General features: G+C 70.9%; 93 protein-coding genes, 3 pseudogenes and 1 riboswitch (2 of these 97 cut by a window edge). Of the genes and pseudogenes, 47 read left to right on the top strand and 49 right to left on the bottom strand.

Going from position 1 to position 115,343, the window contains the following annotated elements; genetic code table 11:
* Both ACH5AC_RS00830 and ACH5AC_RS00825 read left to right on the top strand, forming a co-directional pair.
* Positions 1–470: the 3' portion of an esterase/lipase family protein gene (locus ACH5AC_RS00830; RefSeq protein WP_398859355.1), read on the top strand. Its footprint begins 424 nt before the window's first position; only the last 470 of its 894 coding nucleotides appear in the window; its start codon lies beyond the left edge, outside the window; it ends in the stop codon at positions 468–470.
* A gap of 185 nt (positions 471–655) precedes the next feature.
* Entirely contained in the window at positions 656–2,140 is a 1,485-nt protein-coding gene (locus ACH5AC_RS00825) for a M23 family metallopeptidase (RefSeq protein WP_398859354.1), read from the top strand.
* Positions 2,141–2,226: 86 nt separating this feature from the next.
* On the opposite strand, the gene pcrA is transcribed toward ACH5AC_RS00825, so the two are convergent.
* Complete coding sequence (gene pcrA, locus ACH5AC_RS00820; RefSeq protein WP_398859353.1) at positions 2,227–4,701, bottom strand: DNA helicase PcrA; 2,475 nt, start codon at positions 4,699–4,701, stop codon at positions 2,227–2,229.
* A gap of 252 nt (positions 4,702–4,953) precedes the next feature.
* Positions 4,954–5,125, top strand: a riboswitch (cyclic di-AMP (ydaO/yuaA leader).
* 8 nt (positions 5,126–5,133) lie between these two features.
* On the opposite strand from pcrA, the gene ACH5AC_RS00815 reads away from it, so the two are divergent.
* The gene (locus ACH5AC_RS00815; protein WP_398859351.1) at positions 5,134–6,351 is read left to right on the top strand and encodes an NlpC/P60 family protein; all 1,218 of its coding nucleotides are present in this window, start codon (positions 5,134–5,136) and stop codon (positions 6,349–6,351) included.
* Between the two features lie 83 nt (positions 6,352–6,434).
* Here the strand turns inward: ACH5AC_RS00815 and ACH5AC_RS00810 are convergent, their stop codons facing one another.
* On the bottom strand, positions 6,435–6,788 hold the full coding sequence (locus ACH5AC_RS00810; protein ID WP_398859350.1) for a hypothetical protein: 354 nt from the start codon (positions 6,786–6,788) through the stop codon (positions 6,435–6,437).
* Positions 6,789–7,198: 410 nt separating this feature from the next.
* Between ACH5AC_RS00810 and ACH5AC_RS00805 the strand changes: the two genes are divergently transcribed.
* Together ACH5AC_RS00805 and ACH5AC_RS00800 are read left to right on the top strand one after the other, a co-directional pair.
* Entirely contained in the window at positions 7,199–8,272 is a 1,074-nt protein-coding gene (locus ACH5AC_RS00805; protein ID WP_398859349.1) for an NlpC/P60 family protein, read from the top strand.
* Positions 8,273–8,445: 173 nt separating this feature from the next.
* Positions 8,446–9,168, top strand: coding sequence for a hypothetical protein (locus ACH5AC_RS00800; protein ID WP_398859348.1), 723 nt, complete (start codon positions 8,446–8,448; stop codon positions 9,166–9,168).
* On the opposite strand, the gene ACH5AC_RS00795 is transcribed toward ACH5AC_RS00800, so the two are convergent.
* Positions 9,059–9,778: a LuxR C-terminal-related transcriptional regulator gene (locus ACH5AC_RS00795; RefSeq protein ID WP_398859346.1), complete on the bottom strand. Its 720-nt coding sequence runs from the start codon at positions 9,776–9,778 to the stop codon at positions 9,059–9,061. The genes ACH5AC_RS00800 and ACH5AC_RS00795 overlap by 110 nt on opposite strands.
* A complete protein-coding gene (locus ACH5AC_RS00790) occupies positions 9,778–11,067 on the bottom strand; it encodes a PspC domain-containing protein (RefSeq protein WP_398859345.1) in 1,290 nt (429 codons plus the stop codon). The genes ACH5AC_RS00795 and ACH5AC_RS00790 overlap by 1 nt, the downstream gene beginning before the upstream one ends.
* A gap of 180 nt (positions 11,068–11,247) precedes the next feature.
* On the opposite strand from ACH5AC_RS00790, the gene ACH5AC_RS00785 reads away from it, so the two are divergent.
* Both ACH5AC_RS00785 and ACH5AC_RS00780 read left to right on the top strand, forming a co-directional pair.
* The gene (locus ACH5AC_RS00785) at positions 11,248–12,999 is read left to right on the top strand and encodes a PspC domain-containing protein (RefSeq protein ID WP_398859343.1); all 1,752 of its coding nucleotides are present in this window, start codon (positions 11,248–11,250) and stop codon (positions 12,997–12,999) included.
* Positions 12,986–13,204, top strand: a complete 219-nt coding sequence (locus tag ACH5AC_RS00780) for a hypothetical protein (protein ID WP_398859342.1) — start codon at positions 12,986–12,988, stop codon at positions 13,202–13,204. Before ACH5AC_RS00785 ends, ACH5AC_RS00780 begins: the two co-directional genes overlap by 14 nt.
* Before the next feature lie 227 nt (positions 13,205–13,431).
* Here the strand turns inward: ACH5AC_RS00780 and ACH5AC_RS00775 are convergent, their stop codons facing one another.
* Both ACH5AC_RS00775 and ACH5AC_RS00770 read right to left on the bottom strand, forming a co-directional pair.
* On the bottom strand, positions 13,432–13,944 hold the full coding sequence (locus ACH5AC_RS00775) for a DoxX family membrane protein (RefSeq protein WP_398859341.1): 513 nt from the start codon (positions 13,942–13,944) through the stop codon (positions 13,432–13,434).
* 126 nt (positions 13,945–14,070) lie between these two features.
* Complete coding sequence (locus ACH5AC_RS00770; RefSeq protein ID WP_398859340.1) at positions 14,071–15,348, bottom strand: hypothetical protein; 1,278 nt, start codon at positions 15,346–15,348, stop codon at positions 14,071–14,073.
* A gap of 223 nt (positions 15,349–15,571) precedes the next feature.
* Here ACH5AC_RS00770 and ACH5AC_RS00765 point away from each other — a divergent pair, with 223 nt between their 5' ends.
* Positions 15,572–16,468 carry a DUF4429 domain-containing protein gene (locus ACH5AC_RS00765; protein ID WP_398859339.1) on the top strand — a complete coding sequence of 299 codons (897 nt, stop codon included), beginning with the start codon at positions 15,572–15,574 and terminating at the stop codon, positions 16,466–16,468.
* 12 nt (positions 16,469–16,480) lie between these two features.
* Here ACH5AC_RS00765 and ACH5AC_RS00760 read toward each other — a convergent pair whose 3' ends face one another.
* Positions 16,481–17,275 carry a class II aldolase/adducin family protein gene (locus tag ACH5AC_RS00760; protein WP_398859338.1) on the bottom strand — a complete coding sequence of 265 codons (795 nt, stop codon included), beginning with the start codon at positions 17,273–17,275 and terminating at the stop codon, positions 16,481–16,483.
* Positions 17,276–17,435: 160 nt separating this feature from the next.
* Between ACH5AC_RS00760 and ACH5AC_RS00755 the strand changes: the two genes are divergently transcribed.
* Both ACH5AC_RS00755 and ACH5AC_RS00750 read left to right on the top strand, forming a co-directional pair.
* Positions 17,436–18,059: a hypothetical protein gene (locus ACH5AC_RS00755; RefSeq protein ID WP_398859337.1), complete on the top strand. Its 624-nt coding sequence runs from the start codon at positions 17,436–17,438 to the stop codon at positions 18,057–18,059.
* Positions 18,060–18,115: 56 nt separating this feature from the next.
* Complete coding sequence (locus tag ACH5AC_RS00750) at positions 18,116–18,598, top strand: pyridoxamine 5'-phosphate oxidase family protein (RefSeq protein ID WP_398859336.1); 483 nt, start codon at positions 18,116–18,118, stop codon at positions 18,596–18,598.
* 3 nt (positions 18,599–18,601) lie between these two features.
* On the opposite strand, the gene guaA is transcribed toward ACH5AC_RS00750, so the two are convergent.
* The gene (guaA, locus tag ACH5AC_RS00745) at positions 18,602–20,182 is read right to left on the bottom strand and encodes a glutamine-hydrolyzing GMP synthase (protein WP_398859335.1); all 1,581 of its coding nucleotides are present in this window, start codon (positions 20,180–20,182) and stop codon (positions 18,602–18,604) included.
* 411 nt (positions 20,183–20,593) lie between these two features.
* On the opposite strand from guaA, the gene ACH5AC_RS00740 reads away from it, so the two are divergent.
* Together ACH5AC_RS00740 and ACH5AC_RS00735 are read left to right on the top strand one after the other, a co-directional pair.
* Complete coding sequence (locus ACH5AC_RS00740) at positions 20,594–20,881, top strand: chorismate mutase (protein WP_398859333.1); 288 nt, start codon at positions 20,594–20,596, stop codon at positions 20,879–20,881.
* A gap of 665 nt (positions 20,882–21,546) precedes the next feature.
* Entirely contained in the window at positions 21,547–22,698 is a 1,152-nt protein-coding gene (locus tag ACH5AC_RS00735; protein WP_398859332.1) for an LAETG motif-containing sortase-dependent surface protein, read from the top strand.
* Positions 22,699–22,780: 82 nt separating this feature from the next.
* On the opposite strand, the gene ACH5AC_RS00730 is transcribed toward ACH5AC_RS00735, so the two are convergent.
* The 5 genes from ACH5AC_RS00730 to ACH5AC_RS00710 form a co-directional block, all read right to left on the bottom strand.
* Positions 22,781–24,577, bottom strand: coding sequence for a GMC family oxidoreductase N-terminal domain-containing protein (locus ACH5AC_RS00730; protein WP_398859331.1), 1,797 nt, complete (start codon positions 24,575–24,577; stop codon positions 22,781–22,783).
* Positions 24,578–24,591: 14 nt separating this feature from the next.
* A complete protein-coding gene (locus ACH5AC_RS00725) occupies positions 24,592–26,211 on the bottom strand; it encodes a succinic semialdehyde dehydrogenase (RefSeq protein WP_398859330.1) in 1,620 nt (539 codons plus the stop codon).
* Positions 26,212–26,372: 161 nt separating this feature from the next.
* Positions 26,373–28,082: a serine/threonine-protein kinase gene (locus ACH5AC_RS00720; RefSeq protein WP_398859329.1), complete on the bottom strand. Its 1,710-nt coding sequence runs from the start codon at positions 28,080–28,082 to the stop codon at positions 26,373–26,375.
* A 55-nt stretch (positions 28,083–28,137) separates the two neighbouring features.
* Entirely contained in the window at positions 28,138–29,745 is a 1,608-nt protein-coding gene (locus tag ACH5AC_RS00715; protein WP_398859327.1) for a serine/threonine-protein kinase, read from the bottom strand.
* A gap of 73 nt (positions 29,746–29,818) precedes the next feature.
* Complete coding sequence (locus tag ACH5AC_RS00710) at positions 29,819–31,402, bottom strand: protein kinase (protein ID WP_398859326.1); 1,584 nt, start codon at positions 31,400–31,402, stop codon at positions 29,819–29,821.
* Between ACH5AC_RS00710 and ACH5AC_RS00705 the strand changes: the two genes are divergently transcribed.
* Positions 31,401–31,562 carry a hypothetical protein gene (locus ACH5AC_RS00705; RefSeq protein ID WP_398859324.1) on the top strand — a complete coding sequence of 54 codons (162 nt, stop codon included), beginning with the start codon at positions 31,401–31,403 and terminating at the stop codon, positions 31,560–31,562. The two genes, ACH5AC_RS00710 and ACH5AC_RS00705, sit on opposite strands and share 2 nt — an antisense overlap.
* A 38-nt stretch (positions 31,563–31,600) precedes the next feature.
* Here ACH5AC_RS00705 and ACH5AC_RS00700 read toward each other — a convergent pair whose 3' ends face one another.
* Complete coding sequence (locus ACH5AC_RS00700; protein WP_398859323.1) at positions 31,601–32,896, bottom strand: RNA-guided endonuclease InsQ/TnpB family protein; 1,296 nt, start codon at positions 32,894–32,896, stop codon at positions 31,601–31,603.
* Between the two features lie 23 nt (positions 32,897–32,919).
* On the opposite strand from ACH5AC_RS00700, the gene tnpA reads away from it, so the two are divergent.
* Positions 32,920–33,348: an IS200/IS605 family transposase gene (gene tnpA, locus ACH5AC_RS00695; protein ID WP_398860044.1), complete on the top strand. Its 429-nt coding sequence runs from the start codon at positions 32,920–32,922 to the stop codon at positions 33,346–33,348.
* Positions 33,349–33,483: 135 nt separating this feature from the next.
* On the opposite strand, the pseudogene ACH5AC_RS00690 reads toward tnpA, so the two are convergent.
* Positions 33,484–33,671 (bottom strand): annotated as a pseudogene (locus tag ACH5AC_RS00690) (serine/threonine protein kinase); the annotation flags it as partial.
* A gap of 297 nt (positions 33,672–33,968) precedes the next feature.
* Here ACH5AC_RS00690 and ACH5AC_RS00685 point away from each other — a divergent pair.
* The 6 genes and pseudogenes from ACH5AC_RS00685 (at position 33,969) to ACH5AC_RS00660 (ending at position 37,768) form a co-directional block, all read left to right on the top strand.
* A complete protein-coding gene (locus ACH5AC_RS00685) occupies positions 33,969–34,322 on the top strand; it encodes a hypothetical protein (RefSeq protein WP_398859322.1) in 354 nt (117 codons plus the stop codon).
* Positions 34,323–34,609: 287 nt separating this feature from the next.
* Entirely contained in the window at positions 34,610–34,933 is a 324-nt protein-coding gene (locus tag ACH5AC_RS00680) for a hypothetical protein (protein ID WP_398859321.1), read from the top strand.
* A gap of 45 nt (positions 34,934–34,978) precedes the next feature.
* Entirely contained in the window at positions 34,979–35,161 is a 183-nt protein-coding gene (locus ACH5AC_RS00675; RefSeq protein WP_398859320.1) for a hypothetical protein, read from the top strand.
* A gap of 225 nt (positions 35,162–35,386) precedes the next feature.
* A pseudogene (locus tag ACH5AC_RS00670) lies at positions 35,387–35,833 on the top strand (transposase); the annotation flags it as partial.
* Between the two features lie 88 nt (positions 35,834–35,921).
* Positions 35,922–36,278 (top strand): transposase, encoded by a 357-nt coding sequence (locus tag ACH5AC_RS00665; RefSeq protein ID WP_398859319.1) that lies wholly within the window; start codon positions 35,922–35,924, stop codon positions 36,276–36,278.
* Entirely contained in the window at positions 36,275–37,768 is a 1,494-nt protein-coding gene (locus tag ACH5AC_RS00660; protein WP_398859318.1) for an IS701 family transposase, read from the top strand. Before ACH5AC_RS00665 ends, ACH5AC_RS00660 begins: the two co-directional genes overlap by 4 nt.
* A gap of 501 nt (positions 37,769–38,269) precedes the next feature.
* Here ACH5AC_RS00660 and ACH5AC_RS00655 read toward each other — a convergent pair.
* The 4 genes from ACH5AC_RS00655 to ACH5AC_RS00640 all read right to left on the bottom strand — a co-directional run bounded on the left by ACH5AC_RS00655 (position 38,270) and on the right by ACH5AC_RS00640 (position 47,308).
* Positions 38,270–39,985 (bottom strand): protein kinase, encoded by a 1,716-nt coding sequence (locus tag ACH5AC_RS00655; protein ID WP_398860043.1) that lies wholly within the window; start codon positions 39,983–39,985, stop codon positions 38,270–38,272.
* A gap of 145 nt (positions 39,986–40,130) precedes the next feature.
* Positions 40,131–43,130, bottom strand: coding sequence for a protein kinase (locus ACH5AC_RS00650; protein ID WP_398859317.1), 3,000 nt, complete (start codon positions 43,128–43,130; stop codon positions 40,131–40,133).
* Between the two features lie 136 nt (positions 43,131–43,266).
* Positions 43,267–45,408 (bottom strand): serine/threonine-protein kinase, encoded by a 2,142-nt coding sequence (locus ACH5AC_RS00645; RefSeq protein ID WP_398859316.1) that lies wholly within the window; start codon positions 45,406–45,408, stop codon positions 43,267–43,269.
* Positions 45,409–45,601: 193 nt separating this feature from the next.
* Positions 45,602–47,308 carry a glycerol-3-phosphate dehydrogenase/oxidase gene (locus ACH5AC_RS00640; protein ID WP_398859315.1) on the bottom strand — a complete coding sequence of 569 codons (1,707 nt, stop codon included), beginning with the start codon at positions 47,306–47,308 and terminating at the stop codon, positions 45,602–45,604.
* A 274-nt stretch (positions 47,309–47,582) separates the two neighbouring features.
* Here ACH5AC_RS00640 and ACH5AC_RS00635 point away from each other — a divergent pair, with 274 nt between their 5' ends.
* Positions 47,583–48,800, top strand: coding sequence for a nucleotide sugar dehydrogenase (locus ACH5AC_RS00635; RefSeq protein WP_398859314.1), 1,218 nt, complete (start codon positions 47,583–47,585; stop codon positions 48,798–48,800).
* 144 nt (positions 48,801–48,944) lie between these two features.
* The gene (locus ACH5AC_RS00630) at positions 48,945–49,535 is read left to right on the top strand and encodes a hypothetical protein (protein ID WP_398859312.1); all 591 of its coding nucleotides are present in this window, start codon (positions 48,945–48,947) and stop codon (positions 49,533–49,535) included.
* 70 nt (positions 49,536–49,605) lie between these two features.
* Here the strand turns inward: ACH5AC_RS00630 and ACH5AC_RS00625 are convergent, their stop codons facing one another.
* The 4 genes from ACH5AC_RS00625 to ACH5AC_RS00610 all read right to left on the bottom strand — a co-directional run bounded on the left by ACH5AC_RS00625 (position 49,606) and on the right by ACH5AC_RS00610 (position 54,045).
* Complete coding sequence (locus tag ACH5AC_RS00625) at positions 49,606–50,730, bottom strand: GuaB3 family IMP dehydrogenase-related protein (protein WP_398859311.1); 1,125 nt, start codon at positions 50,728–50,730, stop codon at positions 49,606–49,608.
* 106 nt (positions 50,731–50,836) lie between these two features.
* On the bottom strand, positions 50,837–52,342 hold the full coding sequence (gene guaB, locus ACH5AC_RS00620; protein ID WP_398859310.1) for an IMP dehydrogenase: 1,506 nt from the start codon (positions 52,340–52,342) through the stop codon (positions 50,837–50,839).
* 165 nt (positions 52,343–52,507) lie between these two features.
* Complete coding sequence (locus ACH5AC_RS00615; protein ID WP_398859309.1) at positions 52,508–53,098, bottom strand: sigma-70 family RNA polymerase sigma factor; 591 nt, start codon at positions 53,096–53,098, stop codon at positions 52,508–52,510.
* Positions 53,099–53,433: 335 nt separating this feature from the next.
* Positions 53,434–54,045 (bottom strand): response regulator transcription factor, encoded by a 612-nt coding sequence (locus ACH5AC_RS00610; RefSeq protein ID WP_003948568.1) that lies wholly within the window; start codon positions 54,043–54,045, stop codon positions 53,434–53,436.
* A 379-nt stretch (positions 54,046–54,424) separates the two neighbouring features.
* Here ACH5AC_RS00610 and ACH5AC_RS00605 point away from each other — a divergent pair, with 379 nt between their 5' ends.
* Complete coding sequence (locus ACH5AC_RS00605) at positions 54,425–54,757, top strand: WhiB family transcriptional regulator (RefSeq protein WP_398859308.1); 333 nt, start codon at positions 54,425–54,427, stop codon at positions 54,755–54,757.
* A 46-nt stretch (positions 54,758–54,803) separates the two neighbouring features.
* Here ACH5AC_RS00605 and ACH5AC_RS00600 read toward each other — a convergent pair whose 3' ends face one another.
* Complete coding sequence (locus ACH5AC_RS00600; RefSeq protein ID WP_398859307.1) at positions 54,804–55,712, bottom strand: LysR family transcriptional regulator; 909 nt, start codon at positions 55,710–55,712, stop codon at positions 54,804–54,806.
* Between the two features lie 81 nt (positions 55,713–55,793).
* Between ACH5AC_RS00600 and ACH5AC_RS00595 the strand changes: the two genes are divergently transcribed.
* The 3 genes from ACH5AC_RS00595 (at position 55,794) to ACH5AC_RS00585 (ending at position 58,063) form a co-directional block, all read left to right on the top strand.
* On the top strand, positions 55,794–56,462 hold the full coding sequence (locus ACH5AC_RS00595) for an MOSC domain-containing protein (protein WP_398859306.1): 669 nt from the start codon (positions 55,794–55,796) through the stop codon (positions 56,460–56,462).
* A 62-nt stretch (positions 56,463–56,524) separates the two neighbouring features.
* Positions 56,525–57,298 (top strand): SDR family NAD(P)-dependent oxidoreductase, encoded by a 774-nt coding sequence (locus tag ACH5AC_RS00590; RefSeq protein ID WP_398859305.1) that lies wholly within the window; start codon positions 56,525–56,527, stop codon positions 57,296–57,298.
* A 72-nt stretch (positions 57,299–57,370) separates the two neighbouring features.
* Positions 57,371–58,063, top strand: a complete 693-nt coding sequence (locus tag ACH5AC_RS00585) for an ester cyclase (protein WP_398859304.1) — start codon at positions 57,371–57,373, stop codon at positions 58,061–58,063.
* Positions 58,064–58,121: 58 nt separating this feature from the next.
* On the opposite strand, the gene groL is transcribed toward ACH5AC_RS00585, so the two are convergent.
* From groL to ACH5AC_RS00565, 4 genes are all read right to left on the bottom strand, one after another.
* Entirely contained in the window at positions 58,122–59,747 is a 1,626-nt protein-coding gene (gene groL / locus ACH5AC_RS00580; RefSeq protein WP_398859303.1) for a chaperonin GroEL, read from the bottom strand.
* Between the two features lie 103 nt (positions 59,748–59,850).
* On the bottom strand, positions 59,851–60,159 hold the full coding sequence (groES, locus tag ACH5AC_RS00575) for a co-chaperone GroES (RefSeq protein WP_039652762.1): 309 nt from the start codon (positions 60,157–60,159) through the stop codon (positions 59,851–59,853).
* 190 nt (positions 60,160–60,349) lie between these two features.
* Positions 60,350–61,036, bottom strand: a complete 687-nt coding sequence (locus tag ACH5AC_RS00570; protein ID WP_398859302.1) for a polysaccharide deacetylase family protein — start codon at positions 61,034–61,036, stop codon at positions 60,350–60,352.
* Positions 61,033–61,959 carry a polysaccharide deacetylase family protein gene (locus ACH5AC_RS00565; RefSeq protein ID WP_398859301.1) on the bottom strand — a complete coding sequence of 309 codons (927 nt, stop codon included), beginning with the start codon at positions 61,957–61,959 and terminating at the stop codon, positions 61,033–61,035. Before ACH5AC_RS00565 ends, ACH5AC_RS00570 begins: the two co-directional genes overlap by 4 nt.
* A 90-nt stretch (positions 61,960–62,049) precedes the next feature.
* Here ACH5AC_RS00565 and ACH5AC_RS00560 point away from each other — a divergent pair, with 90 nt between their 5' ends.
* Positions 62,050–63,213: a methyltransferase domain-containing protein gene (locus ACH5AC_RS00560; RefSeq protein ID WP_398859300.1), complete on the top strand. Its 1,164-nt coding sequence runs from the start codon at positions 62,050–62,052 to the stop codon at positions 63,211–63,213.
* A 70-nt stretch (positions 63,214–63,283) separates the two neighbouring features.
* Here ACH5AC_RS00560 and ACH5AC_RS00555 read toward each other — a convergent pair whose 3' ends face one another.
* Positions 63,284–63,778: a hypothetical protein gene (locus ACH5AC_RS00555; protein ID WP_398859299.1), complete on the bottom strand. Its 495-nt coding sequence runs from the start codon at positions 63,776–63,778 to the stop codon at positions 63,284–63,286.
* Between the two features lie 167 nt (positions 63,779–63,945).
* On the opposite strand from ACH5AC_RS00555, the gene ACH5AC_RS00550 reads away from it, so the two are divergent.
* The 12 genes from ACH5AC_RS00550 (at position 63,946) to ACH5AC_RS00495 (ending at position 80,120) form a co-directional block, all read left to right on the top strand.
* Complete coding sequence (locus tag ACH5AC_RS00550; protein ID WP_398859298.1) at positions 63,946–68,229, top strand: LamG-like jellyroll fold domain-containing protein; 4,284 nt, start codon at positions 63,946–63,948, stop codon at positions 68,227–68,229.
* A 157-nt stretch (positions 68,230–68,386) separates the two neighbouring features.
* Positions 68,387–74,752 carry an RHS repeat domain-containing protein gene (locus ACH5AC_RS00545; RefSeq protein WP_398860041.1) on the top strand — a complete coding sequence of 2,122 codons (6,366 nt, stop codon included), beginning with the start codon at positions 68,387–68,389 and terminating at the stop codon, positions 74,750–74,752.
* Between the two features lie 13 nt (positions 74,753–74,765).
* Positions 74,766–75,260, top strand: a complete 495-nt coding sequence (locus ACH5AC_RS00540) for a hypothetical protein (protein ID WP_398859297.1) — start codon at positions 74,766–74,768, stop codon at positions 75,258–75,260.
* 101 nt (positions 75,261–75,361) lie between these two features.
* A complete protein-coding gene (locus ACH5AC_RS00535) occupies positions 75,362–75,883 on the top strand; it encodes a hypothetical protein (RefSeq protein WP_398859293.1) in 522 nt (173 codons plus the stop codon).
* Complete coding sequence (locus ACH5AC_RS00530; protein WP_398859296.1) at positions 75,859–76,224, top strand: hypothetical protein; 366 nt, start codon at positions 75,859–75,861, stop codon at positions 76,222–76,224. Before ACH5AC_RS00535 ends, ACH5AC_RS00530 begins: the two co-directional genes overlap by 25 nt.
* 126 nt (positions 76,225–76,350) lie before the next feature.
* Positions 76,351–76,590, top strand: a complete 240-nt coding sequence (locus tag ACH5AC_RS00525; RefSeq protein ID WP_398859295.1) for a hypothetical protein — start codon at positions 76,351–76,353, stop codon at positions 76,588–76,590.
* A 28-nt stretch (positions 76,591–76,618) separates the two neighbouring features.
* The gene (locus ACH5AC_RS00520; protein WP_398859294.1) at positions 76,619–77,107 is read left to right on the top strand and encodes a hypothetical protein; all 489 of its coding nucleotides are present in this window, start codon (positions 76,619–76,621) and stop codon (positions 77,105–77,107) included.
* Positions 77,108–77,215: 108 nt separating this feature from the next.
* Positions 77,216–77,737, top strand: a complete 522-nt coding sequence (locus ACH5AC_RS00515) for a hypothetical protein (RefSeq protein WP_398859293.1) — start codon at positions 77,216–77,218, stop codon at positions 77,735–77,737.
* Entirely contained in the window at positions 77,713–78,237 is a 525-nt protein-coding gene (locus ACH5AC_RS00510; RefSeq protein WP_398859292.1) for a hypothetical protein, read from the top strand. Before ACH5AC_RS00515 ends, ACH5AC_RS00510 begins: the two co-directional genes overlap by 25 nt.
* A 31-nt stretch (positions 78,238–78,268) precedes the next feature.
* Positions 78,269–79,003, top strand: a complete 735-nt coding sequence (locus ACH5AC_RS00505; RefSeq protein WP_398859291.1) for a hypothetical protein — start codon at positions 78,269–78,271, stop codon at positions 79,001–79,003.
* Complete coding sequence (locus ACH5AC_RS00500; protein WP_398859290.1) at positions 79,000–79,272, top strand: YrhB domain-containing protein; 273 nt, start codon at positions 79,000–79,002, stop codon at positions 79,270–79,272. Before ACH5AC_RS00505 ends, ACH5AC_RS00500 begins: the two co-directional genes overlap by 4 nt.
* Before the next feature lie 149 nt (positions 79,273–79,421).
* Positions 79,422–80,120: a hypothetical protein gene (locus ACH5AC_RS00495; RefSeq protein WP_398859289.1), complete on the top strand. Its 699-nt coding sequence runs from the start codon at positions 79,422–79,424 to the stop codon at positions 80,118–80,120.
* 134 nt (positions 80,121–80,254) lie between these two features.
* Here the strand turns inward: ACH5AC_RS00495 and ACH5AC_RS00490 are convergent, their stop codons facing one another.
* The 6 genes from ACH5AC_RS00490 to ACH5AC_RS00465 all read right to left on the bottom strand — a co-directional run bounded on the left by ACH5AC_RS00490 (position 80,255) and on the right by ACH5AC_RS00465 (position 86,627).
* Positions 80,255–80,716 (bottom strand): hypothetical protein, encoded by a 462-nt coding sequence (locus ACH5AC_RS00490; protein ID WP_398859288.1) that lies wholly within the window; start codon positions 80,714–80,716, stop codon positions 80,255–80,257.
* Positions 80,713–80,835, bottom strand: a complete 123-nt coding sequence (locus ACH5AC_RS00485; protein ID WP_398859287.1) for a hypothetical protein — start codon at positions 80,833–80,835, stop codon at positions 80,713–80,715. Before ACH5AC_RS00485 ends, ACH5AC_RS00490 begins: the two co-directional genes overlap by 4 nt.
* 119 nt (positions 80,836–80,954) lie before the next feature.
* Positions 80,955–82,160 carry a helix-turn-helix domain-containing protein gene (locus ACH5AC_RS00480; protein WP_398859286.1) on the bottom strand — a complete coding sequence of 402 codons (1,206 nt, stop codon included), beginning with the start codon at positions 82,158–82,160 and terminating at the stop codon, positions 80,955–80,957.
* Positions 82,161–82,506: 346 nt separating this feature from the next.
* The gene (locus tag ACH5AC_RS00475; protein ID WP_398859285.1) at positions 82,507–83,136 is read right to left on the bottom strand and encodes a maleylpyruvate isomerase family mycothiol-dependent enzyme; all 630 of its coding nucleotides are present in this window, start codon (positions 83,134–83,136) and stop codon (positions 82,507–82,509) included.
* A 95-nt stretch (positions 83,137–83,231) separates the two neighbouring features.
* The gene (locus tag ACH5AC_RS00470) at positions 83,232–83,861 is read right to left on the bottom strand and encodes a peptidoglycan-binding protein (RefSeq protein ID WP_398859284.1); all 630 of its coding nucleotides are present in this window, start codon (positions 83,859–83,861) and stop codon (positions 83,232–83,234) included.
* 465 nt (positions 83,862–84,326) lie between these two features.
* Positions 84,327–86,627 (bottom strand): glycoside hydrolase family 3 N-terminal domain-containing protein, encoded by a 2,301-nt coding sequence (locus tag ACH5AC_RS00465; protein ID WP_398859283.1) that lies wholly within the window; start codon positions 86,625–86,627, stop codon positions 84,327–84,329.
* Between the two features lie 164 nt (positions 86,628–86,791).
* Between ACH5AC_RS00465 and ACH5AC_RS00460 the strand changes: the two genes are divergently transcribed.
* The 3 genes from ACH5AC_RS00460 to ACH5AC_RS00450 all read left to right on the top strand — a co-directional run bounded on the left by ACH5AC_RS00460 (position 86,792) and on the right by ACH5AC_RS00450 (position 90,448).
* A complete protein-coding gene (locus tag ACH5AC_RS00460) occupies positions 86,792–87,841 on the top strand; it encodes a LacI family DNA-binding transcriptional regulator (RefSeq protein ID WP_398859281.1) in 1,050 nt (349 codons plus the stop codon).
* A 91-nt stretch (positions 87,842–87,932) separates the two neighbouring features.
* Positions 87,933–89,342, top strand: coding sequence for an endo-1,4-beta-xylanase (locus ACH5AC_RS00455; protein ID WP_398859280.1), 1,410 nt, complete (start codon positions 87,933–87,935; stop codon positions 89,340–89,342).
* A 35-nt stretch (positions 89,343–89,377) separates the two neighbouring features.
* Complete coding sequence (locus tag ACH5AC_RS00450) at positions 89,378–90,448, top strand: LCP family protein (RefSeq protein WP_398859279.1); 1,071 nt, start codon at positions 89,378–89,380, stop codon at positions 90,446–90,448.
* An 88-nt stretch (positions 90,449–90,536) separates the two neighbouring features.
* Here ACH5AC_RS00450 and ACH5AC_RS00445 read toward each other — a convergent pair whose 3' ends face one another.
* From ACH5AC_RS00445 to tsaB, 4 genes are read right to left on the bottom strand one after another with little or no spacing between them, the layout of a single operon-like run.
* Positions 90,537–90,788, bottom strand: coding sequence for a hypothetical protein (locus ACH5AC_RS00445; RefSeq protein WP_398859278.1), 252 nt, complete (start codon positions 90,786–90,788; stop codon positions 90,537–90,539).
* The gene (gene tsaD, locus ACH5AC_RS00440; protein WP_398859277.1) at positions 90,788–91,876 is read right to left on the bottom strand and encodes a tRNA (adenosine(37)-N6)-threonylcarbamoyltransferase complex transferase subunit TsaD; all 1,089 of its coding nucleotides are present in this window, start codon (positions 91,874–91,876) and stop codon (positions 90,788–90,790) included. The genes ACH5AC_RS00445 and tsaD overlap by 1 nt, the downstream gene beginning before the upstream one ends.
* Positions 91,869–92,378, bottom strand: coding sequence for a ribosomal protein S18-alanine N-acetyltransferase (gene rimI / locus ACH5AC_RS00435; protein ID WP_398860040.1), 510 nt, complete (start codon positions 92,376–92,378; stop codon positions 91,869–91,871). The genes tsaD and rimI overlap by 8 nt, the downstream gene beginning before the upstream one ends.
* 32 nt (positions 92,379–92,410) lie before the next feature.
* A complete protein-coding gene (gene tsaB / locus ACH5AC_RS00430) occupies positions 92,411–93,064 on the bottom strand; it encodes a tRNA (adenosine(37)-N6)-threonylcarbamoyltransferase complex dimerization subunit type 1 TsaB (RefSeq protein WP_398859276.1) in 654 nt (217 codons plus the stop codon).
* Positions 93,065–93,176: 112 nt separating this feature from the next.
* Here tsaB and ACH5AC_RS00425 point away from each other — a divergent pair, with 112 nt between their 5' ends.
* Positions 93,177–93,725 carry a hypothetical protein gene (locus ACH5AC_RS00425; RefSeq protein ID WP_398859275.1) on the top strand — a complete coding sequence of 183 codons (549 nt, stop codon included), beginning with the start codon at positions 93,177–93,179 and terminating at the stop codon, positions 93,723–93,725.
* Between the two features lie 6 nt (positions 93,726–93,731).
* Here ACH5AC_RS00425 and ACH5AC_RS00420 read toward each other — a convergent pair whose 3' ends face one another.
* The 7 genes from ACH5AC_RS00420 to ACH5AC_RS00390 all read right to left on the bottom strand — a co-directional run bounded on the left by ACH5AC_RS00420 (position 93,732) and on the right by ACH5AC_RS00390 (position 100,540).
* Positions 93,732–93,917, bottom strand: coding sequence for a hypothetical protein (locus ACH5AC_RS00420; RefSeq protein WP_398859274.1), 186 nt, complete (start codon positions 93,915–93,917; stop codon positions 93,732–93,734).
* Positions 93,918–94,052: 135 nt separating this feature from the next.
* Entirely contained in the window at positions 94,053–94,556 is a 504-nt protein-coding gene (gene tsaE, locus ACH5AC_RS00415; protein ID WP_398859273.1) for a tRNA (adenosine(37)-N6)-threonylcarbamoyltransferase complex ATPase subunit type 1 TsaE, read from the bottom strand.
* 88 nt (positions 94,557–94,644) lie between these two features.
* A complete protein-coding gene (locus ACH5AC_RS00410; RefSeq protein WP_398859272.1) occupies positions 94,645–95,880 on the bottom strand; it encodes an alpha/beta fold hydrolase in 1,236 nt (411 codons plus the stop codon).
* A gap of 150 nt (positions 95,881–96,030) precedes the next feature.
* Positions 96,031–97,200, bottom strand: a complete 1,170-nt coding sequence (alr, locus tag ACH5AC_RS00405; protein WP_398859271.1) for an alanine racemase — start codon at positions 97,198–97,200, stop codon at positions 96,031–96,033.
* 285 nt (positions 97,201–97,485) lie between these two features.
* A complete protein-coding gene (locus ACH5AC_RS00400) occupies positions 97,486–98,958 on the bottom strand; it encodes an NAD(P)H-hydrate dehydratase (RefSeq protein WP_398859270.1) in 1,473 nt (490 codons plus the stop codon).
* 110 nt (positions 98,959–99,068) lie between these two features.
* Complete coding sequence (locus tag ACH5AC_RS00395; protein ID WP_398859269.1) at positions 99,069–99,440, bottom strand: holo-ACP synthase; 372 nt, start codon at positions 99,438–99,440, stop codon at positions 99,069–99,071.
* Between the two features lie 35 nt (positions 99,441–99,475).
* Positions 99,476–100,540: a Tat pathway signal sequence domain protein gene (locus tag ACH5AC_RS00390; RefSeq protein ID WP_398859268.1), complete on the bottom strand. Its 1,065-nt coding sequence runs from the start codon at positions 100,538–100,540 to the stop codon at positions 99,476–99,478.
* Between the two features lie 344 nt (positions 100,541–100,884).
* Here ACH5AC_RS00390 and ACH5AC_RS00385 point away from each other — a divergent pair, with 344 nt between their 5' ends.
* Together ACH5AC_RS00385 and ACH5AC_RS00380 are read left to right on the top strand one after the other, a co-directional pair.
* Positions 100,885–107,403, top strand: a complete 6,519-nt coding sequence (locus ACH5AC_RS00385) for an RHS repeat-associated core domain-containing protein (RefSeq protein WP_398859267.1) — start codon at positions 100,885–100,887, stop codon at positions 107,401–107,403.
* A gap of 22 nt (positions 107,404–107,425) precedes the next feature.
* Positions 107,426–107,830, top strand: a complete 405-nt coding sequence (locus tag ACH5AC_RS00380) for a hypothetical protein (protein WP_398859265.1) — start codon at positions 107,426–107,428, stop codon at positions 107,828–107,830.
* Between the two features lie 27 nt (positions 107,831–107,857).
* On the opposite strand, the pseudogene ACH5AC_RS00375 reads toward ACH5AC_RS00380, so the two are convergent.
* A pseudogene (locus ACH5AC_RS00375) lies at positions 107,858–108,297 on the bottom strand (SIS domain-containing protein); the annotation flags it as partial.
* Between the two features lie 15 nt (positions 108,298–108,312).
* Complete coding sequence (locus ACH5AC_RS00370) at positions 108,313–110,142, bottom strand: glycoside hydrolase family 15 protein (protein WP_398859264.1); 1,830 nt, start codon at positions 110,140–110,142, stop codon at positions 108,313–108,315.
* A gap of 248 nt (positions 110,143–110,390) precedes the next feature.
* Between ACH5AC_RS00370 and ACH5AC_RS00365 the strand changes: the two genes are divergently transcribed.
* On the top strand, positions 110,391–112,640 hold the full coding sequence (locus ACH5AC_RS00365; protein ID WP_398859263.1) for an MMPL family transporter: 2,250 nt from the start codon (positions 110,391–110,393) through the stop codon (positions 112,638–112,640).
* 7 nt (positions 112,641–112,647) lie between these two features.
* Here the strand turns inward: ACH5AC_RS00365 and glmS are convergent, their stop codons facing one another.
* Positions 112,648–114,495 carry a glutamine--fructose-6-phosphate transaminase (isomerizing) gene (gene glmS / locus ACH5AC_RS00360; RefSeq protein WP_398859262.1) on the bottom strand — a complete coding sequence of 616 codons (1,848 nt, stop codon included), beginning with the start codon at positions 114,493–114,495 and terminating at the stop codon, positions 112,648–112,650.
* A gap of 315 nt (positions 114,496–114,810) precedes the next feature.
* Between glmS and ACH5AC_RS00355 the strand changes: the two genes are divergently transcribed.
* Positions 114,811–115,343, top strand: the 5' portion of a protein-coding gene (locus ACH5AC_RS00355; protein WP_398859261.1) for a hypothetical protein. It continues 259 nt past the right edge of the window; only the first 533 of its 792 coding nucleotides appear in the window; it begins with the start codon at positions 114,811–114,813; its stop codon lies beyond the right edge, outside the window.

Below are 115,343 nucleotides of genomic sequence, written 5' to 3'. Positions count from 1 at the left end.
GGCAGGTCGACATCGTCGGGCACAGCCTCGGCGGGCTGATCGCCCGCTACTACGTGCAGCGGCTGGGCGGCGACGTCCGGGTGCGGACGCTGGTCACGCTGGGCACCCCGCACTCCGGCACCCGGGTGGCGCCGCTGGCCGACGCGCATCCCATCGTGCGCCAGATGCGCCCCGGTTCTGCGGTGATCGAGGAGCTGAAGCGGCCCGCGCCCGGCTGCCGCACGCGGTTCGTCAGCTTCTGGAGCGACCTCGACCACATCATGGACCCGCTGGAGGCGGCGTGTGTGGACCACCCGGACCTGCGGGCACTGAACGTCCGGGTGACCGGAATCGGCCATCTCGCCCTCCCCGTGCACCCCGCGGTCGCGACCGGTATCCGGCAGGCCCTGGATGACACGGAAGCCATGGCGGCCGACCTGGACGGCGCGGCACAGGCGCAGGCGCACACAGGCGGTCTGACGGTCGCCTGACCCACCCAACTTCGAACAGCATTCGAAAATAGAACCAAAGTCGTGCCCGCAGTCCCCCGAAACACGGCCGATTGCCCGTTTCCCCCGGCCACGAAACCCGCCGAAGATTGTCGTGCCCGCGTACCGCCGGGTACAGTCACCGCACTGCTCTGGCAGCCCCTGTTGTCGAGGCGAAAGAGAAGTTGGTGAACGACCGTCACCCGTCGGGGACCATGACCACCCCGGCTCCGGCTTCCGAAGCCGACTCGGCGCCCTACGCGTCGTACGGCACCCAGGAAGCCCAGTACGACGGCTTCACCTCGTACGACACGGGCTACGACACCAGCGCCTACCCCACGGCGGGCGCCGACACCGGCGCCTATCCGACCGGCACCTACGACGCCGGCGGGTACGACACCACCCAGTGGTCGACGGGCAGTCATCACACCCTGAACTACGACCCGTACGCGGCCCAGCACCACGCCGCCTATGACACGGGTGCCTACGACGCAACCGCCTGGTCCGCCGACTACCAGCAGCTGCCGACGATCCCGCAACAGGCGACGGCGCCCGACAGCAGCGGCCAGTGGGACGCGAGCGCATGGCTCCAGCCCGACCAGTCCGGCACCCCGGCCGACCAGACCCAGCAGTGGGAATGGGGCACGCAGTCCTTCGACACCGGCGCCTACGACGCCACACAGTGGAACACCGACGGTGATCCCACGCCGGGCGCCGACGCGTACGAGCAGTCCGGCGAACCGTTCGGCCGGCAGTCGCCCGACACCTTCGAGCAGACCGACGGCGAGTTGGCCGCCACCGGCGAGCTGCCCGTCGTGGAGGAGCTGCCCCCGCTCGACGGGCCGGACGGGCAGCTGCCCACCGTGTCACTCCTCGACGAGCAGGAGGAGGCGACCCCGGCGCCGGCCACGCGCGCGGCCTCCCGCAGTGGAAGCCGCTCCCGGCGCCGTACGCCCGCGAAACGTTCCGCGCTGCTGACCGTGGCCGTGCCCTCGGCGTGTGTGATGGGCGTCGCCGGTATCGCCGCCGCCTCGGTGGGCACCCTCACCGGCGACGACAAGGACACCAACACCACCGCCTCGGACGCGCAGCCGGTGAAACCCACCGCCGCCGCCAACGACAAGCTGGACACTCAGCTGCTGGGTGCGCGGGAAGGCGCCAGCGACTTCCGCGACCGGGTCAGCCGCGAGCAGGAACGCATCGACCTCAAGGCGCAGCAGGAGCTGGAGAAGAAGAAGGCGGCGGCGGAGGCGGCCCGCAAGGAGCGGCTGCGCCCGAAGTACGCCCTCCCGGTCGCCCGTCAGGGCCTCAGCGCCTACTACGGCCAGTCCGGCGTCAACTGGATGTCCATGCACACCGGCATCGACTTCCCGGTCTCCTACGGCAGCACGGTGATGGCCGCGACCGACGGCGTCGTACGGACGCAGTGGAACAGCGCCTACGGCAACATGATGATCGTGACGGCGAAGGACGGCACGGAGACCTGGTACTGCCACCTCTCCAGCTACCGCGTCCCCTCCGGTACGAAGGTGAAGGCCGGCGATCCGATCGCGTACTCGGGGAACTCCGGCAACTCGACCGGCCCGCACCTGCACTTCGAGGTGCGGTTGCCCGGCGGTTCGACGATAGACCCGCTGTCCTGGCTGCGCAGCCACGGTCTGGACCCGACGTAGACACGACGACGTACAACACCGACGACGTGCAAACGCCGCCTGGGATGGGATGAGCCCCCGCTGCCTTCAGCGGGGGCTCACCTGTGTCAGAGCTTCTCCACCGGCGCGTACCGCAGCAGCAGCCGCTTCGGCTTGGCGTCGCCGAAGTCGATCGTCGCCTCCGCGTTCCCGCCCGTGCCCTTCACCGCGACGACCGTGCCCAGGCCGAACTGGTCATGGGTGACGCGGTCGCCGACGGCCAGGGCGACCACCGGCTTCTCGCCGGTGCGGCGCGTGGCGAAGCCGGACGCGCCCGACGCCGAGGAGCGGGAGCGCGACGACGACAGCGAGGCCGCCACGCCCGCGGTCGGCGGCGCCAGGGTGGCACCGGTGCGCTTCCAGTCCACATGCGTGGGCGGGATCTCCTCCAGGAATCGGGAGGGCGGGTTGTACGACGGCTGCCCCCAGGCGCTGCGCACCGCCGAACGGGTGAGGTACAGCCGCTCACGCGCACGCGTGATGCCGACGTAGGCCAGGCGGCGTTCCTCCTCCAGCTCCTTGGTCTGACCGAGGGCGCGCATGTGCGGGAAGACGCCGTCCTCCATGCCGGTGAGGAAGACCACCGGGAACTCCAGGCCCTTGGCGGTGTGCAGAGTCATCAGGGTGATGACACCGGAGCCGTCCTCGTCCTCGTCGGGGATCTGGTCGGAGTCGGCGACCAGGGCGACCTGTTCCAGGAAGTCGGCCAGCGTGCTCTGCTCACCCTCCCCGCGCTCCTGCTCGAACTCCAGGGCCACGGCGGCCAGCTCCTGGAGGTTCTCGATGCGGGTCTCGTCCTGCGGGTCGGTGGACGCCTGCAGCTCGGCGAGGTAGCCGGTGCGCTCCAGCACGGCCTCGAGAACCGTCGCCGGGCCGGCGCCCGACTCGACGACCGTGCGCAGCTCCTCCATGAGCGCGTTGAACCGCTTGACCGCGTTGGTGGACCGCGCGGCCATGCCGTACGCCTCGTCGACGCGCTTGAGTGCCTGCGGGAAGCTGATCTTCTCGCGCTGGCTCAGTGCGTCGATCATCGCTTCGGCGCGCTCGCCGATGCCGCGCTTGGGCACGTTGAGGATGCGGCGCAGCGGGACGGAGTCCTCCGGGTTGGCGAGCACCCGCAGGTAGGCCAGGACGTCCCGGACCTCCTTGCGCTCGTAGAAGCGGACGCCACCGACGACCTTGTAGGGCAGACCGACGCGGATGAAGACCTCTTCGAAGACACGGGACTGGGCGTTGGTGCGGTAGAAGACGGCGACGTCGCCGGCCTTCGTCTCGCCCGCGTCGACCAGGCGGTCTATCTCGTCGGCGACGAACTGCGCCTCGTCGTGCTCGGTGTCGGCGACATAGCCGGTGATGCGCGCGCCCGCGCCCGCGTTGGTCCACAGGTTCTTGGGGCGGCGGGACTCGTTGCGCTCGATGACCGCGTTGGCGGCGGAGAGGATCGTCTGGGTGGAGCGGTAGTTCTGCTCCAGCAGGATCGTCGTCGCGTCCGGGTAGTCCTCCTCGAACTGGAGGATGTTGCGGATGGTCGCGCCGCGGAAGGCGTAGATCGACTGGTCGGCGTCGCCCACGACGCACAGCTCGGCGGGCGGGACGTCGTACTCGCTGGGGGGTACGTCGACGGGGTGCTCGCTGGTGCCGACGAGTTCGCGCACGAGCGCGTACTGGGCGTGGTTGGTGTCCTGGTACTCGTCGACCAGGACGTGCCGGAATCGGCGGCGGTAGTGCTCGGCGACGTCCGGGAAGGCGCGCAGCAGGTTGACCGTCGTCATGATCAGGTCGTCGAAGTCGAGCGCGTTGGCCTCGCGGAGGCGGGACTGGTACAGCGCGTACGCCTGGGCGAGGGTCTTCTCGAAGCCGTCGGACGCCTGGGCGGCGAAGTCCTCCTCGTCGATCAGTTCGTTCTTCAGGTTGCTGATCTTGGCGCTGAAGGACTTGGGCGGGAAGCGCTTGGGGTCGAGGTCCAGGTCGCGGCAGACCAGGGCCATCAGGCGCTTGGAGTCGGTGGCGTCGTAGATCGAGAACGACGAGGTGAAGCCGAGCTTCTTGCTCTCGCGGCGCAGGATGCGCACGCACGCGCTGTGGAACGTCATGACCCACATCGCGTTCGCACGCGGGCCGACGAGCTGCTCGACGCGCTCCTTCATCTCACCCGCGGCCTTGTTGGTGAAGGTGATCGCGAGGATCTGGCCGGGGTGCACATTCCGGTCGGCGAGCAGATGGGCGATGCGGTGGGTGAGCACACGGGTCTTGCCCGAGCCGGCGCCGGCGACGATGAGCAGTGGGGTGCCGGAGTGCACGACGGCGGCGCGCTGGTTCTCGTTGAGCCCCTCGACCAGGGCGGCGGCGTCCAGGGCGGGGCGCGGGGCGCCGTCGCGATAGTAGGCGTCCCGGTCCGGGGGCACGTCGAACTTCCCGCCGAACAGATCGTCCGGAATCGGCTCCGGAGCGTGATCGTCCTCGGGCGGCGGCGGGGGCTCCTCCCCGTGCCCGCGGGGGGCCTGGAGGTCCGCCAGGAAGCTGTCGTCAAAGAGGCTGCTCATCGCTCTCCGAGTCTAGGGCTCCCCACTGACAACCGGCCGCCGTCCCGGGAACATCCCGGGATCCGGGCGAGGATCCGTGGGTGAGGCTCCTCACCTCACCCTGAGGGGCACCGCTGTCACCGTCCGGAGCCGCCCGAAAAAGGTCACGGAAATGTATCGGGCATATCACCCATCAACCTTCACAGGGGCCACACGAGTTGGCTACCGTGCCGGGCAGGCCGTACGACACCCACCGGCGAACGTCGCCGGGCCGCGCGGCCTCCGCCGAGTCCGGCGCGCCCCCTCGCGGCAGCCGGAGCCGGGGACCCACCGACCTTGGGGTGAATCGGCACGACTCCCCTGCGGGGACGAGCCGTAGGGCAACCCTTCCGAACCATCCGCCCGAACCCGACAGCTAACTCGGTAGGCGGAACATGGAAGGAGTCGCCTCCCTTGGCGTCGCAGCACCGCAAGCCGCGCTTCGGCGGCACGCGCGTGGCCGGGATACGCACCCCCGCCCTCGCCACCGCCGCTCTGACCTCCGTGGCCCTGCTCTCCCAGACGGCGAACGCCGCACCCTCCGACGACGACAGGCCCAGCCTGGAGGAGGTCGAGAAGAAGGTCGACGATCTCTACCGCCAGGCGGAGTCGGCGACAGAGAAGTACAACGCCGCCAAGGAGAAGACGGCCAAGCAGCGCAAGCAGGTCGACAGCCTCCTGGACGACGTCGCCCAGCGCACCCAGCGGCTCAACCAGGCGCGGGAGAAGCTGGGGTCCTTCGCCGCCGCCCAGTACCGCACCGGCGCCGTCGTGCCCGACACGGCGACCTTCCTGCTCGCGGAGTCCGCACAGGACTACTTCGACACGGCGCAGCTGATGAGCCGTCTGACCGACCGCCAGAAGAGCGCGGTCGACGACTACTTCACCGAGCAGTCGGAGACGATGAAGAAGCGCCAGGAGGCCACCCAGAGCCTCCAGGCCCTCACCGAGACCCAGAACGAGCTCAAGACCGCCAAAGCCACCGTCCAGAAGAAGCTCAGCGACGCGCGCGTGCTGCTGGCGGAGTTGACGGCGGAGGAGAAGGCCCGGCTGGCCGAGATCGAGCGCCAGAAGCAGGAGGAGGCCGCCCGCAAGGCCGCCGAGCTGGCCAAGCGGCAGGCGGAGGAACAGGCGGCCCGCGAGGCGGCGGCCCAGGAAGCGGCCCAGCAGGAGAGCAGCACATCGACCTCCTCAGGCTCTACCTCTACCTCTACCTCTACCTCTGCCTCGGACTCCACCTCCACCGGCTCCACGTCCACCGACTCCTCGTACGCCACCAAGGCCGAGAAGGCCCTCGCCTTCGCCCGCGCCCAGATCGGCAAGCCGTACGTCTGGGGAGCCACCGGCCCCGACTCCTACGACTGCTCCGGCCTCACCCAGGCCGCCTGGAAGGCCGCCGGCGTCACCCTGCCCCGCACCACCTGGGACCAGGTCAACGCCGGCACCACGGTCTCCCTCTCCAACGCCCAGCCCGGTGACCTCGTCTTCTTCTACGACGACATCAGCCACGTCGGCCTCTACATCGGCAACGGCATGATGATCCACGCCCCCAAGCCGGGCGCGTACGTCCGCGAGGAGTCGATCTACTACGACGGCGAGTCATCGATCCACAGCGTCGTCCGCCCGGCGTAACCGGGCACGCACGTACGCGCGCGTGCGGTGGCTTGTGCGCCGCACGCGCGCGGATCAGCTGCGGCGGTACGGGCGCGGCCCGGTCAGGTCCACAGCACGGCGATGAAGATGTTCGCCGTGGTCAGTAGCCCGACCAGGCCGAACAACCGCTTGTCCACCTTCTCCTCGTCGCGCTGGACGTACACCAGCCCGAGGATCACGATCAGCAGCGCCAGCTTCACGCCGATCTTGACGTTGTTGACGTGTCCGTATTCCGACTGGTTGAGGCCGACCAGGACAACGCCGGTGATCAGCATGGTGGCCGCGCCGTGCAGCATCGCGGGGACGAAGCGGGCGGTGCCCTCGCCCATCGCCTTCATCTGGGTGAGGAAGCCGCCGAGGAGCGCGCCGATGCCGATGATGTGCAGGCCGACGAAGAGATGGATGAGTACGTCCATGAGGCCGGATGCTAATCAGCCGGGTGGGTCTCCTCCGACACCGGCCCACCCTTGTGTGAGCCCGCACATAGGCACCCCCTAGCAGCCCGCCGTTCCCAGCAGCCCCGCATTCCCCGCTTCGGTCAGCGCGTCGCGCCAAGTCGTCACCCTCGACACGCCACCGTGATCACATGCGGCCACGGTGCGGTCCACTCATGTCATTTCCACACATCGCGTTACCAAGCCGACATCACCGGGCCTAGCGTCCTGCCCCAGGTGACCGGCTCCCCACCGCCGCCCGGGCCAGGGGCGGCAGCCGGACGCCACCGCCGAGGGTCCGGCGGCGCCCCACTCCCCCCGTGCGGGGCGTCGCCGGACACATCGACACTCCTCGTACCGAGGCGGTCGTACGAAAGGACGTGCAGTCCCACGTGGCAGCGCACCGCAAGTCCCGACAGCGCTCGCTCAGCGGCAATACGGCCCGTACCGCGGCGACCTTCGCCCTCGCGGGCGCGGCGACCGCGACCGCCTTCGACGGCACCGGGCACGCCGCGCCGGCCCCGACCCCCGCGCAGGTCAAGGCCAAGGTGGACCAGCTGTACCAGGAGGCGGAGGCCGCCACCGAGAAGTACAACGGCGCCAAGGAGAAGGCACAGCAGGCCGAGCAGCGCCTCAAGACACTGCGGGACGAGGCGGCGCGCAAGGAGCATCGGCTCAACTCGGCTCGGGAGGCGCTGGGTTCCATGGCGGCGGCGCAGTACCGCGCCGGCGGGCTCGACCCGGCCATGCAGCTGGCGCTCTCCGACAACCCCGACCGCTACCTCGACGGCGCCGCCTTCGCCGAACGCGCCAACGACCGGCAGTCCGCCGCCGTCGCCCGCGTACGCGAGGAGCTGCGGGAGATCGAGCAGTTGCGCGGCGCCGCCCGTATCGAGCTGGACTCGCTCCGGTCGCGCCAGACGGAGCTGCGGCAGCAGAAGGAGACGATCACCGGCAAGCTGGACACCGCCCGACAGCTGCTGTCCCGGCTGACCGCCGAGGAACAGGCCCGGATCGCGGGCGGCAGCGGCGCCGACGGCCGCGCCTCACGGGACTCGTCGAGCGGGCCGCGCGACAGCCTGCGGGCCCCCGCAGCGGCCACCACGCAGGCCCCCAACTCCCGTACGGCGGCGGCCATCGCATACGCCCAGTCCAAGATCGGCAGCCCCTATGTCTGGGGCGCGACCGGCCCGAACGCCTTCGACTGCTCCGGACTCATCCAGGCCGCCTACCGCTCCGCCGGAATCTCCCTGCCCCGCACCACCTACGCCCAGATCGACGCCGGCCGCCGCGTCTCCCGCTCCGAACTCCTCCCCGGTGACCTGGTGTTCTTCTACTCCGGCATCAGCCATGTGGGCCTCTACATCGGCAACGGCATGATGATCCACGCCCCGAACCCCTCCTCCTCTGTCCGCGTGGCTCCGCTCGACGAGATGCCGTTCGCCGGGGCGACACGGGTGGTGTGAACCGGCAGGCCCCCCTCAAGTGCCGCTGTGGCGGGGTCCGTTCGGGTGGCGGCCGGAGCCCGCGGCGGCCCACCCGAGGCGGCGGCCATGGCACGATCATGGTCCGGTGGCACGGTAGCGTCACGACCGTCCCGCCCCGTCCCACCGCGCCCCCGCCCCGCGAGAGAGTCCCGATGCCGAGCTCCACGCTGCCGCCGCCCCCTCCCCCGCCGCACTTCCGCGTGTGGCCGGACCGGGCCGCGCTGCTCGCCGACCGGGCCTGGGTGCTGGAGGAGCTGCGCCGCCGGAGCCTCGGCGTGCACCGGGTGTTCCTGCTGTGGCTGCTGGCCCTCGCCGCGATCATCGGCTGGGCTCTGCTGGTGCTGCCGCTCCAGCAGTTCGAGGAGAGGGACCCGACGGGCCTCCTCCTCGGCCCGCTCTTCGCGCTGCTCGGCCTCGCCGCGCTCACCCCGTCCGTCGTCGCCGTCACACGCGCCATCCGCCGCGACCACCAGACGCGTCGGCTCCTCGACGCCTGGCTCGCCCTGGACCGCCACCCGCAGACCGACGCCCGCCTCCGCTCCCCCGGCCTCAGCCTCTTCTGGCTGCTGTCCTCCTTCACCCTCGGCGCGATCGGCCTCTGGGCGGCCTTCACCTCCGCCGGCACGGCCCCCGACCGCACGACCTACGCCCGCGCCGCCCTCGGCATGGGCATCGGCACCATCCTGTGGCTGACCGGCCTGATCGGCGCGATCAACGCGGTACGGCACTACCGCTGGGCGCTGCGTGCCCTGGGCGCCGCGCCGGTCAGACCAGGCGCCGGGCCGTCGCCCAGCGGGTCAGCTCATGACGGTTGGACAGCTGGAGCTTGCGCAGCACCGCCGACACATGGGACTCGACCGTCTTCACCGAGATGAACAGCTGCTTGGCGATCTCCTTGTACGCATAGCCGCGGGCGATGAGGCGCAGTACCTCACGCTCCCGCTGGGTGAGCCGGTCGAGGTCCTCGTCGACCGGCGGGGCGTCGGTGGAGGCGAAGGCGTCCAGCACGAACCCGGCCAGCCGCGGCGAGAAGACGGCGTCGCCCTCCTGCACCCGGAAGATGGAGTCGATGAGATCCGAGCCCGTGATCGTCTTCGTCACATAGCCCCGCGCACCGCCCCGGATCACCCCGATCACATCCTCCGCCGCGTCCGACACGGACAGCGCCAGGAACCGCACGGGCCGCTCGGTGTCGGCCATCAAGGTGGCGCACCGGCGCAGCACTTCGACCCCGCCGCCGCCCGGCAGATGGACGTCGAGGAGAACCACCTCGGGCCGGGTCGCGGTGATGACCGTGACCGCCTGGTCGACGTCGGCGGCCTCACCGACGACCTCGACACCGGTCTGCTCGGTCTGGCCGATCTCGGCCTGTACGCCCGTGCGGAACATACGGTGGTCGTCGACGAGGACCACGCGCACATGGCGCGCGCCCGCACCGCCGGTCGTCTCCGCGGGCTCCGCGTTCGTCTCGGTCGGATCGCTCATCAGGTCTTCTCCGCCCTCTCCATCTCCAGCTCGACCTCCGTGCCGCCATCGGGCACCGCCCGCAGCCGCGCCGTACCGCCGTTGCGCTCCATGCGGCCGATGATCGATTCTCTGACACCCATGCGGTCGGCGGGTATCGCATCGAGGTCGAAGCCGGGGCCGCGGTCGCGGACGGACACGAAGACCGTCTTCCCCTCGACTTCGGCGAAGACCTGTACGGCGCCGCCCTCGCCACCGTACTTCGCGGCGTTCACCATCGCTTCGCGCGCGGCCTGCATCTGCGCGCCGATCCTCTCGTCGAGCGGGCAGTCGCCCACCACGACGACCTCGATCGGCACGCCGTGCTTGTCCTCCACCTCAGCGGCGTTGCACCGGACCGCGTCGGCGAGGGTGTCCGGCTCGTCGGACTCGTCCTTGCCGGTGCCCTCCGGCTTGTACAGCCAGGTGCGCAGGTCGCGCTCCTGGGCCCGGGCGAGACGGCGGACCTCACCCGCGTTCTCCGCGTTGCGCTGGATCAGGGTGAGGGTGTGCAGCACCGAGTCATGGACATGGGCCGCGACCTCCGCCCGCTCCTGGGCACGGATACGCATCAGGCGCTCCTCCGACAGGTCCTGGGTCATCCGGACGAGATACGGCCCGGCCAGGAGCGTTATCCCGACGAGGACCGCGAGGGCCGCCTGGAGGACCGAGCCGAGGTGGGCGGCGGAGCCCTGCAGCACGAAGATGCCGACGACACCGGCAGTGACCAGCAGGACCCCGCCCACCGTACGCAGCAGAGTGAGGGTGCGCCGGCGGCGGCCGGCCTCGATCCAGCGGGCGCGGCGGGCGTTGTCCGCCTGCCGCCACACCAGCGCGACGCCCGCGCCGACGAGAACGGCCGGGAGCAGGTATGCCTTGGCTCCGCCGCCCAGATCGACGTTGCCCACGAAGACCATGGCCACGACGACCATGAGGAGCAGGGCGACGATCTGGCCCTTGTCCGGTCTGCGGGCGACGAGTCTGCGGCGGCCGTCGGGTGAGACCTCCGTGCCGACGAGGGACGGCGGCTTCTGTGCCTCCACGCCGCCGACACCGAGCGGGACGAAGAACCAGAACGCCGCATACAGCAGGGCGCCGAGGCCGTCCGCCATGAACAGGCCGACGAAGACCAGCCGCACCCAGATCACGGGCAGCCCGAGATGCCCGGCGAGCCCCCGCGCCACACCACCCAGCCAGCGTCCGTCGCTGCTGCGGTAGAGCTTGCGCGGCGGCCGCGGTTCGACGAGTGGCGCTGCTGCGGCTTCCGGCATGCCAACGATGGTCACACGGCGGGCCGGGCCGGGGCATCAGGGTTGGCCCCCGAGACGCCCCTGATCTCCCCGGGCCCCGCGCCTCGAACGCCTCCCCGGCCGGGCCTCAGGGCCGATATCAGGGTCCGACCAGGGTCGTTCCGACTGCCGCCGCGGCGGCTCACCCGCCACCATGGACGCATGGCAGACCACCAGCACGCCGCGGACGCCGCGCCCGACGGGGGCACCGCGCCCGACGCGGCCACCCCGTCCACCGCGCACGCCGCCGGCGCCGCGGGTGAGAAACCGCGCGCGCACGAGCGGGCGGGCGCACGCACGGAGAAAGGTGCGCCGGAGGGGTCGGGAGCACGGGTGGAGAACGGTGTGTCCGAGGGGCCTGCCGGGTGTGGGGAGAAGAGCGTGTCCGAGGAGTCCGGCGGACACGGAGAGAGGGGTACGTCCGAAGGGGCGGGCCGGGGCGGAGAGGTTGGCGTGACCGAGGAGACAGTGACTGACGGGGTGAACGCGGGGGCGGGGGCCGCCGCGGCGGCCGATTCCGGTACCGGTGCGGCCAGTGCCGTCGACGGGGGCGACCGCGGCGATGGCGGCGGCGATGCGCCGCGCAGGTTCCGGCGGGAGCCGGAGCACAAGATGCTCGCCGGAGTGTGCGCGGGACTGGGCCGGCAGTGCGACATGGATCCGGTGATCTTCCGGATCACCCTGGCCGTGCTCTCGGCGACCGGCGGCATCGGCCTCATCTTCTACGGCTTCGTCTGGCTCTTCGTGCCGTACTCCGGCGACGAGGAGAACGAGGTGCGCAAGCTCCTCACCGGCCGCGTCGACGGTCAGGCCCTGGCGGCGGTGCTGTTCGCGCTGGTCGGCTGCGGGGTGTTCCTGTCGATGATGAGCAACGGCGGGGTGCTGACCTTCGCCGTCGTCCTCTCCCTCCTCCTCGCCGGCGCCGGCTACTGGTCGCAGCGGCGCGGCGCCCCTGAGCCCGACCCCTCCCCCAGCGCCCGGCAGCGTCCCGGCCGGGCGAACCCGATAGCCGCGCAGGCCGCCGCCGACGCCCCGCCGGAGGCCAAGGCGCCGCCGGTGCCCGCGGCCTACCCCTCCTGGTGGCGCGACCCCATCGTCAAGGACGGTACGCATGTGGGCGGCACCGGCTATCTGTGGGGACCGCGCGACTCCCGGGACCGGGACATCGCGGCGGCGGTCGACCTCGGCCTCGACTCGTCGTACGGCCACGGCCCGCCGTACGGCCACGGGCGTCAGGGCGAGGACATGCGGGTCCCGCGCCCCCGGCCCCCGAGACCGCGCGGCCCTCGCTGGATCGGCGGCTGGCTGTTCCTGCTGGCGCTGCTGGCGTGCGCCCTCACCACCCAGCTGACCTGGGACGATCGTCCGCTCGGCGAGAGCCTTCAGACGGGGCTGTCGGTCGCGCTGATCGTGCTCGGGGTAGGGATCGCGGTGAGCTCGTTCCTCGGGCGCACGGGAGCCGGGTCGGTGTTCCTGGCGGTCGTCACAGCCACCCTGCTCGCCGCTTCCACCGCGCTGCCCGAGGACATCGACACCCGCTGGATGGAGCGGACATGGCGTCCGGCGGCGGTGACGGACATCCAGAGGTCGTACGACCTCGGCACCGGCGACGGGACGCTGGATCTGTCCCGCGTGAAGCTCGGGCAGGGGCAGTCGGTGTCCACCGAGGCGGACGTGGGGCTGGGCCGACTGCGGGTGATCGTGCCGGCGGACGTGACGGTGAGGCTGAACATCGAGGTGGGATTGGGCGACATCCAGTTGCCGGGTGACGACGACAAGGACGTGGACGTGAAGCCGGGCAGACAGAAGACGGTGACCCTGCCGCCCGCCTCGGGCGGCAAGGGCACCGGGACCCTGGACCTGGACCTCCAGGTCGGGGCCGGACAGGTGGAGGTGACCCGTGCTGCGTCATGAGTTCCGGCCCGGCAGGCTGGTCGCCGGCGCGTTCTTCGCCCTCGGGGGGATCGTCTACGCGGGGGACGCGGGCGGGCTGTGGGAGACACAGTGGTTCGCGATCATCCCGATCGTCATGGCCGGCCTGTCCCTCGCGGCCGCGACCGCCCTCCTGGCCCGCAGCATACGCAGACGCAGACCGTCCCCGAAGACCGAGCGGGAGTGAGTCCTGTTGCCAGGACTCACGCTCAGCCGAGCGCCCCGAACGGTGTTGGGCGTTCTGGTCCCACCACAGCCGGAAAACCCCCACCGGAAGGAGGTGTGAGGCGGCAGGCGGACGGCCCGGCGCCCGGTGTCAATGGGCCGCCGCTGGCCCGGACCGCTCAGGGCCTGGCACCGGACTGCCCGGCCGCCGGCGCAACCAGCCCGCTGTCCAGCCGCAGCCGGTCTCGCTCAGCCCCGGCGTCTCGTGCGCCACACCGCGTCCAGTGAAAGGACGGGTGCTCCCGCGAGGATGAGAGGGATCCAGGCCATCAGGTAAGGGAGGTCGTTGCCGTAGTAGTAGGGATCGGAGGCCCAGCTGACGGTCAGCCAGAGGCTGAGGGAGATGAGGGCGCCGCCGAGGGCGGCCAGGCGGGTGAGGAGGCCGAGGAGGGTGCCGATGCCGACGGCGAGTTCGCCGCAGGCGATGGCGTAGCCGAAGCCGACGGGGCTCTTCAGGGCGAGGTCGACCAGTGCGGGGATGGCCGCGGAGTCGCGGACGGCACTCATGGTCTCGCCGATGGACCCGGCGCCGGAGTCCTTCATGAAGACGCTGTCGGTGAGCTTGTCGAGGCCGGCGTAGATGAAGGTGATGCCGAGGAAGACGCGGAGCGGGAGGAGGGCGAAGCGGGTGGCGTTGTCGCGCCAGTCGCGAGGGCCGTTGGGAGGGGGAAGCTGGGTGTCCGTACGCATGCTGTGAGTCATCACCCGCGACCGCCTCTCACCCAACCTGTTGAATCCCTCAACTAACCATACGTACGAAGGGAGTGATGTGTTCAAGAGGCGGGACCGACGATCATTCAGATCGCGTCGATCGATCCGTCACGTCGATCAGTCCGTCACGTCGATCGGGTAGCGGTTCGTCTCCACGCCGGCCGCGGTGACGACCTGGACGTCGACCCGTCCGGGTTCCACGTCGGCGGGGACCGGCACGGTGAGGACCGCGTCGGTGGGGTTGCTGAAGCCGCCGGTGACCGGGACCAGCGGGACGTGGACATGGACCGTGCCGATGCGGACGACCATGCGGGAGAGGCGGTCGGCGCTCTGGGCGCCGGGCGGGACGAAGCCCGCGCCGCGGATCTCGATGTCGTCGCCGGTGCGGATGGGTGCGTCGAGGTCGCCCGCCTCCCGGGAGCGGACGACGGAGAGGATGACGGGACGGCCGCCCTCCGCGTACTTGCCGGCGAGGTAGGTCGCCGCCGAGACCAGCACCACCACGGCCAGCCCCCAGGGCAGGTCGGGCAGTTGGTCGGGGCGGCGGGCCAGGCGGACGGCGGCGAAGGCGAGGGCGACGGCGCTGATCACGACGTACTGGATGTCGGCGAAGGTGCCGCGGCCGGAGTCGTCGGTCAGCAGGTCGGCGGCCCGGGGCCGGTCGGCGCGCACCTTCTGCAGGCGCTGGGAGAGGACCCGCAGCCCGACCACCCTGCGCACCAGGACGGCGATCCCGCACACCACCGCGAGGACGGTCACCACGCCCGCCCCGCGGGCGAGGTCGAGACCGGCGATGAGCGCGTCGCGTTCGGCGTGGCCGGAGGCGGCGGCGAGACGGCCGACCAGGACCAGCACGGCGTAGGCGACGAGCAGCACCCACGCGGCGGCGACCGCGCGGGAGGTGGACAGGCGGTTGTCCTCGCCGATGACGGGGGCGAGCGCTCCGCCGCGGGTGCGGTGGAGCCAGGAGGCCGTGGTGAGGGCGCCGGCCGTCAGCAGGGCGGCGAGCAGTCCGGCGGTGCGGGCCGCCGTCCAGCCCGTGCCGATCGCGGTGAGGGCCTGGACGAGGAGAAGGACGACGACGGCCGCCCACACCGTGCAGGCGGTGCGGAGCCAGAGGCGGGCCAGCCATGCCTCGCCCTCGGCGCGGCCGCGTTGGGCGACGAGTTCGGCGGACTGGGTGAGTTCCTCCGAGACCCACTGCCGGGAGGCGGAGGCGGAGTGCGCCACGGCAGCCGGCAGGCCCTGTCCGGCCGCGAACTCGTCGCGTCTGAGCAGGAACGCGGCCACCGCGCGGCGGTGTCCCTCGCGTGCCCCGTGCGGGCAGTCCCCGCAGGTGCAGCCACCCGCGTGCGCGTCCGTGTACGCGCCCTGTCTCGCCTCCTGCACCGCCACGTGCGACGCCTGCCTTCCCAACGAGCCCAACAAGCCCAACGAGCCCAGCGACCCAGAACCGATGGCGGCCTTCCGAGGATCCGGCCACCGCCTGCAACACCGGTGCGACGAGAGCGAATTGTGCCCTACCGGACACCTGTGGCGCCCGTCAGGTCCGACTGTCAGACACCTCGTGGGAGTGAAGCCCGGAGCGCCGTGTTGACCCGGCTGCGAGAATCTCCGTATGGCCGAGATCATCCAGCGTGACGGGACCTGGGCCTTCGACGGTACGACGGTCAGGATCACGCCGGGACTCCACCGCTCCGTGCCGCTGTTCCGGCAGACGTACGGGGAGATCACCGTGCCGCTGGAGGCCATCTCCGGCGTCGTCCACGAGCCCGAACGCAAGCGCGGGCGGGTGCGGGTGCGGATGCGGCTGCGGGAGGGGGCCGACCCCCTGCTGCAGGCGACGGGCGGGCGGTTGCCGGACGCGGCGGATCCGTACCGGCTGCTGGTGGACGCCGACCGGTCGGGGGTCGCGGAGTACGTCGTGGACGAGATCCGGCAGGCGCTGCTGCTCGACGAGGTCCCCAAGGAGCCGACGACGGCCTATCTGCTGCCGGGCCCGCCGGTGCCGGTCTCGGTCCGTTCCTCCGACGGCACGGTCTCCTTCGACGGCACGCGGGTGCGGATCGACTGGGCGGACAGCGCGGACCGGGTGAAACGGGCGACCGGGCCGCGGATCATCGGCGTCGACGACCTGGTGCAGGTCGAGTGGCTGCCCAACTCCGGCCAGGAGGACGGCTTTCTGCGGTTCGTGACGCGGGAGACGGTGTTCTCCAAGCTGCCGCCGGACAAGGACCCGTACGCCCTGGACCTGTGGGGCAGCGTGCGCCGCGATCTGCTCACCGCGCTGGTCGCTGCCGCGGTGACCGCCCGGCTGCCGCATCCCTCGACGAACCCGGGCGGCGGCCGCGCCGACCGGCCCCCACCCGCGGTCGCCGGACCCCAGGCGTGGGCCACCGGCCATCACGACGTACTGCTGCGCCGACTGCGGGAGTTGGGTGAGCTGCACCGGGAAGGGGTGCTGACGGACGAGGAGTTCGCGATGACGAAAGCGATCGTCCTACGGGGCTTTTGACGCTTGACGCGGTCAGCTCAGCAGGTCCGGTTCGCTTCTGCTGATGTCCTGCCACAGGGGCTGGTAGTTGATCCACGCCACCAGGTCGCCGCCGAGCTGCTCGCGGGTGGCCACCGCCTGCCGGTGGTCGATCAGCACCGGTCGTCCGGCTGCCCGCGCGGTCAGCTGCACCTGGCTGGAGCGTTCCATCGACAGGAACCACCAGGCGGCCGCGTCCACCGAGTCGCCGACCGTCAGCAGCCCGTGGTTGCGCAGCACGAGCGCCTTGCGGGAGCCCAGCGCGGCCGCGATGCGCCGGCCCTCCTCGGCGTCGACGGTGACGCCGGAGTAGGCGTCGTAGAGCGCCATGTCCTCGTAGAAGGCGCAGCTCTCCTGGGTGATGGGGTCCAGCAGTTCACCGAGGGCGGCCAGGGCGCGGCCGTGGACGGAGTGGCAGTGGGCGACGGCGACGACGTCGGGCCGGGCGGCGTGCACCTGGGCGTGCACGGTGAAGGCGGCCTGGTTGACGTGGTAGCGGCCCTCGACGACCTGGCCGTCGGCGTTGGCCAGCACCAGGTCGCTCACCGTGACGTGCTTGAAGGGCATCCCGAACGGATTCACCCAGAAGCAGTCGCTGTACTCGGGGTCGCGGGCGGTGATGTGTCCGGAGACGCCGTCCTCGAAGCCGTACCGGCCGAAGATCCGTACGGCGCCCGCGAGCCGTTCCTTGCGGTGCCGGCGCTCGTCCTCGACCGAGTCGTGCATCGGCGGCATCGCGAACTGCAGCCGGTCGGTGGGCAGCGGGGCAGGCGGCGTGGGCCCGGGCATCGGTCCTCCAGCGCTGGGGGGTGTACGGGCGGAAGTTACCGCCGGGCCGTGCATGAGGACAGGCAGTTGCGTGAAGATGACGTGTGCAACCCTCGCCGGGGCTCGCCGGTCTGGTGTGCGGAAGCAGAAGTTCAGCGTCACTTTCCAGCCAGGAGCCCCCGTGAGCCTCGCGGACCGCCGCGTCACCGCCCTCATGCGCCAGATCGCCACCCAGGACGTCATCGAGATCGTCCCCGACGACGGACAGATGCAGACCATCAGCGCCCTCGTGTACATAGCCGAGGCTTACGGCTTCCGGTACGCGGACGTCGCGCGGGTCGGCAAGGACAAGACCCTGCACGTGTATCTGGTCCGCGACACCGACCCCCGGGCGCAGCAGCGCGCGGCGGCCAACGCGGCCGCGTTTCCCCAGGCGGGCGGAGGCGGCCCCGTGCCGGGCATGTACCAGGGTTCGCTGACTCCCGTCCCCGAGGCGCAGCACGACATCGACCTGATCACCACGCTCATCACGTACGACTCTCTCGGCGCGATGAGCCGCAGGGAGCTGCGCGTCATGGCCGGGGGCTGCGCTGGCCTGTTCCTGCTCCTGGCCCTGCTGACCGGCAAGTACGCGGTCATGCTTCCGCTCGCCGTGCTGATCCCGGCGTTCCTGCTGGGCGCCCTCCGCGTCAACACGGCCCGGCGCGCGAAGCTGGCGCAGCGGCTGACGGCCGCCGGATGCGCTCCGGTCCGGGACGAGCAGGGCCGGGAGCGCTACGTACGGCCGGTGATGCACGGGGTCTGATACCGGGACGGGAAATCCGGACAGAGGGTGTCGGGTATGGGGGTCACACTCGTCGTATGACCTCTGGAACCGTCGGCTGGGCCGCCTTCTCGGCCACCGAGCCCGAACTCGCGAAGATCGTCGAGGAGCGTTTCGGTGCCTTCACTCATCATGTCCTCGCCACTCTCCGCAAGGACGGCTCGCCCCGTACGACCGGACTTGAGGTGCGCTTCCTCGGCGGGGAGCTGTGGCTCGGGATGATGCCGGACTCGGTGAAGGTGCTCGATCTGCGGCGGGATCCCCGTTTCGCGCTTCAGGCGAACCCGGGTGAGGGGACCGGGATGGGCGGCGGGGACGTGCGGATCAGCGGCCGGGCGGTCGAGGTGACGGACCCGGCCGAGAAGCGGGCGTACAGCGAAGAGGTGGAACCGCCGGAGCCGTTCCACCTCTTCCGCACCGAGCTGACGGAGGTCGTGCGGACCTACGTCGAGGACGACAAGTACCTCGTCGTGCAGGTGTGGACGCCTGGTGAGCCGGTGCGCCTGATCAAGCGCACCTAGGGATTACTCCCACTCGATCGTGCCCGGGGGCTTGCTGGTCACATCGAGGACGACTCGGTTGACGTCCCGGACCTCGTTCGTGATGCGGGTCGAGATCCTCGCGAGGACGTCGTACGGCAGGCGTGACCAGTCGGCGGTCATGGCGTCCTCGGAGGAGACGGGACGCAGGACGATCGGGTGGCCGTAGGTGCGGCCGTCGCCCTGGACGCCCACGCTGCGGACGTCCGCGAGCAGGACCACCGGGCACTGCCAGATCTCGCGGTCGAGGCCGGCCGCCGTCAGCTCCTCGCGGGCGATGGCGTCGGCCTCGCGGAGCAGGTCGAGGCGGTCCTTGGTGACCTCACCGACGATACGGATGCCGAGGCCGGGGCCGGGGAACGGCTGGCGCTGGACGATCTCCTCCGGCAGGCCCAGCTCCTGGCCGACCATGCGGACCTCGTCCTTGAACAGCTTGCACAGCGGCTCGATGAGCTTGAACTCGAGGTCCTCCGGCAGACCGCCCACGTTGTGGTGGGACTTGATGTTGGCCGTGCCGGTGCCGCCGCCGGACTCGACCACGTCCGGGTAGAGGGTGCCCTGGACCAGGAACTCCACGGCCGGGCCCTCGTCCGCGATGATCTCGGCCTGCGCCTGCTCGAAGACGCGGATGAACTCGCGGCCGATGATCTTCCGCTTCTCCTCGGGGTCCGAGACCCCGGCGAGCGCCTTGAGGAAGCGCTCCTCGGCGTCCACGACCTTCAGCTGGACGCCGGTCGCGGCGACGAAGTCCTTCTCGACCTGCTCGGTCTCGCCCTTGCGCATCAGGCCGTGGTCGACGTAGACGCAGGTCAGCTGGGAGCCGATGGCCTTCTGGACGAGGGCGGCGGCCACGGCGGAGTCCACGCCGCCGGAGAGCCCGCAGATGGCGCGCTTGTCGCCGACCTGCTCGCGGATCGCGGCGACCTGTTCCTCGATGACGTTGCCGGTCGTCCAGGTCGGCTTCAGGCCGGCGCCACGGTAGAGGAAGTGCTCCAGGACCTGCTGGCCGTGCGTGGAGTGCATGACCTCGGGGTGGTACTGGACGCCGTAGAGCCGCTTGTCGTCGTTCTCGAAGGCGGCGACCGGGACGACGTCCGTGGAGGCCGTGACGGAGAAGCCCTCGGGGGCGGCGGAGCAGGCGTCGCCGTGCGACATCCAGACGGCCTGCTCGGCGGGGGTGCCCTCGAAGAGAGTGGAGGACGACTTCGAGACGTGCAGGTCCGTACGGCCGTACTCGCGGGCGCCGGTGTTGTCGACGGTGCCGCCGAGGGTCTGGGCCATCAGCTGGAAGCCGTAGCACATGCCGAAGACGGGGACGCCGGACTCGAAGAGCTCGCGGTCCAGACGGGGGGCGCCCTCCTCGTACACGGACGAGGGGCCGCCGGAGAGGATGATCGCCGCCGGGTTCTTGGCGAGCATCTCCGCGACCGGCATGGTGCTCGGGACGATCTCGCTGTAGACCCGGGCCTCGCGGACTCGACGGGCGATGAGCTGGGCGTACTGCGCGCCGAAGTCGACGACCAGGACGGTGTCGGGGGCGGCGGCAGCGGGAGTCGCTGGTGACACGGGAGCCTTCCGGCGGTGGGGCGGGGTCTCTGTGCTGGCCAATTCTACCGGGGGTGCCGTCGGGCCCGGTCCCCGCCGCTGGGGGCTCTGCCCCCAGCCCCCGGCCTATGCCGACCCTCCACCCGTTTCCAGTGGGCGAGAAAGGTGCCCGGCCGCTTCCAGCGGGTGAACAGGTGCCCCTCGACCACCCCATCGGCCATGGCATACTGGCCCCATGCTCACGCACTCGACCTTCCTCTTTACCTATGGCATCCGGCCCGCCGGCTGCCATGGTCGTGCTGCTTGAGCGAATCGCCAAGCGACTTCCCAGGCGCCCCGGGCCGACAAGGCCCGGGGCGTCTGGCGTTTTCCGGGTCCTGTCGCTCCGGGGGGCCGCCCACCACCTGCCCACTACCTGTACAGGAGCCCCCGATGACGACCACCGCGACGGAGAAGACCGGCGCTCGCACCCCTGAGGCCGCGGATGTGATCAGTGGTGCGCGTGAGCGCATCGACGCGCTCGACGACCGGATCATCGGGCTGATCCAGGAGCGGATGGCCGTGTCCGCCGTGATCCAGGAGGCCCGGATCACCTCCGGCGGCCGGCGCGTGAACCTCTCCCGGGAGATGGAGGTCCTCGACCACTACCGCGAGGCGCTGGGCAAGCCCGGCACCGCCCTCGCGATGACGCTGCTGGAACTGTGCCGCGGTCGCATCTGAGTTCGGGCCGCCTCTCACCCGTACGGCCCGTGACCGCCCCCGGACGGCTTCGTTGGTACCGGTGTCCGTGCCAGCCAGGCGCGGGCCCGGAAGAACCACGCGTGGCTCGCTGGAGCGTGAGACGTACGGATCGTGCCGTGCGTCGTGGGACCTCGCTCCAGGGAAGTGACCGGACGGCAGGGGACAGCAGCCCGGTCACCCAAGAGAACGGTCGGCCTCGGGGACGCTCGGGGCCGGCCGGCGGACATTGCAGAAATGCACGAAAGCTGGGTCAAACGGTTGCGGGCACCGGGTTCATCCAGCACGATGCGTACACATATCGGTCCCACCGCGGTCCATGTCAGCGGCGCAACCCCCCGGCGCCGCTCCCCCCAGGCACCGGCGCTGCCCTGACGCCGGTGCTGACGAGAAGGAAGGGCCCCGCGGATCCGTCCCGCGGGGCCCTTCCTCATGCGCTGCAGAATCATGGGCCGCAAATCCAGGCGCCGCAGACTCATGTGCCGCAGCCTCATGCGTCGCAGAGGCCACCGCGCACGGCGTGACGCAGGTCACACGCGAAAACCCTGAGAAAGCGCGCAACCATCCCCGGGCTTCACGGATCAAACCACGCGTAACACGGGCCACGCCCGTGCTCCCATACGCCACGGATCCCTTTGAGGTCTTCCATGAAGCTTCGCCGCGCCATGGTCACAGCAGCCGCGACGGCCGTCATAGCGCCGCTCGCCCTGCTGTCGGCGCCGAGCGCGTTCGCCACGGACGGCACGCAGTCCTCGGGTACCTCCGCGTCGCAGGATTCCTCCTCGACGTCGTCGCAGACCGAAGACCCGCAGTCGTCCGGCACCGACCAGCAGTCCCCCGACGACGAGAACACCGGCACGCCCGGCTCCGAGGCGGGCTCCCAGACCGAGGACTCCCCGTCCACCGGCTCCGAGAACAACACGGGCACGGGGGACGAGCAGGACCAGAACCCGTCCACTCCGTCCACTCCGTCGACGCCTTCCACCCCGTCGACCCCCTCCACCCCGACCACTCCGACCACCCCGGAGCAGGACACGCCCGGCGACGAGGACGACGACCTCCCGTACTGCGAGGACGTCGACGAGGAGTACGAGGAGGCGGCTCTCGACTCCGAGATCTCCGGCCTGCCCGGCAAGATCGTCGCGGGCAGCGGCTGGCACAACTTCTCCCTGAAGGTCACCAACACCTCGAAGGCCACCCTCAAGGAGGTCGCGGTCTACGCCGAGGTGGAGAACTTCGAGATCGACGACCCCAGCAAGTACCTGTCCCCGTACGTCGAGCTGGAGTTCCTCAACCCCGAGACCAAGAAGTGGGAAGAGATCCGGGACTCCTACGAGGACGAGGACGGCAACACCCAGGAGTGGGCCGGCGGCTACTTCTGGGGCGTCGAGTCGATGAAGCCGCAGGAGTACATCAAGGCCCAGCTGCGCCTGAACGTCCACAAGGACGCCCCGGTCGGTGACGGCTACTCCTTCGGCACCGGTGCCTACATCGACACGGTGAACGGCCAGGAGTGCATCGCCGAGAGCTACGGCACGGACGCCTACTTCACCGTGCTGGCGCCGGGCTCCTCCAACGAGGACCCGGGCGAGGCCGAGCCGGGCGACGGCTCCAAGAAGCCCACCCCGGAGACCAAGCCGCAGGGCGGCGTCTCGCAGCTGCCCGTCACCGGGAGCCTCGCCGAGACCGGCTCCAGCTCCGCGCTCCCGCTGATCGGCACGGTCGGCGGTGTCGCGATCCTCGCCGGTGCCGGTGTGGTGTTCGCGGTGCGTCGCCGCAAGGCCGACGCCAACGCGTGAGCTGATCCACTGACAGCAGAAGGGACCTGCGCTCGGAGGGGGGCGCAGGTCCCTTCTGTCGTTCCCGATCCGACCACTTCTTCTACGTCTTCGACGTCTCCTGCTTCTTCGTCGGCACCGTCGGCATCCCCAGGAACGGCAGCCGCAGCGCGCCGAACGCCTCCGGCGGGACCGCCGGGGACTTCGGCTCGACCGGCTGGAGACGGACGTACGCCGCGCCCTGCGGTGGGCGTGGGTCCTCCTCGCCCTTGTTCGGCCAGTACGACATCGCCCGCTCGGCCTGGGCCGTGATCGTCAGGGACGGGTTCACGCCGAGGTTCGCGGAGACGGCGGCGCCGTCGACGACCGAGATGCCCGGGTGGCCGTAGAGGCGGTGGTACGGGTCGATGACGCCGGTCTCGCGGGAGGCGCCGATCGGGCAGCCGCCCAGGAAGTGGGCGGTGAGCGGGGTGCCCATCAGCTCGCCCACGTTGGAGCCCGCGAAGCCGTTGATGTCGGCGGCGATCGCGGAGGCCGCCTCCGAGGCCGCCCTGATCTGCTTGGGATGGGGCGCGCCGTGGCCCTGGCGGGCGGTGAGCAGGCCCCGGCCGAGCCCGCCCGGCTTCAGGTACGTCGTCAGCGAGTTGTCCAACGACTGCATCACCAGGCCGATGATCGTCCGCTCCGACCAGCGGCGGTTGGACAGCGAGCGCAGCACGAGGAGGGGGTGGCGGGCCGCGTTCGCCAGCCAGCCGGCGACTCGGGAGGAGCCGTCCGCGTACGGGACCTGGAGGATCGACAGGCCGCCCATCGCGTTGGAGCCCTTGCCGTAGCGGACCGGCTCGATGTGGGTGTTCTCGTCCGGGTGGACGGAGGAGGTGATGGCGACGCCCCGGGTGAAGTCGACCCGCGGCTGCCCCGTCGCCCTGCGGTAGCGGCGGTTGTCCGTCTGGGCGCCCACCAGCGCCTCGGAGTTGGTCCGGGTCAGTTCGCCCAGCCGGTCGGAGAGGTAGGGCAGTTGGCGGTTCGCCTTCATGCGGTGCAGGAGGGTCTGGGTGCCGTAGGTGCCCGCCGCCAGGACCACGCGCCGAGCCGTGAACGTACGGCCTTTCGCCTTGCGGCGGTTGTCCGTCGGGAGGGTCGCCACCGCGTAGCCGCCCCGCGAGTCGTCGGTCACCGAGACGACCGTCGTCATGGGGTGGACGGTCGCGCCCGCCTTCTCGGCGAGGTGCAGGTAGTTCTCGTTGAGCGTGTTCTTCGCGCCGTGGCGGCAGCCCGTCATGCACTCGCCGCACTCCGTGCAGGCGTTGCGGGTGGGGCCCGCGCCACCGAAGTAGGGGTCGGGCACGGGTGCGCCCGGCGCGGCCTTCGCCGATCCGTCGGCGTCCTTGCCGTCGCCGAAGAAGACCCCGACCGGCGCCATGTGGAAGGTGTCGCCGACGCCCATCCGCTCCGCGGCCGCCTTCAGGTGGACGTCGGAGGGGGTCGTCGTCGGGTTCAGCCGTACGCCGAGCATGCGCCGGGCCTGGTCGTAGTACGGCTTCAGCTCCTCCTGCCAGTCGGTGATGTCCCGCCACTGGGGGTCGTCGAAGAAGGGCTTCGGCGGGACGTAGAGGGTGTTGGCGTAGTTCAGTGAGCCGCCGCCGACGCCCGCGCCGGCGAGGACCATCACATTGCCGAGGAGGTGGATGCGCTGGATTCCGAACAGGCCGAGTCCGGGGGCCCAGAGGTAGTTCCTCAGGTCCCAGGAGTTCTTGGGGAGGGTGTCACGGGTGAAGCGGCGGCCTGCCTCCAGCACACCCACCCGGTAGCCCTTCTCGGTGAGGCGGAGAGCGGTCACCGAGCCACCGAAACCTGATCCGACGACGATGACGTCGTAATCGTAGGCGTCGTTGCTCACGGGCACTCTCCCCACTACCGGAACCGGAACGCCTTCATGAGCCTCAGGCTGCGGCTCATGAACCGGGCGTACTGCTCGTCGTCCATCCCCAGCGACGGCGCCATCGGCAGCAGGCGCTGAAACGCCACCGTCTGGGCCTCCGTGTACTTGAGGATGCCCTCGGAGCCGTGGCGGCGGCCGAGGCCGGAGTCCTTCATGCCGCCCATGGGGGACTGGACGCTGCCGTAGGCGGGGGCGTAGCCGTCGTTGATGTTGACGGTGCCGGAGCGCAGGCGGGCGGCGATCTCGCGGCCGCGCCCGGCGTTCTTCGTCCAGACGGAGGAGTTCAGGCCGTACGGGGTGGCGTTGGCGTGCTCGACGGCCTCGTCGTCGGTCTTGAAGCGGTAGATCGAGACGACCGGACCAAACGTTTCCTCCGTGCAGACGGACATGGTCGGGTCGACGTCGTCGAGGATCGTGGGCTCGTAGAAGTACGGGCCGATGTCCGGGCGGGCGACTCCGCCGGCCACCACCCGGGCGCCCTGGGCCACGGCCTCCTCGACATGCCGGGTCACCGTCTCCAGTTGGCGTTCGCCGACCAGGGAGCCCATGTCGGCGCCGTACGCCAGGGAGGTGCCGAGCCGCATGGCCTTGGTGCGGGCGGCGAAACGCTCCACGAAGGCGTCGGCGACGGACTCGTGGACGTACAGCCGCTCGATGGAGATGCACAGCTGCCCGGCCGAGGAGAAGCAGGCGCGCACGGCGCCGGCGGCGGCCTTCTCCACGTCCGCGTCGTCCAGGACCAGCATGGCGTTCTTGCCGCCGAGTTCGAGGGAGACACCGACCAGGCGGGCGGCGGCGCCCCGGGCGACCTCGCGGCCGGTGCGGGTGGAGCCGGTGAAGGAGACGTAGTCGGCGTGCTTGACGACCTCGGGGCCGACCACGGGGCCCTCTCCGAGGACGACCTGGAAGACCTCGGCCGGCAGGCCCGCCTCGATGAGGAGGTCGCGTGCCCACAGGGCCGTCAGACAGGTCTCCGTGTCCGGCTTCATCACCACCGCGTTGCCCGCGACGAAGGCGGGCAGGGCGTCGCCGACCGACAGCTCCAGCGGGTAGTTCCAGGGGGCGATCTGACCCACGACACCGCGTGGGTGGCGCAGTTCGGTGGCCTTCGTGAGGGCCGGTACGGCGCCCGCGTGCCGCTTCGGTCTCAGGTACGCGGGGGCCTTGCGGCCGTAGTGGCGGGCGGCGACGGCGACGGCCTGGACCTCCTCGTGGGCGTGCAGGCGGGCCTTGCCGGTCTCCAGCTGTATCAGGTCCAGGACTTCGGCCTGGCGTTCGAGTACCAGGTCGTGGAAGCGCAGGAGGACCGCCGCGCGCTGCCGTACCGGGATCTGCGCCCAGACGGCCTGGGCGGCACGGGCCCGGTCGTAGGCGGCGGCCACGTCCTCGGGCGTGGACTCCGGCAGGTCGGCGAGCTTCTCGCCGGTGAACGGTGTGTGGTTGGCGGTCCGGCCCGAGCCGGCCACGCCCTTGGTGAGCTGGGCGACCAGCTCCGGGGTGACCACGTCGGCGGCGGTGCGGACGCCGGCCGGGGCGGGGGCGACGGGGTTGGTGCCGGTTGCGGCCTTCTCGGGAGCCTGCGCTTCGGTCATGAGGCGCAGGGTATGCGGAGGGACAGGCTTTGTGTACCCGTCGGTAATACGACTTCACCGAGTGCTTACATCCCGCCAGCGGCCACTGGCAACGAATGCGCTGATCAGGGAGGTTGTACGGCGGTTGTACGGCGGTCGTACGGTGGCGAGGCGGCTGGAAATCAGCTGTTCGGGTACTCCAGGATCCGCAGCCGGTCGTGGGCCGCCTCGAAGAGTGCCGCGACCTCTTTCCCCTCTGCCTCGCCATGCGCCGACTCGACCCGCAGTTCGTACTGTCGTTCGTCATCGGTGACGATCAACAGCTCGATGAGCCGGCGCCGGAGGCCCTCGTCCTCGCCATAGGTGGATTCGGACCGTACGGCGTCCCAGCCTCGGAAGGTGGTCGAGGTGTGCCGCGTGGTGGCGTTGTCGTAGATCTGCTTCCAGGTGCGCGCGTGTTCCGCCGCCTGGCCCATGAGGGTGCCCGGCGCCGTCTCCCACTGGGTGAGGCGCACCGTGACCTGGTCGTTCGAGTACTCGACCGTGCGGGGTTGGACCTTCGCGCTGCCTGAGCGGGCGAACTCCTGGTATTCGGCGGGGAGGTACAGGGTCGCGCTCATGTTCGGTTCGGGGTGGGCGAGCCAGCCGGCGGGAGCGGGGCTCGGTGTGGCGGTGGCGCTGGGGCTGGGGCTGGCGCTGGGCTTGGGGGAGGCCGGGTTGCCGGTGACCGCGTCGCTGTCCGCGCCGATGAGGAACGAGGTGCCGAGCGATATGCCGCCGACCAGGAGACCGCCGAGGAGGGCCAGGGGGACGGGGCGGCGGTGGAGCGGACGACGCAGGGACACCACCGGCTCAGAAGCCGCATCAGGACCGGTTCTCTCCGCCCCCAGCCGCACGGTCCGGATGTCGTCCCCGAACTCCCGCAGCTCGGAGGAGTCCTGGGGCTCCGGGTCCCCCGACGGCGCGTCCGCCGACGGCCAGTCACCCGGCTCCGACAACGTTTCCTGCCCCGCACACGCCTCCCCGTTCACCGCCGCCTCCAGAGCCGCCTCGGCCTGCGCCGCGTCCGGGCGCCCGGCGGGGTCCTTCGTCAGCAGCCGGGTGAGGAGGGGGCCCAGCGGCCCCGCCTGTTTCGGCTCGGGCGCGTCGGCGGCCAGGATCGCGGCGAGGGTCGACTCCAGCGTCGTACGGCGGAAGGGGGACCAGCCCTCCACGGCGGCGTACAGCAGGACCCCCAGGGACCACAGGTCGGAGGCCGGGCCGGCGCTGCGGCCGGACATGCGCTCGGGGGCGACGAACTCCAGGGAGCCGACGAACTCACCGCTGGCGGTGAGGGATTCCTCGCCCTGGACATGGGCGATGCCGAAGTCGGTGAGGACGACGCGGCCGTGCGCCCCGAGCAGGACGTTGGCCGGTTTCACGTCCCGGTGGACGATACCGACCGCGTGCGCGGCGCGCAGGGCGCCGAGGACGGCGAGGCCGATACGGGCGGCCTCGGCGGGTTCCAGCGGCCCCCGCTTGAGCACCTCGTGCAGGGACTCGCCGCGGACCAGCTCCATGACGATCCAGGGCAGCCCGTCGAGCCCGTCCAGGGCGTCCGCCGCCTCCTCCTCGACGACGACGTCATGGATGGAGACCGCACAGGGATGGTCGACCCGGGACGCCGCGCGGGCCTCGCGGTAGAGGCGGTGGGCGGCCCGGCGGTGCGACTCGTCGCCGGGTTCACCGGGCAACCGGGGTTGTTTGACGGCGACTTCGCGGTCGACCAGCTCGTCGTGGGCCCGCCAGACGGTGCCCATGCCGCCGGAGCCGATGCGTTCGAGCAGCCGGTAGCGTCCGCCGACTGTCCGGTTCCGGTTCCTGTCGCCTCCGGGGCCCCGGTCGTTGCTCATGCCCCATGAGTACCGTGCGGGGCCCTCGCTTGTCGACGCGGCCCCGGACGGGCACTCAGAGCTCGTCCAGCTCCAGGTGGGCGATCGCCGTGCGGGCCACCTCACGGCCCCGCTCGGTCACATCGCCCTTGCCGGGGTAGGCGACGGTCAGCTTGTACATGTCGCCCGCCACGCTCTTGTAGTAGAGGATCTGCATCTCGCGGGGGCGGGGGTCGGAGCTGTCGTCGGTGGTGTACCTGACGGTGTTCTGGGCGGCGGCGCGGCCGTGGAAGGTCACATCGTCGTCGGTCTCGGTCTCCGGGGCCTTCGGCATGTCGAGCCGGTAGTCGCCGTTCTTCTCGAACGTGCCGTTGTCGGCGTACATCTCGGCGCTCGCGGACGCCTCGATGTCGCCGCCCGTGTCCTCGGCCTTGCGCTCCACCGTCAGGACGACGGAGAGGACGCCGCTGGGGTCGGTGTACGCGACCCAGTGGTCGTCGTCCGTCTCCTTGGGGCGGGTCGGCTGGTAGTCGGTGGGGACGGCGAGCGTCGCCGTGAGGTCCTTCTCGTGGTGGGTGGCCCAGCCGGCGGGCAGCTTGCCGTCGTCGGAGGAGCCGGGGATCACCAGGTACGCCGTGGTCGCCGCCACCGCGACGAGGGCCGCGCCCAGCCCGAGCCACAGCGCGCGGCCCGTTCCCCGCTTCTTCCGCGGGACCTCGACCTCCCGCACGATCTGCGTGGGCTCCGGCGCGGGCGGGTTGGCGGCCGCCTCCAGCAGCGCGCGGACGCGGGCGGCGTCGGGGCGGTGCGCCGGGTCCTTGCGGAGCAGCCCGTTGATGACCTCGGCGAGCGGACCGGAGGCGGCGGCGGGCGGGGCGGGCGTCGCGTTGAGGACGGACTGCAGGGTCGCCGGGGTGTTGCTGCGGCGGAACGGGGAGACGCCCTCGGTCGCCGCGTACAGCACCACGCCCAGCGACCACAGGTCGGAGGCGGGGCCGGGCCGCTGGCCCAGCACCCGCTCGGGGGCGATGTACTCGGGCGAGCCGACGAAGCCGCCGGTGTCGGTCAGGCTGGTCTCGCCCTCGATCTGGGCGATGCCGAAGTCGGTCAGGACGACGCGGTCGTACCGCCCGAGCAGGACGTTGTCCGGCTTCACGTCCCGGTGCAGGATGCCCGCGGCGTGCGCGGCCTCCAGCGCGCCGAGCACCTGGAGGCCGACGCGGGCCGCGTCACGCGCGCCGAGCGTGCCCTCCTGGAGGGCGGCGCCCAGCGAGCGGCCGTGGACCAGCTCCATCACGATCCAGGGCTGTCCGTCGACGATGGCCACATCATGTACGTCGACGACGGCCGGATGGTCCAGGCGGGCGGCCGCGCGGGCCTCCCTGCGCATCCGTTCGAACGCGTTGGCCCGTTCACGTTCGGGAAGATGGTCCGGTACGCGGGGCTCCTTGACGGCGACCTCCCGGTCCACCGTCTCGTCCTGCGCCCGCCACACCGTGCCCATGCCACCGTGCCCCAGCTTGGCCAGCAGCCGGTAGCGGCCCGCGATGAGGCGACCGACACCGGCGGGCGGTGCGGGCACCGATGCCTGGTTCGGCGGTTGGTTCAGTGGTTGGTTCGGTGGTTGCAGTACAAAACTCGTGGTGTCGTCGGCCTGCTGACGGGCTCCCCCGAAGTCGTTCATGTGTCCATGCATATCGCGCCATGCGCACGCGCATCCACCGGGGGTGCGATTTACGAACGTGCCCGTTACGTACTCACGTGCCTACGAACGTGCCGACCGCCACATCGAAGTACTCCCGCGCCTCCCGCACCTTCCCGACCGGCGCCGACACCCACACGTCGTACAGCCGGCCGTCCTCCTCCCAGCACAGGTCGTAGGTGTGCCGGGGGCCCTCCGCCGTGCTGAAGCCGTCCCAGGTGAACTCCCAGAGGGCGGCGGGCCGTCCGCGGTGCGTGGTCCCGGTGACCCGGCCGTCGCGGTAACCGGGGTTGTCGGCGGGGCCCTCGGCGTCCGAGCGCCGCATCACCGCGAGCGGGCCGCCCGGTTCGGGGTCGGTGACCCGGATGCCGAGGCGGAAGGTGCCGCCCGGGGAGAGGTAGAAGACCCGCTCGCCCTGCGGGCTGCGCATGAACTCCTCGGGGACGGCGAGCGTGAACCCGGCGGGGTCGTCGGCGAGCCGGTAACCGGAGGGCGGGACGGTGGACGAGGTGGGGGCGGGGGTGTGGGTGACGGTGACCGTGGGAGCCGGGCCCGTCGACGTCCCCGGAGTCTGCGGCGCCGAACTCGTCGGCGTGCCGCCGCCCGCGCCGCCGTCGCGGTCGAGCAGCAGCGCCGCCGCCGACACCCCGGCGCCCGCCATCGCCGCGACCAGTGCCGCGGCCACCAGCACACTCCGCGTGGAGCGCGGCTCCCGGCCGGCCGCCGGCGGTACGGCACCGGCGTCCGGCCCCGGCAGCTGGGTGCGCTGCGTCGGCGTGTACTCGGTCGGCATCGGCGGCGTACGGCCGGTGTCCTGGAAGGCGCGCAGCAGCCGCTCCGCCTCCACCGCGTCCAGCCGCCGCTCCGGGTCACGCTCCAGCAGCCCCCGTACGACGGGAAGGAGCGGGTCGGCCTGCGGCGGCGTACGGATCTCGGCGAAGACGACCGCGTGCAGGATGCCGCCCAGCGAATCGCGGCGGAACGGCGACTCGCCGCTCAGCGCGGTGCACAGCAGCGCCCCCAGCGACCACAGATCGGACTCCGGCCCGGTGCGGGCGCCGGACATCCGCTCGGGCGCGGTGTACTCGGGCGAGCCGACGAAGGAGCCGGTCTCGGTGAGCGTGGTGGCGCCCGCGACCTGCGCGATCCCGAAGTCGGTGAGGACGACACGGTCGGTGCCGGACTCGATGAGGACGTTCGCGGGTTTGATGTCGCGGTGCAGCACACCGGCCGTGTGCGCCGCGCGCAGGGCGCCGAGCAGGGCGAGCCCGATCCGCGCGGCCTCGTCCGCGCCCACCGGGCCGCGCTCGGCGATCCGGTCGGCCAGCGAACCGCCGTCGACCAGCTCCATCACGATGTACGGGCGTTCGTCCTCCACGACCACGTCGTGCACGACGACGATGTGCGGGTGCCGCAGCTGGGCCACGGCACGCGCCTCGCGCAGGCTGCGGTCGCGGCGGTCACGGGCCTCGGTGTCGGAGCCGCCGGCGTCCTGGACCAGCTCCTTGACGGCGACCCTGCGCCCCAGCAGTTCGTCGGTGGCCCGCCAGACGATGCCCATGCCACCGCGTCCGAGCCGCTCGTGCAGCCGGTACCGCCCCGCGATCACACGGCAGTCGGCATCCCCCTCGGTCCCCATGCGCCCATCATGCCCCACCGGACGGCGCACTTCCGGGGCGGTCACCGGCCAACTCCCGCGGGCCGGTCAGGGCGTGGTGCCCGGCTCCCGCCAGCTGCGCAGCACCGCCTCGTACCACTCGGCCGTGGTGTCCCAGTCGGCGGCGGGCGAGGAGATTTGAAGCTCTCTCCCGGATGAATGAATCCGGGAGATTCCTGCCTACCTTGCGGTGGCGGGTTTGACGCCGTTCGAAGCGCGCCTGACGACTGCCCTCCCGGCAGCCGGGACGAGCGCGTGGCCCGTCCGGTATCGGTGAAGCACGGTGCGGGCGGCGTTGGTGTCGGCGTTGCCTTCCCAGCCGCACGCGGGGTTGTTGCACACGAACTCGGCCTGGTTCCTGCGGCTGCCGGGGGTCACCGTGTGGCACTGGGCGCATTCCTGCGAGGTGCCCGGGGCAGGGACCTCGGCCAGGAGCCCGCCCCGGCGAGCGAGCTTGTAGGCCAAGAGGCGCACGGTCCGTCCCCAGGCTTCGCCGAGGATGGACCGGTTCAGGCCGGCCTTCTGCGCGACCTGCCTGCCCGGCTGCTCGACGGTGCCCTGCGCGGACTTGGTCATGTTCGTGATGTGCAGTGCTTCGACGACCACCGTGCCGTACGTGTCAGCGATGGCGGTGGTGGTTTTGTGCTGCCAGTCCTCGCGTCGGCGCTTGGCTGTCGCGCGGATACGAGCGATCCGGTCGTAGGTCTTGCTCATGCGGCGGCTGGTGCGCTCGCCCTTCTTCCGGTGGCTCTTGCGGCGGGCCGCTCGCTGCTCGTGGTGGAGCAGGCGGGCTTCTTCCTTCTTGCTGAGCCAGGGGCCGTGTTCGGCGGTTTCGCCGTCGGACAGGGCCAGCGGGACGGTGATCCCGGCGTCGATGCCGACCTGAGGGCCGGGATGCGGGCCGGGGGCAGGGGCCAGGGTGGTGACGCGGAAGGCGATGTGCCAGCCCAGGGCATCCTTGACCAGCCGCGCCCCGGTGATCCTGTTGTCCTTGTCCGCGTGCTTGCCGACGGGGAGGTCTTTGGTCCAGCGGAAGCGGACCCGGCCGAGCCTGGGGATGTTGACCATGCCCCACCGGCGGTGCACCCGCACCACGTGCAGGTCGCGGCCCTGCGGGATGTCGATGCTCATCCTCGTGCGGAAGCGGGCCTTGAACTCCGGTGCCCGGGCCCGGCCCTCCCAGCAGTTCTTCCACGCCTGGAAGTACGTTTTCAGCACCGCCTGGGCGGCCTGCGCGGGCAGCACGCCGAGCCAGTCCAGCTCCCTGCGCCCCTCGCGGATGACCGCGTCGGCCGCCGCCAGGGTCCGCTTCGCCTTCGGCAGCATCGTCCACCAGTCGTGCAGCAGGTTCCAGGTGGTGCGCGCCGCATGCCCTTGTGCGTCCAGGACCGCCACCTGGGCAGGGTCGAGCGCCAGACGGGCACGATGCCCGAACTGCCGCTTCACCAGCCCTTGCCAGCTGTCCTGTTGCCCCATGAGCGTCGACGCTAGCTTGGTTTATCTCACCTCGCTGGAAGCCAAACAAAGATGTCAGAACCGGTCGCCACGTGGTCTACAACCTCCATGCCCGCTTGGTGTTTGTGACCACATACCGTCGTGGAGTGCTCACGGAGGCGATGCTGGACCGATGCGAGGAGATCATGCGGGAAGTCTGCGCGGACTTCGAGGCCGAACTGCGCGAGTTCAACGGCGAGCACGACCACGTCCAGCTCCTGGTGCACTGTCCGCCCAAGGCCGCCCTGCCGAGACTGGTGAACTCCCTCAAGAGCGTCTCCTCACGCCGCCTGCGCCAGGAGTTCGAACCCCACGTGCGCCGCTACCTGTGGGGCGGCCGCTTCTGGTCCGGCTCCTACCTCGCCGCCTCCTGCGGCAAAGCACCCCTCACCCTCGTCAAGCAGTACATCCGGCAGCAGCAGCGCCCGACCTGACCACGCTCACTCCGGCTCCGCCGGTATGCCGCCCCGACGCTCCGCGCCGGTTCATGACAGCACCAGACGCCGCGGCGCTACGACCGGATCGGCTTCACCTACGTCGTGAACGCCGGAGCACTACCGGTGAACTTGGTAGATGACGTACTCGGTGCCGTCGCGCGCGATGTACGTCTCCTCCTTCGCGCGGCGCGGCGGGGGGAAGTCGGTGTCCTTCGCCAGCGGGGTCCAGGTGTACTCCCACTCGGAGCCCCTGCGGTCACGGCGATCCGGATGAAGTGCTCGCCGCCGTCGGGCGTGTAGTCGATCTGCTTGAGGTCGCCGTCGTCCGGAGCAGCGATGGGGGATGGTGGGACGAACACGGCACCTTCGTGAATCTTGAAGCGTAGAGAACTCCATGATCCACAGAGGCTCTGTTCGCCTGCTTCCGGGGCTCGCCACCGACATCAACCGACCCAGTTCGGCAGGCGTGATGCATGCTCGGATCTTGGACAGGGGGCGGGTGAAGCTGGACGGACTTCGAGGACGTCTTGCCCCACTCATGTCCGATGGCCGAGTCTCGGATCTGGATCACCGAATTGCGGTGCTTTCGCGTACCGCATGACGAGAGGGACACGCGCATGAGTGACGGTCGGATCTTCCGCGAGGCGTGGATCGCCGGTGTGACCAAGCACTACCCCGGTGAACCGAAGCCCGGCTACATCACGCCTTGGGACGAGACGCCCGAGTGGGAGCGCGAGGCTGCCGCCGCCGTGTACGGACAAGTTCGGGACTTCATCAAGGTCAGCGAAGGGCACGCCACACGGCTCACCCGCGAGCAGAAGGGCCGCTTCGTCGCGATCTGCTGGACCGCGCAGATGTTCAAGCACTTCGAGGAGCCGAAGCCTGGATACGTCGCCGACTGGGCCGACCTCCCGGCCTGGCAGCGGGAGACAGACTCGGACATCTTCGAGCGCATCGAGCAGACCGTCTGAACCCCGAGAACGACGGGGCCCCCGTCCGGACCGCTCCGGGGCGGGGGTGACTCCTTGCGTAGCCATCAAGGTAGCCACGGAAGCGCTGTACCTGCACGTTTGTGCAGGTACAAGCGTTGCAGCGATTCTCCCCGGCGTAATGCTCGCCCAGCTCGAAATGCGCCACAAACCGCACGAGATCCTCCACTTCACCGCCGCTCTGGACCTGATCGCCGACATCACCGGCGCGATCGTCACCGCCAACGCCCTGCACACCGTCGCCGACCGCGCCCGCTACCTGCACTCACGTGGCGCCTTCGGCCTCTTCCTCCGTCAAGGAGAACCGGGCCGCCCTGTTCGCCCGGCTCGACGCGCTCGACTGGGACGAGACCACCAACGCGCACGTCACCGTGCACCGCACCGAGGAGACCAACTCAGGCCGCCACGAGATCAGGATCGTGCGCGTGCAGCCCCTCGGACCGGGCCAGGTGAATTTCCCGCACGCCACCCAGGCCCTGCTCGTGGAGCGGTACGCCACCGGCCGCGGTGCCCGGAAGATCCACGCGGACGCCGAACTCGGCATCACCACCGCCCCGTCCACCGTCGCCGACACCTCCGTCCTCGCCCGCTGAGTACGTGACCAGTGGACCATCGAGGCCCAGCACTTCGTCAGAGACGTGACCTTCGGCGAGGACGCCTGCCGGGCCCGCACCGGCAGCCTGCCCCGCACGCTCGCGACCTTCCGCAGCCTGGCGATCAGCCTCGCCCACCTCGCCGGATGGACCAACAACGCTGCAGCCCACGACCACTACCGCAACCAACCCGCCGTCGCCTTACGCGAACTCGGTCTCAACGGATGAGCACGCATCACGCCTGCCCGGTTCGGACGGGCCGGGCAAACGCCGGAGCCCTGCCGATCATGCACTCACGACCGCTGAAGAATCGAGGCCAATACTCCAGTCGAAGTTCGCTATCGCTGCTGGTCAGAGCCCTGTTTTGGAGTGCACTCGACTGACGCCTCGTCAGCTAGCGGGAGTTCGTGACCTTGGGCACGACGGGCCGTTGTGTTTGTCGTGCAAGACGATGTGCGGCCCGATGACTGGTCGGCGGAACTGGAAGAGTTGCTGGTGCGGATCGGTCACCGGTTCGGGCGGGTGGATCTGCGGCGGCGGATGCGGGCCTATGTGCACGGCCTGCACGGGCCGGTGGGCCGCAAGAACAGCTGGCAGCTGGCCGAGCATGCCGGTCACCGCACTCCCGCCGAGTTGCAGCACCTGCTGAGCCGCGCCTGCTGGGACCTCGACGAGATCCGCGATGACCTGCCGGAATACGTGGCCGAGAAGCTCGGGGACCAGACGGGTGTGCTGATCATTGAGGACACCGGGTTCATCAAGAAGGGCACGGTCTCGGCTGGGGTGCAGCGGCAGTACTCCGGCACCGCCGGCCGCACGGAGAACTGCCAGATCGGCGTGTTCGCCGCCTACTCCAGCGTCAGAGGCCGGGCGCTGGTGGACCGGGAACTCTACGGACCTCCGATCCGGGCCGCTAGGGGCCTCCCCCTGAGTGGTGGACACGCTGATACTGGATCTGCTTGATCCGGAGGAAGCGAGAAGACCGCCGATGGCGATGAAGGACTACTCGGACGAGTTCAAGGCCGATGCCGTGGCCCTGTACGAGTCCACGCCCGGGGCGACGTACAAGAGCATCGCCGCCGACCTGGGCATCAACCGGGCCACCCTGCGTGAGTGGGTGCTGCGGGACCGCGAACGCCGCGGCGCCGCCCCCGCTGCCCCCTCTGCGGGCGGGACGTCGTCGGCCCAGGCCAGGCAGACGACATCGTCCGCCGATCCGGACGAGCGGATCCGACAGCTGGAGGCCCGGGTGGCCGAACTCGAAGCGAGCGAGCGGAAGCTGGCGACCGAGCGGGACATACTCCGCAGGGCGGCCAAGTATTTCGCCGGGGAGACCAACTGGTGAGTCGCTTCCAGTTCGTCGCCGACCACCGGGACGCCTACGGCGTGAAGCGGCTGTGCGAGGTCTTGGGCCTGCACCGGTCCAGCTACTACAAATGGTTCTCCGGCCAGAAGGCGAGGTCGTCCCGGCAGAGCGAGGACCGGCTCCTGGCCGAGCGGATCCGCGAGGTCCACGGCGAGTCCGGCGGCGCCTACGGCTCCCCACGGGTGACCGCCGAACTCCGCGCGAAGGGCCTGCGGATCAACGAGAAGCGGGTCGCCCGCATCATGCGGACGTTCTCCATCACCGGCATCCGCCTGCGCAGACGCGTCCGCACCACCGTCCCGGACCCGGCAGCCTCACAGGTTCCGGACCTGTTCCAGCGGGACTTCACCGCCACCGAGCCGGGGCGGAAATACATGGGCGACATCACCTATCTCCCGCTCGCCGGCGGGGAGTTCCTCTATCTCGCGACCGTGCTGGACTGCTTCAGCCGCAAGGTCGTCGGCTGGTCCATCGCCGACCATATGCGCACCGGCCTGGTCGCCGACGCACGGCTAAGCTCACGCTCGCCGCGTGATCAACGAAGCGTGTCCACCATCACGGGGAAAGGCCCCTACGCCCAGGCGAAGATCCCCGACGCGTGCGCGTTCGCCACCAAGGGCGACCTTGCGAAGGCCATCATCATGCGGGCACTGGCCTCGCCGCTGCCGATCGCCTGGGTGACCGCCGACTCGGCCTACGGCCAGGAGTGGTGGCTGCGCCGCATGCTGGAGGAAACCGGCGTCGGCTACGTCCTGGCTGTGCCGAAGTCCCAACATGTCCACGCCGTCGGCCGCATCGACTTCGCCATCGCCCAGGCCCCCGAGGACGCCTGGGAACGCCACTCCTGCGGGGCTGGCGTGAAGGGGCCGCGCGTCTACGAATGGGCCGCAGCCCGGCTGCCCGCCATCGACGATTTCGACGGTGATGAGCCCACGCATGACCGGTGGGTGCTGGCCCGCCGCAGCCTGGCCCGTCCGGACGAGATCGCCTACTACCTCGCCTACGCGCCGGCCGGTACTCCCGTCGCCGAGCTGGTATGGATCGCCGGGGCGCGCTGGGCGATCGAGGAGGCATTCCAGGCCGCGAAGAACGAGTGCGGCCTGGATCAGTACGAGGTCCGCCGGCATCCCGGCTGGTACCGGCACATCACCCTGGCCATGCTCGCCCACGCCTTCCTCGCCGCGATGGCCGCCGCCGCGGGGACCGAAAGGGGCGGCAGAAACGGTTCCGACGCCCTCGCACCGCTCACCGTGGCGGAAATCCGGCGACTCCTGGCAACTGGCCACCCCACACCGACGCACCTGCGGCACACTGGCCATGCGCTGAACTGGTCCCGCTGGCGCCGCCGTCACGAGGCCACCGCCCGCCGCTGCCACTACCACCGTCGCACCCAAGGTCACGAACTCCCGCCACCTGACGAGGCGTCAGCCGAGTACACTCCAAAACAGGGCTCTGACCAGCAGCGATAGCGAACTGCGACTCAAGCACTAAGCCTGACCTCTGCCAGACCTATCACAGACATTCCAGTCGGGCACGTTGTCATTGGCCCTGCACACCAGAACGTAGACGTTCGTCCCCTCCACCAAGTCGATCGTCTTCGTCACGCAAGTACCCGCAGTACTTCTATTGACAACACTGCCGAACGCGGCACTCGTCTCGTAGTGGTACAGGCCACCCCAGACCGCATACCCGTCTGCGGAGACATCGCAGACCTTCAAAATGTCGCCGCTATGGTAAAATTTCGCGGTCCCCCCTCCGTAGCCCGCCAAGGGGGTATCGGTGCCAGCGTAGGCCGGGCTTGTGCTGACCGCCAACCCAAGCAGCAAGGCCGCAGACACCACCGCGATTCAAGCACTCCGCTTACGCATAGCACCACTCCTGCATTTCCTGACGCCCAGCCAGAGGCGGGCACGGCCGATCATGTCATGTACATGATCGCCACCGATGCGCAACTGTTCGGGCCGCATTCGCTATGGCTCCCGCCAGCCTCGCAATACCGCCTCGAACTGCTCGCGCGTGGTAGGCCAGTCCGAGGCAGGCGAGGCCATGTAGATTGCGTACTCAACGCCGTCCCTGGCCATGTAAATCACATCAACCGCGCGATACAGTTCCGGGAAATCCGTGTCTCTCGCCAGCGCGGTCCACGTGTATTCCCAACGAGAGCTCACAAGATCGCGGTAGTGGTCACGCCAAAGACCCAGCCGCTTGTAGTCGACCAGCCGCTGCCGGAGCTGCTGGTCCAGATCGCGCTGGTGCTCGTAGGGGTCGTCGTAGTCCGGGGAGGTGTCGACGGCGATCCGGACGAGGTGCTCGCCGTCGTCGGGCGTGTAGTCGATCTGTTTAAGGTCACCGTCGTCCTGGTAGACCTTCCGCTTCCAGCCCGTAGACGGCAAGGAAAGGCGGAATCCCAGGGGGTCGGTGTACTCGGCCCAAGAGTCGGGCACGACGCCCTCGGAGGCGGGCGTGCCTGTGACAAACGGCGACGGGCTCGGCGAGGCGGCCGACGGGCTGGCGCCGCCGCTCCTCATACCCCGATCCATCTGCTGTAGCACCACGGCGGTACCGCCGCCGACCAGCGCGGCCACGGCGACCACCAGCGCGAGCGTACGCAGCCAGCGACGCCGGGGCCGCGACGGCGGCTGTGCGGAACCGTCCATCGGAGTGGGGCCGATGGCGGTGACACCGGTCGTGCGCTGCGGCGGCACCGAGGCGTACGGGGTCGGCGTGCCCGGCGGGGTCTGCGCGCCACTCCCGTACGGCGGCGGCGTAGTGTGCGCACCGCTGCCGTAGGGCGTCGGCGCGCCGTGGGTCGTACGGTCCGGGCCCCCGTACTGCGCCGGCACGAACGGCTGAGCCGTCGTCACGTCGGGGCGGCGGCCCCCGGACACGTCGGCGAGCATCCGCTCGGCTTCGGCGGTGGTGGGCCGGGTGGCCGGGTCCTTGCGCAGCAGGGCGGTGATGACGGGGCCGAGCGGGCCGGCGTGGCGCGGCTCGTCGGCCTCCTCCTCGACGACGGCCTGCATGGTCGACAGGGGCGAGGTGCGGCGGAACGGCGAGCGGCCCTCCACCGCCGTGTACAGCGTGGCGCCGAGCGCCCACAGGTCGCAGGAGGGGCCGGGGTCATGGCCGCGGATGCGCTCGGGGGCGAGATAGTCGACGGAGCCGACGACCTCTCCGGTCCGCGTGATCGTCGTGTCGCCCTCGATCTGGGCGATGCCGAAGTCGGTGAGCAGGACCCGGCCGTCGTGGCCGAGGAGTACGTTGCCGGGCTTGACGTCGCGGTGCAGGACACCGGCGGAGTGCGCGGCGCGCAGGGCGCGCAGCACCCACAGCCCGATCCGGGCCGCCTCGGCGGGCTCGACCTTCCCGTCCTCCTTGACGGCGTCGGCGAGCGAACGGCCCTCGACCAGCTCCATCACGATCCAGGGGCGGCCGTCGTGCTCCAGCACGTCGTGCACGGTGACCACGGCGGAGTGGTTGATCCGCGCGGCCGCCCTGGCCTCGGCCCGGGTGCGGGCCAGCAGGATCGCCTGGTCGCTCTCGGAGACGTAGAGCGCGGCGGTCAGCTCCTTGATGGCGACGCCCCGGTGCAGCAGCTCGTCATGAGCACGCCACACTCGCCCCATGCCCCCGCTACCGATGGAATCGGCCAGCCGGTAGCGGCCCGCGAGGAGCTGGCCCTGCATCTGATTCACGTTGCCCCTCAATGGTTTTGACAGGGTCAGCGTAAAGAACCGGTCCGCATCCGGGAAACCGGCGCGGTGCCAGGGAGACCACACTGTGACGGTTGTCGCTTCTGCGGTCGTACGGGAACCGAACCGGCCGTTCCGCTCAGCCGGTGTACTGGTACGTCGACGACGCCTGCTCGTACAGCCGGGTCACCTCGTCCCGTTCGGCCTCCGGGCCGCGCAACTGGATGACGTGGTACCGCCCGTCGAGGAGGATCGCCAGGTTGCGCACGAACAGCTCCCGCCCGTCGCCGCCGGTCCAGGTGAACTGGCCCTCGGCCATGGTCCGTCCGCCCACCGTGGTGGTCCGCAGCCCGGAGGCGGTGGCCCAGCTGGAGTCGCGGTAGGGCTGCAGTTCGCTCTCCCGCTCCCGCTGGTAGGCCATCGGGTCACTGCCGTACTCGGCGGCCGAGTCCCGCCCGGGGACCACGATCAGCTCGAAGCCGGCGTGGGAGTACACGACCTGGCCCCGGCCGCCCCGCGCCGCGCGGTCCCAGCCGTTCGCGACGGCGATGCGGAAGCCTGCCTCGTCCGTCCGCAGGGTGAACCCGTCGGCGACGTCCGCGCCGCCGCCGGACTGGGTCTCGGGTGCGGAACTCCCGCTGTTCTGCGGGGCGGGTGAGGTCTGGTCGTCGGGGCGTGGCTCGCTGCTCGGTGACTGGGGCCCGCCGGCGGTGCCGCCGGTGGCGGACACGCCCCCCGTGCGCTCGGCACCGGCATTGTCACCGGACTTGGGCATGAACAGCATGGCGTACGCGATCGCCGCGGCCAGCGCGAGCAGGATCAGCACCAGCAGCGTGCGGCCGAGGCTGCGTGGCGAACGGGCCGTCTCCCGGCGCTTGTGGCGGGCGTGCGCGGGGAGCCCGGCGCGCCGTCTGCGCACCAGCTCGCCCCTGCGGCGGACGATCGGCAGCCTGGTCGGGTCGGCGGGCGGCGCGGCGATCACATGGGTGCCGGCCTCCGGCTCGGGCGCCGACCGCACGAGGGAGCGCAGCCAGCCGCGCAGCTCCTCGAAGTCGGGGCGCTCCGTGGGGTCCTGACGCAGCAACGACTCCACGACCGGCCTGAGCGGCCCGCACTCCTCGGCGAACGCGGGGGGCTCCGCGCACACCATCTGCACCAGCTCCGCCGTCGACTCCTCCGGGTACGGCGCATGCCCCTGTACGGCCCTGAAGAGCAGGGCGCCGAGCGCCCACAGGTCGGTGGCGGGCCCGATCGGCGCCGCCAGCTGCCAGTTCTCGTGCACCGGCCCGGCCTGCTCGGGCGCCCACCGCTCCGTCACCGGACCCACGACCGCCATCCGCGCCTGCCGCGCCCGCTCAGCGGCCAACGCGGTGGCGGGACCGCGCGCACCGGGCTTCCCGTCGGCGGGGGTTCCCCAACCGGGGGCGGAAGCGGAGCTGCCGGCGGGGCCGACACCTTCCGCACGCGCGGCGGGGACAGCTCCGGCGGAGGAACGGGAGGGGTGGCCTACGCCCTCGACCGGACCCGGGGGCAGGAGACCGGCGGGACGTCGCCCGTGGCCGGGGGCCGGGGGGACGAAGCCGCCTGGACGTCCCCCTTCACCCGAACCCTGAGACACGAACCCGTCAGCGCGCCCCCCTTCACCCGAACTCTGAGACACGAACCCATCGGGGCGTCGCCCTTCACCCGGACCCTGGGACACGAACCCGTCAGCGCGCCCCCCTTCACCCGAACCCTGAGACACGAACCCATCGGGGCGTCGCCCTTCACCCGGACCCTGGGACGCGAAGCCATCAGGGCGTCGCCCGTCGCCCAGGGCAGGGGATGCGAAGCCGTCCGGGGTGCGGGGCTCGAAGCCTGCCGGTACCGGGGGCACCGGACCGGTGGGGCGCGGAACTCCGGCCCCGGCAGCGGGACCCGGCGGTCGGCGGACGCCGTAGGGGTCGGCGATCTGCCCGGGCGGTTCCGCGCCCGCTCCGGCGGCCCCGCCGGACGCGCCGCGCTCACCGGCGGTGCCGCCCCCGGGCGTACCGGCCGTCGCAATGCCTTGGTCCGCGTACGGCGACGACCCGGCAGGGCCACTCCGGGACCCACCGGCCGCGCCAACGCCCGGAGCCCCATACGGCGACACCTCGGCGCCGCCCTCGTCCTCGCCCGGCGTACGCGCCCCGGGCAGTGCGGCTCGGCTGTTCTGCTGGGCCTCCTGGACGCGGGCCGCTGCTCGGGCGCCCGCGCGGTATGCGGCGATGGCGCCGGCTCGGGCCGCCCTGATGTCGCCGTGGGTGTCCGGGGCCCGGGGGGCCGGCGCCCGTGACGCCGCAGCCTCGTTGGACGTGGTCGCGGATGCCGGTGGCAGCCCGCCGGCCGCCCGTGCCTCGATGGCCGCGCGCCGGGCGGCCTCCGCGTCGCCCGCGGTGATCCCCTGCGCGCCGGTTCCGCCGGAGGACACGGCACCGGCAGCCGTCGTACCCGCCCCCGGACCCTGGACGCCCGGAGCCCCCGCACCCGGCAGTGGCCCGTCCTCCGCCGGAACCGGGTCGTAGCCGCACAGCGCCTCCTCCGCCGCGCCGACCGCGAGGCCGGTCAGCATGACGCGGCCGTCGTCGCAGACGAGGACGGTGCGGGCGGTGATGTTGCGGTGCACCCAGCCGTGTGCGTGCAGCACCCGCAGCGCCGTGACCACGTCGGAGGCGACCTCGGCCGCCCGGTACGGCGTCAGCGTCCGCTCGGCGAGCAGCGCCGCCAGCGGCCGCGCGGCCACCAACTCGCTGACGACCCACAGCGAACCGCCGTCGGCGAACACGTCGAAGACCTGGTCGAGCCGGGGATGGTCGGGTATCCGCGCCGCGGCCTGCGCCGCCTCCACGGCCCGCCGCACGGCGGGGTCGGCGGGCCGCCGCGCGCTCGCGGCCCCGCGTACCGGCACCCCGCGCTCCCGTGCCGCCGCGAACCCGTCGGGCAGCCCCTCCGCGTCGAGCACCTCCGCCTCGACGACCTCCGGCAACGGCACCTGCCGGACCAGCACTTCCTGCCCGCTGTAGGTGTCGAAGGCCCGCGTCTCGGTGAGTTCGTACTCCTCGGAGGGCGGCAGCGGCAGGCGGTAGCGGTCGGCGAGCACCCGCCCCGCATAGTCGTCCACGATGCCTCCCCCGGCCGCCCGGTCGGTCAAATCCGTTCGTGTCGCGTTCCGTTCCGCGCGCGCATACGGCTGCGTACGGTCCGCAGGCACTCACGATACGTGCCGGAGGCAACCCGCAAAGAGGGGATGCCGGATATCACTTCTTGGGCTGGAAGGTCTCCGTGAACGTTTCCCAGGCCGTGACCCGCTCCGAGCTGCTCCAGTCGGCGGCCTTCGCCGTGAACATCAGCGCGTACCCCTGGCGGTCGCTGACCACGAAGCCCCGGTCGACGGTCCGGTACCTGGTGCCGTTCTCCAGGTAGCTGAACTCCCAGTCGGCCGTGTTCCAGTCGCGGTACTCCACCGCCTCTATCCGGATCTTCTGGTAGCCGGTGCGCTTCATGTAGCGCGCCTGGTTCTCCCAGTCCGCGACCGGGTCGTCCTTCGGTGTGCTGGTCCAGGCGACCAGCAGCTTCTGCCCGTCGGGGCCGGTGAACCGGTCCCCCGCCGCGCTGTTGCGCTGGAACGACCACCCGGCGGGCAGCCCGATCGAGTAGCCCTGGCCGCCCTTGTACGTCGTCACGGCCGCCGCGCCACCGCCGGCACCGGGCGACACCTGCCGGCCGGTCCCCCCGGTCGCGGTGGCGCCGCTCTCCGGGGCGGTTCCGGTTCCGGCGGACGCGTCTGCCGTCGGGGACTCCTCGGCGGCCCCGTCCGTGTGGGCGCCACCCTTCTCGTCGTCCTTGGTGTCGGCGCTCGCACTGCCGCTCGCCACCGCCCGTGAACCGCCGTCACCGGCGCCGTTGGTGTCGTCGTCGCCGCTCAACGCGAAGGCCAGCACCGTGCCCAGCACGGCCAGCACGGCCACCACCGCGATGATCACCAGCGTCCGCTTCGGCACCACATCGGTCAGCGGCGCCCTGGGCACCGGCCGGGGCGGCGGCAGATCGGCCGGCGGAGTCATCACGGGCCAACCGGAACTCCGGCCGCCGCCGGGACGGTTCGCCTCAGCACCGGCGGCGCCGGAGGAGCTGGGGAAACTCGCCGCGCCCGAGGAGGCACCCGGCACACCCGGGGAGGCCGTCGGCGCCGTGAAGGCGGCAGTGGTGGCAGCCGAGCCGTCCCCCACCGCGGCACCGGACACACCTGACGCACCCACAGCGCCCCGCGTGCCAGACGTAGCCGCAGCACCCGCAGCCGCATTCGCCGCAGCACCTGCCGTACCCGCCGGGGCCCCACTCCCGCCTCCGGACCGCCCCCGGGACGCCGCCGCCGAAGTCGCCGCCCCGGCCGCGACCGCGGCCTTGCGTACCGACCGCAGCGCCCCCCGCAGCTTCTCGGCCGCCTCGCCGCCCCCCGAACTCCCCCTGTCGCCGGGGCCGTCGGGCTGAGCGGGCAGCGGCACGACCTTGGTCGCGTCCGCCGGGTCGGTGTCCCTGGGCCCGGGCGCGTGGATCACCGCGTTGAGCATGGCCCGGGCGCCCGCGTCGTCGAGACGCCGGGCGGGGTCCTTGGTGAGCAGGCCGTAGATGACGTCGCGCAACGGACCGGCGTTCTTCGGCTCCTCCAGCGGCTCGGTCATCACCGCGGTGAGCGTGGCGATCGCCGAGCCCTTGTCGTACGGCGGGGTGCCCTCGACCGCCGCGTACAGCAGACCGCCGAGCGACCACAGGTCGGCCGCGGGGCCGGGCCGGTGTCCGCGGGCGCGCTCCGGGGAGATGTAGGAGGGGGCGCCGACGAGCATGCCGGTGGACGTGATGGACGGGTCGCCCTCGACCTGGGCGATACCGAAGTCGGTGAGCACGACACGGTCGGTGCCGGACTCCAGCAGGACGTTCGACGGCTTCACGTCGCGGTGCAGGATGCCCTCGCGGTGCGCCGAGCGCAGCACGTCGAGGATGGCGAGCCCGACCTCGGCGGCGCGCCGCGGGTCGAGCAGGCCGTCCTCGCGGATGACCTCGGCGAGGGACTTGCCCTCGACCAGTTCCATCACGATCCACGGCCGGTCGTCCTCGTCGACCACGTCGAAGACCGTCACCGCGCTGTTGTTGCGGATCCGGGCGATGGCCTTGGCCTCACGCAGCGTCCGTGTGATGAGCCGGCGCTTCTCCTCCTCGTCGATGTTCGACGGGAACCGCAGCTCCTTGACGGCGACGGTGCGCCCGAGGGTCTCGTCCTCGGCGCGCCACACCGTCCCCATGCCGCCGCGGCCGAGTACGTCTCCCAGCCGGTACCGCCCGGCGAGGAGACGTGCGCTCTTGTCCTGACGGGATGTCCCCGCCCGCTCCGCCTCCGACATGCGTCCCCTCAAGCAAACCGCCCTGACAGAGCCTTCATTGTCCCTCACCCGACAAGTGCTCGATGCCCAGGGGGCCACTGCGGGCACCTACTCGGGGACGTATTCCGGCCAATCCCCACAACACTCTTCGGCCACGCAACAGGGCGCTGGTCACCGGGGACTGAGCGTGACTCACCACAGGCCCGTGCGTGACTCACAAAGGCACGATGTCCGGCGCCCCGAGCCGTGCCGCGTCCGCCGTATGGTCGTCGGGCTGGAGCTGGGACTCCCGCTCGGCCTCGACCCGTTTCTGGTAGTGCTCGACCTCGCGTTCGATCTGGTCCTTGCCCCAGCCCAGCACCGGCGCCATCAGTTCGGCGGCCTCCCGCGCGCAGCGGGTGCCCCGGTCGAAGGTCTCGATGGAGATACGGGTGCGCCGGGTCAGCACGTCGTCGAGGTGCCGGGCGCCCTCGTGGGAGGCGGCGTAGACGATCTCGGCGCGCAGATAGTCGTCGGCGGACTGCAGCGGCTCGGCGAGCGAGGGGTCGGAGGCGATGAGGTCGAGGATCTCCTCGGCCATCGATCCGAAGCGGTTCAGCAGATGCTCGACGCGCACGACGTGCAGTCCGGTGCGGGCGGCGATCCGCGCCCGCGCGTTCCACAGCGCCCGGTAGCCCTCCGCGCCCAGCAGCGGTACGTCCTCGGTGACGCAGTCGGCGACCCGCAGGTCGAGCCCGTGCACGGCCTCGTCGACGGCGTCCTTCGCCATCACCCGGTACGTCGTGTACTTGCCGCCCGCGACGACGACCAGACCCGGCACCGGGTGGGCGACGGTGTGCTCGCGGGAGAGTTTGCTGGTGGCGTCCGACTCGCCGGCCAGCAGCGGTCGCAGGCCCGCGTACACGCCCTCCACGTCGTCCCTGGTCAGCGGCACCGCGAGCACCGAGTTCACCCGGTCAAGGAGATAGTCGATGTCCGCGCTGGAGGCGGCCGGGTGGGCCTTGTCGAGGTCCCAGTCGGTGTCGGTGGTGCCGATGATCCAGTGCCGGCCCCAGGGGATGACGAACAGCACGGACTTCTCCGTGCGCAGGATCAGGCCCGTCGTGGAGTGGATGCGGTCCTTGGGCACGACCAGGTGGATGCCCTTGGACGCGCGCACATGGAACTGACCGCGCGAACCGACCATCGCCTGCGTGTCGTCGGTCCACACACCGGTGGCGTTGACGATCTGCTTGGCCCGGATCTCGTACTCCCCGCCGCCCTCGACGTCCTGCACCCGCGCCCCGACCACCCGCTCGCCCTCGCGCAGGAAGCCGGTCACCCGGGCGCGGTTGGCGGCCTTCGCGCCGTACGCCGCGGCGGTGCGCACCAGGGTGGCGACGAACCGCGCGTCGTCCATCTGCGCGTCGTAGTACTGCAGCGCGCCGATCAGCGCCTCCTTCTTCAGCGCGGGTGCGACACGCAGGGCCTGACGGCGGCTCAGGTGACGGTGGACGGGCAGGCCGCGGCCGTGTCCGCGGGCCATCGACATGGCGTCGTAGAGCGCGACGCCGGATCCGGCGTACAGCCGCTCCCAGCCCTTGTGCTGAAGGGGGTACAGGAAGGGGACGGGCCGGACGAGGTGGGGGGCCAGCCGCTCCAGCAGCAGGCCGCGTTCCTTCAGCGCCTCGCGCACGAGGGCGAAGTCGAGCATCTCCAGATAGCGCAGGCCGCCGTGGATCAGCTTGCTGGACCGGCTCGAAGTGCCCGACGCCCAGTCGCGTGCCTCCACCAGGCCGGTGGACAGACCGCGGGTGACCGCGTCGAGGGCGGTGCCCGCACCGACCACACCGCCTCCCACGACCAGCACGTCCAGTTCGCGCTCGGCCATGGCCGCCAGTGATTCGGCCCGTTGCGCCGGCCCCAGTGCCGCTGTCCTCACCGCTGCCTCCCGCTGTCCGTGTCGTCCTTACCTCATGCCCAGATTCTGACCGGGTTGCCCGACTTCAGCCACCACGCGGCCCCCAACCTGTGGACAACTCCCACGGACCCGGAGCGGGCCGACGGGGCAACACAGCAGATCGCCGAAGAAACACAGCCGGCCAATGCCGCATAACGGTCATATTTACTCCTAGTCTGACATTGCGCTCGCTCATCCTGTCCACCGGGCTTGCGCACCTGTCCCGCTTCGGTTACTGGGAAGGACGGCCCACGCCATGCCCGCAGATCTCGCCGTCATCGGACTCGGCCCGCTCGGCCTGCCGCTGGCCCAGGCCGCCGTCACCGCCGGCATCCCCACCCTCGGCTACGCCACCGGCCCCGAGGTGGGCTCGCTCAGCCCGGCCGAACTACGCCGGATGCTCTCGGGGGGCTTCCGGCCCACCACCGAACCCGCCCAGCTGGGCCGGGTCCGCACCGCCGTGATCTGCGCGCCGGCCCCGCGCGACCCGGGCGGGGGACTCGATCTGAGCCAGGTGGAGAAGGCGGCGCGCACCCTCGCCGGCCATCTGCGCCCGCACACCACCGTCATCCTGGAGTCGCCCGTCTACCCCGGCACCACGGAGGACTTCCTGCGCCCCCTGCTGGAGGAGTCCTCCGGCCTGCGCGCGGGCCGCGACTTCCAGCTCGCCTACTCCCCCAGCCGGGTCGACCCCGGCAACCGCGTCTTCACACCCGTCAACACCCCGAAGGTGATCGGCGGCCTCACGCCCGCGTGCACCGAGTCGGCCGCAGCGTTCTACGGCCGCCTCACCGAGAAGGTGGTACGCGCGCGTGGACCCCGCGAGGCCGAGACCGTGCAGCTGCTGGAGACCAACTTCCGGCACGTCAACATCGCGCTCGTCAACGAGATGGCGGTCCTCTGCCACGACCTCGGCGTCGACCTGTGGGACGTCATCCGCTGCGCGGAGACCAAGCCGTTCGGCTTCCAGGCGTTCCGCCCCGGCCCCGGCGTCGGCGGCCACACCGTCCCGCTGGACCGCACCGACCTCACCGGCCGGCCCGGCGGCCCGCTGCGCATGGTGGAACTGGCCCAGCAGGTCAACAGCCACATGCCCCGCTACGTCGTCCAGCGCGCCGCCACCCTCCTCAACGAGCACGGCAAGTCGGCCCGCGGCGCCCGGATCCTGCTCCTCGGCGTCACCTACAAGCCCGACCTCGCCGACCAACAGGGCACCCCCGCGCGCGAGATCGCGATCCGCCTCATGGAACTCGGCGCCCAGGTCAGCTACCACGACCCGCACATCCCGTCCTGGAACGTCCTGGACCGCCCGGTCACCCGCGTCGACTCCCTCTACGAGGCCGCCGCCGACGCCGACCTGACGATCCTGCTCCAGCAGCACCGCACGTACGACCTCCAGGGTCTCTCCGTGAAGGCGCAGTTGCTCCTGGACACCCGCGGGGCGACCCCGACGGGCGCGGCCCACCGGCTCTGACCACGGCCATGTCCCCGCCCCCGGGAGCGAATTCGCAGATGAAGAGGGCAGCGAACGCCTGCTACTCTGCGGCGACTCTTCGCACAGTCGTGCGCGGAATCCACCGCTCAGTCGTCTCCGGTCCCGTGGGGGGAACCAGCTGTCATGACCCAACCAACTCCGCCGCCGCCGCACCAGCCCACCGAGGGCAACCCGTACGCCCAGCAGCAGCCCCCGGCCGCCGCCCCGTACCCCCAGCAGCCCGCCCCCGGCGCTCCCTACGCCCCGCACCCCACGCCGGGCAACCCGTTCGCCCAGCAGCCGGGCGCCGTACCGCCGCCGCCCGCCCCGGTGCGCAACAACATCGGCCTCGGCCTGGTGGCCGCCCTCGGCACCGCCCTGGTCGTCGCCGGTGTCTACGGCGCCATCATCGGCGCCACCGAGCGCGAGATCGGCTGGGCGGCCATCGGCGTCGGCTTCGCCATCGGCCTGGTGGCCGGAAAGGTCGGCGGCCGCAACCCCGCCCTCGCAGTGATCGGCGCCGTGCTGGCTCTGGGCGCGGTCTACATCGGCCAGATGGTCGGCGTGGCCGTCCTCGTCACCAAGGAGTTCGACCTCGGCTTCACCGAGGTGTTCTTCCAGCACTTCAGCGATGTGCACGAGGTCTGGAAGGAAGACTCCGACGGGATGACCTTCCTGTTCTTCGCGCTCGCCGCCATCGCGTCGTTCTCCGGCGCGAAGAAGGCCGCCGCGTAAGCGCCGCCGCACAGCACGAGGGGCCGGTCACCCACCCCGGGTGACCGGCCCCTTCGCCGTCCTCGGGGCGTCAGTGCCGGTGCTGCGAGTCCGCGACCGTGACCTCGACGCGCTGGAACTCCTTCAGCTCGCTGTAGCCGGTGGTCGCCATGGCCCGCCGCAGCGCGCCGAAGAAGTTCATCGAGCCGTCGGGGGTGTGCGACGGCCCCGTCAGCACCTCCTCGATGGTGCCGACCGTGCCCAGGTCGACCTTCTTGCCGCGCGGCAGCTCCTCGTTGACGGCCTCCATGCCCCAGTGGTGGCCCCGGCCCGGCGCGTCGGTCGCGCGGGCCAGCGGGGAGCCCATCATCACGGCGTCGGCGCCGCAGGCGATCGCCTTGGGCAGGTCGCCGGACCAGCCGACCCCGCCGTCCGCGATGACGTGCACATACCGGCCGCCGGACTCGTCCATGTAGTCCCGCCGTGCCGCCGCCACGTCCGCGACCGCCGTCGCCATCGGCACCTGGATGCCCAGCACACTGCGCGTGGTGTGCGCGGCGCCGCCGCCGAAGCCGACGAGCACGCCCGCGGCACCGGTGCGCATCAGGTGCAGCGCCGCCGTGTAGGTGGCGCAGCCGCCGACGATCACCGGGACGTCGAGTTCGTAGATGAACTGCTTCAGGTTCAGCGGCTCGTGCGAGCCGGAGACGTGTTCCGCCGACACCGTCGTACCGCGGATGACGAAGATGTCCACGCCCGCGTCCACGACGGCCTTGGAGAACTGGGCCGTGCGCTGCGGGGAGAGCGCGGCGGCGGTGACCACGCCCGAGTCGCGCACCTCCTTGATGCGCTGCCCGATCAGCTCCTCCTTGATCGGCGCGGCGTAGATCTCCTGCAGGCGCCGGGTGGCCGTCTCGGCGGGCAGCCCGGCGATCTCGTCCAGCAGCGGCTGCGGGTCCTCGTACCGTGTCCACAGACCTTCGAGGTTGAGCACGCCGAGGCCGCCGAGCTCGCCGATGCGGATCGCGGTGGCCGGGGAGACGACCGAGTCCATGGGGGCGGCCAGGAAGGGCAGCTCGAAGCGGTAGGCGTCGATCTGCCAGGCGATCGAGACCTCCTTCGGGTCCCGCGTACGGCGGCTCGGCACGACGGCGATGTCATCGAACGCGTACGCCCGGCGGCCGCGCTTGCCGCGCCCGATCTCGATCTCAGTCACGATGTGTGGCCTTTCCCTGATGCGTTTCAGCGTCTTCCAGTATCGCCGACGGGCACGACAAGGGCGGCCCCGGAGCATCCGGGACCGCCCTGGTGTGGCCTGGCGACTACTTACGGCTGTAGTTCGGTGCCTCGACCGTCATCTGGATGTCGTGCGGGTGGGACTCCTTCAGACCCGCCGAGGTGATACGGACGAAGCGGCCGTTCGCCTGGAGGTCGGGGACCGTCCTGCCGCCGACGTAGAACATCGACTGGCGCAGGCCGCCGACCAACTGGTGCACGACGGAGGACAGCGGGCCGCGGTAGGGCACCTGGCCCTCGATGCCCTCGGGGATCAGCTGCTCGTCGGAGGCGACGCCCTCCTGGAAGTAGCGGTCCTTGGAGAACGACTTGCGGTCGCCGCGGGTCTGCATGGCGCCCAGCGAGCCCATGCCGCGGTACGACTTGAACTGCTTGCCGTTGATGAACATCAGCTCGCCCGGCGACTCCTCGCAGCCCGCGAGCAGCGAGCCCAGCATCACCGTGTCGGCGCCCGCGACGAGGGCCTTGGCGATGTCGCCGGAGTACTGCAGGCCGCCGTCGCCGATGACCGGGACACCGGCCGCCTTCGCGGCGAGCGCGGCCTCGTAGATGGCGGTGACCTGCGGGACGCCGACGCCGGCTACCACGCGGGTGGTGCAGATGGAGCCGGGGCCGACACCGACCTTGATGCCGTCGGCGCCCGCGTCGACGAGAGCCTGGGCGCCGTCGCGGGTGGCGACGTTGCCGCCGATGACGTCGACGCCGGCCGAGTTGGACTTGATCTTGGCGATCATGTCGCCGACCAGGCGGGAGTGGCCGTGCGCGGTGTCCACGACGATGAAGTCGACGCCGACCTCGATCAGTGCCTGGGCGCGCTCGAAGGCGTCACCGGCGACACCGACCGCGGCGCCGACGATGAGACGGCCCTCGGCGTCCTTCGCGGCGTTCGGGTACTTCTCCGCCTTGACGAAGTCCTTGACGGTGATCAGGCCCTTGAGGACGCCCTCGTCGTCGACCAACGGCAGCTTCTCGATCTTGTGCTTGCGCAGCAGCTCCATGGCCTCGACGCCGGAGATGCCCACCTTGCCGGTGACCAGCGGCATCGGCGTCATGACCTCACGCACCCGGCGTGAGCGGTCCGACTCGAAGGCCATGTCGCGGTTGGTGACGATGCCGAGCAGCTTCTTGTCGCCGTCGGTGACCGGCACACCGCTGATGCGGAACCGGCCGCACAGCGCGTCGGCCTCGGCGAGCGTGGCGTCCGGGTGGATGGTGATCGGGTCGGTCACCATGCCGGACTCGGAGCGCTTGACCAGGTCGACCTGGTTGGCCTGGTCCTCGATGGACAGATTGCGGTGCAGTACGCCGACGCCGCCCTGGCGGGCCATCGCGATCGCCATGCGCGACTCGGTGACCTTGTCCATGGCGGCGGACAGGAGCGGGATGTTGACCCGCACGTTCTTGGAGACGTACGAGGCGGTGTCGATCTCGTCGGGTGCCATGTCCGACGGGCCCGGCAGCAGCAGCACGTCGTCGTAGGTCAGCCCGAGCGTCGCGAATTTGTCGGGCACTCCGTCGACGTTGGCAGTCATGACACCTTCCCCAAATGGCCTTGATCGGTGCGGATGTCCATGCTAACGGGAGATGGGCCCGTCTCATTCCACGGCTGTGGACCGCTCTCGGCTTCGTATGTTCGTACGGAAACAGCTGGTCGCCTGTTCAACCAAGGCGCCGTTCACCGTGCTGTTCCTGCGTTCCTACTGCTCCGCCAGCGCCCGCAGTCTGCTCAGCGCCCGGTGCTGCGCCACCCGGACCGCCCCGGGTGACATTCCCAACATCTGGCCCGTCTCCTCGGCCGTCAGGCCCACCGCGATCCGCAGCAGGAGCAGTTCGCGCTGGTTCTCCGGGAGGTTGGCCAGCAGCTTCTTCGCCCACTCGGCGTCGCTGCTGAGCAGGGCGCGCTCCTCGGGGCCGAGCGAGTCGTCGGGCCGCTCGGGCATCTCGTCCGACGGGACCGCCGTGGAGCCGGGACCGCGCATCGCGGCCCGCTGGAGATCGGCGACCTTGTGCGCGGCGATGGCGAAGACGAACGCCTCGAAGGGGCGGCCGGTGTCCTTGTAGCGCGGCAGGGCGAGGAGGACGGCGACGCAGACCTCCTGGGCGAGGTCCTCGACGAAGTGGCGGGCGTCGCCGGGGAGCCGGGACAGCCGGGTGCGGCAGTAGCGCAGCGCCAGGGGGTGGACATGGGCGAGCAGGTCGTGGGTGGCCTGCTCGTCGCCGTCGACGGCGCGAAGCACGAGGCCGCCGATCGCCCCCTGGGCAGGATTCGCCGCCTCGTCGTCGCGCATCGGTCCATGGTGCCCTGCTGCCGCGCGGCGCGCGGCACCGCGCTCGTCGTTGTGCACCGAAGCGTTATGAGCAGGTGCGCCGGAACTCATACCCTGCGCCCTCCCCTCCCGCTCGACCGACTCGTCCCCGAGGAACTCCACACCTCAAGGATGCGGCATCCGCGCCGAAACGAGCACCGTGCCTCCGAGGGGCGGCTCACACCGCGCCCCGAAAGGGGCGCGGGGCGGTGTCGACGTGCGGCTCCGCCGCGGGGCGTGACCAGCCACCTTCGGCCCGCGGACGCGTGACCACAGGACCACCCGCTTCCGGCAGCGAACAAGGCACCAGGGGAGCGTTACCGCACCAACCCCCACCGGAAGCCCAGCGCCACCGCGTGGGCCCGGTCGGACGCGCCGAGCTTCTTGAACAGACGTCGTGCGTGGGTCTTGACGGTGTCCTCGGAGAGGAACAGTTCGCGGCCGATCTCCGCGTTGGAGCGGCCATGGCTCATGCCTTCCAGGACCTGGATCTCACGCGCGGTGAGCGTCGGTGCCGCGCCCATCTCGGCCGAGCGGAGCCGGCGCGGGGCCAGTCGCCAGGTCGGGTCGGCGAGGGCCTGGGTGACGGTCGCCCGCAACTCGGCGCGGGAGGCGTCCTTGTGGAGGTAGCCGCGGGCACCGGCGGCCACGGCGAGCGCCACGCCGTCGAGGTCCTCCGCGACGGTCAGCATGATGATCCGCGCACCAGGGTCTGCGGACAGCAGCCGCCGTACGGTCTCGACGCCGCCCAGTCCGGGCATGCGCACGTCCATCAGGATGAGGTCGGAGCGGTCGGCGCCCCAGCGGCGGAGGACTTCCTCGCCGTTGGCCGCCGTCGTCACGCGCTCGACGCCGGGCACGGTCGCGACCGCGCGGCGCAGCGCCTCTCGGGCAAGCGGGGAGTCGTCACAGACGAGGACGGAAGTCATGACCGTCCTCCGCAGCTGATGCGCGTCACCTTGTGCCTCCAGGCTGGTACGAATCGTCACCTGTGCGGTCGACCGTCTCGGACACCTGCCCGAGCGTTTGTGTTTTCAACCGCCTCGCACTCTCAACGACGGTCACTCGAAAGAGTTACGGGGTTGCATGCAGTCTTCGGCACTCTACGTGAGGACGCGGACACGGGGCCGACAGGCGCAGCGGACCCTCAAGCTTTCATCACAACCCATGCCCCGTTCAGCCCTATTTCTTCCCCTTTCCTGGTGTCTGAGGCTAGATTCGCAATGAGTCATATTTTCATCTCCTTAGATCGTAGTTGTACGGTCGTGGGCACCGTATCCGCTCAGAACGGCTGCAAGGGGTCACGCAATGGCAGATTTCTCCCGCCTTCCCGGACCGAACGCGGACCTGTGGGACTGGCAGCTGCTGGCTGCCTGCCGCGGGGTGGACAGCTCGCTCTTCTTCCATCCGGAGGGCGAGCGCGGGGCGGCACGGAGCGCTCGCGAGAACTCGGCCAAGGAGGTCTGCATGAGGTGCCCCGTCCGCGCGCAGTGCGCGGCACACGCACTGACGGTCCGCGAGCCGTACGGCGTGTGGGGCGGGTTGACCGAGGACGAGCGCGAGGAACTCATGGGGCGGGCACGCAACCGCCTCGTGACAGCGACGGCGGCCGGTGGCAGAGACGCCGCGTCGAACAACTGAAGGAACGTTTCCCCAACGGAGGGCGCACACCCGGCGCCCTCCGTTTTCACTGCCCCAGAGCGCCGGCCGCCCTCTGCAGCTCGTCCAGCGTCGCCGCCACCGCCGGCACCTGGGCCAGGTCGGGCAGCGTGAGCGCGACGATCTCCCGGCGCACCGCCGGCTCCAGCGTCACCGTCCGCGCGCCTCTGGGCCGTACCGACGCCACCGCGAGCTGGGGCAGCACGGCCACGCCGAGACCCGCGCCCACGAGGCCGACGACCGCCGGATAGTCGTCGGTGGCGAAGTCGATACGGGGCGTGAAGCCGGCGCTCTCGCACACGTCCACCAACTGCCCACGACAGCGCGGGCAGCCCGCGATCCACGGCTCGTCGGCCAGGTCGCCGATGGCCACGGAGTCCGCGCGGGCGAGCCGGTGCCGCTCGGGCACGAGCCCGACCAGACGGTCCGTCAGCAGCGGTCGTACGACGAGGTCCTCCCACTCACCCGGGGCGCCCGCACCGCCCCCGTAGCGGAAGGCGAGCGCGAGGTCACAGTCGCCGGCGCGCAGCTTGTCGACCGACTCGGGCGGCTCGGCCTCCTCCAGCGAGACCCGGGTGCCGGGGTGGGCGGCGCGCAGCGCGGCCAGGGCCGTGGGGACCAGGGTGGAGCTGCCGCTGGGGAAGGACACCAGCCGCACCCGGCCGGCCCGCAGCCCGGCGATCGCGGCGACCTCCTCCTCGGCGGCCGTCAGCCCGGCGAGGATGCCCGTGGCATGCCGGACGAGCGCCTCGCCCGCCTGGGTCAGCCGCATCTCACGGCCGCTGCGCACCAGCAGCGGGGTGCCAACGGACGACTCCAGGGCCTTCATCTGCTGGCTGACGGCGGGCTGGGTGCAGCCCAGCTCCCGCCCCGCCGCCGAGAAGGAGCCGGTGGCGGCGACGGCGCGCAGCACGCGGAGATGTCGGGCCTCGATCACCCTCTGAGCATAAGGGGAGCTTGGGTACGGTGGCGAATAATGCGTCGGCCCTTTGACGTAAGGTCGCTTACGGTGACGTCCATGAAGCTTCTCTCCGTCAACGTGGGCCGGCCGAAGGCCGTGCCGTACACGGACAATCCCGAGGGTCTGACCGGGATCGACAAGCGGCCGGTGCGGGGGCCGGTGCAGGTGGCGGCGCCCGGGCCGAAGGGCGTCGGCGGGAGCGGGCTGGCCGGGGACGCGGTCTGCAAGAGACAGCACCACGGCGGCGACGACCAGGCCGTCTACGCGATGTCCCGCGAGGAGCTCGACGCCTGGGAGCGCGAGCTGGGCCGGACCCTGCCGAACGGCGTGTTCGGCGAGAACCTCACCACCGAGGGCCTGGACGTCTCGGGCGCGCTGATCGGCGAGCGCTGGCGGATCGGGCCCGAGGTGGTGCTGGAGGTGACGTCCGGCCGCGTACCCTGCTCCGTCTTCCAGGGCCATCTGGGTGAGGAGCGGTGGGTGAAGCGGTTCACCGCCAAGGGTGCGCCGGGCGCGTATCTGCGGGTGATCCGGCCCGGTGAGATCCGGGCGGGCGACGCGATCGAGATCGTGCACCGGCCCGACCACGAGGTGACGGTCTCGCTCCAGTTCCGCGCCTCCACCACCGAACGGACCCTGCTGCCACGGCTGTTGGCGGCGGGCGAGGCGCTGCACCCGGAGTCGCTGGCGGCGGCCCGCGCGTACGTCGAGAAACACGCCGGCTGAGCCCCCGTCAGAAGGGAGTGCGTGCTTCCGGCGGGTCTGGCACGAGTCACTACTCTTCAGCCATGACAACGGCTCTCATTACGGGATCGACGGCGGGTATCGGTGCCGCGTTCGCGCGGCGCCTCGCGGCGGACGGGCACGATCTGGTGCTCGTCGCGCGGGACACCGAGCGGCTGCGGCGGCAGGCGACCGAACTGCACGACCGGCACGGCATCGAGGCGGAGGTACGGACCGCCGACCTCGCGACCGACGAGGGCATCGAGGCGGTCGCGGACCGGCTCCGCGACCGCCGCAACCCCGTCGACCTGCTGATCAACAACGCGGGCTTCGGCAACAAGGGCCGCTATCTCGACGTACCGATGACCGATGAGCTGCGGATGCTCAAGGTGCACTGCGAGGCGGTGCTGCGGCTGACGTCGGCCGCGGCCGAGGCGATGCAGGGGCGCGGCCGCGGCGGTGTGATCAATGTGGCGTCGGTGGCAGCGTTCCTGCCGCGCGGGACGTACGGGGCGTCCAAGGCGTGGGTCGTGCAGTTCACGCAGGGCGCGGCGCGGGACCTGGCGGGCAGTGGCGTACGGCTGATGGCGCTGTGCCCCGGTTTCGTGCGCACCGAGTTCCACCAGCGGGCCGGCATGGGAACCGACAACATTCCCGGCTGGATGTGGCTGGACGCGGACAAGCTGGTCGCGGCGGCGCTGGAGGACCTGGCGCGCGGAAAGTCGCTGTCGGTCCCGGACCCGCGCTACAAGGCGCTGATGGGCGCGGCGAAGCTGGTGCCGCGGGGGGTGCTGGGCGGGGTGAGCTCGCGGGCGGGGCGCAAGTACGGCCCGCGGTGAGCGGGTGATGCCACGGCCCGGTGGGAAAATGGGCGTGACGGTACCGGAACCGGGGGGACCGGAGGCGGCACCATGACCTTCGTACAGCTCATCGACTGCAGGACCAACCGGTTCGACGAGATGAACCGGCTGATGGACAGGTGGGTCGAGCAGACCCGGGGCAAGCGGACGGCGACGCACGACATCATCGGCAAGGACCGGTCCGACGCGTCGCACTTCGTCGAGATCGTGGAGTTTCCGTCGTACGAGGAGGCGATGCGGAACTCGCGGCTGCCGGAGACCGACCGGATCTTCCAGGAGATGGTCGCCCTGTGCGACGAGACGCCGACCTTCACGGATCTGGACGTCGTACGGGACGAGCAGCTGAACACGCTGGCCGCGCGGGCGTTCTTCCAGGCCATGGGGCGGATGGAGCCGGAGGCGCTGGCCGACCACTGCACGGACGACTACGTGGACCACGACCCGTCCTACCCGGAGCCGGTGCGGGGTCTCGACGGGCTGCGTGAGCAGTACGCCGGCTGGCGTGAGGCGTTCGACTTCGCGTTCCGCGTCGACGACCAGATGGCTCAGGGGGACCGGGTGTGCACCCGCTGGGCGTGGAGCGCCCGCCACCACGGCGACTTCCTCGGCATCCCTCCGACCGGCCAGGACGTCACCATGACCGGCACGACCTGGCAGCGCTTCCGGGACGGGAAGATCTGCGAGGGCTGGTGGCAGTACGACCGGGCGGGGCTGATGGAGCAGTTGGGGGTGCTCGGCGAGTAGCCCGGGTACGGGCGAGGCCCGGCACCTCGCGGGTGCCGTGCCTCGACGCTGACGTACGTCAGTGGGCGTGGCCGTGGGAGTGACCCGCGGCGGCCGGCTCCTCCTCTTCCTTCTTCTCGACGACCAGGGTCTCGGTCGTCAGCAGGAGGGAGGCGATGGAGGCGGCGTTCTCCAGGGCGGAGCGGGTGACCTTGACCGGGTCGATGACGCCGGCCTTGACCAGGTCGCCGTACTCGCCGGTGGCGGCGTTGTAGCCGTTGCCCTTCTCCAGCTCGGCGACCTTGGAGACGATGACGTAGCCCTCCAGGCCGGCGTTCTCCGCGATCCAGCGCAGCGGCTCGACGGCGGCCTTGCGGACCACGGCGACACCGGTGGCCTCGTCGCCGGTCTTGTCGAGGTTGCCCTCCAGGACCTTCACGGCGTGGACCAGAGCGGAGCCACCACCGGAGACGATGCCCTCCTCGACCGCGGCGCGGGTCGCGGAGATGGCGTCCTCCAGACGGTGCTTCTTCTCCTTCAGCTCCACCTCGGTGGCGGCGCCGACCTTGATCACGCACACGCCGCCGGCCAGCTTCGCGAGGCGCTCCTGGAGCTTCTCGCGGTCCCAGTCGGAGTCGGTGTTCTCGATCTCGGCCTTGATCTGGGCGACGCGGCCGTGGACGTCCTCGGACTTGCCGGCGCCGTCGACGATCGTGGTGTCGTCCTTGGTGACGGTGACGCGGCGGGCGGAGCCGAGCACGTCGATGCCGACCTGGTCGAGCTTGAGGCCGACCTCCTCGGAGATGACCGTGGCGCCGGTGAGGATCGCCATGTCCTGCAGCATCGCCTTGCGGCGGTCACCGAAGCCCGGGGCCTTCACGGCGACCGCGTTGAAGGTGCCGCGGATCTTGTTGACGACGAGGGTCGACAGGGCCTCGCCCTCGACGTCCTCGGCGATGATCAGCAGCGGCTTGGAGGAGTTGGTCTGGATGACCTTCTCCAGCAGGGGCAGCAGGTCGGCGATGGAGGAGATCTTGCCCTGGTTGATGAGGATGTACGGGTCCTCCAGGACGGCCTCCATGCGCTCCTGGTCCGTCACGAAGTACGGCGACAGGTAGCCCTTGTCGAAGGCCATGCCCTCGGTGAAGTCCAGCTCCAGACCGAAGGTGTTGGACTCCTCGACGGTGATGACACCGTCCTTGCCGACCTTGTCCATCGCCTCGGCGATCAGCTCGCCGACCTGCTGGTCCTGGGCGGACAGCGCGGCCACGGCGGCGATGTCGGACTTCTCCTCGATCGGGCGGGCCGAGGCGAGGAGGTCCTCGGAGACGGCGGCGACGGCCGCGTCGATGCCCTTCTTCAGGGCGGCCGGGGAGGCGCCGGCGGCGACGTTCTTCAGACCCTCGCGGACGAGCGCCTGGGCGAGCACCGTGGCGGTGGTCGTACCGTCACCCGCGATGTCGTTGGTCTTGGTCGCCACCTCCTTCACGAGCTGGGCGCCGAGGTTCTCGTACGGGTCCTCGATCTCCACCTCACGGGCGATGGTCACGCCGTCGTTGGTGATGGTCGGGGCGCCGAACTTCTTGTCGATGACGACGTTGCGACCCTTGGGGCCGATCGTCACCTTGACCGTGTCGGCCAGCTTGTTGACGCCGCGCTCGAGGGCGCGACGGGCGTCCTCGTCGAACTTCAGGATCTTCGCCATGGGAGCGGTTCAGCCCTCTCGGAAAACTCGGTTAACGAAATGCGCCCCTCGCCGCCCGGCATCAGCGGGGACCAGGGGCGCAGATCAGGAAAAGCTGGGTGAATTACTTCTCGATGATCGCGAGCACGTCGCGAGCCGAGAGGACGAGGTACTCCTCGCCGTTGTACTTCACCTCGGTGCCGCCGTACTTGCTGTAGAGGACGACGTCGCCGACCTTGACGTCGAGCGGCAGACGCTCGCCGTTCTCGAAGCGGCCCGGGCCCACGGCGAGGACGGCGCCCTCCTGGGGCTTCTCCTTCGCGGTGTCCGGGATGACCAGGCCAGAGGCCGTGGTCTGCTCGGCGTCGAGCGGCTGGACCACGATGCGGTCCTCAAGCGGCTTGATGGCAACCTTGGAGCTGGCGGTCGTCACGATCCGACCTCCCCCTTCGGAGATCTCACGGGGTTAACTGTCTGAGGTGGCGACCAGGTCGATCCGTCGTCGCGGGTGCCGGACCTGCCCGTCGCGTTGTTGGCACTCTCCAGTGGTGAGTGCCAGAGCCGAGACTATGACCGTGATTAGCACTCGGTCAAGCGGACTGCTAATTCGTGGTGGCGCGGCGCTACAGGTAGTCCTCCAGGCGCCCCACCCGCAGCCCTCGCTCCCGCACTTCCCGCAGCAGTCGCGTCGTGCGTTCCCGCAGGCCAGGGCCCAGCTCGTCGGGGTCCACGGCGATGATGTCGCCGGGCAGGAGCCGGTGCGGGCCGTGGGTGAAGCTGAGGTCGGCCGGTCCCATCGAGGCGCGCCAGAGCACCACCGCCGCGATGCCGCAGTCGGCGGCGGCGCGCAGGGTGGTGGTGTCGTAGGCGCCGTAGGGCGGGCGGAAGAGGCGGGGGCGGACGCCGAAGCGGGACCTGAGCTTGTGCTGCTGGCCGCAGATCTCGGCGCGCTGGCCGGCGTACGGCAGTCCGCGCAGGGCGGCGTGGTCGAGGGTGTGGTTCTGCAGGGTCGCGCCCACGGACCGCAGCCGGGCGAAGTGGCCGTACCCGGGGCCGGCCACGCTGTCGGTGAGGAACATGCTGACGGGGAGCCGCAGTTGCCGGACCATGTCGATGAAGCGGGGGTCGCGTTCGGCGCCGTCGTCGTAGGTGAGGAAGACGACCTTGTGGTCGGTGGGGACGCGGTCGACGACCGGCGGAAGGGCCGGGGAGGCCGGGGGGCCGGCCAGGGGGCGGACGTCCGTCGGCCGGGCGCAGCCCGTCAGGGCGGCCGCCGCCAGCACGAGGGCGGCCAACCCGCGGGCCCTCACAGGTAGTCCTCCAGGCGGGCCACGGCGTACCCCTTCGCCGTGACCATGTCCAGGAACCGGCGGACCATCTCGGGCATGGTGCCCTTCCAGTGGTCCCGGCCCCGGAAGTGGCTGAGGACGATGTCGCCGGGGTGGAGGTCGCGGTCCCACTCGCGGTACTCCCAGCGGTCGACGAAGACCTCCTCGTTCCACAGCGGGGCGTACTTCACGCCGCACGTCTTCGCGGCCCGCAGGGTGTCCTGGTTGTAGTTGCCGAAGGGCGGGCGGAAGAGGGCCGGCCGGGTGCCGTAGCGCTTCTCGATCACGTCCTGCATGCCGCAGATCTCACGCTTCTGACGGCTGTACGACAGCGCGGGCAGGTAGGGGTGGTGGAGCGTGTGGTTGTTGAGGACGACGCCGGCCTTCTGCATCTTCGCGAAGTAGCCGTAGTCGTCCTTGACCAGGTAGTCGGAGAGGAAGGCGGTGTACGGCACGTCCAGCTCGGTCATCATCCGCAGGAACGCCGGGTCCTTCTCGGCGCCGTCGTCGATGGTGAGGAAGACGACCTTGTCCTTGGTGGGGACGGTGGTGAAGACCGGCGGCAGGCCGAGTTCCTCGTGGTCGTCGACCTCGAAGCCCTTGCGGGTGGTGATGTGCGGCTTCTTCGGGGGCGGCGCCGGCGGCGTGAGCGGGACCCGCTTCAGTCCCCAGCGCTTGGCCGCGGCGACCCGCTGCGCGTGCGCGGCTTTCAGCCGTTCGGCGTACGCGCTGAGCGCGCGCCCCGGCTGCCCCGGCCCGGCCTGCTGCCCGGCGGCGGGAGGGGCGCCGGAGGCCCCGTCGCCCTCCGCGCAGCCGGACACGACGGCGACCAGGGCGAGCACACCGACCCCGGCCCGCCGCACCGACAACGCCCGCTTTTTATCGTTTTGTCGTACGACTCCCATGGCGCCGGATCCTCCCAGCCCCGCCCCTCTCCCCCGGTCCGACACCGCCACCGGAAGCGCACCATCCACCGACTGGCCCACAATGAGCCGGTGAACGACCTCGCCTCCCTGCTGACCCCCGAGGGCCGTGCCCTCCTCGACGAGGTGCGCGGCACACGCCCCGCCGACGAACTGGCCGTGGCCACGCGGCTGCGCCGCGACCACCCCGCCGACCTGGTGTCCGCGGCGCTCGGCCAGGCCCGGCTGCGGCAGCGGGCGGAGGTGAAGTTCGGCGCCGAGGACGCGCACCGCATGTTCTTCACGCCCAACGGGGTGGAGCAGTCGACGCGGGCGAGCGTGGCGGCGTACCGGGCGGAGCGCTTCCAGGCGCTGGGCGTGCGGTCCGTCGCCGACCTGTGCTGCGGGATCGGCGGGGACGCGATCGCCCTCGCCCGGGCCGGGATCCGCGTCCTCGCCGTGGACCGCGACCCGGCGACGGCGGCGACGGCCCGGGCGAACGCCGAGGAACTCGGGCTCGGGGACCTGATCGAGGTCCGCGAGGCGGATGTGACGGAGGTCGACACGGCCGGCTTCGACGCCGTCTTCGTCGACCCGGCCCGACGCCGGGGCCGGGGCCGTGTCTTCGACCCCGAGGCGTACTCCCCGCCCCTGTCCTGGGCGATCGGCGCGGCCCGCACGGCCCCCAGGGCGGCGCTCAAGATCGCCCCCGGCATCCCGCACGAGGCGATCCCCGACGACGCCGAGGCCGAGTGGATCTCCGACGGCGGGGACGTGAAGGAGGCCGTGCTGTGGTTCGGCACGGAGCCCGGCGCCGTACGCGCCACCCTCCTCCCCGGCCGGCACACCCTCCTCGGCGCCGGCCTGCCCGACCCACCGGTCCGCCTCCTCGGCCGCTACCTCTACGAACCGGACGGCGCCGTCATCCGCGCCCACCTGGTCGCCGACGTCGCCGAGCAGCTGGCCGGCGGGCTCATCGACGCGACCATCGCCTACGTCACCGCCGACGAGCTGCGGCCCACCCCGTACGCCACCCCCTACGAGATCACCGACCACCTCCCCTTCAACGTCAAGAAGCTGAAGGCCCTGCTGCGGGAGCGCGAGGTCGGCGTCCTGACGGTGAAGAAGCGCGGCTCGGCCGTGGAGCCGGAGGAACTGCGCAGGAAGGTCAAGCCGCAGGGGCCGAACTCGGCGACGGTGTTCCTCACTCGGGTGGCGGGCGCGCCGACCATGCTCATCGGCGGGCCCGCGGCATGAAACAGAGCGGGCAGGACCCCGCCTCTCGGCGTGAGTCCTGCCCGTTCCCCGCTTCCCATTGGTCGGCCGACTAGTCCTCGTCGTCCTCGCAGAGGTCCTCAGGCAGCATGTGCCGCGCCACCTCAAGGAGCCGCTCCACCCGCGCCGGAGCCGTCTCGACCTCCTTCACCAGCCAGTAGGCGAGCAGGGCGCTGCCTTTGGACTCGCCGGACAGGATCTCCTGGTACAGCGACCAGGTCCCGGCCCGTACCGCGTCCTTGCACGCCTCGGCGAGGTCGTCGTCGTCGACGATGACGAACGACCAGAGGAGGTCCAGGAACTGGTTCTGAGCCGCCGCCGGGATGGTCCGGTCCGCCAGAGCGGCCATCAGCACCCGGGCGACGGGCACCACGGTCGGTGTCGCCCAGATCTCCTGGAGCACATGGAACTCGATGTCCCTCGGCCTGGCCTCCTCCCGCGTCCGCGCACGGGCCATCCGCAACAGTTCCCCGGGGACGTGATCCGCGGACTTGCACCTGCGGCAGGGGAGCGCGGACCAGTCGTACAGACCGATTTCCAACTCCATGGCATGCACGGCTTCGTACCCTTCCACACCGTGACGTCGTCCTGGACTGGCCCCGCTCGCCTGCTTTCGCACGGCGGATCTTCCTGGACTGAAGTTGTAGGAGTGAGATAAGTTCCCTACGACCACAATAACTTCATAAGCTTTTCATGATGCGGGGGAATGTGAAGATGCAGACGCATGCGCGTATGCGCGGCGTCGGGGGAACCATCGCACTCGCTCTCAGTTCCGCGCTCGCGGTCGGGCTGCTGCCCGCCACCGCGACGGCGGGCGTCGTTTCGGCGGCACCGGACACCCAGAAAGCACTGACCAGCTCTGGGGATTCCACGCTGTCCGAGGACGAGGCACGGGAGCAGGCCGTACGAACCGGCCGCAGCGTGGAGATCACCTCGATGCGCGGGGAAAGCGCCGAGGTGTTCGTGACACCCGACGGGGATCTGGAGAGACGGGAGTACCTACGTCCCGTACGGGCCCGGGTCGACGGTGAGTGGAAGCCGATCGACACGGCCCTGGCGCCGACCGGCAACGGCACGGTCGCGCCGAAGGTGGCCACCGTCGGGCTGGAGTTCTCCGGCGGCGGCACCGACGCACCGCTGGTGCGGATGACCAAGGCGGGCCGCGAGCTGGCGTTGTCCTGGCCCGGCGCGCTGCCCGCGCCCGAACTGGACGGCGCCACGGCGACGTACCGGGACGTCCTGCCGGACGTCGATCTGCGAATGGGCGCGCAGGAGGACGGGTTCACGCAGTTGCTCGTCGTCAACAGTGCGGCGGCCGCTGCCAGTCCGACCCTGGCCGAGCTGCGGCTCAGGCTCGCCGCCGACGGCATGGACATCGAACAGACCGAGGGCGGCAGCCTGGCCGCCGTCGACAAGGGCGCCGGCACTGCGGTGTTCGAGGCGCCAAGGCCGCAGATGTGGGACTCCAGCGACGGCAACGACACGAGCAACAGCAACAGCGCACCTCAGGTCCGTACGGCCGTCTTCTCGGCGAAGGCCACCGGCCCCACCGACGCCGGCCCCACCGAGTCCGCCAAGCTCGCCCCCGTCGGCGTGGAGCTCCCGCCCGGCGGACGCGAGCTGGTACTCAAGCCCGACCCGGACGTGCTCAAGGGCAAGGACACCAAGTACCCGGTGTTCATCGACCCCCAGTGGTACACGCCGCGCGCCACCGCGTGGACGATGGCGTCCAAGTACTGGGCGTCATCCCCGCAGTGGAAGTTCAACGGCAAGCCCGACGCCGGCCTCGGCTTCTGCAACTGGGACTACTGCGCCCCGCACGACACCAAGCGGCTCTTCTACCGGGTGCCCACCTCCAAGTACGCGGGACAGACGATCCTGTCCGCCGAGTTCGTGGTCCGCAACACCTGGTCGGCCTCGTGCTCGAAGCGCGAGGTGGAACTGTGGCGGACGAAGGACATCTCGGACCGGACGACGTGGAACTCGCAGAACGCCTCCGGGTTCTGGATCAAGCAACTGCGGTCCAGCTCGTTCGCGTACGGCTTCACGGGCTGCGCCGCCAAGGACGCCGAGTTCGATGTGAAGGCGGCGGTCCAGGAGGCCGCGAACGGCAAGTGGCCGACGATGACGTTCGGGCTGCGCGCCGGCAGCGAGAGCGACCGGTATGGCTGGAAGCGGTTCTCCGACAAGGCGTACCTGCGGGTGAAGTACAACCGCCCGCCGCGCCAGGTGAAGATGTCGCAGCTCGCCATGGAGTACGGCGGCACCTGCAAGGTCCCCGCCAGCGCACCCCGGGTCCGCACGCTCGGCAAGATCTACGCGAACAACATCACCGACCCGGACGACGACAATATCGCGGTGGAGTTCCAGGCGTCCTGGGACTCCGGTGACGGCAAGGGCATGATCGCCCGCTGGAAGCCCGCCCGGACCGGCTACAAGAAGTCCGGTTCCAGCTTCTCGATCAGCCTGCCTTCGTCGGTCCCGAAGAACAAGACAGTCAGCTGGTACGTCCGTTCGTACGACGGCGCCCAGCACTCCCCCTGGTCCCACGCGGGCGACGCGACCGGCTGCTACTTCGTCTACGACACCAGCGTGCCCAAGGCACCGGCCATCGCCTCGGGCCAGTACCCGGCCTCCGACCCGGAGGACCCGGAGGACCCGTGGCACGACGGGGTCGGCCAGTACGGCACCTTCTCGATCGACTCGCCCGAGTCCGACGTGGTCCGCTACCGCTACGGCTTCAACACCGACCCGTCCGGCTCCCACCAGATCACCACCAGCGGAGGCGCCGCCAAGTCCGTGAACCTGCTGCCGGCCAAGCCGGGCCTGAACTTCGTCACCGCGCAGGCGTTCGACCAGGCGGGCAACGGCTCCGAGATACGCACCTACCAGTTCCGGGTCAAGTCCGGGCAGCCCGAGCGGGCCACCTGGCGCCTCGACGAGCCCGCCGGTGCCACCACGGCCGCCGGTACGACGTCCCCGCGGACCGTGCGCCTGCACGGCGGCGCCACGCTCGGCGCCGAGGGCCGCACGGGCACCGCCCTCCACTTCGACGGCACGTCCGGGTACGCCGACTCCGACCTCACCGTGGTCGACACCTCGGAGAGCTTCTCCGTCGCGGCTTGGGCCCGCCTCGACCGGATGCCGGACAGCGCGGCGATCATCGCCGCCCAGCCGGGCAACCACTCGCCGGGCTTCGAGCTGTACTACTCCTCGTATTACGACCGGTGGGTGTTCAACCAGTACTCCTCCGACAAGGCCGGTGCCTCTCACGCCGTCGCCATGGCCGCGTCGCCGGGAGACGCCAAGGCGGGCGAATGGGCCCACTTGGTCGGCGTGTACGACGGCAAGGCCAAGCAGTTGCGGCTGTACGTGAACGGCAAGCTCGCCGGCTTCACCGCGTACTCCACCCCCTGGGAGGCCCGCCGGGGCCTGCAACTGGGCGCCGGCATCTACAGCGGCACCCGCAAGTCGTTCTTCCCCGGCACCATCGACGATCTGCGGATCTTCGACCGGGCCCTCAGCGCAGCGGAGGCGTCGCGACTCCAGCAGGGCCAGGACCTCACCAGCGGTCGCCCGGCCCGCGCGGTCTTCCCGCTCGACGAGGAGGCAAAGGACTCCGAGACCGTTGGAGCGGCCACCGAGCAGCCACTGACTCTGCACAGCGGGGCCACGGCGGGCGCCGCCGGGGTCGCGGGCAACGCCCTGACTCTCAACGGCACATCCGGGTACGCGGCCACTGGCCAGCCGGTGCTCAACACGGCCGGCTCGTACACGGTCTCGGCCTGGGCGAAGCTCCCCGAAGGCGTCACGACCGGTAACCGTACGGTGCTCAGCCAGAGCGGCACGTACTACAGCCCGTTCTACCTGTCGTACGAGTCGGGGCCGAACACCTGGAGCGTGCGCACCTCGCTGGAGGACGTCCAGGCGGGCAACATCAGTGAGCAGGTAGTGCGGGGCACACAGCCCGCGCGGCCCGGTGAGTGGACGCACCTGGTGGCCGTCCACGACGCCACCGCCAAGCAGATCCGCCTGTACGTCAACGGGCGGCTCCAGGGCACCGACGCGGCGCCCCGGACCTGGGAGGCACAAGGGCCCCTGCAGGTCGGGCGGACCATCTGGACGGGCAAATACGTCGACTACTTCCCCGGAAGCATCGACGACGTACGGCTCTTCGACCGGCCCGTCGCCGACGATGAGGTCCGCCAGATCTTCCAGCGGCGGCCCCTGGTCAAGAGCCGCTGGACGTTCGAGGAGACCACCGGAAGCGGTCCCGTCACCACCCCGAACGCGGTGGCCGGCGGCGGCGCGCTCACCCTGAACGGCGGCGCGAAGAAGTCCGACTCCGCCTTCATCGACTCCGGCAGCCTGGAGCTGGACGGCGTCGGCGGCTACGCGTCCACCACCTCCGTGCCGGTCGACACGAGCGCCAGCTACACCGTCACCGCCTGGGCCCAGGCGGCCGCGCTGCCGAAGAACGGAGTGACACTGGTCAGCGCCGAAGGCTCCACACAAAGCGCCTTCGCCGTCCGGTTCGTCCCGGATACCGCGGAGCCCGAGGGCCTCGGCCGCTGGGAGCTGACGGTCGCGGACAAGGACGGCTCGGACGCCACCGTCGTCCGCGTCGAGAACACCGAGTTCTTCGACGTGCGGGACTGGAACCACCTCGCCGTGGTTTATGACGGCTTCGCCAAGCAGGCCCGTCTGTACGTCAACGGCAACCTCCAGGTGGTCTCCTGCGGCGACAACAATGGCGACGGCGAGACCGACGAGAACGCGTGCGCGGACCGGGTTTCCTGGGCGGAGAACACGCTTGCCTTCAAGGCGGCCAAGTCCCTTCAGATCGGCCGTGCCAAGAACAGCGGCTCGTGGGGCGAGTACTTCCCCGGCCTGGTCGACGACGTCTGGACCTTCCAGGGCGCACTGAGCGACAAGCAGGTCGAGACACTCGCCGCCACCTGGATCGACATGCCGACCGAGGTGCCGGGCGTCGACTGACGGGCCTTCATCTGCTCTTTTCCTTACTCCCGGCCCGTCCCTCCGGGGACGGGCCGGTACCTCCCACAAGGACTGACGATCACTCATGTCTGGAACATCCAGATCGCGCCTGCATTCCGCGGTGCGACGAAGGGTGGCGCTGACCCTGTCCGCCGTCATGGTGGGCACGGTGCTGCAGACCGCCGCCGCTTCCGCGACCATCCCGAACAGCCCGACCACCGGGCGTGACCTGCCCGGCCTGCCGTCGGCCGAGAAGCCCGTCAAGGGCAAGGACATCCGCACGGGCGAGCCCCGCCCCGCCGCCGAGGGCCCGAGGACGCCCCGGGTCGCCCCGAAGGCCGCCTGGCCGAAGGAGGGCGCGGCACTGGTCAGCGTGGACCGGGCGGCCACCGGCAAGACGCCGGCCCGGTTCACCACCCGTACCGCCGACCAGGCCGTCAAGCGGGCCGCAGCCCAGGACAGCGCCGCCCAGGACGCCCCGGTCACCGCCCGCGTCCTCGCCCGCACCGCCGCCGAGCGCGCCGGTGTCAACGGCGTGCTCTTCACCCTGGAGGGCACCGGCACCGTCGACGCCCGCCTCGACTACTCCTCCTTCGCCGAGGCGTACGGCGGCGGTTACGGATCCCGGCTCACGCTGGTCGAGCTGCCCGCGTGCGCCCTGGACAAGCCCGACAAGGCGGAGTGCCGCACCGCGACCCCCGTCGAGACGGTCAACGACACCGAGCGGCAGACCCTGACCGCGCCGAAGACGGCCCTGCGCTCGTCCGGCCCGACGCTGCTCGCGGCCGTCGCCGCCGCCGAGGAGACCGCCGGGAAGGGCGACTACACCGCCACCCAGCTGTCCCCGTCCGCGACCTGGGACACCGACCTCAACACCGGGGACTTCAGCTGGTCGTACGACATCCCGGTGCCGGAGGTCCCCGGTGGGCTGACCCCGGACCTGGGGCTGTCCTACCAGTCGGGGCGGATCGACGGGCAGACCGGCACCACCAACAACCAGTCCTCCTGGGTCGGCGACGGCTTCGACCTGTGGTCCGGCTTCATCGAGCGCCGCTACAAGCCCTGCTCCGACGACGGCGTGAAGAACGCCGACGGGGACAAGCCCGGCGACCTGTGCTGGGGCTACGACAACGCGGTCATCACCTTCAACGGCAAGGGCGGCGAACTCGTCCCCACCGGCGCCGACGACTTCCGGTTCAAGCAGGACGACGGCAGCCGCATCAAGCGCCTGCGCTCCACCGACCGGGGCAACGGCGACAACGACGGTGAGTATTGGCGCCTGACCGACCCCAACGGGGTGCGCTACTACTTCGGCTACAACCGGCTGCCCGGCTGGGCCTCGGGCAAGGAGACCACCGACTCCACCTGGACGGTCCCGGTCTTCGGCGACGACTCCGGCGAGCCCTGCCACAAGACGGCCTTCGCGGACTCCTGGTGCCAGCAGGCGTGGCGCTGGAACCTCGACTACGTCGAGGACCCGCACGGCAACGCGGTCGCCTACTACTACGACCAGGAGAAGAACTCCTACGGCCGCAACCTCAAGGCCAAGGACAACACCCGCTATGTGCGCGGCGGCTCCCTGGACCGCGTCGAGTACGGCCTGAAGTCCACCGACCTGTACGGCACCAAGCCGCTCGCCAAGGTCGACTTCACCAGCTCGGAGCGCTGCCTGCCGGACTCGAAGACGACCTGCACGGACATCGGCAAGGACGCCTTCTACTGGTACGACACCCCCTGGGACCTCAACTGCGAGGCCGGCAAGGACTGCGACCAGGGCCGGCTGTCCCCGGTGTTCTTCACCCGCAAGCGGCTGACCGGTATCAGCACCGAGGTCCTCAAGGGCGACGCCCCCGCCAAGGTCGACTCCTGGACGCTGGACCACCGCTGGGGCAAGGCCGACATCGACTACCAGCTGCTGCTGGACTCCATCCAGCACACCGGGCACTCGGCGACCCCGGCGATCAAGCTGCCGAAGACCACCTTCGGCTACACCCAGCTCGCCAACCGGCTCGACAGGACCGGTGACGGCTACGCGCCGTTCATCAAGTCCCGGCTGTCCACCGTCACCGACGAGTACGGCGGCCAGGTCGACATCAACTACTCGGCACCCGCCTGCTCCTTCGGCGCGCTGCCGACCCCGGAGAAGAACACCACCCGCTGCTACCCGCAGTTCATCGGCGGCGACGCGAACGACGCGCCGGAGCGGCAGTGGTTCAACAAGTACGTCGTCACCTCCACCACCAAGACCGACCGCACCGGCGGCGCGCCCGACAGCGTCACCCAGTACGAGTACCTGGGCGGCGCGGCCTGGCACTTCGACACCGACGACGGCCTGACCAAGCAGAAGCACAAGACGTGGTCGCAGTGGCGCGGCTACGGGCACGTCCGGGTCAAGTCCGGCGGCCAGGGCGGCGCCATGAAGTCGCAGCAGGACACGTACTTCCTGCGCGGCATGGACGGCGACCGCGAGTCCGGCTCCGGCGGCACCAAGAAGGTGTCCGTCTCCCTCGGCTCCGGCGAGGGCGACCCGATCACCGACCACGAGTCGGCGGCCGGCTTCGCCTACAAGACCGTCGTGTACTCGGGCGTCGGCGGCAAGGCCCTGTCGAAGTCCGTCAGCCGGCCCTGGCACCACGAGACCGCGAAGAAGGTCCGCGACTGGGGCACCATCACCGCCAACCTCACCGGCACCGCCCGGACACAGTCCTGGACCTCCCTGGACGGCGGCGCCGGCACCTCCTGGGCGTCGACGGCGACGGAGTCGACGCACGACACCGTGGCCGGCCGGGTCACCCAGGTCAACGACCTCGGTGACACCAGCACCGCGGCCGACGACCGCTGCACCCGCACCACCTACGCCCCCGGCGACATCCTCACCCTCGTCGCCCGGGAGGAGACCGTCCTCGGCGCCTGCTCCCGGACCCCGGACCGCGCCAAGGACGTCGTCTCCGACGTGCGCACCGCCTACGACGGCGGCGAGTACGGCGCGGCCGCGACCAAGGGCGACGCCACCGCGTCCGCGACGCTGAAGAGCCACGACGGCAGCACGGCCACCTACCTGGAGTCCAAGGCCACCTTCGACTCCTACGGCCGGCAGCTCACCACCACCGACCTGACCGCCGACGTGAAGGTCACCGGCACGGGCGCGCCCGTCCGCACGGCCCGCACGGACGGCCGTACGACGACCACCGCCTACAGTCCCGCCGGCGGCTTCCCCACCAAGGTCACCGAGACCAGCCCGCCCGCCACACCGGGCGTCGCGTCGACGGCGCAGACCACGGTGACCGAGTTCGAGTCGCTGCGCGGCCGGCCGTCCGCCCAGGTCGACCCCAACAATAAGCGGTCCGAGTTCACGTACGACGCCCTCGGCCGCTCGCACAAGATCTGGCTGCCCGACCGGCGCACCAGCCAGACCCCGAGCTACGAGTTCACCTACTTCATCGACGAGGGCAAGCCGGCCGCGATCCGCACCCAGACCGTCGACAACAACGGCGGCCAGCGCGCCTCGTACGTCATCTACGACGGTTTCCTGCGGGAGCGCCAGACCCAGTCGCCGGGCCCGGACGGCGGCCGGATCCTCACGGACGTCTTCTACGACGAGCGCGGCCTGACCGCGCGGACGTTCGCGCCGTACCACAACGACCAGGCCGCCCCCAACCGCGCCCTGTTCAAGCCGGCCGACGCACTCACCGTGGAGACCCAGACCTGGCACACCTACGACGGGCTCGGCCGGGAGACGGAAACCCGGGACGTCGCCGGCAACGGTGACGGCGGCGCCGTCCTCGGCATCACCCGCACGATCTACGGCGGCGACCGCACCACCGTCATCCCGCCGGAGGGCGGCACCGCGACGACCGCGATCGCCAACGCCCGCGGCCTGGTCACCGAGCTGCGCCAGCACCACACCCGCAGCGCCGACGCCGCCTACGACACCACCAAGTACGGGTACACCCCGAAGGACCAGCTGGAGAAGGTCACCGACCCGGCCGGCAACAGCTGGGGCTACGGCTACGACCAGCGCGGCCGTGAGACCCAGACGGAGGACCCCGACCGGGGCACCACGATCCGCACCTACGACGACCGCGGCCTCCTCACCACCAGCAAGGACGCCCGCGGTACCGTCCTCGCCCACGTCTACGACGGCCTGGACCGCCGGACCGAGCTGCGTGAGGGATCCGCCACCGGCACCCTGCGCGCCAAGTGGACGTACGACACCGTCAGCGGCGCCAAGGGCCTCCTCGCCGAGGCCACCCGCTACCTCGGCGGCGCCGCGTACACCTCCAAGGTCACCCAGTACGACCGTCTGTACCGCCCGATGCGCACCGCGGTCGTCGTCCCGGAGCGGGAGGGCGCCCTCGCCGGCACCTACGAGACCGGTACCGCATACACGCCGTCCGGTCAGGTCCGGGGCGTCAGCTACTCGGCGGCCGGCGCACTGCCAGGCGGCAGCTACGTGTACAGCTACGCGCCGGACACTCTGTGGCCCGTCTCGGTGCTGGGCAACGGCGTCGAGTCCGAGACCAGCTACTCCAAGACCGGCAAGCCGCTCCAGTACAAGATGTACGGCACCGCGGCCGGGGCCAAGCCGGTCCAGGTGACCAACACCTACGAGTGGGGCACCCAGCGCCTGGCGACCACCCGGGTCGACCGGCAGGACGTGGCCGGCGTCGACCGGCACCACACGTACCGCTACGACCAATCGGGCAACATCCTGTCCGTCTCGGACGTATCCCGCTCCGGCACCGACACCCAGTGCTTCGGCTACGACCACCTCCAGCGACTGACGCAGGCGTGGACACAGGGCGACAAGACCTGCGTCGCCGCCCCGTCCGGCGGCAAGGTCGGCGGCCCGGCGCCGTACTGGCAGTCGTACACCTACGACAAGACCGGCAACCGTCTCACCGAGACCCTGCACGACCCCTCGGGTGACAGCGCGAAGAACACCGAGCGGACCTACGCCTACCCGACCCCGGGCGGCGCCCACCCGCACGGCCTGGACTCGGTCACCACGCGCCGTCCCGACGGCACCAGCACCAAGGTGTCCTACGGCTACGACGCGACCGGCAACACCACCACCCGCGGCGGCCAGTCGCTGGAGTGGGACGCCGAGGGCCATCTGGCCAAGGTCACCGAGGGCGGGAAGGTCACCGAGTACGTCTACGGCGCCGACGGCAGCCGGCTGATCGGCCGCACCGGTTCGGCGACCACGCTCTACCTGGGCCACACCGAGGTCACCCTCACCAAGGGGGCCGACAAGGCGAAGGCGACCCGCTACACCCCGCTCGGCGGCGGCAACCAGGCCGTCAAGTCCGACAACGGGACCATCACCTTCACCCTCGCCGACCACCAGGGCACCGGCCAGCTCGCGGTCGACGCGGCCACGCAGCAGCTGACCCAGCGCCGTACGCTGCCGTTCGGCGGCATCCGCGGCACTCCGCCCACCGCGTGGGTCGGCACCCGGGGCTTCGTCGGCGGCACCGACGAGACCTCGGACACCGGGCTCGTCCACCTCGGCGCCCGTGAGTACGACCCCACGACCGGCCGCTTCCTCAGCGTCGACCCGGTCATGGACCTCACGGACCCGCAGCAGCTCAACGGCTACGCGTACGCCGAGAACTCGCCCATCACCTTCAGTGACAGCAACGGTCAGTGGAAGTTCCTGGACGACCTCGTCAAAAAGGGCAAGAAGGCTGCATCCGGCTTCAAGAACGGCGTCGTCGACGGGTACTACGACGTCGCCGAGGGCTTCTACACAGTCACCGACACCTTCGGATGGACGAAGGGGAACGCCCAGAAGATCAGGAACGACCGCGAGGGCAAGGGCCTGGTCAGCGTCTACCAGACCGTCCGAGGCCCGGATCAGTCCGGCGCCTGGTACAAGATCTCGTACTGGATCGGCAAGTTCCTCGTCCCGTTTCTGCCGGGGGCGAGCGGCACCGGCGCGGCAGCCAAGGTGGCATCGAAGCCGGGCAGCGCCGTGAAGGCTGTCAGGGGCATCCTCGGGAACCTGTTCGCCGGAGCGGCGAAGAAGTCGGAGCCGCCGAGGGCGGCGCCCAAGCCCCCACCGGTGCGGGTCAGTTCGCGGGGCGCGGGCGGGAAGAGTGCGCCCGTCGTGGAGGTCCAGAAGGCTCCGCAGGGCTGGACGCACGCTGGCCAGATGGAAAAGGCGTCGTCCCAGGTCGCCGACTTCGCCCTCAAGAACTACTCGAGGAGTAAGAGGAACAAGACCTATGTCGGCGCCTACAACATCGAGACGGGGGACATCGCCCTCGCCCAGTCCGGTGGGTGCAAGCCCGGTCCCAGCTACTGCGCCGAGGGCAACGCCGTGTGGGCGCTCGGCGGCGACCCCACAAAGGTCCGGTTCACCATCGCCTACACAGTGAAGGAGGAAGCGGGTGGCCATCCGGTGGCGGTGATGAAGCCGGTGTGCAGGAGGTGCCAGGTGGACTTTCGGTCTCCATTCCAGTTTCAATCGGGCGCCGAGCCGCAGGAGGGCGGCATCTGGTTCTACGGGTTTTTCTGAGGGGAAACGATCGATGGACGCCATGGAGTTGGAGCTCAGCCTGTATGACTGGTCCGCGCTCCCATGCCACAGCTGCGAGTCCGCCGAGCATGTGCCCGGGGAGTTGCTGCGAGTGGCCCGTGCGCGGACACCCGAGGAGGCTGTGCCGAGGGACATCGAGTTCCATGTGATTCAGGACAGCTGGGCGACGGAGACCGCTGTCCCGGTCGCCCGGGCCCTGATGGCAGGGCTGGCCGACCCACGTCTGACGCCGACGGCACGACACCACTGCCTCGACCTGCTCTCCTCGTTCGTCATCGTGGATGACGACGACATCGCGGAGGCGTGCAAGGACGCGGCCCGCTCCGGCATATGGACGCTCTACGAGGAAGTACTGTCCGGCCGCGCTCCGGGCACCGCCCTGTTGGCCTACTGGGTCCTGTACGAGGTGGAGACCGTCCCGGCGCGGCTGGAACAGATCCTGAAGGTGGCACGCCATCTGCTGCCGGAGGACCTGCGCATGGACTGACCGCCTGACAAACGAACGGGCAGGACACCCACCGAGAGGGCGGGCGCCCTGCCCGTTCCGTTCCTCCGGCGAGACCATCGAGAACCCAGGCATGGAGTGAAATGACCAAGACGGTGATTCCGGTCAGGCCCCCGGCCGGCGCGGAGCAGTGGATCGTGCACTCCTCCGAGGAGGAGCCGTGGACGATCAGGGTGGTGGCTTCCGACGGGCGATCGTACGAGGCCGGCGGAGCCGATCTCTTCCTCTCGCTTCAGGAGGTGAGGAGACAGACCGAGGAGCAGGGCGTGCTGCTGTGCTGCAACGGTGCCAGGGTCAACGCCCGGCCCTCACCGCAGGCGAGCGCGTTCGGCGGCGGCATGGTGTATCTCCTGCCGTCTCTGCGGAACCCGGGTCCGGAGGATCTGGTTCCGCTGCTCGCTCCGGCTCCCGCCGACCAGGTGGGCACGGTGGCCGAGCAGGAGGCGTTCTGGTCCGCGTACCAGTCGTCCACCCGTTCCACCTTGCGGGCGCTGAGCCCCGTCGCCCCGCTGGTCCGACTCGCCCGCACGGTCCGTCGGCCGCCCGCCTGGGTGCCCGAGGAGAAGGAGGGCGTCACGGTGTGGAGGCGGGTTTCGAGAGGATGAAGGTCATGGACGCCATGGAGTTGGAGCTGAGCCTGTACGACTGGTCCGCACTCCCGTGCCGTAGCTGCAAGTCCGCGGAGCACGTCCCCGGAGAGCTGCTGCGGATGGCCCGCGCGCGGACGCCGGAGGAAGCCAAGCCGAGGGACATCGAGTTCCACGTGCTCCAGGACAGCTGGGCGACAAAGACCGCCGTCCCCGTCGCCCGAGCACTGACGGCCTTCGGCGGGGTCCGGGGCACGCCGCCCACCGCGTGGGTCGGCACCCGGGGCTTCGTCGGCGGCACCAACGAGACCTCCGGTGGTGTCGAAGCCGGGCAGCGCCGTGCAGATCCACGTGTATGACGAGGCAAAGTCGCTTGAGCAGGAGGGCGCATGGGAACGAGCTGCCTACGCTTCGGAGGACCAGTTCTACTTCAACGGGAGGCGCTGATGGCTGATCGTGCGGCATGGCTGCGGGTACTGGCCCAAATGACTGACCAGCCGGGTCGGGCGAGCCTGGGTGCGTGCCCGGACTGCGGCCAGGACCGGCTCCAGGTCAGATACATCGTCCACCCCGACAGCCGGGTCGGGTACGTGCTCCTGTGGTGCGGAGCCTGTCTGCACGGCATCTCCGTCTCCCGAGTCCGGGCACCGGAAGGTATGCCGACATGGTCGATCGACGATCCGGCGTCGGTCGACGGCGTGCCGGACTTCACCCGCCATGAGTAACGCAGGGCCGCGCGATATCAAGCACGCCATGAGTGCCATGGAGTTGGAGATCGGTCTGTACGACTGGTCCACGCTCCCGTGCCGTAGGTGCAAGTCCGCGGAGCACGTGCCCGGGGATCTGCTACGGATGGCCCGCGCACAGACACTGGAGGAGGCAGAGCCGACCGGTATCGACTTCCACGTGATCCAGGACAGCTGGACGACCAGGACCGCCGTCCCTGTCAGCCGGGCCCTGATGGCTGGACTCGCGGACCGAAGCATCTCGCCGGCGGCCCGGCACCAGTTCCTTTACCTGCTCAGTTCGTTCGTCGTCGTCGACGACGACGACATCGCCGAGGCGTGCAAGGACGCGGTACGGGCCGGCATCTGGGCCTTGTACGAGGAGGTGCTCTCCGGCCGGGCCAAGGGCACCGCCGGCTATGCCTACTGGCTCCTGCAGGATGTGGAGACCGAGCCGGCCCGGCTGGAGCGGCTGCTCTTGGTGGCGAGGGATCTGCTGCCGGAGGGCCTGGACTAGCCAACTGCTGAATCGCAAGGGGACGGATAGGACTCACGCCGAGGAGGCGGGCGCCCTGCCCGTTCCGTTCCTCCGGCGAGACCATCGAGAACCCAGGCATGGAGTGAAATGACCAAGACGGTGATTCCGGTCAGGCCCCCGGCCGGCGCGGAGCAGTGGATCGTGCACTCCTCCGAGGAGGAGCCGTGGACGATCAGGGTGGTGGCTTCCGACGGGCGATCGTACGAGGCCGGCGGAGCCGATCTCTTCCTCTCGCTTCAGGAGGTGAGGAGACAGACCGAGGAGCAGGGCGTGCTGCTGTGCTGCAACGGTGCCAGGGTCAACGCCCGGCCCTCACCGCAGGCGAGCGCGTTCGGCGGCGGCATGGTGTATCTCCTGCCGTCTCTGCGGAACCCGGGTCCGGAGGATCTGGTTCCGCTGCTCGCTCCGGCTCCCGCCGACCAGGTGGGCACGGTGGCCGAGCAGGAGGCGTTCTGGTCCGCGTACCAGTCGTCCACCCGTTCCACCTTGCGGGCGCTGAGCCCCGTCGCCCCGCTGGTCCGACTCGCCCGCACGGTCCGTCGGCCGCCCGCCTGGGTGCCCGAGGAGAAGGAGGGCGTCACGGTGTGGAGGCGGGTTTCGAGAGGATGAAGGTCATGGACGCCATGGAGTTGGAGCTGAGCCTGTACGACTGGTCCGCACTCCCGTGCCGTAGATGCAGGTCCGCGGAGCATGTCCCCGGAGAGCTGCTGCGGATGGCCCGCGCGCGGACGCCGGAGGAAGCCAAGCCGAGGGGCATCGAGTTCCACGTGCTCCAGGACAGCTGGGCGACAAAGACCGCCGTCCCTGTCGCCCGAGCCCTGATGGCCGGCCTGGCGGACCGGAGTATCTCGCCAGCCGCCCGGCATCAGTTCCTGGACCTGCTCTCCTCGTTCGTCGTCGTGGATGAGGACGACATTGCCGAGGCGTGCAAGGACGTGGTGCGGGCCGGGACTTGGTCCTTGTACGAAGAGGTGCTCTCGGGTCGGGCCATGGGCACCGCCCTCTTCGCCTACTGGCTCCTGAAGGAGGTGGAGACCACTCCGGACCGAGTGGAGCGGCTCCTTCAGGTGGCCCGGAGCAAGCTGCCGGAGGACCTGTGCGACGACTGACCGGCTGGCTGTCCCGCGCCGGTGGTGCGGCATGACGGAGTGCATTGACCTTTCGGACTACGACTACATGGACTTCCCGCTTCCGCTGCTCTGCGTCGGATGGCTCGGAAGGGACCACGGGATTCAGCAGGGGAATCAGCCCCCCATGTCCCGGGAGGTCGTGGACGCGTTCGAGCGTGCGTCGCTTCGGGTGGTGAGCCGGACACTGGGGGAACACGACTGCGCGTTCTGCCCGGAGGAGGCTGCCGCGACAGGGAACGGGGAGTACCGGTATTACGCGCACGACGGTCTGACGTACACCGCACCCGTCATGGTCAGGCACTATGTGCGCGACCACGGATATCGACTGCCCGCACCCTTGCAGCAAAGCCTCCTCGACACCCGCCCGCTGCCTTGGGACACCCGGGCAGAGCGGCTCGCGGGCCTCGTTGCGGACCCGGCCGAGGACATCATCGCCCGGTGCTTGGCCGTCTCCGACCTGGTCCACTGGCAGGACCGCCGTACGGTCGACGCGCTGGAACTGGCCGCGCTTGACGAGGAGTTGGTCGACCTCGTGGGGCGTGAGATCGGGAGGTCGCTGAAAGAGGCCCTTGAGGGCACGCCAGGAGCGCAACTGAGCACGAATGAGGGGGATTTCCCGCTCGAAGTTCGGGCGGGACTCGTCGGCGACCGGCGTGACCCGGCGGGCCAGGCGCGCCAGTCAAACCGAGATCGTCCCAGGCAGGTTAGGTTTCCTTCTTCGAGCCGACGTGCTGGAGACGGATGATGGAGCAGGACGAGGCCCTGCAACTCGCGGTGGCGTTTCTCGCACACAGCCGGCGCGATGACGAGCCGTCTCTCGCCATCGACGCAGAGCGGGTCCGTGAGAGCAACGGGCTCCTGATCGTGCCCTACAACTCTGTGCAGTACCTCGCCTCGCGTGATGTGAGAGAGCAGCTGTTGGACTGCCGGCCCATCCTCGTCGACCTAGAACGCGGAGACGTGCGGTTCGGGACCCTGGACGAGCGGCATCTTTGGAAGAACCCGAGGCGTTGACCCGAAGGAGGGCGTCCGGCTACTGCGTAGCCCCATTGGCTGCTCGGGCGCTCAGCCCGCACGATCAGGACTGAGCGTGGGCCTGGGCACGGCCTGATAGCCCGCGATCTTCGCCGGTCGCCCGGACGGAGTCCCCCCAGCAGGTCCTGATGTCTCGCTCCGCGCAGCTCATGACAGCTCTCGATGCCCTGGATCGCGCCTTCGCCTCAGAGGAGCCCTTCCTCGTCGAAGGGTGCACCTACTGCTACGGCGAGCAGAACTTTGCCGAACTCTCCGGACCACTGCACCTCATACCCGACGACATGGTGACCTCGGTCGCCATGGAGGTACCCGATCACTGGAACGACTTCCCGCGTCTGTACCGCCGTCTCGTCCCGCGCATCATCCGCGCCCTCGCCACCGGTCGGCTCCACGTCGACGAGGAGCTCATCGCCTCCCGACTGGTCCAGGCGGGCTGGACCACCTGGGACGCGCCCCTGACCGAGGCGCTTCGCGACGTCTGGTCCGCCTGGTGGCAGAGTACTCTGCACACCGAACCCGGCCCAATGCGTGTCAGGCAGGTCCTCAGCCTCATCACCGTCGCCACCAACAGCCTCCGTCCCTGGCTGAACACCTGGACCGCGACCTGTACCCCGGCCGCCGACGCTCAGCTGGCGGACCTCGTCGACGACGTGATGTTCGAGTTCGAGATCACCGACCTGAGCATGGGCTCCTACGGTGAGTACCACGCCACCGCCGAGCTGCTGGGCTGGCTTCTCACCGACGTACGCGACCGCTTCACCGACGCACGTCTCGACGACCCCTTCTTCCTGGAACACCTCCGGACACTTGCTCAGCAGCCCAACTGACGGGCTCGCCGTCGAGCCGACCATCATCCGAACCTTCGTGACCGGGCTCGTTACACAGCCGCCTCCCGTCGGCGCCCTGCGGGATGTCGACGGGAGGAGCGTTCCGGGAAACACGAGCAAGCCGGCGATCGCCGTCACAGCCACCTGCGCGGCGGTCGCTCGCACGGCTCCCGGTGGGTGTACACCGGGGGCGGGAAGCCGGTGCCGGACTCCGGGACGTACTCGTCGTACTCCTGGCCGGGCTCGATCCGCTTGCCGCAGCGCTCGCAGTGGACCCAGTGGCGCGTGCTCAGCCGGTACAGCAGGCGGCCCGTGTCGCACAGATGCCCCGACTGGCCACCGCACGTCGACGCGCAGGCCATGGCGTGGCTGACGGCCCCCGGCCAGGCACGGGTGCCGACGCAGGGGCGGCAGGCACGCGGGAACCAGCGCTCGGGCGGGGCCTGCTCGCCGAGATCGATGGCCGACTCGGTGTTCAGCTCGTGGTGGCACCACACGCACGCGGTGCCGCGCTGCTGCTCGTCATCCAGCTCGTGGCGGGCGGGCAGACCCAGCACCGCAAGCACCTCCGGCGTGATCTCCAAGGTGGCGCTCAACGGGCCACCCCCGCACCGCAGCGCGCGCACTCGCACGGCGGGTACGCGGTGCTCATCACGGGCGGCAGCGGCTGGTTGCCGTACGCCACGGTGTCAGGCGGCGAGTCTGTACTTCTCATGGTGCTGACGCTCCTTCACAGCGTTGACCGCGCCCCGGAGGCAGGTCACCTGGCCGGGGCTCGTGTGTTCATGCTGCTGCGGAGCGTGAGCGGTGAGTTTCACGGCTGGTGAAACATCCTCAGGCCAATCCGATCCAGGTGGCGAAGCCGGACAGCGATTCCTTGCTGTACCGCTCCATGTGGATCAGCGTCTGTACCGTCTCCCGCACCTGAGGGTGGTTCCGGGTCTGCTCGGGGGCGATCCGGCGCGCGGCCTGAAGAGCGGCGAACGCCTTCTCCCGGTTGCCGTAGTCGAGCCATCCCTTCGCGGCGTCCATGTACCAGCGGGCTGCCCGCACCGGGGCCGCGTTCGCGGGGAGGCGGGTCCGCTGGGTCCGGCGGACGACCTCCGGTCCGTCGTGCAGCTCCACCGCCACCCCGAGCCGGTGCATGGCCACGTTGGTCGGGCCGAACTCCAGGCCGTAGTGGTTGGCGTCGTGTCCCAGCCGCCGGGCGGCCTCGGCTGCGGCGTCGAGGTGGGCCTGAGCGGTCTGCGCGTTGCCCGCGCGTGCGGCGAACATGGCGGAGCGCAGATGGACGGCGCCGTGCACGCTGAGCGTCGGCTCGTCCATGCGGCCGATGTCCTCACCCACGTCGTGCCGCACGCGGTCCAGAAGGCGCATGCCGCGGTCGTACGCGGCGCCTTGGAGGAACAGGGTCGAACGCTGCCACTGCGTACGCCCGACCCTCAGAGGGTCACCGGACTCCCGAGCCGCCCACTGCACACGGTCCATGGCCTGCGAGCGCAGGTCGAACAAGCCGAGCGCGTAGGCGATCGCCGTGACGCCCGAGTACGCCTCCGCGAGCAGGCCGAACAGCCGTTCCTGCTGGGCTCCTTCTGCCGCATGGCAGGCCGCCGAGAGTTCGTCGAGCAACGGCGGCAGCATCGCGCCCAGTTGCGCGTAGCGGGCCTTGCGGCCGAGGGCGGAGGCGTTCGCCACGTCGGCGGCCAGCTCGTCGTGCGATCGCACGGGCAGGTCGTCGTCAGGCAGGTCCCAGGACAGCATGGCCGTCTGGATGTCCGGGATCGTGGCGTGTACGCGGCCGCGCTGCGGATCCTCGTACGGCTGGCCGGTGAGCTGTTCCAGGCGCACACCGAGTGCCCGGGCGGCGCCTGCGGTGAGCGACGGTGTGGCCGGCTTGTGGCCCCGTTCGACCTGGGCGATCAGGGACTTCGAGCAGGGGATGCGCTGAGCGAGCTGGAGCTGCGTCAGGCCGCGTGCCTTGCGCGCCTGGGCGATGCGCCGCCCGATCCGCTCACCAGCTCGTTCGTCCGCGTACGGCATGAGGGGAACCCTCCGAGTCTCGACACCTCGAAGGTACCCCCCGGCAGAGCTGGGGCAACGGCGTTCCGCCCTCAAGCCGTTCTTCTCCAGCCTGATCACCCAGGACGACGGAGACCCGACCTACGCCATCGTTCGGGTTCAGTGACGGTCAGGATCCCAACTAGCCGGTGCGGCGGGCCTCGTCGCATTCGGGCCGCATTGCCCGAAACAAAGTAAAGATCAACCGTTTGCGAACCTGATCGGGAGTGGTCTGTACTGTCACACCTCGCCGAACAGGACGATCCCGCTGTATCCGGATGAACCGCTCCGGGGACGCGCTTCTGATCAAAACCAAGAGCGTGGACCATCAGGCAGACCTCGCGATGTGGGCGATGCCGGGCCCGTCGAGTTCGTCGAGGGCCACCCGACGCCCTGAGACGGCCAGCAGCAGGGCAAGCGCAGTGCCTCTGACTTCCGGGCCGGATCCGATCGACAGGTCGGTGTCGTCCACCGCTGTCAGCCGGACACGGGCCGTCAGCTCCTTCGCCCCGCCGAAAGACGCCGGCGTACGGGCCTGCAGGCGCAGCGATCGGGAGACAGCCTCCTGTGGGTAGGAGTGGGCGAGCCCCAACGGCCGGCGGATGTCCTCCCCGTGGACGACCTCCTCGACGATCCGGCTGTCCAGCGGCGCCGGAGGGGTCGACCTCCGCGACGCCACGTGACGAAGCCGATCCAGTGTTTCCTGCGGTGAGGCCCCGCGCTCGCGCTCCACACCGCGTGCGTTCTGACGGTGGAAGTCGAACCGCTCCCGTACGAGTCCGACCACGAAACCAAGGCGTGTCGTGCGAGCTGAGTCGACCAGATGGGCAACCACGTCGTGCACGGTCCACCCTGTGCACAGGGACGGCTTCTCCCACTGCTCGTCATCGAGGTGTGCGAGGTCGGCGATCAGCGCGGCACGCTCCGCATGCACGATCGGCCAGACGTCGTTCTTCATGATTACCCCTTCGCTCAACCACAGAGTCCGCCCACTGGGACTCGCGGCGCGGTGGGAACTCATCGCTCAGCCGGTGTACTGGCTCGCCCGACCGGTCAGGGCTCCTCCGTCTCCGACTCCAGGGACGCGCGGGTCGCGGGGCCGTAGACACCGGACTCCTCGGACAGGACGACGCGGGTGAACTGGTAGGAGCGGACGGCGTTCTCCACGTCGCTGTCGTAGGTTCCGTCTGCGTCGGCGTAGTAGAAGCCGATCTGGCGTAGGCGGAGCTGGAGTTCGGTGACCTCCGGGCCGGTGTCGCCGGGGCGGAGGGTCGGGGGTGGGGTGGGGGTGGTATCGGTCGGGGGTGGGGTGGTGGGGGTGTCGGTGGGGGAGGTTTCGTCGGTTGACTGGGAGGGGGTGGTCGGTGTGGCTGTGGTGGGGGATGGGGCGGGGGTGCCGCTCTGGGAAGGGCTGGGCGCCGGGGAGGATGCGCTCGGGGAGGGGGCCGTGGGGGTGAGGGTCCCGGGTGAGTACGTCGCGTTCGGTATCGGGGCTCTGGCGTTGTCGGGTGCGGTGCTGTGGGAGGGGCTGTCGTAGAGGAGGACCGCGGCGAGGGTGGCCGCGGTGAGGGTGGCCATGGCGAGGGCGACGAGGGCGAGGAGCCGGTTGCGGGCGGCGGGGTGGGGGTGGTGGCCGACCTCGACGTCGCCCTCGGCCGTCCTGTCCCCGCCCGCAGCGCCCATGCGGCTTTCGTCGTCGGGTGCGGGTGGCTCAGCGGGTGGCCCCGCAGGTGGCCCCCCAGGTGGCCCCTGCGGGACGTCCCCGCCATCCACACCCGCAGCCCCGCTCGGCTCCCCCAAGCCATCCGCGTCCGCGCCCCCGCTCGGCCCCGCCAGGCCAACCGCGCCCGCGCCCCCCTCCGGCCCCGCCGAGCCCTCCCCCTCGGCCTCCCCAAGCTCCACGAACGGACGTATCCGTACCGGATCGAAGTCCTCCGCTGCCGCCGCCTGGGCCGTGCGCTCGTTGCGGTGGGCGTTGGAGGCCAGGCGGGGGCAGGCGCAGGTCGGGGTGGAGTCGTGGGCTCGGGGTGCGCCGCATAAGGGGCAGACCCGGCCGGTTTCTTCGCTCATCCGCAGCACCTCTCCATGAGGGCTCCAGATCTTATTCATACTTGAATGAGGAAGTTCCGGTTGGGGTCCGCCCGAGGACTACGACACGGTCACCTCGCAGTGCAGCCGCCGGTCGCGCCCCAACTCCCGTACCGATCCTGTCAGTTGGATGGCCGCCGTGTGGCGGATGTCCGCACTCGACGCCCCCAGCCGCAGCTCCAGCGCCCCAGGCTCCACGACCCGGCGTCCCTCGCGGTCCGTGAAGGCCGAGAGGTCGGCGTGGAAGCCGAAGGTCACCCTGCGTGCCTCTCCCGGGGCCAGCTCCAGGCGCTGGTAGGCGATCAGGCGGATGTCGGGGCGGGTGACGGAGGCGACCGGGTCGTGCAGGTAGAGCTGGACGACCTCGGCGCCGGCGCGCTCGCCCGTGTTGCGGACGGTCACCGAGAGGTCGTAGGAGCCGTCGACGGGGATCCGGGTCTCCGGTTCCGCCGTGAAGTCCTCCCAGGCGAACGCCGTGTAGGAGTGCCCGTGGCCGAAGGGGTACAGCGGCGTCGGGTCCAGGTTGCTGACCTCGCCCGCGAGGCCCAGCGGAGGCTGGAGGTACGTCCACGGCTGGCCGCCGGGCAGGCGCGGGACGCTCACCGGGAGGCGGCCGGAGGGGGTGACGCGGCCCGACAGCACCCCCGCGACCGCCGGGCCGCCCTCCTCCCCCGGGAAGAACGCCTGGACCACCGCGCCGAGGCGGCCGTGCCAGCGGCCGAGCGCGTAGGGGCGGCCGGTGAGGAGGACCAGCACCACCGGGACGCCTGTCGCCACCAGTGCGTCCAGCAACTCGCCCTGCACACCCGGCAGTTCGAGGTCCGTCACATCGCAGCCCTCGCCCGAGGTGCCCCGGCCGAACAGGCCCGCGCGATCGCCGAGGACCGCCAGGCACACATCCGCCTCCGACGCCCGCGCGATCGCCTCCTCGAAGCCCGCCGTCTCCGGGGCGTCGACCCCGCAGCCCTCCGCGAACGTCACCTTGGCGTCGGGGAGTTCGCTGCGCAGGGACTCCAGCAGGGTGGGGATCTCGATGCCCCTGTCCACCTCGGGGTGGTGGGTGAGGACATGGGAGGGGAAGGAGTAGCAGCCGAGCATGGCGAGGGCGTCCGCCGCCCTGGGGCCGACCACCGCGATCCTCGTGTCCGGGGCCAACGGGAGCAGGCCGTCGGGGTTGTCCAGGAGGACCACCGACTCCTCCGCCAGCCGGCGGGCCACCGCGCGGTTCGCCGCCGAGTCCAGGTCCACCGACTCCCCGGCCTCCGGCCGCCAGTCCTCGTCCAGGAGGCCCAGTTCGCACTTCTGGAGCAGCACACGACGCGCCGCCCGGTCGATCAGCTCCGGCGGGACGCGGCCCTCCCGTACGGCCGTCAGCAGCGGGTCGCCGTAGCACTTCAGGGTCGGCAGTTCGACATCGATGCCGGCCTCCAGGGCCAGCCGGGCCGCCTCCGCCGGGCCGCCCGCCACCCGGTGCAGGGTCTGGAGGAAGCCGATGCCGAAGTAGTCGGCGACCACCGTTCCGGTGAAGCCCCACTCGTCGCGCAGCAGGGTCGTGAGCAGTTCGGGGTCCGCCGAGGCGGGGACGCCGTCCCGTTCCGTGTACGCGGCCATCACCGAGCGGGCGCCGCCCTCACGCAGGGCCATCTCGAACGGCGGCAGGGTGACGTCCGCGAACTCGCGGGTGCCGGCGCGGACGGGGGCCAGATTGCGGGCGCCCGCCGAGGAGGCGTACCCGGCGAAGTGCTTGAGGGTGGCGACCACGCCCGTCGACTCCAGGCCGCGGACGTAGGCGGCGCCGACCGTGCCGACCAGGTACGGGTCCTCGCCGATGGTCTCCTCCACCCGACCCCAGCGGGGGTCGCGTACGACGTCCAGGACGGGGGCGAGGCCCTGGTGGACGCCGACCGAGCGCAGGTCGTGGCCGATCCGGCGGGCCATCTCCTCGACGAGCGGCGGATCGAAGGCGGCGCCCCAGGCGAGCGGGACGGGGTAGGCGGTGGCCTTCCAGGCGGTGAAGCCGGCCAGGCACTCCTCGTGGGCGACCGCCGGGATGCCGAAGCGGCCCGCCTCGGCGATCCGCCGCTGGGCGCGGGCCAGCGCGCGGGCGCCCAGCGCCGGGTCCACGGGCGCGGTGCCGAAGGAGCGGGTCAGCTGGCCGAGCCCCCGGGTGATCAGCTCGTCCCAGTCATAGTCGGCGGTCATGTCGTGCTGGTGGGGTGCGACGCCGTCACCGTCGGTCTCGGCGCCCACCCACACGCCGTAGAGCTGGGCGGTCTTCTCCTCCAGCGTCATCCGGGCGAGGAGGTCGTCGACGCGTGCGGCGGCGGGCAGGGCGGGGTCACGCCAGGGGGCGGTGGTCATGAAACTCCAGTTCCCGATCAGTTCCCGATCAGCTTCGTCCGGCTTCGCGTTCAAGGCTTTCCAGTCGGCAATTCGAATGTTTCGTAATACTCTTCGAATGTTCCGGGAACCTATGGCGCCGCACGGGGTTCGTCAAGAGGCCGCGTATGGATACGATCGCGGCCATGACACCCTCCGAGTCCGCTGAAAAGCGGGCGCAGACCGCCACGCTGGCGGAGATCGCCCGTGAGGCCGGCGTCTCGGCGCCGACTGTTTCGAAGGTCCTCAACGGCCGTGCCGATGTCGCGCCCGCGACCCGCAGCCGTGTCGAGGAACTGCTGCGCGCCCACGGCTACCGGCGCCGGCGAGCCGAGGCGACCCGCTCCCCACTGATCGACCTGGTCTTCCACGAGCTGGAGAGCGCCTGGGCGATGGAGGTCATCCGGGGAGTGGAGAACGTCGCCCGGGACGCCGGGCTGAGCGTGGTGCTGAGCGAGAGCGCCGGGCGGCTCACGCCGGGGCGGACCTGGGCCGACCAGGTGGCCGCGCGCCGGCCGCACGGCGTGGTGCTGGTGCTGTCGGGGCTCGACGAGTCGCAGCGGGCGCTGCTGACCAGCCGGTCCATCCCGTTCGTGGTGATGGACCCGGCGGGCGACCCCGGGGCGGACGTGCCGTCCATCGGCGCCACCAACTGGCAGGGCGGGCTCGCCGCCACCCGGCATCTGGTCGAGCTGGGGCACCGGCGGATCGGCGCGATCAGCGGGCCGCCGCAGATGATGTGCAGCCGGGCCCGACTCGACGGCTACCGGGCCGCGCTGGAGACCGCCGGGCTGCCGGTCGACCCCGGGCTGGTCAAGACCGGCGACTTCCACCACGAGACCGGCTACCGGCTCGGCCGCGAGCTGCTCGCCCGCCCCGACCGGCCCACGGCCGTCTTCGCCGGCAACGACCTCCAGGCCCTCGGGCTGTACGAGGCCGCGCGCGAGCTGGGGCTGCGCATCCCGGAGGACGTCAGCGTGGTCGGCTTCGACGATCTGCCGGTGGCCCGCTGGGTGGGGCCGCCGCTGACGACCGTACGGCAGCCGCTGACCGAGATGGCCGAGGCGGCGGCCCGGCTGGTGCTGGAGCTGGGGCGGGCGGCGCCGGAGGAGGCGCAGGCGGCGACCCGGGTGGAGCTGGCGACCAGCCTGGTGGTGCGTACGAGCACGGGGGCGCCGCCGCTGGCCGGAAGTTGACGTATTGACGGGTGTGGTGGGCGGCCCCACACTCCTCCGAAGTCAATCGGTTGCACGGCCGAAACTTTCGGAACTTTCGGAGGCACCCGCAATGAGATCCTCCAGCACCGACACGAGACCCTCCAGCATCGTCACAGGACCCGCCAGCACCTCCCTGCGAGCGCGGCTGGCCGCGCTGGGCACGGGCGTCGCCGCCGTCGCGGCGCTCCTCACCGCCGGCGCCGGCCCCGCCCAGGCCGCCGACGAGCCCCTGCGCGACCTGGCCGCCGCCAAGGGCAGGACCGTCGGCACGGCCGTCACCGGGTCCAAGCTCACCGGCACCTACGGCGACATCGCCGGCCGGGAGTTCAGCTTCCTCACCCCGGGCAACGCCATGAAGTGGGGCTCGGTCGAGCCCACCCGGGGCAACTTCGACTGGGCCGAGGCCGACCAGATCGTGGCCTTCGCCGAGGCCCACGACCAGGAGGTGCGCGGCCACACCCTGGTCTGGCACAGCCAGAACCCGAACTGGCTGACCAACGGCAGCTGGACGCCCGCCCAGCTCAGCACCCTGCTCCAGGACCACATCAACACCGAGATGGGCCGCTACAAGGGCCGCATCGCCGCCTGGGACGTGGTCAACGAGCCCTTCAACGAGGACGGCACCTACCGGCAGACCCTCTGGTACGACGGCCTCGGCACGGACTACATCGCCGACGCCCTGACCTGGGCCCGGGCCGCTGACCCGGACGCCAAGCTCTACATCAACGACTACAACGTCGAGGGCGTCAACGCGAAGTCCACGGCCCTGTACAACCTGGTCAGGTCCCTGAAGGAGCGCGGCGTCCCGATCGACGGGGTGGGCCTCCAGGCCCATCTGATCCTCGGCCAGGTGCCGTCGAGCATGCAGCAGAACATCCAGCGCTTCGCCGACCTCGGCCTCGACGTGGCGATCACCGAGCTGGACATCCGGATGCAGCTGCCCGCCGACAGCGCCAAGCTCGACCGGCAGAAGGCCGACTACAAGGCGGTCACCGCCGCGTGCATGGCCGTCAGCCGCTGTGTGAACCTCACCGTGTGGGGCTTCACCGACTCCGACTCCTGGGTCGACAGCACCTTCCCGGGCTACGGGGCGGCGACACCGTACGACGCGGACTACGCGCCGAAACCGGCGTACGACGGGATCGTCGAAGCGCTCGGCGGCACGACCACCCCGCCGCCGACGGGCGACGGCTGCAAGGCGACGTACCGCGTCACCAACCAGTGGAACTCCGGCTTCACCGGTGAGGTGCGGATCGACTGCTCGGGCGGCTCGCTGTCGTCCTGGCGGGTGGGCTGGACCTTCGGGGCCGGGCAGCAGGTCACGCAGGCGTGGAACGCGAGCTGCAGTCAGTCCGGCGCGGCGGTGGCCTGCTCCAACGCCTCGTACAACGGGACTGTCCCGGACGGCGGTTCGGTGACGTTCGGGTTCAACGCGTCCTGGAGCGGCAGCAATCCGGTGCCGACCGTGACACTGGGCTAATCGTTCACTCATAAACCGGACGTACGTTTGTTGTTGTGACGCGACGCGCAGAGCACGGCGACAACGCGAGAAGAGCGGGCCGGCGGTCCGGAGCGCACCTCGGAGCGCTGAAGGCCGTCGGCCTCACCCTGGTGAGCCTCCTGGTGCTGGGCCTCGGGGCCGGGGGCTGGGTCTACTGGCACCTCAACGGCAACATCAAGAGCGTCGACATCGACCAGGCGCTGGGCGACGACCGGCCGGCCAGAGCCATGGTCACCCCGTCGCCGACGGGCACGGAGCCGGCCGTGCCGCTGCCCACGGAGGCCCTCAACATCCTGGTCCTGGGATCCGATTCGCGGGACGGCGAGGAGAACGAAGAACTGGGCGGCGGCGAGGGCGGGGGCGGGGCCCGGTCCGACACGGCGATGGTCGTCCACATCGACGCCGGGCGCTCCGCCGGGACCGTCGTCAGCATTCCGCGCGACACCCTGGTCACCCGGCCGTCCTGCCCGCTGCCCGACGGGAGGTCCACGGCGGTGGCCTACGGCGCGATGTTCAACAGCGCCTACGCGGTGGGCGGTCCGGTGTGCGCGGTCAAGACGGTCGAGTCGCTCACGAACGTCCGCATGGACCACTACATCGAGCTGGACTTCGCGGGCTTCGCCCGGCTCGTCGACGCGCTCGGCGGCGTCACCGTCACCACACCGGCCGACATCGACGACGAGGACAGCCACCTCCGCCTGGCCGCCGGCACCCACCACCTCGACGGCAGGACGGCCCTCGCCCTGGCCCGTACCCGCCACGGCATCGGCGACGGCAGCGACCTCGGCCGCATAGAGCTGCAGCACACCCTGGTGAAAGCCCTGCTGGACCGGATCTCCACCACCAGCCTCCTGACCAGCCCGACCCGCCTGTACGAGCTCGCCGACGCGCTCACCGACAGCCTCACGACGGACACCGGACTCGACTCCCTGAGCGAACTGATGGAGCTGGGCGAGAGCCTGCGGGACCTGACGACGGACTCCATGACGACCCTGACCATGCCGGTCGTCCCGGCCGCCTCCGACCCCAACCGGGTGGTGGCGCGGGAGCCGGCGGCGGCTGAGCTGTGGGCGTCGCTGCGCTAGCAGCCCGGGACATTCGCTCCAGTCGCCGGCTGACGCGTGGAGCCGTCCCACACCGCCCGACACCGCCGGGCCGATCGGCGCCGGCCGCTCACCCGACCGACTCGAACCGCCACCGATGCACCGGTCGGCTCACCAACTCCCCCACCGGGTCGGGTAGTTCCGGCAGCTCCGCGTCGAGGTCCGCGTCCCACCAGGTGATGACGAGGACCCGGTCCTGTGGCGCCCGAAACGTCTCCCGGCGCAGGGGCGGCGCGGCCAGCGCCTGCTCGCGGGCCCAGGCCAGGAGAGCCTCGCCCCGGCCCTCGGCCGCCCGTGCCTCCCACATCAGCGCGACCGTCATCAGTACAGGTTCTCCTTGCTGACCTCGTGGACGTGGTCGTGCCCGTTCCCCGGCACATGCGGGTCGGTCACCGGCAGCGAGGAGTCCGCCGACAGCTCCCAGTCGGACGCAGCCCGCCCCCGCGCGACCATCTCCGCGCCCAGCGCCGCCACCATCGCCCCGTTGTCCGTGCACAGCTTGGGCCGCGGCACCCGCAGCCGGATCCCGGCCCGCTCGCAGCGCTCCTCGGCCAGCGCCCGCAGCCGCGAGTTGGCCGCGACCCCGCCGCCGATCATCAGATGGTCGACGCCCTCGTCCTGGCAGGCCCGTACGGCCTTCCGGGTCAGCACGTCCACCACCGCCTCCTGGAAGGAGGCCGCCACATCACGCACCGGCACCTCCTCCCCCGCCGCCCGCTTCGCCTCGATCCAGCGGGCCACGGCCGTCTTCAGGCCGGAGAAGGAGAAGTCGTACGCCGGGTCGCGCGGCCCGGTCAGACCGCGCGGGAAGGCGATCGCCTCCGGGTCGCCCTCGCGCGCGTACCGGTCGATGACCGGACCGCCGGGGAAGCCCAGGTTGAGCACGCGCGCGATCTTGTCGAACGCCTCACCGGCCGCGTCGTCGATGGTCGAGCCCATCGGCCGTACATCGGAGGTGATGTCGGACGACAGCAGCAGCGACGAGTGCCCGCCGGACACCAGCAGCGCCATCGTCGGCTCCGGCAGCGGCCCGTGCTCCAGCTGGTCCACGCAGATGTGCGAGGCCAGGTGGTTCACGCCGTACAGCGGCTTGCCCAGCGCGTAGGCGTACGCCTTCGCCGCCGACACCCCGACCAGCAGCGCACCGGCGAGCCCGGGGCCGGCGGTGACGGCGATGCCGTCCAGGTCCCGGGCCGTCACCCCCGCCTCCTTCAGCGCACGGTCGATGGTCGGCACCATCGCCTCCAGATGGGCCCGGGAGGCCACCTCCGGGACGACCCCGCCGAAGCGGGCGTGCTCGTCGACACTGGACGCGACGGCGTCGGCCAGCAGGGTGGTGCCGCGCACGATGCCGACGCCGGTCTCGTCACAGGAGGTCTCGATCCCCAGGACCAGGGGTTCGTCAGCCATTGATCTCGGTTCCCTCTACGCCGTTCACGGATGTCGCAGGGTCGGTCAGTCGCATCACCAGGGCGTCCACGTTCCCCGGCTGGTAGTAGCCGCGCCGGAAGCCGATGGGCTCGAAGCCGAAACGCTCGTACAGCTTCTGTGCGCGCACGTTGTCGACGCGGCATTCGAGCATCACCTCGGCGCACTCGAACTCCGTCGCCGCCCGCAGCAGCTCGGTGAGCAGCCGCGCGCCGAGCCCGGTGCCCCAGTGGTCGCGGGCGACGGCGATGGTCTGTACGTCGCCGACCGCACCGGAGCCGCTGTCGGACGCGGTACCGGAGGTGGCGAGCCCGGCGTACCCGACGACCCGGTCGGAGGGATCCTCGGCGACGAGGTACCGCCGCGTCGCCTCCGGGCCGCGCGAGTGCGCCAGCTCGGACCAGAACATGCCGCGGGACCAGGCGTCCTCGGGAAAGAGGGCCTTCTCCAGGGCCAGCGCGGGGTCGATGTCCCACCAGCGCATCTCACGCAGGCGGTAAGTGGTGGCGGTGGCGGTCACTTCGGCGTGACCACCTTGTAGTTCTTGGGGACCTGGGCGTCCGGCCGACGCAGGTACAGCGGTCGGGCGGCGGCCAGTTCCTCCCCCGCCGCGAGCTTCTCGGCGGCGAGCTTGGCCAGCGCGGCGGCGGACACGTGCTCCGGCTCGTGGACGGCCGGGAAGGTGTCCGGATACAGCAGCGCCCCGGCGCCGACGGCGGGCAGCCCCTCGACCCGGTCGGCGATGTCGGCCGGCCGGTCCACAGCGGGCCCGGTCAGCCGGGTCCGTGAGTCGGCGTAGGTCGCCCAGTAGACCTCCTTGCGCCGGGCGTCGGTCGCCACGACGAAGGGGCCGTCGAGGTCGGCGGCGTAGGCGAGCCCGTCGAGCGTGCACACGCCGTGCACGGGCACCCCGAGCGCGAGCCCGAAGGTGTCGGCGGTCATCAGCCCGACACGCAGCCCGGTGTACGGGCCGGGGCCGACGCCTACGACGATCCCGGTCACGGCGTCGAGTCTCAGCCCCGCCTCGGCGAGGACGCGGTCCACGGCCGGCAGCAGCAGCTCACCGTGCCGGCGGGCGTCCACCTGGCTCGACGAGGCGACGACGTCCGTACCGTCGTGCAGCGCGACGGTGACGGCGGGGGTGGCGGTATCCAGAGCGAGCAAGAGCACGCGAACAGCCTACGGCGCCGCAGGGCGCCGGACAGCCGCGCAGGTCGGCTACACAGCTGCTGCTAACGTCGGCGCAAAACGGACGTACTACGCGATTCAGAGGTGGGTGCGGGTGGCAAGCAGCAGCTCGGGGTGCGTGGCCGGGCTCACCGCGGCGGCCCTGGCCACGGTCGCCTTCCTCGCCTGGCAGGCGTCGGCGAACGCGCCCGCGCGGCTGGCCGACGTGACGGTCGGCAAGCCTGTGAGCGCGTCCGAGGCGCCGCGCGACCAGCGGAACCCGGACACGCCGCCGGACGGCTCCGGCACGGGCCGGCGGGTCGTGTACTCGGTGGACGACGACCGGGTGTGGCTGGTCGGCGCCGACGGCAAGGTGCGGCGGACCTTCCGGGTGACGCCCGGCACGATCGATCCGGCGCCGGGGAGCTACACGGTGACCTCGCGGTCGGTCGCGGTCACGGGCACCGACGGTACGCCGGTGGAGCACGTGGTCCGCTTCACCAGCGTCGGCGGGCTCTCCATCGGGTTCAGCGCGGCGGTGGACGGGTCCATGGCGGGGCCCCCGCGGTCGGTCAGGACCGGTGCGATCCGGGAGGCGCGGGAGGACGGAGCGGCGATGTGGGACTTCGCGACGATCGGGCAGCGGGTTGTGGTGGTCCGTTAGCTATAGCTAGGCGCTGCGCGGGAGGCGCCCGGTCGTGTCGTCCTTCGGGTGCGGGAGCGTCGTGGCTGGTCGCGCAGCTCCTCGCGCCCCCTGTGCCGTGGGCGCGGTAGCGCGCGGCGGCCTGGACACCGCGTCCGCCGCCGCGCACGACGCCAGCAGTTCGCTCATGGAGACGGCGGAGGGAGCGGTCATGGACGCCTCCTGGAGGTCGGGGCGGTCGGTCGCAGCCGGGTGCACCTGGTTAGGTAAACCTAACCGCGAGCTGGATACCATATGACCACGCCCGGTGCGCCCGGCGCAATGTTTTCCCGACAGCCTGTCGGAACCTCAGGCGGCGAGCGCGCTCAGATCCACCGCCGCCCAGCGCTCCCCGATCCCGGTCAGCGTCACCCGCCGCACCTCGTCGGTGGTGTCCCCGACGGCCCGGTGGATGACGACCTGGAGCCGTTCCTCGGTCAGCTCCTCGACCTTGCCCTCGCCCCACTCCACCACGATCACCGAGTCGGGCAGCGACACGTCGAGGTCGAGGTCCTCCATCTCGTCGAGCCCACCGGACAGCCGGTAGGCGTCGACGTGGACCAGCGGCGGGCCGCCCCCGAGGGACGGGTGCACGCGGGCGATCACGAACGTCGGCGAGGTGACCGCCCCCCGCACGCCGAGCCCCTCCCCGAGCCCGCGCGTCAGCGTCGTCTTGCCCGCGCCGAGCTCCCCGCTCAGCATCACGAGGTCCCCGGCGCGCAGCAGCTTGGCGAGCCGGCGGCCCAGTTCTCGCATCTGCTCGGGGGAGGTGACGGTGATCTCGGCGTCCGCCGATGTTGCGTTCTCTTCCATCGTCACTCACTTGCAGTAGTACACTGGTCACGCCCCGCAAGGGGTCGGTCCGGGCTGGACCGCAGCCGAAGGCTGGAAGCCACTTCCGTCAGGAGGAGGCGGAGTCACAGCCCCCAACCGTAGCCGTGTTGGTGGGCATCGCCCCGGCGCGGGCGAGCAGATCGGCGAGGCGGTCGGTGACGACGGCCGGGTGCTCCAGCATGACCAGATGCCCGGCGTCCGGCACCAACACCAACTCGGCGCCCGGCAAGCTGTCGGCGATCGCCTCGCTGTGCTCGCTCGGCGTCACCAGGTCGCCGATCCCGGCGAGCACCAGCACCGGCATGTCGTTGAAATGGGCGAGCGCCTCGGTCTTGTCGTGGTCGGTGAAGGCCGGGTAGAACTCGGCGACCACGTCGATCGGCGTGCCCTCGATCATCCGCTCCGCGAACCGCGCGACGGCCGGGTCCACGTCCCGCGAGGCGAACGAGTACCGCTTGATGATCCCGGCGAACAGATCGGCGGTCGCCCGCCGCCCCTTCTCCACCAGCGCCGCCTGCTGCCCGAGCGCCCGCAGCACCCCCGGCAGCACCCGCCGCACCGCGTTGACCCCGGCGACCGGAAGCCCGAAGTTGACCTCGCCGAGCCGCCCGGACGACGTACCGACGAAGGCGGTCGCGACCACGCGTTCCCGGATCAGCTCGGGATACTGCGCGGCCAGCGCCATGACGGTCATCCCGCCCATGGAGTGCCCGACGAGCACGATCGGTCCCTCCGGCACGGCCGCGTCCAGCACGGTCTTCAGATCCCGTCCCAGCCGGTCGATCGTCACCGGCTCCCCGTCGCGCTCCGCCGCCCGCTCGGACCGCCCGTGGCTGCGCTGGTCCCAGTGCACGGTCCGTACGACACCCCGCAGGGCGGCCCGCTGGAAGTGCCAGGAGTCCTGGTTGAGGCAGTAGCCGTGGCTGAAGACGACGGTGACCGGAGCCGGGGTCTTTCGCCCGAACAGCCGCCGCCGGCGTCCGCCGAGCGGCGCGTCCGGGTCCACCTCGTCGACCTCGTAGTACAGCTCGGCGCCGTCGTCGGCGTACGCCTTGCCGGGCGTGCCGCGCAGCGCGCCGAACGGGCCGGCGGAGTCCAGCGCGAGCCGCGCCTTCTGCCGCATCCCGCGGCCCACGGTCATCCGCTCGATGGCCACACCGGCCGCCGCGCCCGCGGCGATCACGCCTATCGCGGCGCCCGCGATCCCGGTCGCCCGGCGCCAGCCGCCCGCCCCCGCGGCGGAGGCGGCGGCGACGGCCGCCTCGGCGGCACCCGCCACTGCCTCCGCACTGCTCTCGCTCACGTACCGCTCCTCTTGACCGCTGAAGTCCTACCGGCGAGTTACCCCTCTGGTCCCTCGTTCACATAAACACGTTCACACAGCTGCGTTCACCGGACGCATCCACCGGACGCACTGACCGAACACACCGACCCGATGCACTGACCGACGCATTCACATGGACGCATTCATATAGACGCGGGGAACCCGTGGACCGATGCGGGTGACGATCTCGTACCCGATGGTGCCCGCCGCCTGCGCCCAGTCCTCGGCGGTCGGCTCGCCCCGGTCGCCCGGCCCGAACAGCACCGCCTCGGCGCCCGGCGCGGGCTCGTCGCCGCCCAGGTCGACCACGAACTGGTCCATCGCGATCCGCCCGGCGACGGTCCGCCACTTGCCGCCGACCAGCACCGGCCCCGTCCCGGAGGCATGCCGCGGCACACCGTCCGCGTATCCCAGCGGGACCAGGCCGAGGGTCGTCTCGCCGGACGTGGTGTACAGGTGCCCGTAGCTCACCCCGTGCCCGCCCGGGGCGTGCTTGACCAGGGCGAGCGAGGCGGTCAGCGTCATGACCGGGCGCAGCCCCAGGTCGGCGGGGCTGCCGAGGGCGGGCGCGGGCGACAGGCCGTACATGGCGACACCGGGCCGCACCAGGTCGAAGTGGGTCTCCGGGAGCGTGAGTGTGGCGGGCGAGTTGGCGATGTGCCGGACCTCGGGCCGTACGCCCCGCTGCTCGGCGTGCGCGACCATCTCCCGGAAGCGGCCGAGCTGGAGGGCGATGGACGGATGCCCCGGCTCATCGGCGCAGGCGAAGTGCGACCACAGGCCGGTGACGCGGAGGAGACCTTCGGCCTCCGCCCGCAGGGCCTCGCCGACCAGTTCGTCCCACTCGTCGGGCTGGCACCCGTTGCGCCCGAGACCGGTGTCGGCCTTGAGCTGCACACGCGCCGCCCGCCCGGCCTGCCGGGCCCCCTCGATGACCTCCCGCAGCGCCCACATCCCGCTCACGGACACATCGAGATCCGCCTCGACGGCCTCCCGCCAGGGCCCGCCGGGCGTCCACAGCCAGCACATGATCCGCACGGCCGCGGGAATCCCGGTGTCCGCCCGCACCGCGAGGGCCTCCTCGGGTGTGGCGGTCCCGATCCAGGTCGCCCCGGCCTCGACCGCCGCCCGGGCGCACGGCAGCGCCCCGTGACCGTACCCGTCCGCCTTCACCACGGCCATGAACGCCGCCCCGGGCGCCTTGGCGCGCAGGGTACGCACATTGGCCCGCAGCGCGCCCAGGTCGATCTCGGCGCGGGCACGCGGTGGCTCGCTGGTCGGTCGTGCAGTCTCAGTCATCGCGCCCAGTGTCTCAGAGCCCCTCACCCACACCTCGACCGCAGTCACCGGCGAGCCCCAGGCCCGCCCCAGCCCACCCGCCGCCTTCACCCCGTCCACCGCCTTCACCCCGTCCGCCGCCTTCAGCCCGTCCGCTGTCTTCAAGGCCCGTCCGGCGTTTGAGGACGAGGCCCGTTCAGGGCCGACGGGGGTCCAGGGGGCGGAGCCCCCTGGCGGGGTCGAAGGGGCGGAGCCCCTGGGGAGGGGAACGGGTAAGGGCGGCGGGGGCGAAAACCCGACGGCCACTCACCCCCGCACGTCCCGCCAGGCCCGCCCCACCGCCTCCGCCACGTCCTGGGCCCCCACCGGCGCCCCCTCGGCAGCGAAGCGCCCCGCGAGCCCGTGGAGATACGCGGCGGCGCTCCCCGCGTCCCGCGCCGGGAGCCCGGCGGCGAGCAGGGACCCGGTGAGCCCGGAGAGCACATCCCCGCTCCCGGCCGTGGCCAGCCAGGGCGTCCCCGTGGCGTTCACCCGCACCGGCTCCCCGTCCGATTCCCCACCCGGCTCCCCACCCGGCTCCCCACCGGGCTCCGCCACCAAGGTCGTCGCCCCCTTCAGCAACACCGTCGCCCCGTACATCCCCGCCAGCTCCCGCACCGCGGCCAGCCGCCCCGCCTCCACCTGCTCCCGCGACACCCCGAGCAGCGCGGCGGCCTCCCCGGCGTGCGGCGTCATCAGCGTCGGCGCCGTACGCCCCCGTACCGCCGCCCGGTCGGCGAGCCGCAGCCCGTCCGCGTCGATCAGCACCGGCACCTCCTCCGCCACCACCTCGGCCACGGTCCCCGCGTCGTCCCCGGCCCCCGGCCCCACCACCCACGCCTGCACCCGCCCGGCCCGCCGGGGCCCCTGGTCCGACACCAGCGTCTCGGGAAACCGCGCGATCACCGCGTCCGCGGCCGGCCCCACGTACCGTACGGCCCCCGCCCCGCCCCGCAACGCCCCGGCGACGGCGAGCACAGCGGCCCCCGGATACCGCGCCGACCCGGCGGCGATCCCCACCACACCCCGCCGGTACTTGTCGCTCTCGGCCCCCGGCACCGGCAGCAACCGCGCCACATCCGCGTGCTGCAACGCCTCCAGCTCGGCCGCCGCACCGGACAGCTCCAGCCCGATGTCCACCAGCCGCACCACCCCCGCGTACTCCCGCGCCGGATCGACCAGCAGCCCCGGCTTGTACGTCCCGAAGGTCACGGTCAGATCGGCCCGTACGGCAGCCCCGAGCACCTCCCCGCTGTCCGCCTCGACCCCGCTGGGCAGATCCACGGCGACCACGGCGGCCCGCGACACGGCGGCACACTCGGCCAGGGCGGCGGCGTCGGGCCGCAACCCGCCCTTCCCCCCGATCCCGACAATCCCGTCGACGACGAGATCGGCCCGCCGAATGGCCCCTTCGGCGGCATCACCTCCGACCATCACGGCGCCCCCGGCCCGCCGAAGCGCCGCCAGCCCCCCGGCATGCGTCCGCTCGGGTGACAGCAGCACCGCCCCCACCCCGGCCCCCCGCCGCGCCAGCCGAGCTCCGGCGTACAGCGCGTCACCCCCGTTGTCCCCGCTCCCCACCAGCAGCACAACCCGCCGCCCGTACACCCGCCCCAGCAGCTCGGCACAGGCAGCCGCCAGCCCAGCGGCGGCCCGCTGCATCAACGCCCCTTCCGGAAGCCGAGCCATCAGCTCCCGCTCAGCGGCCCGTACGGTCTCGACGCGATAGGCAGTACGCATGAAACCCAGTCAAACACCAACTCCCCAGGGGCGCGGGACTGTATCGATATGCGGCTTCGCCGCGTGGGCGCGATCAACCACGAACGACCCGCACCCGAAGCACGGCGCTGCTACCCCTCCGCGATCACCACAGCGGAAGCGACCCCCGCGTCATGGCTCAACGACACATGCCAGCTCCGCACCCCGAGCTCCTCGGCCCGAGCCGCCACGGTCCCCCGCACCCGCAACCGAGGCCGCCCACTGTCCTCGACGAAAACCTCCGCGTCGGTCCACAACAACCCCGCCGGCGCTCCCAGCGCCTTCGCCAACGCCTCCTTCGCCGCGAACCGGGCCGCCAGCGAGGCGACCCCCCGCCGCTCCCCGCTCGGCAGCAGCAACTCCCTCTCCACGAACAACCGCCGCGCCAGCCCGGGCGTCCGCTCCAGCGACGCCTCGAACCGCTCGATCTCGGCGACGTCGATACCAACCCCGATGATGCTCATGCCGAGCACCCTACGACCGCAGTCACCCCCTGGGCTCAGACCAGCAGGTCCTTGTAGTAGAAGCTCGCCTTCTTGTCGGTCTGGCTGAGGGATTCCTCGGAGCCGAAGCCGATGTGGAGGCGGACGGCGGCGGGGTTGGCCATGTCGGGGATCTGGATGGCCAGACCTTCCGGCTCCCGGTAGAACAGGCTGTTGGCGGCGTTGCTCCAGCGGCGTTCGTAGACGATGCCGGTGTTCCAGTCGACGGAGGTCAGGTAGGTGTTGCTGTCGCTGGTCCGGTTGCCGCTCGTGTCGTAGGTGTACGCGGTGCCGTCGAGGGTGTACAGGTACTGGCCCAGGCTGGTGTAGCCCTGGAAGACGGGCCCGGTGAGCACGGCGGGCTGGTCGATGGTGGCCAGCGGGATGAACGTACCGGCCTTGAAGGTGGCGAGGTCGTACAGGCTGTACTTGAAGCCGCCGCTGATCCGGTACCGGTGCACCAGGCGGTTGTTCACCGGGTCGATGGCGACCGTGTTGTTGGTCGACCCCGGCGCCGGATCGAACCGCGTGACCTGGTACGCGTCGGGCGTCAGTACGGCCCCGTTGGCGAACTTGAACCGCGCGATCTTCGTACCGAAGCCGTTGTTGCTGCCGTCGGGCCGGGAGTCGGTCTCGGTCCACAGATAGGCGCTGTTGCCGGAGGGCTCGACGCCGATGGAGACGCCGTGGCCGAAGCCCCTCAGATACATCCGGCCGATGATGTAGCCCTGCCAGTCGAGCCGGGTGATGCACAGATCACCGTTGGTGGAGCGCTCGGTGCCGGTGTAGGTCCGGGTCTCGCCGGGGAGCATGCGGCCGGCCTGCACCAACTGCGCGGTGTAGAGGTGCTTGTTGGTGTTGTCGAAGCCGAAGGACTGCAGGATCCGCGTCTCGCTCAGCAGGATCTCGCGGAGCCATTTGTCCGAGCCGTCGGTGAGGTCGAACCGCTTGGAGCCGGGCACGGCGGCGGACGCGGTGCCGGCCTGGGTGAGGACCAGTGAGCCCGTGAGGGCGGCGGCCGTCAGCCCGCAGGCTCGTCGGAGTAGCTGGCGTCGGCTCGGACCGGACGTCTCGCCGTTCATCTGCCTCGGGCCCCTTCGCTTGACCTGTGCGCGCGGTGATGTGACGCAGGATTGAACCACTTCCCCGCCCCTTCGCACCAGCGTGCGTTTGCCCAGCTCAGCGCATGGTTCCCCATCCGGTTAAACGATGATCAACATCACACGCATAAGGGGACTGTAAAGGGTGATTCCGGCTGATCACCCCGTTTTGCGGGACTGTTCATACCTCGCCGACTGCGCTTAACGTGCCGCTTTGATCCGGCCTCTGAGCAGCCGTTATTCCACCGGCACCGCGACGTCACGGCCGGTTCGCTCTGCTGTCACGCCGGGACGGGGTCCCGGCTTCGTCTGGTTGGGGATGGTCCGTGCGACGCACGCGCAGACAGGGGAAGGCGACGCCCTGGGCGTTGGCCATGGCGATGGCGGCCACTGTGCTGGCCGCCGTCCCGGTAGCCGAGGCCACGGCCGCGGTCGAGTCGGCGAAGCCGAAGCCGCCCGCGAACGTCCCCGCCCGGCAGGCCGGCGACATCTCCAAGGACGAGGCGGCCGAGCCGACCCGGACCAGGCCGGTCCGCCCGAAGTGGCCCAAGGCCGCCCAGGCACGCATCTCGCTCTCCGGCCTCACGGCGGGCAGGTCGGCCCCGGTCATCCCGTCCACCGGCGGCAAGGCCACCGTCCAGGTCGGCCCGGCCCCCGCGTCGGCCATGGCCCGCTCCCAGTCGTCGCTGCTCACCCCCGCCCCCCGGGATGTCGACGTCAAGGTCCTCGACCGCGCCCAGCTGAAGTCGTCCGGCGGCGTCGGCGTGGGCGTCCAGGTCACCCGGCGCGACGGCACCGGCACCCCCGGCCCGGTCCGGATCTCCCTCGACTACTCCGACTTCAAGTACGCCCACGGCGGCAACTTCGCCTCCCGCCTGCGCCTGGTCGCCCTGCCCGCCTGCGCCCTGACGACCCCCAAGGCCAAGGGCTGCTCCCCGGACAACCCCAAGTCCGTGCCGATCACCAATGACACGGACGGCGACACCATCACGGCCACCGTCCAGGCGGACGGCGACCCGGACGCCGGCGTCTCCCTGATCGAGTCGAACGGCTCGGCCGTGTCGAAGTTCCAGTCGACGCAGTCCTTCGCCGCCGCCTCCGAGTCCGGCACGGTGTACGCGCTGGCGTCGGGCTCCTCGTCGGACGCGGGTGACTACCGGGCCTCGTCGCTGAAGCCGTCAGGTACCTGGGACGTCTCGACTGGCTCCGGCGCGTTCACGTACGACCTCCCGATCCAGGCCCCCAAGCCTCCTACGGGCCCGGCGCCCTCCCTCTCCCTGTCGTACAACTCCCAGTCGGTGGACGCCATGACGTCGTCCCAGAACACCCAGGCCAACTGGGCGGGCCTCGGCTGGGAGCTGGACGGCGTCGGCTTCATCGAGCGCCGATACCGCGGCTGCCAGGACGACGGCACCGGCACCGGCTGGGTCGGCGACCTGTGCTGGGACTCGCCGAACACGGAGCTCGAACCCAACGGCGCGATATACGTCATCAGCTTCAACGGCGTGACGTCGACCCTCGTCCAGGACGGCAACGGCACCGGCTCGTACCACGTCCAGGACGACCCGGGCTGGCGTGTGCAGCACCTCACGGGCGGACACGGCTCGGACGACGAGTACTGGGTCATCTCCACCCAGGACGGCATGCGCTACTACTTCGGCTGGGGCCGCTCGGAGCGCAACAACACCGCCACGAACTCGGTCCTCACCGTCCCCGTCTTCGGCAACAACCAGGGCGAGCCGGGCTACAACGGCGGCGTCGGCGTCATGACGCAGGCGTACCGCTGGCAGCTCGACCGCGTCGTCGACCCCAACGAGGTGGAGAGCGCCTACTTCTACGAGAAGGAGCGCAACCACTACCGCTCGGTACTCCTGGCCGACCAGGCCCGCGCCTACGACGCCGCCGCGTACCCGGTACGCATCGAGTACGGCTGGGCCTCCCAGATCCCCGGCGCCCAGCTGCCCGCCAAGGTCGACCTGCGCTATGTCGGCCGCTGCGTGGAGCGCATGGCCGACAAGGACCCCCTGTCCAGTGAACCGGCGGCCTGCCCGGCCATCTCCTCCAACCCGGACTCGTACCCGGACGTCCCCACCGACCTGATGTGCGACGGCACGAACGCCGACAACGGCTGCCGCACCATCACCGGCGAGACGTATTCCCCCACTTTCTTCTCGACGAAGATGCTGTGGGACGTCAAGACCTTCGTCCGGGACAACGACGCCTCGCCCTGGGCCCCGGCGATGCAGTACCAGATGAAGTACGGCCTGCCCAACCCCGAGGGAGTGATCGACGCCAACCTCTGGCTCGACTACGTCCAGCGCAAGGGCTACGGCGACGGCCCCGACATCACCCTCCCCACCATCAACATCAACGGCGAGTGGCGGGACAACCAGCTCGGCAGCGGCGTCCTCAACTTCCGCCGTGTCACCCAGATCCACGGCGACCTCGGCTCCTTCGTCAACGTCACGTACCGCCCGTACGACGCCCAGGACGCCTGCGACATCAACAACCTGCCGACGGAGTCCGACAACACCAAGGCGTGCTTCAAGCAGAAGTGGGTACCCGAGGGCTCCACCACGGAGAAGACAGGCTGGTTCAAGAAGTACGTCGTGTCGCAGGTCAGCGTCGACCCGGGCCCCGGCGCGGGCTCCGGCCACGACGGCGACCCGGTGATGACCACGACGTACGACTACGTCGGGAAGCCCGCCTGGGCCTTCCCCAACGACCCCCTCACCAAGGACGAGGACGAGTCCTGGACCGAGTGGCGCGGCTACCAGCAGGTCGAGGTCCACACCGGCACCAAGTCCAACGCGGCCTCCACCTACTACTGGCTGTACCGCGGCATGGACGGCGACCGCACCTCCAAGACCGACCCGACCGCCAAGCGCAGCGTCACGGTCGACGACGGCGACAGCGGCCGCCCGCCGGTCACCGACTCCGCCTGGCTGAAGGGCCTGACCCTGGAGACCAGCGACCGCGACGGCTCCGGCCAGTCCCACAGGCGCGTCTGGCACGAGTACTGGGTCCACAACACCGCCCAGTACCAGGGCCTGCCCGACGCCCGTTTCGTGCGCGAGTCGAAGGTGACGACGCACGAGAAGACCTCCACGGGTTGGCGCGAGCACATCGTCAAGGACGAGTACGACACGGCCGAGCCCGCCAGCACCAAGTACGGCCTCCCCCTGCGCACCAACGACTGGGGTCTGTCCGACACGGCCGACAACCGCTGCACCACGTACGGCCGCGCCTACAACACGGACTACTTCCCCAACTCCCCGGTCCAGCGCTGGATGGTCCTCCCCGACGAGACCCGCCACTACGCGGCCGACTGCGCCAACCGGGCGTCGACCAACCAAGACGCCTACACGGTGACCCTGTACGACGGCGCCACCTCCGTCGCCACCAACAAGCCGGTCGACGGCAACGCCACCGAGGTACGCGCTTACACCGACGCCACCAACTACCGCCGCACGACGGCCACGTACGACCAGGGCGGCCGCCGGATCACCGCAACGGACGGCAAGGGCAGGACCACCACGACGACGTACTCACCGGCGACGTCCTGGCCGATCAACGGCGTGAAGGTGACCACCCCCGATCCCGACGGCACCACCGCCGGAGCCGGACCGCAGTCCACCACCACCTGGTACTCCCGCCTGTGGGGAACCCCGTACCGGATCCTGAACGCCAACAACCAGACGGCCCGCATCGTGCACGACTCCGTGGGCCGCGTCTCCCAGGTGTTCAAGCCCTCCCGGATCGCCGCCTACCCCGACGGCACGCCGTCCATCGCGTACGACTACACGATCACCGTGTCGGACAACAGCGCGGGCGTTCCCGATCTGGTGTCGACCGTTCCGCCGAAGATCACGACCCGGACGCTGCTGGAGTCCAGCGGGAAGACCGCGACCTCCTACGAGTACTTCGACGGCCTCGGCCGCACGCGCGAGACGCAGGCCCCGGCACCGACCGGCACCGGACGGACCGTCGTGTCGACCCGCTACGACACCTCGGGCAACGTCACCGGCACATCCGCGCCGTTCTACAACACGGGTGCCGCGGGCTCGGGCATGGTCCTGCCGACCGTGGCCGACCTGCCCTCCTACACCGACCTGATCATCGACTTCGCGGGACGGACCACAGAGTCCCGGATCCTGGTGAAGGGCAAGGCCCAGAGCCAAGGCCAGACACGCGTCAACTACCACGGCGACTACACGACCACGACGCCCGCCGCCGGTGAGCGCACGAACACCTACTACGACGTGTTCGGTCAGATCAGCCGGGTCGTCGAGTTCGGCCCGTCCACGTACTCGACGTACTACGACTACACCCGCAAGGGTCTCCTCTCGAAGATCACCGACTCCAAGGGCAATACCACCACCTACACGTACAACTGGCTCGGCGAGCGCATCGGCGGCAAGGACCCCGACAGCGACCCGAACGGCATCGCGGCCACCACCTACGACGCCAACGGCAACGTCGAGACCGTCAAGGACGGCAACGGCACCGTCCTGACACACACGTACGACGCCCTGAACCGGCCGCTGACCGTGCAGAACGGGTCGACGGTGCTGACCCGCAACACGTACGACACGGCGACGCGCGGCATCGGCAAGCCGGCCACCTCGACCTCGTACTCGGGTGGCTACGCCTACACCAGCACCGTCACGTCGTACGACGTCGACGGCCACGCCACCGAGACGCAGACGACGATCCCCACAGACGGAAGCGGACTGCAGGGCACCTACACGACGGCCTACACCTACAACGCGGGCGACCAGCAGACCAGCGTCACCTACCCGGCCGTCGGGGACCTGCCGGAGGAGATCGTCACCACGGTGTACGACACCCTCGGCAACCCCGAGAAGCTCACCAGCAACCTCAACGGCACGGTCTACGTCGACTCCACCGGCTTCGACAGCCTCGGCCGCCTGACCGACCGCACCTACGGCAGCACGGCCACGACCGGCACCACCGCCCGTCGCACGTACACCTACGACGACGCCAACGGCACCGGCTGGCTGACGAACATCACCACGACCACGAGCACGAAGGGCGCCGTCCAGAACGACGACCACCTCCGCGACAACGCGGGCCGGCTCACCGACCTGACGGACCGTCTCACCGGCCAGCACGAGTGCTTCACCTTCGACGAGCTGAACCGCCTCACCCGGGCCTGGACCACGGCGGCGACGACCGGCTGTGCCGGACCCTTCGCCCCCGACCTGGCCACCGGCCAGGACCCCTACCAGTTGGACTACGGCTACGACGGCATCGGCAACCTGCAGAAGGTCACCAGGACCACGGCCACCGGCAGCAGCGTCCGCGACTACGTCTACCCCGGCTACTCCGCCGACCAGTCGACGTACACCGCCGGCGCCGCCCGCCCCCACGCCGTCTCCACGATCAAGACGCCCATCGGCACGGACGCGTACACCTACGACGACGCCGGCCGGCTGCTGAGCCGCACCGTCGACGGGAAGACGACCGACCTCGTCTGGAACGCCCTGCACCAGGTCACCGCGACCAACGGGGCCACCACGACGGGCTACGTCTACGACGCCGCCGGCACACTTCTGCTGCGCACCTCACCGAACGAGAACGTCCTCTACCTCTCGGGCCACGAGGTCCACAAGAAGTCCGGCTTCGGCCCGAAGGCCACGCGCTACTACAGCGTGGGCGGCGCGGTCGTCGCCTCGCGTACGGCGGTGGACCCGACCACCAGCAAGCTGAGCTGGCTCATGTCCGACGAGCAGTCGTCGACCCAGCTGACCGTGGACGCGGCCACCGGCACCCCGTCGCGCCGCCGCTACCTGCCCTTCGGCGCCCAGCGCGGCGACACGGCGCTGCCCGCCGGCACCGACCGCGGTTTCCTCGGCAAGCCCGAGGACGACACGACGGGCCTGTCCATCCTGGGCGCCCGCATGTACGACGCGTCCCTCGGCCGCTTCCTCAGCCCGGACCCGGTGGCCACGCCGTACGCACCGCAGAACCTCAACGCCTACTCGTACTCGGCGAACAATCCCATCGCCTTCATGGATCCCAGCGGGCTGTCCGGTGAGCCCGTGGGGAGGAGGGTTGGGAAAGTCGACAGATCCAAGAAGATGGCAGCGGCCAAGCGCGCGAGGGCTCATGCACGGGCAGTGGTGCATGGCGCGGGCTCGGTCAGCGACGGGTCTGGTGGCGGCTACGCCCAGGAGAAGAACTACGGCGACGCGGATCTCGCCAAGCAGCTCGCCGAGGCCAGACTCGCCCATATGCGTCAGGGGGCCTACGGAATCGCGGCTGAAATCGACTTCGCCGGTGACGCCCGGTTCAACCACTGCATGGGCACGATCGGCAACAGAGCGACCTGTAACGGGATCGAAGAGCTCCACGAGTTCAAGCTGTGGAACAAGGTGAGAGACGCCGCGTTCAACATCGACGAATCCTGGGCGAGCGAGGGGACACGCAGAGAGAACAACGGCTTCGGATTCTCGGACAAGGAGTACGAGACGGCCATCTTCCTCGCCGTGCAGGGGATGAAGGTGATGTCGCGGGACGACACCGACGGACGCGGCGACGCCTGGGTCGACGAAAAGAGGTCCGAGTTCAAGGCTCCGACCTCACGGAACGCGGTCCAGCAGCGAGTCAAGAAGGCGCACAAGCAGGGAGTCGACGCGGTCTTCCTGGACGTCCGAGGAACCGACCTGGACAAGGACACGGTCGAGGGCGCTGTGAGAGGGCAGGTGCGATCCTTCTCCAACGGGCCGAACTTCAAGGAAGTATGGTCCATCCACGGGGAACCCGGCGGAGCCTTCACCGGATACGTTTACCACCAGTTCTATCAGATATACGGACAGTAGTTACGACCTGCGGAACGAAGCCATGGGAGATTTTGAGATCTACGCCGCGCCTACGTCCGGAAGGAGTGACGCGGCGTGGGAAAGAGAGCTCGCCGACGACGTGGCAGCGATCCTCGGTGCTGCCAGACCGGAAAGCAAAGCGGGCGAGACCTACCACATCGGCGTCGAGCACGCAGCCGTCAATGTCATGCTGCTGCCGGCAGGAGGGGAATGGGTGTGGCCGGTGTTCGAAGCCCATCCCCTGCTGCTCGACACACGCTTCCGAGCCGAGTGCCCGGAATGGAACAACTCAGAGGGACTTGCACGCTACGTCTTCAACCGCCTGGACGAACTGTCCAAATATGAGCTGCTACTCGTCCATGACCTGGAAGAGTACGTCGACTCCAACTTCGACTTTCCCGAGCGGGCGAGCATGTCTGTTTACTAGGGCGGCGTAGTCGCTGACGTCGGAGGATCACTCCACCGTCACCGACTTCGCCAGGTTCCGGGGCTGGTCCACCTCGTTCCCCTCCTCCGCGACCACGATGGTCCGCGCCCCCCGCGCCCTGATCTCCTGGATGTTGGACACGATCTTGTCGTGGAGGACGGACCGCCCACGAGGCGACGGCACCACGACGACCACGGGCAGGTCGTCCTCGATCAGGGCGATCGGCCCGTGCTCGAGCTCACCGGCGGCGAAGCCCTCGGCGTGCATGCGGGCGAGCTCCTTCAGCTTCAGCGCGCCCTCGACACCGGGCCACCAGATAGCAGGCGACCAGCTGCGTCAGGAACGCCTTCGTCGACGCCACCGCCACCTCAGGACCGGCGTGCGTGTAGCACCGCGTCCGACTCCCGGGGAATCGTCGACCCGTTGGTGTTGCAGATCGCCAGCACCCGGGACCCCTGCTCCCGCGCACCTACGGCGGCTGGTCACCAGGCCGGGGCCGCACGTTCCAGTTCCTCGTCCAGGGCCACCGCGGCCATGATCAGCGCGACATGGGTGAACGCCTGCGGAAAATTCCCCAGTTGTTCCCCCGTCGGGCCGATCTCCTCCGCGAAGAGGCCGACGTGGTTGGCGTAGGTGAGCATCTTGTCGAAGGCGTAGCGGGCAGCGCCCAGGCGGCCGGCGCGGGCGAGTGCGCTCACGTAGAGGAAGGTGCACAGCGAGAAGGTGCCCTCGGCGCCGCGCAGCCCGTCGGGTGCGGCGGCCGGGTCGTAGCGGTGGACGAGGCTGTCGGCGACGAGGTCCCGTTCCATGGCGTCGAGGGTGGACAGCCAGCGTCGGTCCTTCGGGGAGAGGAAGCCGACGATCGGCATGAGCAGCAGTGAGGCGTCCAGGACGTCGTCCCCGTAGTGCTGGACGAACGCCTGACGACGGGCGCTGTAGCCCCGGTCCATCACCTGCTGGTAGATCGCGTCCCGGGTGCAGGTCCACCCGGCGACGTCGGCCGGCCGGGCCAGCTCGGTGGCCAGCCGGATGCCACGGTCGAACGCGACCCAGCTCATCAGCCGGCTGAAGGTGAAGTCCTTGCGTCCGCCCCGGGTCTCCCAGATGCCCTCGTCGGGACGGTCCCAGGTCCGTGACAGCCAGTCGAGCAGCGCGCTCAGTCTGCGCCAGCCGTCGTCTCCGGCCGACTGCAGCACGTCCCGTGACTGGCTCAGCGCGAAGACCATCTCCCCGTAGATGTCGAGCTGCAACTGACCGGCGGCGGAGTTGCCGAGGCGGACGGGGGCCGAGCCGCGGTAGCCCTCGAGGTGGCCGAGCACCTCCTCGGGCAGGTGCGGGTCCCCGTCCACGCGGTACATGATCTGCAGGGGCTCGCCGGTCACCGTGCCGTCCGAGGGGGCACGGGAGCCGAGCCAGTTCCGGAAGGCGTCGGCCTCCTCGTCGAACCCGAGGTCCAGCAGCGCCTTCACGGACAGGGATCCGTCGCGTATCCACGTGTAGCGGTAGTCCCAGTTGCGCTCACCGCCCGGCAGCTCCGGCAGGCCCATGGTCACCGCCGCCACGGGTGCGCCGGTGGGCGCGTAGGTCATCAGCTTCAGCGTGATCGCGGAACGGTTCACCGCCTGTTGCCAGCGACCCCGGTACGTGCTGTGCCGTATCCAGCGGTTCCAGTGCTCGTAGGTGGACCGGAACGCGTGCCGGAGGCCGGACTCGGTGAGCGGTGCGGGCTCCTCGGTGCCGGGGCCGCACAGGGTGAGTACGGCGGCGGCCATCTCTCCGGCCCGCAGTTCCACGCCCGCCCGGACGTCCTCGCCGTCGGGTTCCAGCGCGACCCGGCCCGCCACTTGGAGGACGGCACGGTGGCCGGGCGCCGTGAAGTGCGCCGTGCCGTCCGCGAGCCGGAGGCGGTGCTCGCCGCGCCCGTAGTCGAACCTGGGCCGGCAGGCCAGCCGGAAGCGGGCCGTGCCGCGGGTCGCACGCATGACGCGGATGACGCGGTGCCGGTCGGCGGGGGCTTCCGCCTCGCCCAGCGGCATGAAGTCGACGACTTCGCCGATGCCCTCGCCGGTCATGGCCCGGGTGACGAGTATCGCGGTGTCGGCCAGGTACAACTGCCGGGTGACGGCATCCGCCGCCTCGGGGACGATCGCGAAGTGACCGCCGCGGTCGTGGTCGAGGAGTGCCGCGAACACGCTCGGGGAGTCGAAGCGCGGTGCGCAGAACCAGTCGAGCACGCCTTCGGAGGTGACCAGGGCCGCGGTGCGGAGATCCCCGATGAGTCCGTGATCCGCGATGGGTGGATAGCGACGCATACGGGTCACCCCGTCCTCTGGGCAGGTCACCCGACTCCCACGCTACGTCGGCACGACCCGACGGGCATGACGGGCGGGCGCACGCGCCGTACGCCACGCCCACCGTCACCCGTTCTCCCGTGCGGGGATGCCGCGCCCGCCGACGCCGCCTTGAATGGCGTGACGCCCGCTGAGTCGCTTCCGGCGCGACTCCCGCGCCCACGAGCGTGGCGGCACGACCGATGCCCGTATCGGGAGAGCGCATGTCCATGGCAGAGCCGTCAGCCTCGCGGTCCCCCGGTCCGCGCCCGAGGAGCCTGCTGCGGCGGATCGGCGAGTGGTGCGGCCGGCACGCCGTGACGGTCATCGTCGTATGGCTCGCGGCCCTGGCCGGTCTGCAGGTGCTGGACCGCGCGTACGGCGGTGACTACTCGGACAACTTCACCCTGCCCGACTCCCAGTCGCAGGAGGGCCTGGACGTCCTCAGGGCGCACGAGCCCGTCGCCGGCGGATACGCCACCCAGATCGTGCTGCACGACGCGGACAGGCCGCTCACCGATGTGAGCGACCAAGTCGGCACCGCGGTGTCGAACCTGCAGAAGCTGCCGCACGTCCTCGGTGCGCAGAACCCGCTGCCGGCCTCCGGCACACCTCCGCCGCCGGCCGGAGCGGAGAACGTGGGACCGCTCTCCTCCGACGGCAGGACGGCGTACATCACCGTCCGGTTCGACGTGCAGCCCTCCACTCTGGGCTCCTCCTACCTGGACCGGGTGGACGCGGCCGTGCAGCCGGTGCGCGCGGCCGGTGTGACGGTGGAGTACGGCGGACCGCTCGGGGAACTGGCCCGCCCCAGGCCCGACGACCGCTCGAGTGAGGCGATCGGCTTCGGCGTGGCCGTGGTGGTCCTGCTGGTGGGCTTCGGTAGCGTCGTGGCGGCGGTCCTGCCCCTGGTGGCCGCGCTCATCGCGGTGATCTGCGGGCTGGCGCTCCTGGCACTGCTGGCCTCGGCGTTCACTTTCGCCACGGTGTCCCCCACCCTCGCCACGATGATCGGCATCGGCGTGGGCATCGACTACGCGCTCTTCCTGATCACCCGGCACCGCCAGGACCTGATGAACGGCCTCGACCCGGTGACGGCGGCCGGGCACGCCACGGCCACCAGCGGCCGCGCGGTGCTGATCTCCGGCTGTACCGTCATCATCGCCCTGTCCGGCCTGTGGGTCTCGGGGATCGGATTCATCGGCAAGCTCGGCGTGGCCGCCGCCATCACCGTGATCACCGCGGTACTCGGCGCGCTCGTCATGGTGCCGGCCATGCTCGTGCTGATCGGCCGGCGGATCGACCGGCTCCGGGTCCGTACGCCGGTCGCCGAGACCGACGCCGAACCCGGTGAGCAGGCCCACGGCACCTGGCACCGCTACGCCCGGCGCGTGGAACACCGGCCCTGGTGGTTCCTGGCGTCCGGCGTGGTGATCCTGGCCGTCCTCGCCATCCCGCTGCTGTCCATGCGGCTGGGGCACATCGGCGACGGAGCGGATCCGAAGTCGTTCACCGACCGGCGTGCCTACGACCTGATGTCCACCGCCTTCGGCCCCGGCTCCAACGGCCCGCTGACCCTGGTCATCGACCAGACCGCCGTCCCCCCATCCGACCGCGCGGCCCTCGCGTCCGCAGCGCAGAAGGCCCTGAGCGACGTGCCGGGCGCGGCGCTGATCACCCCGCTGAACGCCACCTCCGACGGCGACGTCCTGATCGCCACCGCGTACTCCAAGGCCGCTCCCCAGGACGAGACGACCACCGAGCTGGTCAACCACCTCGCGGACGACGTGCTGCCCCGGGCGGCGGCCGGCACCGAAGCCCGCACCTACGTGACCGGCACGACCGCCGCCCAGGTCGACTTCCTGGACATCGTCTCCAGCAGGCTGCCGTTGATCATCGCGGTCGTCGTCGGTCTCGCCTTCCTCGTCATCCTCGTCGTCTTCCGCGGGGTGCTGGTCGCCGTCAAGGCGGCCGTGCTCAACGTGCTGTCGATCGGGGCCTCGTACGGGGTCCTGGTCGCCGTGTTCCAGTGGGGCTGGGGCGGTCCGGCGCTCGGTGTCTCCGGCGAGGTGCCGATCGAGAGCTACGTGCCGATGATGATGTTCGCCATCGTCTTCGGGCTCAGCATGGACTACGAGATCTTCCTGCTCTCCCGGGTCCATGAGGCGTGGCTGCGCACGGGGGACCCCAGGGCGAGCGTGGCGCACGCCCTGGAGATCACCGCCCGCGTCATCACCTGTGCCGCCCTCATCATGGTCAGCGTCTTCGCGTCCTTCATCATCAGCGACAACGTGGTGGTCAAGATGCTGGGCCTGGGCCTCGCCGCCAGCGTGCTCATCGACGCGACGATCGTCCGGCTGCTGCTCGTCCCGGCCGCCATGACCCTGCTCGGCAGGTCCGCCTGGTGGACACCTCGCTGGCTGGACCGGCTCCTGCCGCACATCGACGCGGAGGGCGAGGCCAGGCCCTCCGGCAGGTGACGAGCTCCTACTCGACCGTCACCGACTTCGCCAGGTTCCGGGGCTGGTCCACCTCGTTCCCGCGCGCGGTCGCCAACTCGCACGCGAACACCTGCAGCGGCACCGTGGAGACCAGCGGCTGCAGCAAGGTGGGAGTCACCGGGATCCGGATCAGATGATCGGCGTACGGCACCACCGCCTCGTCCCCGTCCTCCGCGACCACGATGGTCCGCGCCCCCCGCGCCCGGATCTCCTGGATGTTGGACACGATCTTGTCGTGGAGGACGGACCGCCCACGAGGCGAGGGCACCACGACGACCACGGGCAGGTCGTCCTCGATCAGGGCGATCGGCCCGTGCTTGAGCTCACCGGCGGCGAAGCCCTCGGCGTGCATGTAGGCGAGTTCCTTCAGCTTCAGCGCGCCCTCGAGGGCCACCGGATAGCCGACGTGCCGCCCCAGGAACAGCACCGTGTTCTTGTGGGCGAGCGACCGGGCCAGCTCCCGCACCGGCTCCATGGTCTCCAGCACCCGCTCGACCTCACCGGAGATCTGAGCCAGGTCCCGGATGACGGCCTGGATCTCGTCCCCCCACTTGGTGCCCCGCACCTGCCCCAGATACAGGGCCACCAGATAGCAGGCGACCAGCTGCGTCAGGAACGCCTTCGTCGACGCCACCGCCACCTCAGGACCGGCGTGCGTGTACAGCACCGCGTCCGACTCCCGGGGAATCGTCGACCCGTTGGTGTTGCAGATCGCCAGCACCCGGGACCCCTGCTCCCGCGCGTGCCGTAGCGCCATCAGCGTGTCCATGGTCTCGCCGGACTGGGAGATCGCGATCACCAACGACCGCGAATCCAGGATCGGATCCCGGTACCGGAACTCGCTCGCCAGCTCCACCTCGCACGGAATCCGCGTCCAGTGCTCGATCGCGTACTTGGCGATGAGCCCGGCATGGAAGGCCGTACCGCACGCGACAATCACCACCTTGTCGACCTCCCGCAGCTCGGCGGGCGAGATCCGCACCTCGTCCAGGGTCAGCGCCCCGGAGACGTCGATCCGGCCCAGCAGCGTGTCGGCGACGGCCTTCGGCTGCTCGGCGATCTCCTTGAGCATGAAGTAGTCGTAGCCGCCCTTCTCGGCGGCGGAGGCGTCCCAGTCCACGTGGTACGACCGCACATCGGCCGGCCGCCCGTCGAACCCGGTGACGGTGACCCCGTCCCTGCGCAGCTCGACGACCTGGTCCTGCCCCAGCTCGATCGCCGACCGCGTGTGGGCGATGAACGCGGCGACATCGGACGCCAGAAACGCCTCGCCCTCCCCCACGCCCACCACCAGCGGCGAGTTCCGCCGCGCCCCCACGACCACATCCGGCTCGTCCGCATGCACCGCGACCAGCGTGAACGCCCCCTCCAGCCGCCGGCACACCAGCCGCATCGCCTCCGCCAGGTCCGCGCAGGACGAGAACTCCTCGGCGAGCAGATGAGAGACGACCTCCGTGTCGGTCTCGGAGGCCAGCTCATGCCCCCGCTCCGCCAACTCCGCCCGCAGCACGGCGAAGTTCTCGATGATCCCGTTGTGGACGACGGCGACGCGCCCGGCGTTGTCGAGATGCGGATGGGCGTTGGCGTCGGTCGGCCCTCCGTGCGTGGCCCATCGCGTGTGCCCGAGCCCCGTCGTCCCGGCCGGCAGCGGCCGCTCGACGAGCTCCTTCTCCAGATTGGCGAGCTTGCCCGCCTTCTTCCCCGCCGCCAGCCCCCCATCGGCGAGCACCGCGACGCCCGCCGAGTCGTAACCCCGGTACTCCAGCCGCTTCAGCCCGGCCATCACGACATCGAGCGCCGACTGAGACCCCACGTATCCCACGATTCCGCACATGCGCGGCAGCCTACGACCCGTCAGCCCCCCGAACCCCCCTCCGCGTGCCCGATTTCGGAAATTCCCACGGGGGTACGAGCACCGAAACGCCGGTCACAGCGCGCCCGCACACCGACGCCCAGTACACCGCTACCCACCTGGCCGCCCACTTCGGCCACCACGAAGCCCACGTCCTCGACTCCCTCGGCCGATCACCTTGCCATCACGGTCCCGTACCGGATGCCAGCCCGCTGCCCCCCTGTGCGGACGCCACGCATAAGGTGCACCGGAACGCCGTGATCCGTTTTCGCGGCTCCGAGAGAAAGACACCCCGACGTGAGATCCACCGCCGTCCGCCGTACCGCGCTCGCCGCCTCCGCCGCCGCCCTCGCCCTGCTGGCCACCGCCTGCGGCTCCGAGGACGCTGACAAGGCCAAGGGCGGCGAGACCAGCCAGGCCGCCACCCCGGCTGCTTCCGCCGCCCCCGCCGCCGCCAAGGCGCTGACCGCCGCCGAGCTGGAGAAGGCCGCGCTGACGCAGGCCGACGCCAAGAGCGGCAAGGTCACCGAGAAGCTGGCCTCGGACGACGACGTCGCGCAGGACGGCGTGGTCGCGGACAAGCCGGCGTGCGCCCCGCTCGCCCTGCTCCAGGTCGGCTCCTACGTCGGCGAGCCGGCGGCCACCGTGAAGCGCAAGTGGCAGGGCGAGGCGGAGAAGCCCGCCGCGGGCGCCACCGAGGAGGAGGCGTTCATCGCCGGCATGACCGCCGAGCAGACCGTCGTGACCCTCGCCTCCTACGCGGAGGGCGGCGCCGAGCAGGCGATGAAGGACCTCGTCAAGGCGGCGACGGAGTGCGCGGGCGGCTTCTC

This window comes from Streptomyces sp. NPDC018693 (genome assembly GCF_044391385.1).
GTDB lineage: Bacteria > Actinomycetota > Actinomycetes > Streptomycetales > Streptomycetaceae > Streptomyces.
The sequence above is the reverse complement of the archived record's forward strand: the minus strand, read 5'-3'. Positions and strand labels throughout refer to the sequence as shown.

What these genes read in the sequence shown, in the direction of transcription:
- pcrA (WP_398859353.1), bottom strand. Translation starts at nt 4,701, where the DNA reads ATGAGCAGCCTCTTTGACGACAGCTTCCTGGCGGACCTCCAGGCCCCC.
- ACH5AC_RS00810 (WP_398859350.1), bottom strand. Translation starts at nt 6,788, where the DNA reads ATGGACGTACTCATCCATCTCTTCGTCGGCCTGCACATCATCGGCATC.
- ACH5AC_RS00800 (WP_398859348.1), top strand. Translation starts at nt 8,446, where the DNA reads ATGCCGAGCTCCACGCTGCCGCCGCCCCCTCCCCCGCCGCACTTCCGC.
- ACH5AC_RS00795 (WP_398859346.1), bottom strand. Translation starts at nt 9,778, where the DNA reads ATGAGCGATCCGACCGAGACGAACGCGGAGCCCGCGGAGACGACCGGC.
- ACH5AC_RS00790 (WP_398859345.1), bottom strand. Translation starts at nt 11,067, where the DNA reads ATGCCGGAAGCCGCAGCAGCGCCACTCGTCGAACCGCGGCCGCCGCGC.
- ACH5AC_RS00785 (WP_398859343.1), top strand. Translation starts at nt 11,248, where the DNA reads ATGGCAGACCACCAGCACGCCGCGGACGCCGCGCCCGACGGGGGCACC.
- ACH5AC_RS00775 (WP_398859341.1), bottom strand. Translation starts at nt 13,944, where the DNA reads ATGACTCACAGCATGCGTACGGACACCCAGCTTCCCCCTCCCAACGGC.
- ACH5AC_RS00765 (WP_398859339.1), top strand. Translation starts at nt 15,572, where the DNA reads ATGGCCGAGATCATCCAGCGTGACGGGACCTGGGCCTTCGACGGTACG.
- ACH5AC_RS00760 (WP_398859338.1), bottom strand. Translation starts at nt 17,275, where the DNA reads ATGCCCGGGCCCACGCCGCCTGCCCCGCTGCCCACCGACCGGCTGCAG.
- ACH5AC_RS00750 (WP_398859336.1), top strand. Translation starts at nt 18,116, where the DNA reads ATGACCTCTGGAACCGTCGGCTGGGCCGCCTTCTCGGCCACCGAGCCC.
- ACH5AC_RS00740 (WP_398859333.1), top strand. Translation starts at nt 20,594, where the DNA reads ATGACGACCACCGCGACGGAGAAGACCGGCGCTCGCACCCCTGAGGCC.
- ACH5AC_RS00735 (WP_398859332.1), top strand. Translation starts at nt 21,547, where the DNA reads ATGAAGCTTCGCCGCGCCATGGTCACAGCAGCCGCGACGGCCGTCATA.
- ACH5AC_RS00725 (WP_398859330.1), bottom strand. Translation starts at nt 26,211, where the DNA reads ATGACCGAAGCGCAGGCTCCCGAGAAGGCCGCAACCGGCACCAACCCC.
- ACH5AC_RS00720 (WP_398859329.1), bottom strand. Translation starts at nt 28,082, where the DNA reads ATGAGCAACGACCGGGGCCCCGGAGGCGACAGGAACCGGAACCGGACA.
- ACH5AC_RS00715 (WP_398859327.1), bottom strand. Translation starts at nt 29,745, where the DNA reads ATGAACGACTTCGGGGGAGCCCGTCAGCAGGCCGACGACACCACGAGT.
- ACH5AC_RS00705 (WP_398859324.1), top strand. Translation starts at nt 31,401, where the DNA reads ATGCGCCCATCATGCCCCACCGGACGGCGCACTTCCGGGGCGGTCACC.
- ACH5AC_RS00710 (WP_398859326.1), bottom strand. Translation starts at nt 31,402, where the DNA reads ATGGGGACCGAGGGGGATGCCGACTGCCGTGTGATCGCGGGGCGGTAC.
- ACH5AC_RS00700 (WP_398859323.1), bottom strand. Translation starts at nt 32,896, where the DNA reads ATGGGGCAACAGGACAGCTGGCAAGGGCTGGTGAAGCGGCAGTTCGGG.
- ACH5AC_RS00685 (WP_398859322.1), top strand. Translation starts at nt 33,969, where the DNA reads ATGAGTGACGGTCGGATCTTCCGCGAGGCGTGGATCGCCGGTGTGACC.
- ACH5AC_RS00665 (WP_398859319.1), top strand. Translation starts at nt 35,922, where the DNA reads ATGGCGATGAAGGACTACTCGGACGAGTTCAAGGCCGATGCCGTGGCC.
- ACH5AC_RS00655 (WP_398860043.1), bottom strand. Translation starts at nt 39,985, where the DNA reads ATGCAGGGCCAGCTCCTCGCGGGCCGCTACCGGCTGGCCGATTCCATC.
- ACH5AC_RS00645 (WP_398859316.1), bottom strand. Translation starts at nt 45,408, where the DNA reads ATGTCGGAGGCGGAGCGGGCGGGGACATCCCGTCAGGACAAGAGCGCA.
- ACH5AC_RS00635 (WP_398859314.1), top strand. Translation starts at nt 47,583, where the DNA reads ATGCCCGCAGATCTCGCCGTCATCGGACTCGGCCCGCTCGGCCTGCCG.
- ACH5AC_RS00630 (WP_398859312.1), top strand. Translation starts at nt 48,945, where the DNA reads ATGACCCAACCAACTCCGCCGCCGCCGCACCAGCCCACCGAGGGCAAC.
- guaB (WP_398859310.1), bottom strand. Translation starts at nt 52,342, where the DNA reads ATGACTGCCAACGTCGACGGAGTGCCCGACAAATTCGCGACGCTCGGG.
- ACH5AC_RS00615 (WP_398859309.1), bottom strand. Translation starts at nt 53,098, where the DNA reads ATGCGCGACGACGAGGCGGCGAATCCTGCCCAGGGGGCGATCGGCGGC.
- ACH5AC_RS00610 (WP_003948568.1), bottom strand. Translation starts at nt 54,045, where the DNA reads ATGACTTCCGTCCTCGTCTGTGACGACTCCCCGCTTGCCCGAGAGGCG.
- ACH5AC_RS00605 (WP_398859308.1), top strand. Translation starts at nt 54,425, where the DNA reads ATGGCAGATTTCTCCCGCCTTCCCGGACCGAACGCGGACCTGTGGGAC.
- ACH5AC_RS00595 (WP_398859306.1), top strand. Translation starts at nt 55,794, where the DNA reads ATGAAGCTTCTCTCCGTCAACGTGGGCCGGCCGAAGGCCGTGCCGTAC.
- ACH5AC_RS00590 (WP_398859305.1), top strand. Translation starts at nt 56,525, where the DNA reads ATGACAACGGCTCTCATTACGGGATCGACGGCGGGTATCGGTGCCGCG.
- ACH5AC_RS00585 (WP_398859304.1), top strand. Translation starts at nt 57,371, where the DNA reads ATGACCTTCGTACAGCTCATCGACTGCAGGACCAACCGGTTCGACGAG.
- groL (WP_398859303.1), bottom strand. Translation starts at nt 59,747, where the DNA reads ATGGCGAAGATCCTGAAGTTCGACGAGGACGCCCGTCGCGCCCTCGAG.
- ACH5AC_RS00565 (WP_398859301.1), bottom strand. Translation starts at nt 61,959, where the DNA reads ATGGGAGTCGTACGACAAAACGATAAAAAGCGGGCGTTGTCGGTGCGG.
- ACH5AC_RS00555 (WP_398859299.1), bottom strand. Translation starts at nt 63,778, where the DNA reads ATGGAGTTGGAAATCGGTCTGTACGACTGGTCCGCGCTCCCCTGCCGC.
- ACH5AC_RS00550 (WP_398859298.1), top strand. Translation starts at nt 63,946, where the DNA reads ATGCAGACGCATGCGCGTATGCGCGGCGTCGGGGGAACCATCGCACTC.
- ACH5AC_RS00545 (WP_398860041.1), top strand. Translation starts at nt 68,387, where the DNA reads ATGGTGGGCACGGTGCTGCAGACCGCCGCCGCTTCCGCGACCATCCCG.
- ACH5AC_RS00540 (WP_398859297.1), top strand. Translation starts at nt 74,766, where the DNA reads ATGGACGCCATGGAGTTGGAGCTCAGCCTGTATGACTGGTCCGCGCTC.
- ACH5AC_RS00535 (WP_398859293.1), top strand. Translation starts at nt 75,362, where the DNA reads ATGACCAAGACGGTGATTCCGGTCAGGCCCCCGGCCGGCGCGGAGCAG.
- ACH5AC_RS00525 (WP_398859295.1), top strand. Translation starts at nt 76,351, where the DNA reads ATGACTGACCAGCCGGGTCGGGCGAGCCTGGGTGCGTGCCCGGACTGC.
- ACH5AC_RS00520 (WP_398859294.1), top strand. Translation starts at nt 76,619, where the DNA reads ATGAGTGCCATGGAGTTGGAGATCGGTCTGTACGACTGGTCCACGCTC.
- ACH5AC_RS00515 (WP_398859293.1), top strand. Translation starts at nt 77,216, where the DNA reads ATGACCAAGACGGTGATTCCGGTCAGGCCCCCGGCCGGCGCGGAGCAG.
- ACH5AC_RS00505 (WP_398859291.1), top strand. Translation starts at nt 78,269, where the DNA reads ATGACGGAGTGCATTGACCTTTCGGACTACGACTACATGGACTTCCCG.
- ACH5AC_RS00500 (WP_398859290.1), top strand. Translation starts at nt 79,000, where the DNA reads ATGATGGAGCAGGACGAGGCCCTGCAACTCGCGGTGGCGTTTCTCGCA.
- ACH5AC_RS00495 (WP_398859289.1), top strand. Translation starts at nt 79,422, where the DNA reads ATGTCTCGCTCCGCGCAGCTCATGACAGCTCTCGATGCCCTGGATCGC.
- ACH5AC_RS00485 (WP_398859287.1), bottom strand. Translation starts at nt 80,835, where the DNA reads ATGAGAAGTACAGACTCGCCGCCTGACACCGTGGCGTACGGCAACCAG.
- ACH5AC_RS00480 (WP_398859286.1), bottom strand. Translation starts at nt 82,160, where the DNA reads ATGCCGTACGCGGACGAACGAGCTGGTGAGCGGATCGGGCGGCGCATC.
- ACH5AC_RS00475 (WP_398859285.1), bottom strand. Translation starts at nt 83,136, where the DNA reads ATGAAGAACGACGTCTGGCCGATCGTGCATGCGGAGCGTGCCGCGCTG.
- ACH5AC_RS00470 (WP_398859284.1), bottom strand. Translation starts at nt 83,861, where the DNA reads ATGGGCGCTGCGGGCGGGGACAGGACGGCCGAGGGCGACGTCGAGGTC.
- ACH5AC_RS00465 (WP_398859283.1), bottom strand. Translation starts at nt 86,627, where the DNA reads ATGACCACCGCCCCCTGGCGTGACCCCGCCCTGCCCGCCGCCGCACGC.
- ACH5AC_RS00460 (WP_398859281.1), top strand. Translation starts at nt 86,792, where the DNA reads ATGACACCCTCCGAGTCCGCTGAAAAGCGGGCGCAGACCGCCACGCTG.
- ACH5AC_RS00455 (WP_398859280.1), top strand. Translation starts at nt 87,933, where the DNA reads ATGAGATCCTCCAGCACCGACACGAGACCCTCCAGCATCGTCACAGGA.
- ACH5AC_RS00445 (WP_398859278.1), bottom strand. Translation starts at nt 90,788, where the DNA reads ATGACGGTCGCGCTGATGTGGGAGGCACGGGCGGCCGAGGGCCGGGGC.
- tsaD (WP_398859277.1), bottom strand. Translation starts at nt 91,876, where the DNA reads ATGGCTGACGAACCCCTGGTCCTGGGGATCGAGACCTCCTGTGACGAG.
- rimI (WP_398860040.1), bottom strand. Translation starts at nt 92,378, where the DNA reads ATGCGCTGGTGGGACATCGACCCCGCGCTGGCCCTGGAGAAGGCCCTC.
- ACH5AC_RS00420 (WP_398859274.1), bottom strand. Translation starts at nt 93,917, where the DNA reads ATGACCGCTCCCTCCGCCGTCTCCATGAGCGAACTGCTGGCGTCGTGC.
- tsaE (WP_398859273.1), bottom strand. Translation starts at nt 94,556, where the DNA reads ATGGAAGAGAACGCAACATCGGCGGACGCCGAGATCACCGTCACCTCC.
- alr (WP_398859271.1), bottom strand. Translation starts at nt 97,200, where the DNA reads ATGACTGAGACTGCACGACCGACCAGCGAGCCACCGCGTGCCCGCGCC.
- ACH5AC_RS00400 (WP_398859270.1), bottom strand. Translation starts at nt 98,958, where the DNA reads ATGCGTACTGCCTATCGCGTCGAGACCGTACGGGCCGCTGAGCGGGAG.
- ACH5AC_RS00395 (WP_398859269.1), bottom strand. Translation starts at nt 99,440, where the DNA reads ATGAGCATCATCGGGGTTGGTATCGACGTCGCCGAGATCGAGCGGTTC.
- ACH5AC_RS00390 (WP_398859268.1), bottom strand. Translation starts at nt 100,540, where the DNA reads ATGAACGGCGAGACGTCCGGTCCGAGCCGACGCCAGCTACTCCGACGA.
- ACH5AC_RS00380 (WP_398859265.1), top strand. Translation starts at nt 107,426, where the DNA reads ATGGGAGATTTTGAGATCTACGCCGCGCCTACGTCCGGAAGGAGTGAC.
- ACH5AC_RS00370 (WP_398859264.1), bottom strand. Translation starts at nt 110,142, where the DNA reads ATGCGTCGCTATCCACCCATCGCGGATCACGGACTCATCGGGGATCTC.
- ACH5AC_RS00365 (WP_398859263.1), top strand. Translation starts at nt 110,391, where the DNA reads ATGGCAGAGCCGTCAGCCTCGCGGTCCCCCGGTCCGCGCCCGAGGAGC.
- glmS (WP_398859262.1), bottom strand. Translation starts at nt 114,495, where the DNA reads ATGTGCGGAATCGTGGGATACGTGGGGTCTCAGTCGGCGCTCGATGTC.